Source organism: Micromonospora sp. CA-248089 (assembly GCF_050948515.1).
In the GTDB taxonomy this organism is placed as follows: domain Bacteria; phylum Actinomycetota; class Actinomycetes; order Mycobacteriales; family Micromonosporaceae; genus Micromonospora.
This window is the reverse complement of record NZ_CP192016.1, coordinates 3,180,306-3,293,060: the sequence shown is the minus strand read 5'-3', so window position 1 is coordinate 3,293,060 and position 112,755 is coordinate 3,180,306. Positions and strand designations below refer to the sequence as shown.

Below are 112,755 nucleotides of genomic sequence, written 5' to 3'. Positions count from 1 at the left end.
CGATGGACTAGGCTGCCCCGACGTGACAGACGACGCCGCCCCGACCTGCCTGGCCCGCCCCCTGCCGGGGCCCGGCGACGACCGTGCCGCCGGCTGCGCCGCCGCCCGCGGCGTCGACGGCCGGCCGCTGCACGCCGCCGCGCTGAAGTTCTTCTGGGGGCCGATGGACTGCGGCAAGTCCACCATGGCGCTGCAGATGAACCACAACCACGCCCGGCAGGGCCGCCGCGGCCTGGTCACCACCCGCATCGACCGCTCGCTGGGCCCGCAGGTCACCACCCGCATCGGCCTGGCCCACGAGGCCGTCGAGGTCACCGACGACCTCGACCTGCGCGTCCTGGTCCGCGACGCGTGGGCCGAGGGGGTACGGGTCGACTACCTGATCTGCGACGAGGCGTCGTTCTACAACCTCGAACACATCGAGCAGATGGCCGAACTGGTCGACCGGTTCGACGTCGACGTCTACGCCTTCGGCCTGGCCACCGACTTCCGCTCCTGCCTTTTCCCGGCCGCGCAGCGGCTGTTCGAACTGGCCGACGAGGTGGCCCGGATCCAGGTCGAAGTGCTGTGCTGGTGCGGCCGGGAAGGGCTGCTCAACGCCCGTGTGGTCGGCGGCCGGGTGGTCCGCGAGGGCGCACAGGTCGTCATCGGCGACACCGTGGACACCGCCGACGTGCGCTACCAGGTGCTGTGCCGGCGGCACTACCGCTCCGGGGACCTCGGCCCGCGCGCCTGACGGGCACCCGCCTGGTACAAACGGTCCGTGCGCACCGACATCGATGCCGCGACGCCGGCGCAGACCGCTGCCCCGCGACCCGCCCGGCTGCTCCCGCAGGGCGTCGGCGTGATCGCCGACGTGGCCGCGGTGGCCGCGCTGCTCGCCGGCGGCGGCCGGCCCATCGTCCTGGCCGCCAGCGCGGGCGCCGTCCTGGCCGGCGGCTATCTCGTGGTACGCCGGCTGGGGCAACCGGTCGACCGGTCCGCGCTGGTGGGCCTGGCCGTCGCGGTAGCCGGCGCGGCGATCTTCGGCTACGCCGTGCGGCCCACGCCGCAGGCGACAACACCCGCCGGCGCGGCACCCACCACGCCGGCGGCGCCGGCCACCGGAACCCCGGTCGCGGCCACCACCGGCGCCGCGTCATCGCCCGTCGCCGCCGGCACCTGGCTGTTCGACCTGCCGGCTGTCGACGGCGGGAACGGCTGGGAGCAGCGCGCGGAGACGGTCGACGGCAAACGGTACGACCACAGCCTCGTCGCGTCGACCTGCAGCGCCACCGACGACGAGTCGGAGTCGTTCAACCTCGGCAAGCGCTTCGCCGCGTTCCGGGCCACGGTCGGGGTGCCCGACGACGTCCCGGACTCGTTCCGCGCCCGGTTCACCGTCCTGGTCGACGGCGAGGTGGTCTTCCGACGCGATCTGGGGCTGGGCGGCACCGCCGCGCTGGACGTTCCGGTCACCGGCGCGCTGCGGCTGACCCTGCGGGTCGACAACGTCGGGCTCAGCGGGTGCGACGACGCCGCCTGGCTCGAGCCGCGCCTGCGGTGACGTCCGGTGGTCAGAAGGGATCTCCGCACACCCGCCAGCCGCCGCCCTCCGGCACCACCGGCAACTCCCGCTCCTCGCTGCCGCCGCCGTCGCGGTTGATCCGCACGACCACCGTCCCGCGCGGGCGGCCGGACCGGGTCGCCACCGACACGTCGACGATCTCGTAACCGCTGACCTGCGGCGGGGTCCGCACCCAGCTGCCGAAACCGGTCTTGCTCCACCTACCCCGGGCCTCGGCGCACAGCCGCTCGTACGCCGCGTCGGTGTCACCGGAGGCGACCTCGCGGAAGAACCCGTCGGCGGTCTCCCGCACCGGACCGTCGGACTGGAGCACCACCTGCGCGTTCCACGCCGCCAGACCGGCCACCCCGATCAGGCAGGTGCCCACGCCGAGACCGGCGATCAGCACGCCCGCGCGTAGCGGCCGGCGTCGCCGGGCCGTGTGGTGCCACTCCTGCTGCCTGTCCATCACCGTCGACGGTAGGCAACCGGGACGCGCCGCGCAGGCGGTTGCGACGCGCGCTCGTGGCGGGCCGGAGATGTCAGGGGCCGGGGGCAGACTGTCGGCATGACAGTCAATGCCGACATCGCCATGATCAGCCTCGACAGTTCGGACCCGGCCGCGCACGCGGCCTTCTACGCCACGGCGCTGGGCTGGGAGATCACCCACAGCGAGGCCGAGTACGCCATGATCGTCAAGGACGGCACGTCGATCGGCTTCGGCCTGGTGCCCGGGTACGCGCCGCCGGCCTGGCCGGACGAGAGCGGCGGCAAGCGCTACCACCTGGACCTCTACGTCGACGACGTGGCAGCCGCGGAGAAGGAACTGGTGGCTGCCGGCGCGACCCGGCCCGGGTTCCAGCCCGGCGGCGAGCGGTGGACAGTGCTGCTCGACCCGATAGGGCAGCCGTTCTGCCTCTGCCCCCGTCCGCAGGGCTGACCGGTCGGCGCAGCGGGCCGCGCAGCACCGCGGCCCGCATCGCGTCCGGTGACGGTTCAGCCGCGACGGCGGGCGCGGGCCGCCCAGATCGCGTACGCCGGATCGCGGTCCAGGTTGTGCCGGTCCCGGTCGTAGCGGCGGGTGGTACGCGGGTCGGCGTGCCCCATCGCGTCCTGCACGTCCTCCAGCGGCACCCCCTCGGAGCGGGCCGTGGTGGCGAACGCGTGGCGCAGCGAGTGCGGCGACAGTTTCGCCCAGGCGGCGATCCCGGCCCGCTGCGCGAGGCGGCGCACCAGCCGGAACACGGCATGCCGGTCCATCCGGCCGCCGGTGGCGGTGACCAGCAGTGGGCCGGTCAGCTCCGGCACCGTGACACCCTGCGCGGCGGCCCGGGCGGCCAGGTAGGCGTCGAGGGCGTACGCGGTGCCCGGGGTGAGCGCGCGCCGGCGTACCTTGCCGCCCTTGCCGACGAAGCGGACGCTGCGGTGACCGCGTTCCGTGCCCAGGTCGGACACGTCCAGCGCGACCAGTTCCCCCACCCGCAGCCCCAGGTCGGCCAGCAGCGCGACGGCGGCCCGGTTGCGGGCGGCGGCCGGGCCGGTGTCGGCCTCAGCGGCGGCGATCAGCGCGTCGACCTCCTCCGGCGTCAGGCCGACGGTCGCGGAGTGGTCCCGGTCCACCCGGGGCCGGTCCGCCGCCGACACCGGATTGGCGGTGACCGCGCCCAGCTTGGCCAGGAAGTCGTACCAGCTCGACAACGCGGACAGCCGGCGCGCCACGGTGGCCGGCGTGAGCGTCCGCCCGTCGCGCCCGCGCGGCGTGGACTCCAGTTCCCGGCCGTAGGCGTTGACGTCGAGGAAGGTGGCCCGCAGCGGGTCGAGCCCTCGCTCGGCGCACCAGCTCAGCCAGCCGGTGACGTCACGGCGGTACGCGTCGCGGGTGTGCTCGGACAGGCGCCGGTTGCGCAGCCACGCCTCGGTGACGTCGGCGGGGCCGGCGGGCAGGGCGGCGGCGCGGGCGCGGTGCAGCACCTCGGGGCGAAGCATGTGAGAAAGGTTCTCAGCCGCCGGGGTGTTTGGCGACGAGGCGCGCTGAGCCGCCGGCGAGCAGACGCGGGGTCGACCGGCGCTCCGGCCTCCCCCGCGTCGGCGTGACGTGCTCAGGCGGTGGTGAGCTGACGGTGGCCGTTGCTCTCTGCCGGCGTGCTCACGGCGATCCGGCGCGGCTTGGCACGCTCGGCGATCGGGATGCGCAGCGTCAGCACCCCGTTGTCGTAGCCGGCCTCCAGCCGGTCGGTGTCGAGCGTGTCGCCCAGGAACAGCTGCCGGGTGAACGTGCCCATCGGACGCTCGGCGGCGACCAGCTCGACGTTCTCGCCGGTCGGGCGACGGCGCTCGGCGCGGACGGTCAGCACGTTGCGCTCGACGGTGCAGTCGATGCTGTCCGGGTCCACGCCGGGCAGGTCGAACGCCGCGTAGAAGTGGTCACCGTCGCGGTAGGCGTCCAGGTGCATCACGGCGGGCCGGGCGGTGGTGCCGAAGAACTGCTCGGCGATCCGGTCGATCTCGCGGAACGGGTCGGTACGCATCAACATGGCTCTTGCCTCCTCGGTTCTCCTGGCCCAAGGTCTCAAGTTGAGTCCTAGTGACTCAAGTTCCTGGTTCTGTTTTAGCGCGCCTCCGCCGGGTCGTCAACTCGTCCCGCGAGCGCCTTCTCGAACCAGTGCTGCGCGTACGGGCCGCTGCTGAAGGCGGGGATCTCCCGGTAGCCGTGGCGGGCGTACAGGGCACGCGCCTCGACCAGGTCGGAGCGGGTGTCCAGCCGGATCCGCCTCGCCCCGCCGGCGGTCGCGTACGCCTCGATCGCGGCGATCAGCGCCGCACCGCCACCGGCGCCCCGGTGCTCCGGGCGCACGTACACCCGGGTCAGCTCGGCCCAGCCCGGTTGCCACCGCAGCCCGGCGCACCCGGCGAGCCGCCCGTCGCGGCGGGCCAGCACCAGCAGCCCGGTCGGCGGGGCCAGGTCGTCGCTCGGGTCCTCGGCCAGCGCGGCGTCCACCTCGTCGGGCCGCTCCGGACGGCCGTACCAGCGGCGCACCATCTCCGCCATGTACTCGCGCAGCATGAGCGTCGCGTCCGGCTCGCCCGGATGAGCGACGTGCGTGCTCCAGACGCTCACGGCCCGGTCCGCCAGTAGACGCCCTGCTCGCGGCTGAGCAGCATGTCGTCGATCAGGTAGCGGCGCAGCGTCACGTGGTCGGCCTCGCCGCCCTCGCACCACCGGCGCAGCGCGTCGTCCACCTCCCGCTCCGGGTAACGGCGTCCCGGCTCGAAGGTGCGTTCGGTGATGTGCTCCAGCAGGACGCGACGGCGTCCCCGCTGCGCGGGCAGCCGGGTGAGCGCGCCGTCGCGCAGGAACGTGCGCAGGATCGTCTCGCGCGGGTTCGCGGCCGGAGCCGCCGGGGACGCCGCCCCGGCCCGGGCGAACTCGCGCAGCCGCTCGGCGTCGACCCGCAGCCCGTCCCCGTCGTCGGCGAGCACACCGGCGTCGGTGAGACGGCGGACGGCCACGGCGGCGTCGCGGGCGGGCAGGCCGGTCCGGGCCACCACGGACGGCACGTCCCGGGCGCCCAGCACGATCGCGGCGAACACGGTCCGGCGGCGCTCGTCGGCGAGCGCCCCGGCGAGGGCATGAGCGGTCATGGCGGGCAGCCTGTCAGCAACCCGCCGGATCCGGCGAGGCGTTTTCCGGCCGCCGCCCCGGTCGCCGCCGTGACGTCCGGTGCCGGCGGGTCAGGCCGTGAAGTCCACGTCGGCGGCCTCGACGGTGCCGGCCGTGCGCCCCGGCGCGGTCTGGAAACCCCAGTAGAGGTTGGTGTGGGCGATCACCTGCGCTGGCGGCGGTGCGCCGTAGGCGGACAGGTCCTCGGTGGTGTGCGCGTCGCCGACGAGCGTGGCGTCGTAGCCGCGGGTGAACGCCCCGTGCAGCGTGGAGCGGACGCACGCGTCGGTCTGCGCGCCGGTCACGACCAGCCGGCCCACCCGGGCGGCGGCGAGCACCGATTCCAGGTCGGTGTCCTCGAAGGAGTCGCCGTACGCCTTGTGCACCAGCGGCTCGTCGTCGCGGCGCGACAATTCCGGCACGATCCGCCACTGCTCGCTGTCGGGCGGCAGGTCGTCGCTGCGGTGCTGCACCCACACCACCGGAACGTCGGCGGCGCGGGCCCGGTCGACCAGGCCCGCGATGGTGGCGACCACCCGGTCACGGTCGTGGGCGCCGCGCACCACGCCGTTCTGCATGTCGATGACGAGCAACGCGGTGCGCGGGCGGTCGGTGAGCGTGGTCATGGCGCACGTCCTTCCGGAACGGGAATCGCGGTCAACCTAACCCCGACCCCCGACAGGAAGACGCCGCCGCTTCACAGCCGACGGTGCATGACGTGCAGCCCCACCAGGCCCCGCGTCGGATGGGCGAACGACTCCGGCACGGTGCCGATCACCGTGAAGCCCAGCCGCCGGTACAGCTCCACCGCCGCCGTGTTGGTCTCCACCACGGCGTTGAACTGCATCGCGGCGAAACCCTCCCGCCGGGCCCAGTCCAGCGCCTCCTCGCACAGCGCGCGGCCCACACCCCGGCCGCGGGCGTGCGCCGCCACCATGAAGCTCGCGGTCGCCACGTGCGACCCCGGCCCGGGCCGGTTCGGGCCCATCTTCGCGGTGCCGCACACCGCGCCGTCGTGGTCCACCGCGACCGAGGTACGCCCCGGCGGGCGCTCCACCCACACCTCCCGCAACGTCTCCGGCGGCCAGTCCGGGTCGTACGCGAACGTGTCGGCGGCGGTGACGACATCGGAGATGATCGGCCGGACCTGGTCCCAGTCGGCGCCTGTGTAGTCACGAATCAGCATCGCCGCGCACGCTAGCCGCCACCCCGGCCGTCCGGCCACCGGTTTCCGTCCACCCGGCCGAGGGCGGCGGGGCACCGGCGGACCACCGGCCCGGGCCATCATGGACGGGTGGCCGAATCAGTCGCCGACATCGATCGGAGCGAGGCCGCCGCGCCCGGTGGCCCGCCGCCCGCCGGTCCGCGTACCGCCGTGCCCCTGGTGGTGGGCGCGGTCCTCACCGCCGTGCTGTTGTCGCTGGCCGGCCGCTACGGCTACCACCGCGACGAGCTCTACTTCCTGCTTTGCGGCCGGCACCTCGACTGGGGCTACGTCGACCAGGGGCCCCTCGTGCCGGCTCTGGCCCGGCTGGCCGACACGATCGCACCGGGCAACCTGGTGGTGCTGCGTACCCCGTCGGCGTTCATCGGCGGCGCGGCGGTGGTCCTGGTCGCCGCGATCGCCCGGCAGTTCGGCGCCGACCGGGTGGCCCAGACGGCCGCGGCGGTGCTGGCCGCCGCCTCGGGCATCGTCCTGGCCGGCGGTCACCTGCTCAGCACCACGAGCGTCGACCTGCTGGTGTGGCTGGCCGCCACCCTCTGCGTGGTACGGATGCTGCGCACCGGCGACACCCGGTGGGCGTTCGGCGCCGGGCTCGCGCTCGGTGTCGGCCTGCTCAACAAGCCGCTGCCCGCCCTGCTCGGCATGGGCCTGGTCGCCGGGCTGCTGATCGCCGGGCCGCGCGGGCTGCTGCGGGACCGGTGGGTGCTCGCCGGTGCGGGCGTCGCCGTGCTGCTCGCCGTGCCGTACGCGGCGTGGCAGGCCGCGCACGGGTTCCCGCAGCTCGACGTCGCGTCGTCGATCGCCGGCGGCGACAGCTCCTACAGCGGCCGGGTCGACGCGGTGGTGCTCCAGTTCCTGATCATCAGCCCGTTCGCGGTTCCGGTGTGGGTCGCCGGGCTGGTCGCGCTGCTGCGCCGGCCGTCCTGGGCGGCGTACCGGTCGCTGGCCTGGGCGTGGGTGGTGGTGGTCGCGATCGTGGTGGTGGCCGGCGGCAAGGGCTACTACGACGCGCCGCTGCTGCTGGTGCTCACCGCCGCCGGGGTGGTGGCGGCCGTCGAGTGGGCGCGGCGGGGTGCGGCCCGGGTGCGGCGGGCGGTGCTGGTCACCGCCGTCGTGCTGATGGCCGCGAGCAGCGCGGTGCTGCTGCTGCCCACGCTGCCGGCCGACCGGCTGCCCGGGTTCGTGGTCGCGGCCAACTACGACGCGGGCGAGACGATCGGCTGGCCCGAGTTCGCCGACTCGGTGGCCGCCGTGCACCGCGCCCTGCCTCCGGCCGAGCGCGACCGGGCGGTGGTGCTGACCGGCAACTACGGCGAGGCCGGCGCGCTGGCCCGGTACGGGCCGGCCCGGGGACTGCCCCGCGCGTACTCCGGGCACAACAGCATGGCCACGTTCGGCCGGCCGCCCGACGACGCCGACGTGGTGATCGTCGTGGGCTGGTCCCGCCCGGAGCCGCTGCGCGCCTGGTTCACCGAGGTCACCGAGGCGGGCCGGGTCGACCAGCGGGTCGACGTCGACAACGACGAGAACGGCGAGCCGATCTTCGTCGCCCGGGGCCTGCGGCGTCCGTGGTCGCAGATCTGGGACACCGAGGTACGCCACGGCTCCTGAGATACTTGCCGTCATGCTCTGGGGAGTCAGCGGGCCGATCTTCCTCCTCGACTACCTCGGCGCGGTCGCCGTGGCAGTCGTGATCGCCCTGGCGGTACGCGAACTGACCGGCCGCCACGCGCGGGGTGCGACGCCCGACCGGGTCGAGCTGGCGTACCTCACCGACCGGGCGCTGCTGGCCTGCCAGGTCGGGGTGGCCGCGCTGCGCCGCGCGGGCGGGGTCGAGATCGGTGAACTCGCCACCCTGCAGGCGCAGGGGCGCCCCCCGGCCGGTTCGCCCGCGCTGGTACGCGCCCTGCACTCGGCGTTGCGCCGTCCGCAGACCTGGGCGGCGGTGCTCGCCGACCCAGACGTGGGCCGGGCGCTGCGCCGTACGGTCGGGCGGCTGGTCCGCGACGGCTGGCTGCTCACGCGCGCACAGCGACGGCGGATCGCGCTGGGTACGGTGCCGCTGTTCGCGGTCGCCGCGGTCGGGTTGACCCGGCTCGTGGACAGCGCGGTCGAGGGGCGTTCCGCCGGTGGTCCGGCCTCCGTCGCCGGGCTGCTGTTGTGCTGCCTGGCCACCGCGCTCGGTGGCTGGTGGCTGACCGAGGTGCCGGAAACCGGCGCCGCCGCGCGCGGGCTGCTGCGGCGGCTGCGGCGCGAGCACGCCGACCTCGACCCGGAGCGCCGCCCGGTCTGGCAGGGCCGCGACACCGACACGCTGCTGACCGCAATGGCCCTGTTCGGTCCCCGTCCCCTGCTCGCCGTGGACCCGGCGTTCGCCGTGCAGGTGGGCGTCGACCCGGAACGGGACCGTCCTCGTCCCGACCGCAAACCCGCCCGTCGCTGACCGAACCTCCCATTTCGCGTCGATCATGAGGTTGACGGTGCCCGGCGCCCGATTTGTCCGGTACAACTTCATGATCGACGCGGGTAGGGGCAGGCCGTCGGCGAGAGCCGGTTTCCTTGTCTTGAGCGCCGGGAAGGCTCGGGCATGGCCGAGACATTCGTGAGCGAAGACCTGAAGACACTGCAGGCGATTGCGCGCGGGGCCGGGATACAGGAGGTCGACCGCCTGTCGCCGGACCAGCTGGTCGAGGCGTTGCGCCGGGCCGGGGTGACGAACGGTACGCAGGACCAGTGGCCGTCCCAGCCGATCGAGGACCCGGCACACCTGGCCGGGCTGCCCCGCAGCTCGCTGACGCAGGGCGACGAGAGCACCGGCGGCCGGGCCGCCGAGGAGGCGATCGGCGCCATGCCGGGCGAGTCCGGCACCGAGATCAACGACCGTACCGAACGCTGACCGTACGCAAGGAAGGGGCCGCCCCCGGTGCTCCCGGGGGCGGCCCCACGCTCGTTCGGACCGGGTCAGTGCATGCCGGCGGTGGTCGCCGCCTCCTCGCGGGCCCGGCGCTCGTCGCCGCTGAGTGTGTTCAGCGGCTTCTCCTTGATGAACAGCACGACGACCAGGGCGAGCAGCGCGAACGGCGCGCCGATGAGGAACATCTCCGACGTGGCGGTGCCGTAGACCTCCTGCACGATCCGCAACACCGGCTCCGGCAGGGCCGACAGGTCGGGCACCTCGGCCGATCCACCGCCGGTGGCCAGCGGGCCGAGCTTCTCCGTGGTCAGCGACGTCACCCGGTTCGCCAAGACCGCGCCGAGCGCGCTGACCCCGACCGCGCCGCCCATGCTGCGGAAGAACGTCAGCACCGAGGTCGCCGCGCCGAGTTCCGCGGCCGGTACGTCGTTCTGCGCGGCCAGCACCAGGTTCTGCAGGAGCATGCCGACGCCGACACCCAGCACCGCCATGTACACCGACAGCATCGGCACGCTGGTGTTCGCGTCGATGGTGCTCAGCAGCAGCATGCCGACCGTCATCACCGCGGCACCGGCGACCAGGAACATCTTCCAGCGCCCGTACTTGGTGATCAGCTGGCCGGCCACCGTCGAGGAGACCAGCAGGCCGAGGACCATCGGCAGGCTCATCAGGCCGGCCGCCGTCGGCGACTTGCCGAGCGAGGTCTGGAAGTACTGCGACAGGAAGACGGTGCCGCCGAACATCGCCACGCCCACGAGGATGCTCGCGATCGTGGTGAGGCTGACCGTGCGGTTGCGGAAGATGCCCAGCGGGATGATCGGCTCCTCGGTGCGGGACTCGACGAAGACGGCGAGCGCGAGCAGCGCCAGCCCGCCGCCGACCAGCAGCGCGGTCCAGCCCGAGGCCCAGTCGAACTTGTTGCCGGCCAGCGACGACCAGATCAGCAGCGTGGACACACCCGAGGTGATCAGCAGGGCACCGAGCCAGTCGATGCGGACCTTGCGGCGCACCACCGGCAGGTGCAACGTCTTCTGCAGCAGCGCGATGGACAGCAGGCTGAACGGCACACCGATCAGGAAGCACCAGCGCCAGCCGAGCCAGGACGTGTCGACCAGGACGCCGCCGATCAGCGGGCCGGCGATGGTGCCGACACCGAAGACGGCGCCGAAGATGCCGGCATACCGGCCCAGCTCACGCGGCGGGATCATGGCCGCCATGACGATCGTGGCGAGCGCCGTCATGCCGCCCGCGCCGATGCCCTGGATGACCCGGCTGAGCAGCAGCACCTCGACGTTCGGGGTGAAGCCGGCAACCAGCGAACCGGCCACGAACAGGCCGAGGGACAACTGGATCAGCAGCTTCTTGCTGTAGAGGTCGGCCATCTTGCCCCACAGCGGCACCGTCGCGGTCATCGCCAGCAGCTCGCTGGTGACGATCCAGGTGTAGACGGTCTGGCTGCCGTCGAGGTCGGCGATGATCCGGGGCAGCGCGTTCGCCACCACCGTCGAGGCGAGGATCGCCACGAACATGCCGACCATCAGGCCGGACAACGCCTGGAGGACCTCCCGGCGGGACATCCGCGTACCCGTCTCGGCGGGTGGAACAGTGGCGGTGGTCATCGAACTCCTTGTCGGTGTGCACGTGCGAGCGGCCGCGCGCGACGGCGGCGGCCGGTACGGATGGGAGGGGTCAGGACGGATCGGGCAGGCCGGCGGCGACGACGGCGAACGCTTCGGCGGTCAGTTCACGCAGCGTCGCCGTCTCGGGTCGCTCGACCCACTGCATCAGAGCCGTGCGGAACACGGCGCCGGCAACAGTGGTGACGAGCGTCGGGTGGCCGTGGCACGGGTCGAGCCCCAGCCGGGCGGCCACCGCCGCGACGATCACCTGCTCCGTCTCGGCGTTGCCGCTGATCAGACGCGGCAGCAGCGACGGGTTCGCCGCGATGACGCGCAGCCGCAGCAGCCACACCTCCCGATCGGCCTCGATGGCCTCGACCACCTCGTCGAAGGCCCGCCGCAGCGCGTCGAACGCGGACATCTCCGGCGGCGCGGCGACGATGCGGGCGGCGAGCACCTCGCGGTCTGCCGGCTGGTCGCCGAGCAACGCCTCGTCCTTGCTGGGGAAGTAGTTGAAGAAGGTGCGGGCCGACACGTTGGCGGCCTCGCTGATCTCCTCCACCGTCACCTGGTCCAGGCCGCGCTCGGCGACCAGACGCAGCGCGGCGGCGCTGAGGGCGGCGCGGGTCTGCCGCTTCTTGCGGTCACGCAGGCCGGGACGGGTCTGATCCGAGGTCACGCCACGAGACTACGAGCGATCTTGCAGAGCACGCAAACTTTTAGTCAGTGAAGTGATGCGGGACGCAGCGGTCCCGGAAAACGGGTTGAGAGCGGTTCCGGACGTCCCGTACGTTTCCCGCACTCCTGTCGCAGCGAAGAAGGACGATTCCGCGTGACCCCTCCTGCTCTCTAGAACCTGACACGTTCCCCACGCCTGTAGCCGGCCGTTGCGCGCCGGCTCCCCGGGCTGCCCTCGCGCGCCCGGCCACAGCGTCCGGGGCCGCGCGTAATCGGCCTCGCGTCAGGTCTTCAGAGATCAGGTCTCATGTCTTCCCAACCTCATATCGTGCTGCCCTGGGTCGTGCGCCGGACCCGCCTTCCGCTGCTGTCGCTGCGCTGCGTCACCTGCCGGGCGGAGTCGGCCACCGCCGCCCGGGGCCGGTTCCGCGTCAACGCCAACGGCAAGCTGCTGGACGTGTGGCTGCTGGTGCACTGCGTGTCCTGCGACCGGACAGTCAAGCTCACCGTCCGGGAGCGGGCGACAGTCGGTTCGTTCGACCCCGTCGATCTGCACGGCCACCACCTCAACGATCCCGACCTGGTGGCGGCCACCCTGCTGGACCCGGCGTTCGCCCGGCGCTGCCGCTTCACCCTGGACTGGACCGGCGCGTGGCGCCTGGACGCGCCGGTCGTGCCGCTCGACGGATGGCCGGTCCAGGTGAACGTCACGTTCGACGACCCGGTGCCGGTACGCCCGGACCGGCTCATCGCGCACCGGTTCGGCCTCACCCGGTCCGAGGCGCTGCGCCGGGTCAAGTGCGACATCCCGCTGAAGCGTCCGACGAGCTCCGCCTTCACCTTCACCGTGCTGGCGGAGGACTGACCGGGCGTGGTCGCGGCGGCCGGGTTGCCGCCGCGACCACGCCTCACCGGCCGCTCGCGGCACCGCCCCGTACCGTGGCGAGTTCGGCCTCGATCAGATCGGCGGCCCGGTCCGCGCCGCCGGCGGCGCGGGCCTGCCGCTTCAGCTCGGCGGTGCGGGCCGCCACGGCGGGGTCCGAGGTGAGGGCGAGCAGCGCCTCCCGCAGCTCCGCGGCGGTGACGGTGGCCGAGTCGGCGACCCGGGCGACGCCGAGGGCGGCCAACTGCTCGGCGTTCGCGAACTGGTCGGCCGCCTGCGGTACGGCGATCATCGGCGTCCCGCAGAAGAGACCCTCGCTGCTGCCGCCCATGCCGGCGTGGGTGACGAAGGCGTCCGCCTGCTCCAGGACGGCCAGCTGCGGCACCCACCGGTGGACCTCGACGCTGTCCGGGACGGCACCGAGTTCGGCGGGATCGACGTGCGCGCCGATCTGCAGAACGGTGTGCCAGCCGGGCAGGTCACCGAACGCGGCGACGCAGCGGCGGTAGAACTCGGGCTGCCGGGTGAAGGCGGAGCCGAGCGAGACGAGCAGCACCTTCTCGGCGTGCGCCGGTCCTACCCAGGACCCCTGGTCGGAGCGGTCGCCCAGCACCGGGCCGACGAAGCTGTAGACCGACCGGTCCACCCGGTCGGCGTTCGGCTGGAGCGCCTCCGGCGGCAGGACGAGGCTGCGCACCGGCCGCCCCTGGAAAGCCATGCTGTCGGTGACCGACGAACCCTCAGCGGTCAGCCACGCCGTGAACCGCCGGTAGTAGTCGGCGCCGCGCGGATCGGCATGCATCGCCTCCACGGCGGGTGCCATCTCCTGCTCGTAGCCGTCCCAGGCCACGAACGTCGAGGAGAGCTGGACGGCCGGAATCCCCCACTGCTCGCCGAGCAGTCGGGCCGGCGCGCCCGCGATGTCGTAGAGGAACAGGTCCGGCCGGTCGTCGGTATAGGCGGCCCGCAGCTGCGGCAGCATGGCGATCGCGTCGTCGAGGAAGAGCGTGAGCTGCGCGATCGGGTCGTCGATGCCGGCGCCGCCGTCGGTGGGCAGCGTCGAGGTGTACGGCTTCAGCTCCGCCCCGGTGCGCTGGATGACCTCGGCGAAGGCGAGGTCATTGGCGTAAGTGACCCGGTGGCCGCGCCGCACCAGGGTACTGATGATCTCCAGGCTCGGGTTGACGTGGCCGTGGAACGGAATGCTGACCATGGCGATGTGCGGCACGTGAACTCCTGATCTCTGCTGAGACGAGACGTCCCGTCTCGCCCGACAAGGAGAGCACGGCGCGGCCGCGCCGTCAAGACGATACGTCTCGTCTCGCTGTATGCTCGTGGCGTGACCCCGCAGCCCGCCCGCCGCAACGAGCAGTCCCGCCGCGCGATCCTCGCCGCCGCCCTGGAACTGCTGACCGAGACCGGCTACCCGGCCCTGACCGTCGAGGCGATCGCCGCCCGCGCCGGGGTCGGCAAGCAGACCATCTACCGCTGGTGGCGTGGCAAGGGCGCAGTCATCCTGGACGCGCTCGCCGAGGACCTGCCGGAGGTCATCGCCCTGCCCGACACCGGCGACCTGCGGGCCGACCTGCGCCACGTCCTGCGGGCCACCGTCGCCGAGTTCGCCGATCCACGGCTGTCGGCCACCACCCGCGCCATCACCATCGAGACGCTCAACGACGAGGATCTGGCCGGCCAGGCACGCGACCGGCTGCTCCGTCCTCAGTTGAACGCGGTCCGCGCCCGCCTGGAGGCCGCGCGCGAGGCCGGCCAGGTACGCCCCGACGCTGCGTTGGACCTGGTGGTGGAACTGCTGTTCGGCCCGCTGTACCACCGCTGGCTGCTGCGCAACGGCCCGCTGACCGACGACTACGCCGACGGCATCGTCGATCTGGTCGTCGCCGCCGTCACGCCGTCAACGAGCACCAGCGGCTAGCCATTTACCTGCGGCCTGTCGCGGGCGGCCTGTCCGGCGGCCAGTTCCTGCGACAACCGGTCCAGCCCGTCTCTTATCAGCTTCCCGTAGCCGTCGTCGCCGAGCGCGCCGATCCCCTCCCGGGCCTGCCGGACGTGGTCCCGCGCCTGGTCGAGTTCGCCGAGCTTGCGGTAGCACTCCGCCAGGTTGAGATGCAGCGACGGATACAGCCCGGCAACCGACATCGGCACCCCGGCCTGCGCGACCCGCTCGTCGGTGAGCAGGTCGGCCGCCGCGAGCGCCCGCCGGTCCCAGGCCAGTTCCTGGCGTACGTCGTCCTGCACGTCGGCCATCGCGTGGGCGAGGACGCAGACGTGCAGGGGGTCGCCCCGCTCCCCGCCGATCTCGTCCCAGATCCGGGCGAACAGGTCGCGGGCGTCCTCCCGTCGGCCGTGCTGGTGGTGCATCTGTACGCCGTCGTTGATCCGGGTCAGCGTCGCGTCGAACACCATCGCCTGCTTCCTGGGGGTCGGCTGCGGTGGCGTGATCATACGCCGACAGCGGTCTCCCGAACCCGCGCGCACATAACTGTCATTATGGTGTGCTGACGATTCGTCCCTTTTGGCCAGACTATTTAAACAATTGGCGTTACTGGAAATCCAATAATCAACGTCCGGTGCGGGGTTGCCTCGGCGCTGATGTTTGGAAGGATCGAGGCGTGCGAGCCGCGAGCCGGAGACGAGGTCACGTCGCCGTGACCACCTGCCTGCTGATCGCAGCGGCCGGCTGCACGAGCGAGAACAATGCGCGGCGACCCGAACCTGCCGTGTCCGACTCCGTCGCCCCGGCCACGCCGCTGCCACCACTGCCGGACGGCGGGCAGCGCCTGCGGTGCGCCGACGCGGTAACCACGACACCGGCTCCCGGTGAGCACCACCGCGTCGTGGCCGACGCCGTGACGGTGCCGTCGACTGTGGTGCAACCCGACGAAACGTCCGAGGCGCCAGGTCCGACGCGTCTCTTCGCCAAATGGGGCCTGCACGTACGGGCCGGAGCGGCGGTGGAGGTGCGGGTGGCGCCCGGCTGGGAGGACCGCGCCCGCATCGGCTGGGGCCCGGGTGCCGTCCCGACGACCACGGTGCAGGTCGAGGCGTGCCCGGCCACGAGCGCGTCGGCCGCATGGTCGGTCTACACGGGCGGCACCTGGGTGGCGAAGCCGGCGTGCGTACCGCTGGTGATCCAGTCTCAGGGACGGCAGGCCGAGGTGCGCCTCGCGGTAGGCGCCGCGTGCGACGGGGGCTCCTAGCGTACGAACGGCCTGATGACCTCGAACGGCTCCGGGAACCGTACGGTGATGCCGGTCTCCCGGCTCTTGCGGTCGAGAAACGCCCTGGCCACGGCGAACCTGTCGAAGAACCTCGGCAGCGGCCGCAGCCCACGGTCCAGGGAGACGAAGAAGTCGTCCCAGTGGATCGGCACGATCAGGCCGGGCCGGGTCGCGTCCACGACGTGCCGCCAGTAGTCGTCCCGGAACCGGTCGGACTGCGCGCCCATTGCGCCGATCGCGAGGTAGAGGACGTCGACGTCGAGCCCGTCGAACGCGTGCGGGACGACGTTGGCGCTCGGGTGGATCAGCAGCGAGCCGTCGGGGTGGGTGACGAGGAAGGAGAAGCATCCGCCGTCGCGGTACCTGCTCGCCCTGACCGGGGGGACGAGCGGCTTCGCGATCGTGCCCGGGAACCGGTTGCCCGGACTGTGAACGCCGCCGAGTACGCGGACGGTGAACGCGCCGACGCTGTACTCGTCCCCGTCCTCGATCCGCGTCATCGACTCCTCGCCGAGGCCCGCGCCGCGTCCCACGTTCAAGGTCGACTCGGAGCCGAACAGTCTGCCGCCGAGATGCTTGACGACCTCGGGGGCGTCCATGACGTGGTCGTAGTGGGAGTGGGCGACGAAAAGCGCGTCGAGACGTGTCAGCCCGGCCCGGGCAAGGGCGCTGGTGATCCGGCCGAGGTCGGGTGCGACGCGACCGAACGCGATGCGGAGCAGGGAGGGCCTGCTCAGGAATCCGTCGATCAGGATTTCCGACGTGCCGTCGGACAGCCAGACGGTCGAGGTGCCGAAGAAGACGACCTCCACAGATGCCCCGCCGGAGCCCACGCGCAGATGGTAGTGCCCCGGATCTCGGGCTACCGGGTGCCACCACGGGTGCTGCGCAGGCTCCACAGGATCGACACCGCGATCGTCAGCACGATCACGCCGAGGGTCACCGGGATCGGCAGCTTGCCGACCGGCGTCTCCGAGAGGATCAACTTCACGCCGGCGAAGGCGAGCAGGACGGCCAGGCCGTAGTGCAGGTGCACGAAGCGGCGCAGGAGCCCGGCGAGGCAGAAGTAGAGGCTACGCAGGCCGAGGATGGCGAACGCGTTGGCGGTCCAGACGATGAACGTGCTGGTGGTGATGGCGAGGATCGCGGCGACGCTGTCGATCGCGAAGATCAGATCGGTCGCCTCCACGGCGATCAGAACCACGAACAGCAGAGTCGCGACCCGCCTGCCGGCAACCCGGGTGAAGAACCGGTCACCGTGGAAGGCCGGGTCGGTCGGAACGACCCGGCGGACCAGCCGGACGACGGGGTTGCGGTCCGGCGGGGTCTGCTCGTCGTGGCGGAACGCCATCTTGTAGCCGGTCCAGACGAGGAACGCGCCGAACACGTACGCGGTCCAGAAGAACGTCTCGAGCAGCTCGGCGCCGACGAAGATGAAGACCAGCCGGAAGGCCAGGGCACCGATGACACCCCAGAACAGCACCTTGTGCTGCAACGCGGCGGGCACGGCGAAGGAGGTGAAGATCAGGGCGAAGACGAAGACGTTGTCGATCGACAGTGCCTTCTCGATCAGGTAGCCGGCGTAGTACGTGCCGGCCACGTCACCGCCCTGCCAGGCCCACAGGACGACGCCGAAGAGCAGGCCGGCGGCGATCCAGATGCCGGACCACACGGCGGCCTCACGGAAACCGATGACGTGGTTGTCGCGGTGCAGGAACAGGTCGACGGCGAGCATCGCCGCGATCGCCAGCATGAGGAGGGCCCAGATCCACCAGGACACGGACATCGCGAAGAGACCTCTCGCCCGGCCGGCGGATGCCGGCGCTGCTGGACGAAGGTCTCCCCGGGCCGCTCGCAGCAGCGGCTGCATCGCCGGGATCCGGATGGGCCGGGCCCGTACTGACGGCGGTGCGTGGATCGTCGGGTACTCCCCCTCGAACTACGATCCAGTATTCACGAAGCGTTGTTCGTACGTCAAGAGACACGTCCCGTCGCTAGGGTGACCGGATGGACGAAGACGCACGACGTCGGCACTCCTCGTCGTTCGGTGCGGCGGCCACCGCGTACGCCGAACACCGCCCCGACTACGCGCGGGCCGCCCTGCGGTGGGCGCTCGAGCCCGCGCCCGGCGCGCGCGTGCTCGACCTCGGCGCGGGCACCGGCAAGCTCACCGCCACGCTGGCCGAGGGGACCGACGACGTCACGGCCGTGGAGCCGGACCCGGCGATGCTCGCCGAGCTCCGCCGCACCCTGCCGGAGGTACGGGCGCTTCCCGGCAGCGCCGAGGCGATTCCGCTGCCGGACGCCTCCGTCGACGCCGTGGTCGCCGGCAACGCCATGCACTGGTTCGACATGGCGGTGGCCGGCCCGGAGATCGCCCGGGTCCTCTCCCCCGGCGGTGTCCTGGCCGGGCTGTGGAACGTGGTGGACGACCGGGTCGACTGGGTGGCGGGGCTTGCGACGGTCAGTGGCAGCGCCGCCATCGGTCCCCGGGACACGCCCGCGAGCTGGCGCGCCGCGACGGCGACCATGCACCTGCCGAAGACCGGCGAGGCACGGTTCGGCTCGCCCGAGCAGGCGGAGTTCCCGCACGGGCAGCGCCGTACCGCCGACTCGCTCGTGGCGACGCTGGCCACCCGGGCGGGGATGCTGGTCATGCCGGAGCGGGAGCGCGCGGCGGCGCTCGACCGCATCCGCGCGTACCTGGCGAGCCGGCCGGAGACGGCCGACGGGGAGTTCACGCTGCCGATGCTCACCTGCGTGCTGCGGGTGCGGCGCCGGTGAACGGCGCGGACGTCCGGTCCGCCGCCGCCGTGATGACCGCCGTGCTGCGGCCCGCCGCCGACCGCGACTGGGCGGTACGCGCGGGAGACCTGGACTGGTCCTGCTGGACCACCGCCGCGCACATCGCGCACGACCTGGTCGCGTACGCCGGTCAGGTGTCCGGCCGGCCCGACGGCGGCTACCTCCCGTTCGACCTGCGGGTACGCGCCGACGCCGCGCCCGCCGAGGTGCTCACCGTCGCGGCGGCCGCGGCCGGGATGCTCGCCGCCACGATCGACGCCGCCGGTCCGGAGGACCGGGCGTGGCACTTCGGCCCGTGCGATCCGGGCGGGTTCGCCGCGATGGGCGTGGCCGAGATCCTGCTGCACACCGACGACCTGACCCGGGGGCTCGGCGTGGACTGGTCACCGCCCGCCAGGCTGTGCGCCGAGGTGGTGCGCCGGTTGTTCCCCGGCGCGCCGGACGGCGACCCGGCGCCGGTGCTGCGGTGGCTGACGGGCCGCGCGCCGCTGGGCGACCGGCCGCGACGGACCACGTGGACCTGGCAGGCAGCGCGTCCCTGAGCGCTCTCAGCGGCGCCACCAGCGCCAACGACGGCGCGGGCGGGCTGACGTGGCGCGCTGCGGCTCGGGCGCCGTGACGACCGGCGCGGCGCGTTTCCGGTCGGCGCGCCAGCGGCGTACCGCCTCCTCGACGTTGACCGGGCGGACCACCACGCGTGGCCCGGTCGGGGTACGCAGCCAGGCCACCACCTCGGTGTTGAGTGCGGCCACGTACGAGCGGACCGCGTCCTCGGTGGGCAGGTCGCGCAGCTCGGCCGGAAGCTGTTCGATGCGGCGGCGCAGCTGCAACGGTGTGGGCAGCAGCAGGTCGGACGGGATCTGCTCGCGCTCCATGAAGCTGCGGATCCACCAGCCCTCGTCGTAGGGCATGTCGCGCCCCGGGATGGGCTTGCCCGCGCCCGGCAGGTTGTCGAACTCGCCGCGTTCCTGGGCCGAGCGGATCTGCGCCTCGACCGCGGCCTCCCAGCCTGTCGTCACCGCCGTCACCTCCCGTACCCACGGTATCCGCTGCCGTCCGACAAGAGTCAGCGTCGCGCGGGGCCGGGCTGTTCCCGGACGCCGGGCGGGACCGCCGCGTAGCGTGCCACCGGGTACGGAAAGGGGTGTCGGCGTGCGCGACTGGCTCATCGGTCTCGGGGTGGCGACGGTCGGCGTGATCGTGAGCTGGGCGGTGCTGGTGCTGCTCGACGCGTGGCCGGTGAGCCACGGCTGCTGCTGCGTCTGCTCGGCTCCTGACCGCGGCCGCGGGCCGGCCCCGGGTCAGGCCAGGTGCCGGACGTGACGGTGGCCGTCCCGGGGGAAGGGCGCGCGGGCCGGCAGCACCTCGGCGAAGGCGTACCCGCTCTTCTCCGCCACCCGGCAGGAGGCCGGATTGTCGACCTGGTGCAGCAGCTCCAGGTGGGTCAGCCCGGCGGCGGCGAACCGGGCGAACGCCCACGCGGTGACCGCCTCCACCGCTCGCGGCGCGACGCCCCGGCCGCGCGCCGGCGCGGCCGTCCAGTAGCCGACCTCGGCGGCCGGGCGGCCCGGGCGGACGTCCTTGAGCACGACGCAGGCCGCCACCCGATCCTCCTCCAGCACCGCGAACATGAACCGGTGCCCGGCGGCCCACCCCTGGTGGCTGCGGCGCAGGAACAGCCGCGCCTGCGCCGGGCCGGTCACCGGATGCCTGGTCCAGGCCCGCAGCACCGGATCCCGGTACGCCTCGATCAGCGCGTCGGCGTCGCCGTCGCGCCACGGGCGCAGCAGCAGGGCGGGCGCGGTCGCGGTGGCCGGCGCGGACAGCACGATCGACATGCGACAAGTATCACCGCCACCGCGTCCGACGCCGACCCCTGCGGCGCCCCGAGCGCCCGCCGCAGCCTCCGGCGATCATGAAGTTGACGGCTGTCGGCGACCGATTTGTCGCTGCCAACCTCATGATCGCCGGGGAGCAAGGGGGGCGGGGACAAAGCGGGAGCGGGGCGGGGGTGCGTGGGCGTAGGGTCCGGTGCACGGGCGGCAACGGGGAGGCAGCGTGGTCACTGTCGGTGCGGTGATGGGAATCGGCCTGGTGGCGCTCGGTCTGGTGCTCACGCCCGGGCCGAACATGGTCTACCTGGTGTCCCGGTCGGTGACCCAGGGCCGGCGGGCCGGGCTGGTGTCGCTGCTCGGTGTGGCGGCTGGTTTCCTCGTCTACCTGACCGCTGCGGTGGCCGGCATCGCCACCGTGTTCGTGCTGGTCCCGCCGCTGTACACGGCGGTGAAGCTGGCCGGTGCGGCGTACCTGCTGTGGCTGGCCTGGCGGACGCTGCGCCCCGGTGGCACGTCGGCGTTCACCCCGACGCCGCTTCCGCCGGACCGACCCCGGCGCCTGTTCACCATGGGGCTGGTCACCAACCTGCTCAACCCGAAGATCGCCATCCTGTACGTGTCGCTGCTGCCGCAGTTCGTCGACCCGGCGCGCGGGCATGTGGCGGTGCAGAGCCTGCTCCTCGGCCTGACTCAGATCGTCGTCGCGCTCACCGTGAACGCGCTGATCGTGCTCAGCGCCGGCTCGGTGTCGGCGTTCCTCACCCGCCGCCCGGGCTGGGCGCGTCTGCAGCGCTGGGTGATGGGCACCGTGCTGGCGGCGCTCGCGGTGCGGATCGCCGCCGACCGCTCCCGCGCCGCCGTCGCCACCCCCTGACCGGGGTACGCGCCACGCCGTCAGCCCGCTACCGCCTCCGGGGCGGTGTCACGGAACCTCCTCGCGTACCACCGCCACGCCGCCCGGCGCCACCGTCACCACGCCGTCGACCGTCGCGCCGGTGAGCACCTCGCAACCGGCGGCCGGCACCCGCTGCGGTTCGTCGGTGTGGTTGAGCAGGTAGAGCAGGCCGTCGTCGCGGCGTACCGCTTCGACACCCGGCGCCGCGCCCGGACAGGTGGGTGTCACACCCGCGAGCCCTGCTGCCTCGGTGAGCAGGTGCCGGTACGTGTCGTCGTCGGGGCGGGTGGAGACGTACCAGGCGTACGCGTCGCCGACGCGGTGCCGGGTGATCGCGGGCCGCCCGTCCAGCACTCCCCCGGCGTACGCGCTGACGGTCTCGGCGCCGGCCGGGTGCACCGTCTCCGACCAGATCCGGCCGGTCCCGCCGCCGCTCAGCGGCACGTGTTCGTCGTCGGCGAGGGGGTGGAACTCCTCCACCCGCACGCCGAGCAGGTCCCGGTACGCGCCCGGGTAGCCGCCGAGGCGTACCCGGCCGTGCTCGTCGGCGACGCCGCTGAGCCAGGTCACCAGCAGGTGCCCGCCGGCGTGGACGTGCCGGCGTACCCAGTCGACTGTGGCGTCCGACGCCAGGTAGAGAGCGGGGAGCACGAGCAGCCGGCAACCGTCGAGCGGGGCGCCGGGCGGCACCACGTCGGCGGTGACGCCCGCGTGCCAGAGGGCCCGGTGGGCGGCGGCCGCCTCGCCGGGGTGGTCGAGCCCGTCGCGGGGCATCCCCGGGTGCCGCAACGCCCAGCCGCTCGCCGCGTCGTACGCGATGGCCACCGCCGCCTCGACGCGGCCCGGCGCGGTCCCGGCGAGCCGGGCCAGCGCGGCGCCCAGGTCGGTGGCCTCGCGGAACACGCGGCTGTCCGCGCCGGCGTGCGACACCACCGCGGAGTGGAAGCGTTCCGCGCCGCCGGCCGGGGCCCGCCACTGGAAGAACATCACCCCGGCGGAGCCGCGTGCGACGTGCGCGAGGCTGTGCCGGGTCATCCGGCCGGGCTCCTTGGTGTGCATCCGCCCGGCGGTGTGGATCTGGTTGGGGGCGCTCTCCATCAGCAGCCACGGCCACCCGCTGCCGTGACGGGCCCAGCCACGGGCGAGGTCGGCGGCGAACGCGGTCTGCTCCTCCGCGCCGGCACCGGTCGCGGACGGGTAGTGGTCGACCGCAACCAGGTCGACTTCGCGCGCCCAGCGGGCGTGGTCGACGGGCACCCAGTCGCCGAGCACGTAGTTGGTGGTGACCGGCACCGCCGGGTTCGCCGCGCGCAGCAGGTCCCGCTGCTCGGTGTACGCGGACAGCAGCGTGTCGGACCAGAAGCGGCGGAAGTCGAGCAGCTGGCCGGGGTTGGCGAGATATTGCGTGGCGCGGGGCGTGCCGACCTGCGCCCAGTCGGAGTAGTGCTGGCTCCAGAAGCTGGTGACCCAGGCGTCGTTGAGCGCGTCGAGGTCGCCGTACCGGGTGGCCAGCCAGCGGCGGAACGCCGCCTCGGTGTGCGGGCAGTGGCAGGTGGTGCCGTACTCGTTGTGCACGTGCCACAGCGCCAGCGCCGGGTGGTGCGCGTACCGGGCGGCCAGCACCTCGGCGATGCTGCGGGCGGCGTCGCGGTACGCGGGCGCGGCGGCGCAGTAGGTGTCGCGGCTGCCGTGGGTCAGGCGGACGCCGTCGGCGGTGACCGGCAGCGCGTCCGGGTGGCGCAGCGAGAACCACGGCGGCGGCGACGCGGTGGGGGTGGCCAGCGCGGCCCGGATGCCGTTCGCGTGCAGCAGGTCCAGGACGTCATCGAGCCAGTCGAGCGTGTGGCGGCCGGGTTCGGGTTCCAGCCGGGACCAGGCGAACACCCCGACCGTGACGAGGTTGACCCCGGCGGCGCGCATCAGGGCGACGTCCTCGCGCCACACCTCGGGCGGCCACTGTTCCGGGTTCCAGTCCCCGCCGTAGCAGAGCGGACCGTCGTCCCACGGCGCTTTAGTTGTCATCCCGGCCAAAATAGGAACAGGTGAGAAGGAAAGTCAATGGCGTCGATCATTGACAGTTAGTTGGGCTTCCAAAGAAACTGGCGGGACCGCCCGTGGACGCCGCGAGGAGACGCCCATGCCGTACCGCCCGCCGCTGGTCCCGTACGAGACGTTCGTGGCCGACCCGCCCGACCTGCCGGTCCGCGCCCCCGGCGAGGAGGGCGCCGACGACGTGCTGCGGGCCGCGGTGGCCGGGACCGACGCGCACGGGGTCACGCTCACCGCGACCTGCGCGTCCGGCCGCACGCTCGTCGCGCGCATCGAGGCCGCCGGAGACGGGATCATCCGGGTACGCCTCGCCGACGACCTGTCGGTCCGCAGCCGGTCCGCAGCTGCGCTGACGCTGGTCCACCCGCAACCGCACCCGGCCACCGTGACCATCGACGGCACGCACGTGCGCGTCGGTGCCGGCGGCGTGGTCGCCGAGGTGCGCCTGGACCCGTGGGAGCTGTGCTTCCGCACGCCGGACGGGCGGCTGCTGCTCGCCTCCGACGCCGGCACCCGGGACATCAGCGGCCGGCGCCGGACGCTGCCGCTGGGCCGCTCCACAGTCGACGGCGAGCCGGTCGCCTGGCACGAGAGCTTCGTGGCGCCGGGCGACGAACGGTTCGCCGGCTTCGGTGAGAAGTTCACGCCGCTGGACAAGCGCGGCCAGCGGCCGCTGATGTGGAACTTCGACGCCTTCGGCGGGGAGTCCGACCGGTCGCACAAGAACGTGCCGTTCTACCTGTCCGACCGGGGCTACGGCGTGCTTGTCGACAGCGGGCTGCCGGTGCAGTTCGACGTGTGCGCGAGCACCCACAGCAGCGTGCAGATCCTCGTCCCGGACGACCTGCTCGACTACTACGTGCTCGCCGGACCCACCCCGGAGCGGGTCCTCGACCGGCTCGACGCGCTGACCGGGCGGCCGTACCTGCCGCCGAGGTGGGCGTTCGGCGCGTGGATCTCGTCCGGCTTCTTCCCGGACAGCCAGCAGCGGGTGCTGGAGCGGGCCCGGCGCCTCCGCGAGCGGGACGTCCCCTGCGACGTGCTGCACCTGGACTGCTACTGGCAGGTCGCCGGGCACTGGTCGGACCTGCGCTGGGACACCGACGCCTTCCCCGACCCGGACGGCATGCTCAAGGACCTCACCGAGCAGGGCTTCCGGGTGTGCCTGTGGATGAACCCGTACCTGATGACCGGCAGCCCGCTCTACGCCGAGGCCGAGGCCGCCGGGTACTTCCTGCGCCACCCCGACGGCGGCACGTACGTCGCCGACACCTGGCACGGCAGCTACCCGGCGGGCGCCATCGTGGACCTCACCAACCCGGCCGCGGTGCGCTGGTTCCAGGGCCTGCTGCGGCCGCTGCTGGCGCAGGGCGTCGCGGTGTTCAAGACCGACTTCGCCGAGGGCGTGCCCGCCGACGCGCTCGCCCACAACGGCATGACCGGCGTGGAACTGCACAACGTGTACGCGCTGCTGTTCAACGACGCGGTCGCCGACGTCACCGAGGAGGTGGCCGGGCACCGCACCGTGTGGGCGCGCTCGTCGTACCTGGGCGGGCAGCGGCACAGCGCCCAGTGGAGCGGCGACGTCAACGCCACCTGGCCCGGCATGGCCAGCACGCTGCGCGGCGGCCTGTCCCACGGGCTGTCCGGCGTGCCGTTCTGGAGCCACGACACCGGCGGCTTCCACGGCACGCCCGAGCCGGACCTGTACGTGCGCTGGACCCAGTTCGGCGCGCTGTCCCCGTTGGTGCGGCTGCACGGCACCACCAGCCGCCTGCCGTGGGAGTTCCCGCCCGAGGCGGAACGGCACGCGGTGGACGCGTTGCGGCTGCGCTACCGGCTGCTGCCGTACCTCTGGTCGGCGGCAGTGGACAGCTCCCGCACCGGCGGCCCGATGATGCGGGCGCTGCTCGTCGACACCCCGGACGACCCGGTCGCCTGGACCACCGACCTGCAGTACCGCCTCGGCCCCGATCTGCTGGTGGCGCCGGTGCTCGATCCCTGCGGCGAACGCGCCGTGTACCTGCCGGTGGGCGACGACTGGCTGGACGCGTACACCGGGCAGCGGCACCCCGGCGGCCGGCACCTGCGGGTGAGCGTGCCGCTGGACCGGCTCCCGCTGTACGTGCGCCACGGCGCGCTGATCCCCACGGTGGCGCCCGCGGCGACGGCCGGGACCGGCCCGTTCCGGGACGTGACGCTGGTGGCCTGGGGCGGCGTCGACGGCGTGAGCGTGGTGCGGGACCCCGACGGCGACACCACGATCACCGCCGTGCGCGACGGCGACACGCTGCGCGTCCGGGTGGAGGGGCCGCTCGACGTCCGGCAGGTCAGCGTGGTCGGGACGGACCCGCCGCGCCGGGTGGTGCTCGACGGCGAGCCGATCCCGGTCACCCCGTTCGCGCCGTGGTTCCCGGGCCGGGCCCACCCGGCCGGAATCGCGCCTATTTAGTTTAAGCTGTAGCCGAACCCACGGCCGGGCGCAGGAGGCGGGCAGTACGTGATCAGCATCGACCGGCCGACGGCCGACCTCGGCGACGTGCGGGTGACCAACCGGGCCGCGGTGCTCCGGCACGTGCGCCGGCACGCCCCCTGCTCCCGGGCCGACGTCGCCGCGCGCACCGGGCTGAACAAGGCCACCGTCTCCAGCCTGGTCGCCGAGCTGATCGAGCACGGCCTGCTGCGTGAGACCGGGCTGACCGAGAACCGGGTCGGCCGCCCGGCCACCATGCTCGTCCTCGACGGCTCCCGCTACGTCGGGCTCGGCCTGCGCGTCGGCGCGGACGAAATGGTCGCGGTCGCCGCCGGCCTCGGCGGCGACCCGGTGCTCACCTGGCGGCGCGCGTTCCCCGCCGCCACCGCCGGCCCCGAGGAGACGGTGAAGGCGCTCGTCGCGCTGGTCCGGCGCGCCGTCACCCGGATCGGCGCGGACCGTACGGTGCTCGGCCTGACCGTGGCCGTGCCGGGGCTGGTGAACCCCGACGGCGACGTGCCGGTGGCCCCCGCGCTGGGCTGGCACGGCGTGCCGCTGGCCGCCTCGGTGCGCCGCGCGCTGCGCGACCCCGGCTTCCCGGTCGCCGTCGACACCGAGGCCAACCTCGCCGTGCTGGCCGAGCGGCGGCACGGCCCGTACGCCGCCACGGCCGACCTGATCCACCTGACCGGTGGTCCGTCGATCGGTGCGGGCCTGATCAGCGGCGGCCGGCTGCTGCGCGGTGGCCGGGGCTTCGCGGGCGAGATCGGGCACCTGCCCCTCGCCGCGGACGGCCCGCCCTGCGACTGCGGGCGGCGCGGCTGCCTCACCGCGCTGCTCGGCGTGGACGCGGTGATCGGCCGCCTGCTACCCGGCGACGGGCCGGTCACCGACCACCTGCCGGAGATCGAACGGATCCAGGCCCTGGCCCGCGCCGGCGAGGAGCCGGTACGCACCGGGCTGACCGAGATCGGCCGGCTGCTCGGGCAGGCCGTGTCGGTCCTGTCCGGACTGCTCGACCCGGAGGTGGTGGTGGTCGGCGGGCACCTGGCGGCGCTCGCGCCGTGGCTGCTGCCGGCCGCCCACGCCGAACTCGCCGCCCGCACACCGGTCCCGCCCGGGGTGCGGCTGGAGGCCAGCACGCTCGGCTCGGCCGCCGGTGCGCTGGGCGGCGCCACCGCCGCACTCGCCACAGTGGAGGCGGGACGCCTGCCCGCCGGATGACCCCTTGACCGCACCCGCCGGAAGGTGTCAACCTCGGTAGCGCCGCGTTCCGGGACCGGGCAACCTGCGAAGCGGCGTGTTTTTCGGCGGTTGTCGAAGCGCTTCACCACCGCTCCGGGCCGACACCGCCGACCCCACCACCACCCCTTTTCGCGTACGCGTCGCCGCATCACCGGCTCGTCCGTCGAAGCGCTTCGACGGACGAGCGGCGGCCCGTACGCCGACCGGAGGCGCCCGCCATGACCGACCCCGTCCCCCACCGTCTCGACGACCTGCTGGCCCGGCTCACCCTCCCGGAGAAGCTCGGCCTGCTGCACCAGTGGCAGGCACCGGTGCCGCGGCTCGGCCTGCGCGCCTTCCGCACCGGCACCGAGGCGCTGCACGGCGTCGCGTGGCTCGGCACCGCCACCGTCTTCCCGCAGGCGATCGGCCTGGCCGCGAGCTGGAACCCGGATCTCATCCGGGCGGTCGGTGCCGCCGTCGGCGACGAGGTGCGGGTCAAACACCGGGCCGACCCGGACCGCGTCGGCCTCAACGTGTGGGCGCCGGTGGTCAACCCGCTGCGCGACCCCCGGTGGGGACGCAACGAGGAGGGCTGGTCCGAGGACCCGTGGCTGACCGGCGAGCTGGCCACCGCGTACGCGCTCGGGTTGCGCGGCGACCACCCGATCCGGCTGCGCACCGCGCCGACGCTCAAGCACTTCCTCGGCTACAACAACGAGACCGACCGGGCCACCACCTCCAGCGACCTGCCGCCGCGGGTGCTGCACGAGTACGAGCTGCCGGCGTTCCGCGCCCCGCTGGCCGCCGGCGCGGCGGTGGCCGTGATGGCGTCGTACAACCTGGTCGACGGCGTACCGGCGCACCTGAGCCCGCTGATCGAGGGCGAGCTGCGCGGCTACGCCGACGACGAGATCATGGTGGTCGGCGACGCCGGAGCGGTCGGCAACATCGCCGGGGTGCAGGAGTACCTGCCCGACCACGTGGCCGGCTTCGCCGCCGCGCTGCGCGCCGGGATCGACAGCTTCACCGAGGACGACGAGGACAGCGCCCCCACAGTGGAGCGTCTCACCGAGGCGCTGGCGCGCGGGCTGATCGAGCCCTCCCACGTGGACCGGGCGGTGCGGCGGATCCTGTCCGTCCGGTCCCGCCTGGGCGACCTGGACCCCGATCCCCACGACGACGTACCGCCCCACACCCTCGACAGCCTCGCCCACCGGGAACTCGCCCGCGAGGCCGCCCGCCAGTCGGTCGTGCTGCTGCGCAACGACGGCCTGCTGCCGCTGCGCCCCGGCACCCGCGTCGCGGTGCTCGGCCCACTCGCCGACACCGTGCTCACCGACTGGTACAGCGGCACCCCGCCGTACACGATCAGCGCGTACGCCGGGCTGCTCGGACGGCTGCCCGAGGTGACCACCCACCCCGGCACGGACCGGATCACGCTGCACGCCGGCGACCGCGCGGTACGCCTCGACGGCGACGGCCCGCTGGCGCTCGGCGACACCGCGACCGAGTTCGAGGTGGTCGACTGGGGGCAGGACGTGGTGGCGCTGCGCGCGTTGGACACCGGCCGGTACGTCGGCGCCGACGACGCCGGGGCCCTGGTGGCCGACCGCGACGGACCGGGCGGCTGGGTGGTCCGCGAGACGTTCCGCCTGCACCACCGGCCCGACGGCACCGCGCTGCTGCACCACCTGGCCACCGGACGGCACGTCGGCGTCGCACCGGACGGACGGCTGAGCGTCGCCACCGGCGACCCGGCCGCGTTCACCGTGACGCTCCTCGCCGACGGGACCGCCGACGCCGCCGCGCTCGCCGCCGCCGCCGACGTGGCCGTGGTGGTGCTCGGCAACCACCCGATGGTCAACGGCCGGGAGACCGAGGACCGCGCCGACCTGGCGCTGCCCACCGGGCAGGCGGAGCTGCTGCGGGCCGTGCACGCCGCGAACCCGCGTACCGTGCTGGCGCTGACCAGCAGCTACCCGTACGCGGCCGGCTGGGCGCAGGAGCACCTGCCGGCGGTGCTGTGGAGCGCCCACGGTGGACAGGAACACGGCAACGGGCTGGCGGACGTGCTGCTCGGCGCCGCCGACCCGGGCGGGCGGCTCACCCAGACCTGGTACGCCGACGCCGCCGAACTGCCCGACCTGCTCGACTACGACGTCATCGGCGCCGACAGCACCTACCTCTACCACCGGGGTGAGCCGCTGTACCCGTTCGGGCACGGGCTCAGTTACGCCGAGTTCGACTACGCTGACCTTCGGTTGAGCACCGCCGCGGCGCGTGCCGGCGAGGAGGTGGAGGTGAGCGTCGAGGTCACCAACACGGGCCGCCGCCCGGGCACCGAGGTCGTGCAGCTCTACACCCGGCAGCGGCGCTCCCGGGTCAAGCAGCCGCTGCGGCAGTTGCGCGACTTCGCCCGCGTCACGCTCGACCCGGGCTGCGCCGCCCGGGTGACGCTGTGCCTGCGTACCGCCGACCTGGCCTGGTGGGACGAGACCCGGGCCGCGATGGTGGTGGAGGACGCCGTCCATTCGGTGCTGGTCGGCCGGTCCGCCCGCGACATCCGGCTGGCCGGCGCGCTGACGGTGACCGGTGGCGACGCGACCGCCGAGCCGGCGGGCTCCCGCTCCGGGGCGGCCCGGTGAACGGGCGGACCCCCGGTGAGCAGGTCACCATCGCCGACGTGGCCCGGCACGCCGGGGTGGCCGCCAGCACCGTGTCGTACGTGCTGAGCGGCAAACGCACCATCTCGGCCACCACCCGCGTGCGGGTGCTCGCCAGCGTCCGCGCGCTGGGCTACCACCCGCACGCCGGGGCCCGCGCGCTGGCCAGCCGCAAGGCGAACGTGATCGCGCTCGTGCTGCCGCTGCGTACCGGCATGCAGGTGCCGGTGGTGATGCGCTTCGCCACCGCCGTGGTCACCACCGCCCGCCGCTACGACCACGACGTGCTGCTGGTCACCGCCGACGAGGGACCGGCCGGGCTGCACCGCATCGCCGGCAGCGCGCTCGTCGACGGCGTGCTGCTGATGGATGTGGAGCTGGAGGACTCCCGGGTGCCGCTGCTGCGGGAGCTGGCGCTACCCGGCGTCCTGATCGGGCACCCCGCCGACAGCACCGGTCTGGCCTGCGTGGACCTCGACTTCCGGCGCGCCGGTGAGCTGTGCGTGGAACACCTGGCCGCCGCCGGGCACCGGCGGGTCGCGCTGCTCGGCGCGCCCGCCGCGGTCTACGACCGGGGCACCGGGTTCGCCCACCGCACCCGCGCCGGGGTACGCGCCGCCGCCGAGCGGCTCGGCGTCGACGCGGTGACCCGGCCTTGCGAGGAGGGACCGGCGGCGGTACGCCGCGACCTGGAGGCGCTGCTCGCCGACCACCCGGACGTCACCGGGCTGGTGGTGCAGAACGAGTCGGCGGTCGGGCCGGTGCTCGCCACGCTGCCGCTGCTGGGCCGCCGGGTGCCCCGCGATGTGTCGGTGGTCGCGATCTGCCCGGACGAGCTGGCCGAGCAGTCCGGGCTCACCTGCGTACCGGTGCCCGCCGAGGAGGTCGGCCGGCAGGCGGTGGCGCTGCTGATGCGGCGGTTGAGCGGCGAGGCGGTGCCGGAGGTGACGCTGCTGGAACCGCACCTCACCGTGCGGGACACCAGCGCCGGCCGGTGACGGCGCACCGCATCCACGACACCGCCCCGGCCGCCGACTGGACCGACGCGTTCCTCACCGGCAACGGTGAGCTGGGCCTGATGGTCCACGGGCAGCCGCACACCGAGCGGATCGTGGTGAACCACCACCGGCTCGTCCTGCCCAACGGCACCCGGGACGCCCGCGCGCCCGAACTGGCCGGCCGGATGCCGCACATCCGCGCGCTGGTGCTCGCCGGACGCCGCGCCGAGGCCGCCCGGCTGCTCACCGGCGGCCGGGAGCTGGAGTGGACCCAGTCGTTCCACCCCGGGTACGCGCTGACCGTCGACGCGCCGCCCGGCCCGGTACGCGACTACCGGCGCCACACCGACTTCACCACCGGGGAGGTGACCGTCGAGTGGTCGGGCGGGCGGCGGCGCTGCTTCGCCTCCCGCGCCGACGGTGTCGCGGTGCTGCACCTCGACCAGGGCGACTGCGTCGTCGGGGCGACCGGTGAGCTGCCCGGCAAACCGGCCGACGTGGTCTACGAGCAGGCCGCGTACGCCCGCGACGGTCTGGTGTTCCTGCGGGTCCGTGCCCGCTACCCGGCTGCCGGCGGGGCGTACGGGTTCGAAGGACTGACGCTGCTGCGCGGCGACGTGAGCGTCGACGGCGACCGGGTACGCGTACGCGGACCGGCGCTGCTCACCACGCTCGTCGACCGGCCCGACGCGCCGCCCTGGCGTACCCGGGCATCGGAGCAGCGGCTCGCCGCGCCGGCCGGGAACTACGAGGCGCTGCTGGCCCGGCACGTGCCGCGCCATCGCGGCCCGTACCTCCGGGTCGGCCTGGACCTCGGCGTGCCCGCCGCCGACCGGGCGCTACCGGTGGGTGAGCTGCTGGCCCGGCAGTCCGCCGCGCCGGACCGGCTGGACCCGGCGCTGCTGGAACGGCTGTTCCACTCCGGCCGGTACCTGCTGTTCAGCGCCAGCGGGGTGCTGCCGCCCCGGCTGACCGGGCTGTGGCTGGGCTCCTGGGACGCGGCGTGGGCCGGTGACTTCACCACCGACGCGAACCTGAACCTGCAACTGGCGGGCGCCAACGTGGGCGCGCTGCCGGAGGTGACGGCGGCGCACGCCCGGCTGGTCGCCGCGCAGGTGGACCACTGGCGCGCCAACGCGCGGGCCGTGTACGGGTCGCGCGGGCTACTGGCGCCCAGCCGCACCGACGGCGAGCACGGGCACCTGTTCCACGTCCACCCCGACTGGCCGTTCACCGCGTGGCTGGCCGGCGCGGACTGGCTGCTGCACCCGCTGCACGAACACCACCTCGTCACCGGTGAGCCGCTGGGTGAGGTGGCCGGCTGGCTGGCCGAGGTGGCGGACTTCTTCGCCGACGTGCTGACCGCTGTGGACGGGCATCCGGCGCTGGTGCCGTCGTACTCACCGGAGACCGGCCCGTACGACGACACCGGCCGGGTCGCGCCGGTCGCGGTCAACGCCACCATGGACGTCGCCGCCGCCCGGCACGCGCTGCGGCTGGCCGCCGAGGTCACCGGCGAGGACCGGTGGGCCGGGGTGCGGCCGCCGGACTACCTGGTGGACGGGCGCGGCGCGCTCGCCGAGTGGGCGTGGCCCGGCAGCACCGGCGACGAGGACCACAGGCACGTCAGCCACCTGTATCCGGTGTGGCCGCTGCACGAGATCGATCCGGACGACACCCCGGAGCTGGCCACCGCCGCGCACCGGGCGCTGACGCTGCGCGGCGACGAGAACATGTCCGCACACGGCAGCCTGCACCGGGCGCTCGCGGCGGCACGGCTACGTGACGGCGAGCTGGTCGCGACGAACCTGCGCAAGATCGTCGGCGCGGACATGTTCTTCCGGTCGCTGATGAGCGCGCACAACCCGGGCCGGAGGACGTACAACGCCGACGCCGCGCACGCGCTGCCGGCGGTGCTGATCGAGTCGCTCGTGCAGTCCCGGCCAGGGATGCTACGGCTGCTCCCCGCGCCGCTGCCGGGCCTGCCCGCCGGGACGCTGCGCGGCGTCACCTGCCGGGGCCGGGTCACCGTCGAGGAGCTGACCTGGGCGCCCGGCCTGATCCGGGCGCGGCTGGTGTCGCCGGTGGCGCAGCGCGTGGTGGTGCACGCGCCCGGCGGCCACCGTGCGGTGGATCTGGCCCCGGACCGGCCGTGCGAGATGGCGTTCGGCTAGAGGTTGTCGGGCTGGCGCAGCGCCGGGTGGCTCTGCCCCGGCGCGGCGTACCAGGGCGGGGCGTCCTCGGTCAGCGCGGTGCCGATCCGCAGCCGCGCCCAGTCGTCCAGGGCGGGCAGCGCGTCCGGGGCGAACCAGGCCACCGCCAGCGACTCGTCGCCGTCGGCGGCCGGCGCCCCGCCGATGGCCCGGCAGCGGAACCAGATGTTCAGGTATTCGCAGGCGTCGCCGTTGGGGTAGACCACCGGGTGGGTGGCGACACCGGCGAGCCGGTCGATCGCCACGGTGACACCGGTCTCCTCGTGGACCTCGCGCACCAGCGCGTCGGCCGGTTGCTCGCCCGGATCGACGGTGCCCGCCGGCACCGACCAGCGGCCGTTGTCGCCCCGGCGGGCCAGCAGCACCCGCCCCGCGTCGTCGGTCACCACGCCGCTGACGCCGTACAGCACGAGCAGGTCGTGGCCGACGTGGCGGCGCAGCCGGGCGATGTAGGGCGAGACGGCCATGGCGAGCAGGCTACCGGCGGTCCTGCCGGTGCCGCCGGACCATGCCCTCGGCCAGCGCCGCACCGTCCAGGTCCCCGGCGGCCAACCTGCCGGCGACGGTACGGCGCACCATCCGGTCGGCCAGCGCCGGAGCGTGCCGGGCCAGCGCCAGTTCGATCCGTCCGCGCCGGGTGGTGGCCACGTCCCGTGGTGCGCGTCGGGCGGTGGCGGCGCGCAGGATCGCGGCCACCACTCCCTCCACGGGTTCCGGACGGGACACCCCGCTCAGCGACAGCCCGGCCGCCACGGTGCTGTCGTGGATCGGGGACGCGACCATGCTGGGGTAGACGACGCTGACGCCGACGTGGGTGCCTACTTCGTGGCGCAGCGCGTCGGCGTACGCGACGAGCGCCCGCTTGCTGACCCCGTACGCGGCGGCGAGCGGCAGCGGCAGCACCGCCATCCGGCTGGCCACGAAGATCACCCGCCCGCGGGCCGCCTCCAGGGCCGGCATCGCGGCGGCGGTGGTCCGCCAAGCGGCGAGCAGGTTCACCTCGATCTGGCGGCGTACCACCTCGTCCGGCGGCAGCTCGGCGGGCGCGGGCCCGCCGACACCGGCGTTGTTGACGAGCAGGTCCAGCCCGCAGAGCCGGTCGATCGCGGCGGCCACCGCCGGTGGCGTCGCGGCCGGGTCGGTCAGGTCGACGCCGAGCACGGGCGGTGTGGCGTCGGGGTCGGCGTGCAGGTCAAGCCCGACCACGTGGGCGCCGGCGGCGGTGAGCGCGGCGCCCAGATGCTGCCCGAACGTACCCCGGGCACCGGTGACCAGCACCCGCCGTCCGGCCAGAGCGCCTGCTCCGGCGGCCGGGTTCCGGCCTGCCGCGCTCATCGTCCCGCTCCGGCGCGGCGACGGCCGGCGGCCAGTTCGCGGCCCAGCTCGGCCAGGTAGACGTCGAAGTCGACGCGCATGTGCGGGCGGCGCTGCCCCCACCGGGCGGTGGCGGCGCGCAGCTCCTCGCGGCAGGCGGCGGCCTGACGGGCCGCGTCCGGTGGCGCCCAGGTGCCGGCCAGCCGCGCGGCCACCAGCCGGGCCTGCGCCTCGACCAGGGGGAACGCGGCGCCGGTGGACTGCATCAGCCCGACGAACGCCAGCCCGGGGGCGTCCAGGTGGAACACGTGCCGGTACAGCGGCAGCCGGTCCGCGCCCTCGCCGAGCAGCGCCGGGTCGAGGAACGGCATCTCGACGCGGTAGCCGGTGCACCAGACGACCAGGTCGACCTCGTCGTGGCGGCCGTCGGTGAACTCGACCCGGTCGCCGTCGAAGCGGGCGATGCCGGGCCGGGCCTGGATGTCGCCGTGGGTGAGCCGGGACAGCAGCGCGTCGGACAGCGTCGGGTGGTCCTGGAGGAAGCCGTGCGCCGGTGCGGGTAGCCCGTACCGGGTGGGCGGCCCGAGCGCTGTGGTGATCATGGTTTGACTGATGCGCTGCCGCAGCCGCCAGGGCAGCCGGCGGGCGAGCGCGCCGTTGAGCGTGTCCGACGGGCGGCCCAGCAGGTACTTGGGCACCACCCACACGCCGCGGCGCAACGACAGCAGCGTGCGCGTGGCGGCGTACGAGGCGTCGACGGCGATGTCCATGGCGGAGTTGCCGCCGCCGACGACGAGGACCCGGCGCCCGGCGAGCTGTTCCGGGCCGCGGTAGTCGTGGCTGTGCATCTGCTCGGCGGTGCACTCGCCCGGGTACGGCTCGGGCCGCTTCGGCACCCGGTTGTGCCCGTTGGCGACCACCACCGCCTCGACGTCGACATCGACCGGGCCGTCCGGGCCGGTGGCCCGCACCCGCCAGCCGTCGCCGGTGCGGGTGACCCGCTCGACGGTGTGGCGCAGCCGTACCGCCTCGCGCAGCCCGAACCGGTCGGCGTAGTCGCCGAGGTAGCCCGCGACACGGGTGTGGTCGGGGTAGTCCGGCCAGTCGGCCGGCATCGGGTGGTCGGCGAACTCGGTGCGCCCCTTGCTGGTGTTCAGGTGCAGCGTCCGGTACGCGGGCGAGCCGGGTGCGCCGTACACCCAGAGGCCACCGAGCGTGTCCGCCGTCTCGAACGCGACGGCCGGGACGCCGGCGTCGGCCAGCGCCTTGAGTGTGGCCAGTCCGGCGGCTCCGGCGCCGACGACAGCGACCCTCGGTGTGGCCATACCCGCCCCCTTAATCCAACGACTGATGGATAATCCCCGGAGCGCGGGCCGGCGTCAAGGGCGGGCGTCTCCCGGATCGGCCCGGTACAGCGCGTCGAGGAAGCGGTGTACGAACGCCCGGAACTCGCGCCGCTCCCGGGCACCGGAGCCGGCCCCGGCGGCGAGCGCCACCACGTGCCCGTGCACCGCCCAGACCAGGGAACGCACCGTCACGTGCGGCGTCGGCTCGGTCAGCGCGCCGGCACCGGCCGCGGCCACCAGCAACTCCTCGACCAGCCCGTACAACGGCGCGGCGTAGCGGCGGTCCAGTTCGCCGTGCCGCTGCGGCTCCAGCCAGCGGCGCAGCCACAGCGCGGTCGTCTCCGGCCGGTCCTCCAGGAAGTCGACGAACACGTCCACCAGGTCGTGCAGCGCCCGCAGCGCGTCGCGCGGCCCGGCCGACAGGGCCGTCCGGGCGCGTTCCCCGGCCGCCTCGATGACCTCCCGTTCGGCGCTGAACACGCGGGCGAAGCAGGCGTCGTAGAGCTGCGCCTTGGTGCCGGTGTGGTGCACGACGGTGGCCGCGTCCACTCCGGCGGCGGCGGCGACGTCGCGGACGCTGACCGCGTCGAAGCCCCGCTCGGCGAACAGCGCGGTGGCGGCGGCGAGCACCAGGTCACGGGTCGGCCGCTGGTCGTCGCGGCGGGGCCGGCCCGGCCGGCGGCGAGGCATGGTCATCCGGCCATTGTTCCCCCTACAATCCAGCAACCGTTGGATTGGGGGCGGCGCGCCCCGAGGACAGGAGACCGCCATGACCGGGCTGGATCAGCGCTCCGACGCGGTCACCCTGCCGCGCGGCCCGCTCGTCGGGTTCGCCACCGGCTCACTCGGCATGGGTGTCTGGGTGACAGTGCCCGGCCTGCTGCTGCTCTACTTCCTGACCGACGTGCTGGCGGTCGCGCCGTGGCTCGCCGGGCTCACGCTGCTGCTGCCGAAGATCGCCGACGTGCTGCTGCACCCGTGGATCGGGCACCGCTGCGACGTGGAGCAGGCCCGCCGCGGGCACCGCCGCCGGCTGCTGCTGGCCGGGTGCGCGCTGCCGCTGGCGTTCGCCGCCCTGTTCGCCGTCCCCGGCGGGCTCACCGGCGCCGCCGCGGCCGGCTGGGTGGCGGTGTTCTTCGTCGCCGGCAACCTGCTGTTCGCCGCGTACCAGGTGCCCTACCTGGCGACGCCGGCGGACCTGCGGATCGGCTACCACGAGCGGACCCGGCTGATGGCGTTCCGGATGGTGGTGCTGACGCTCGGCATCCTCGTCTCCGGGCTGCTCGCGCCGCTGCTGGCCGGCGGCGACGACGCCACCCGCGACGGTTACCTGCTGATGGGCGTGGTGCTGGCGGCCGGGATGTTCGCCGCGATGCTGGTCGGTGTCGCCGGGATCGGCCGGTTGCGCCGTACCGCCGCCGACACGGCGCCGCCGCACGGCCCGGGCGGGTGGCGGGCGCTGGCGGCGAGCCTGCGGGACCGGCAGTTCCGCTGGCTGGTCGGCGCGTACCTGGCCATGTCCACCACCACCCACCTGGTGCTCGCCGGTGTGCCCTACTACGCCGAGTACGAACTGGGCCGCCCCGGCCTCACCACGGTGCTGGTGGCCGCGTTCGTCGCACCGGCGCTGCTCGTCACCCCGGGCTGGCTCGCGGTGGCGCGGCGGATCGGCAAGCAACGTGCCCTGCTCGCCGCGCAGGCCGCGTTCGCCGCCGGGTCGCTGGTGCTGGCCGTCGGCCGCCCCGCCGGGCTGCCGGTGCTGGTGGCGGCCGTGGCGGTGCTCGGGGTGGCGTTCGCCGGCATGCAACTGCTGCCGTTCTCGATGCTGCCCGACGTGATCCGCGCGGCCGGCGGCACCGAGCGGGCCGGCACGTACACCGGGGTGTGGACCGCCACCGAGGCCACCGGCGCGGCGCTGGGCCCCTACGCGTACGCGCTGTGCCTCGCCGCCGGCGGGTTCGTGGCCTCGACCGCCGGGCAGAGCGTGACCCAGTCCCCGGCCGCGCTGGACGCGCTGCGCTACGGCTTCGGGCTGCTGCCCGCCGCCGTGATGGTGGTCGCGGTGCTGCTGCAGCGCCGCTACACCCTCGACGGCACGGCCCGCGTGGACGCCGCCGGATAGACTTCGCCCCCGATGGACGCCGAGCTCGCCACCGACACCCGACCCTGCGCCCACTGCGGACGCGACGTGCCGCAACGCGCCGGCGCGGGCCGCCCGTTCCGCTACTGCCGGGACAACGACGGCGCCTGCCAGCGGGCCGCCCGCAACTCGCGGATGCGCCACCGCAACTCCCCCGGCCTGCCCGGGCAGGTGGCGCGCACCTGGGAGGCGGTGGACCGGCTCGACCAGATCGTGGAGACGCTCACCGAGGCGCTGCACGCCGAGCTGTCACCGGCCGGTGTGGAACGCCAGCTCGCCGAGTTGCGCGCGGAGACGTCGGCGCAGGTCGCGGCCGCGCACGCCGAACGCGACGAGGCCCGCCGCGAGGCCGAGGACGCCAGCGCCGCGGCGGCCCGGGACCGGCAGCAGGCCCGCGCCGCGTACGCCGACCGCGACGCCGCCGCCGACCGCGCCGAGCGGGCGGAGGCCGCCGCGTCCGCCGCCGCCGACCGGGCCGCCGCCGCCGAGGAGGCCCGCGACGCCGCCCGCGCCGAGGCGGGCGCCGCGCAGGCGCTGCGGGTGCAGGCCGAACGCGACCGCGACACCGCCCGGCAGGAACTGCGCACGGTACGCACCGAACGCGACGCCGAACGCCGCCGCGCGACCGAGCTGGCCGCCGAGCGGGACGCCGCCCGCGCCGACGCCGAGCGGGCCACCCGCTCCGCCACCGAGGCCCTGGACCGGGCCGAACAGTCCCGCGCCGACGCGCAGGCCGCCCAGGCACGAGCCGGCGAGGCGGAACGCGCGGCCCGGGCCGCCATCGAGCGGGCCGACGCGCAGGCAGCCACCGCGCGGCAGGCAGTCGTCGAGCGGGACCGGGCCGAGGCGGCGCTGGAGCGGGTCCGGGCCGAATCGAGCGCGGCGGTCGAGCAGGCTCTGGCCGAGGCGGCAAGGGCGACTGAGCAGGCGCGCGCCGCCGCCGGCGAGCGGGACGCGCTCGCCGCGGAGCTGGCCGAGGCGCGGCGGGCGGTGAGCGCCGCCGAGGCCCGGGCGGCCGAGCTGGCCGCCCGGACGGCGGTGATCGAGGCCGACCGGGACGCCGCGCAGCGGCGCGCCGGGCAGCTCGCCGACCAGGTCAGTGATCTCGCGACGGCGCTGGCGCGGCTCGGTACGCGTACCGGCTGAGCGCCACGGGCTGGGAACGGGGCAGCGCCGCACCCGGCTCTCCGGCGAGGATCGAAGGCATGGGAAAGACGTACGAGCGCATCGACGGCCGGCTGCGGGACTTCGTCGAGGCACAGCCGATGTTCTTCGTCGCCACCGCCCCGCTCTCCGGTGACGGCACCGTCAACCTGTCCCCGAAAGGCCTACGCGGCTGCTTCGCGGTGCTCGACGAACACACCGTGGCATACCTCGACTTCGCGGGCAGCAACGCCGAGACCATCGCCCACCTGCGGGAGAACGGCCGGATCACGCTGATGTGGTGCGCGTTCACCGGCCCGCCCAACATCGTGCGGGTGCACGGGCGCGGCGAACCGGTGTTCCGCGACGACCCGCGCTGGCCCGGCCTGCTGAAGCACTTCCCCGACATCGACCCGGGTCCGCACGGCGTGCGCGCGATCATCGTGGTGCACGCCGAGCTGATCCGCGACACCTGCGGCTACGCGGTGCCGTTCATGACCTACGACGCCGACCGGGACCTGCACGAACGCCGGTTCGCCCGGGAGGACGACGCGTCGCTGAGCGCGTACTTCGCCGGCAAGGACCACGTCGCGACCAGCATCGACGGGCTGCCCGGCCTGCCGTTGCCGCTGCCGCCCACCCCGGCGGTGTGAGCGCGGTCAGTGGATGCCGGCCATCAGGCGCCGGATCTGGCGGGTGAACATCACCGCGGCCAGGCCCAGCACCACCGAGGCCAGCCCGAAGGTCAGGAAGTACACCGGCTGGGACCACCTGTCGGCCAGCCGGGCCACCTGACCGCCGATGGCGTCGCCGACGGCGGTGGCGAGGAACCACAGGCCCAGCATCTGGCTGGCGTACTTGACCGGCGCGAGTTTCGTGGTGGCGGACAGGCCGACCGGGCTCAGCGACAGCTCGCCGGCGACCTGGATGGCGTACACCGCGACCAGCCACAGCGGTGAGACCAGGTCGCCGCCGACGGCGGCCCGCGCGGCTGCGGCCATCAGCACGAACGACAGGCCGTTGAGCACCAGGCCGACGGCGAACTTCGTGGGCGTGGACACCCGGTGCCCGAGCTTGAGCCACAGCGCGGCGGCCAGCGGCGCGCCGATGATGATGAGGATCGGGTTCACCGACTGCAACCAGGACGCCGGGAACGTGAACCCGCCCACCGACCGGTCGGTCTGGTCGGCGGCGAAGATGTTCAGCACCGACCCGGCCTGGTCGTAGATGAGCCAGAACGAGGCGGCGAACACGAACAACCACACGTACGCCTTCATCCGGCTGCGTTCGGTGCCGCTGATCTCCCGGTCGGTGAGGATCCGCGCGAAGTAGCCGACAGTGACCAGCACCGTCACCACGGTGAGCAGGTTGACCACCGTGTCGACGGTGAACCAGCCGGCCACCAGCAGCACGAGCAGCGCGGCGAGCACCACGACGCTCGCCGCGCCGATGCGGGTCAGCGCGCGCCGCCGGTCCGCGCCGAGCAGCGGGTCCGCCGGGCGGGCGCCCGCGTCGCCGAGGTTGCGCCGGCCCAGCACGTACTGCAGGACGCCGAAGGTCATGCCGACCGCGGCGGCACCGAACCCCAGATGCCAGTTGATCTTCTCGCCGAGGAAGCCGGTGATCAGCGGGGCGATGAACGCGCCCAGGTTGATGCCCATGTAGAAGATGGAGAACCCGGCGTCGCGGCGCGGCGAGTCCCGCTCGTACAGGTCGCCGACCATGGTGGAGATGTTCGGCTTGAGCAGGCCGGTGCCGAGCACGATCAGGGCCATGCCGGCGAACACGCTCCACCCGGTGGGGATCGCCATCACGTAGTGACCGGCGGCGATCACCACGCCGCCCCACAGCACACTGCGCCGCGCGCCGATCAGCCGGTCCGCGACCCAGCCGCCCGGCAGCGCCATCAGGTAGACCATGGCGTTGTAGGTGCCGTACACGGCGTTGGCGCTGGACTCGCCGAGGTCCAGGCCGCCGTCGGCGACCGCGGCGGTCAGGTAGAGCACCAGGATCGCCCGCATGCCGTAGAAGCTGAACCGCTCCCACATCTCGGTGAGGAAGAGCGTGGACAGCGCGCGGGGATGACCGAAGAAGGTCTTCCCGGCGGGTGGTCGGGCTCCGACCGGCGCGTCACTGCTCATCGTCACCTCCGGCGCGCAAACAGGTGGGTAACATCCCCGTTGGCAGGCGAAACACTCCACCGATTCGGCCCGGCCGGGGACGACCCCGCCGGGCAGCTGTCATGGCCGGTTACCCTTGACTCTCCCGACCCGCGTACGGCCCTGTCGCCGTGGGCCGGGGAATGGGCGAGCGGTGACCGGTCGTTACACGTGAAGACCAGCACCACGAACGAGGGGAAGTCGATCATGGGCGAGCGCATGCTGCGCGGTAGCCGACTGGGCGCGGTCAGCTACGAATCCGACCGCAACACGGAGCTCGCGCCGCGCCAGACCCGCGAGTACCTCTGCGCCAAGGGCCACCAGTTCGAGGTGCCGTTCGCCGTCGACGCCGAGGTCCCGACGACCTGGGAGTGCAAGTTCGACGGCAGCGTCGCCCGCCTGGTCGACGGCACCGAGCCGGAGCAGAAGAAGGCCAAGCCGCCGCGTACCCACTGGGACATGCTGCTGGAGCGGCGTTCGATCGCCGAGCTGGAGGACATCCTCGCCGAGCGGCTCCAGGAGGTCCGGACCCGCCGCGGTCGTGCCTGACCGTCCGTAACGCGCCGAAACGCCCCCGGGATCACCCGGGGGCGTTTCGCTGTCTACACCGCGCCTCAGCGGTCGACGATCTCGCCCTCGATGGCCTTGCCCGGGTCGGTGACCGGCTGCGGCGCCGGCGCGGGGGCGGGCTCCGGGGCCGGCTGCGACGCGCCCCGGTACACGCGCACCCGGCGCGGCCCGAACAGGTCACCGGCGACCATCGACGACACCCGCCGCTCGGTGGCCCGGCGCACCCCGCCACCGGCCAGCCGGCGCAGCGGCGGCACCAGCAACAGCAGGCCCACCACGCCGCTGACCAGGCCCGGCAGCGCCAGCAGCAGCGCACCCAGCAGACCCACGAGGCCGTCTGTCACCTCGGGGCCCGGCGGACGGCCGGCCTGCGCCGCCGCGCGGAAGCCGCGCCACGCCCGCATGCCCTCGCGGCGCAGCAGCACCAGCCCCAGCAGGGACGCCCCGAACACCAGCAGCACCGCCGCGCCGAACCCGACGGCCCGGCCGACCAGCACGAAAACGGTCAGCTCCAGCAGCGCCAACAGCAGCAGGGCCGGTGGTACGTACTTCAGTCCTCGGCGCATCTCACCTCATCAGCCCGGGGTCATCACGCCCCTCAAGCATGACACGCCCCGGCTCAAGGCCAGCGCGCGAGCGCATCCGGGCGCGACGGCGCGGTCGCCAGACGGTCCCGCACCCCCCACCGGGTGACCCGCCACAGCGCCTCCGCCACGATCAGCGGGCTCATCTTGCTGTCGCCGTGTTCCCGCTCGGCGAACGTGATCGGCACCTCCACGATCCGCACCCCGGCGCGGTGCGCCAGCCGCGACAGCTCCACCTGGAACGCGTACCCCTGGGACCGCACCGAGTCCAGGTCGATCGCGTCCAGCGCGCTGGACCGGTACACCCGGTAGCCGCCGGTGGCGTCGCTGACCGGCATGCCCAGCGCCAGCCGCGCGTACAGGTTGCCCACCCGGGACAGCAGCAGCCGCCGCCACGGCCAGTTCAGCACCCGCGCGCCGCGCGTCCACCGGGAACCGATCACCACGTCGGCGTCGCGGGCGGCGTGCAGCAGCGCCGGGAGGTCCTCCGGGGCGTGCGAGCCGTCGGCGTCCATCTCCACCACCGCGTCGTAGCCGCGGGAACGCGCCCAGGCGAAACCGGCCAGGTAGGCCGCGCCGAGCCCTTCCTTGCCCTCGCGGTGCAGCACGTGCACCCGCGGGTCGTTCCCGGCGATCGTGTCGGCGATCGCGCCGGTGCCGTCGGGGCTGTTGTCGTCGGCGACGAGGACGTCCACCGCCGGCGCCGCCTCGCGTACCCGGGCGACGATGCGCCCGACGTTGTCGGCCTCGTTGTAGGTGGGGATGACCACCAGGACCCGCCCCACCCCGGGATGGTCGACCGTCCGCCTGTCGGCTGCCACGCCCACCGTCGCACCGCCTCTCGTCGGCTCAGCCGGGAGCGGCCTCCCGGCGGCGGCGCAGCACGGCCGCGCCGGCCAGGGCCGCGACCGCCAGCGCCGTCAGCGCCACCTCCGGCCACACCCCGGCCGTGGTCGCCGGGGTACGCCCGTCGCCGAGTTCCATCTGCCGCACCACCACCGCGGCGGTGTTGAACCCGGTCGCACCGTCTACCCGTCCGTCCGGGGAAACGAACCCGGACACCCCGACCGTGGAGGCCATCAACGCGGCCCGGCCGTGCTCCACGGCCCGCAACCGCACCATGGCCAGCTGCTGGCGGGCCTCGGCCACGTCGAACGTGGCGTTGTTGGTCTGCACCACCAGCAGCTGCGCGCCGCCGGTGACGGTGTCCCGGACGATGCCGTCGTAGGCGACCTCGAAGCAGATCACGTCGCCGAGCACAGCCGGGCCGGTGTTCAGCACGCCGGGACGGTCACCGGCCACGAAATCGGACCGGACCCGGTCGACCTGGGAGCTGACCTTGCGGGCGATGGAGCGCAGCGGCACGTACTCGGCGAACGGCACCGGATGCCGTTTCGTGTACACCTGGTCCAGATCCGGGCCGGTGCCCGGGCGCCACAGCAGCCCCGCGTTGCGCACCTCACCCTGACCGGGCCCCACCAGCACCGCGCCGACCAGGATCGGCGCGCCGATCGCGTCGGCGGCCTGGGAGATCCGCTCCCCCGCGCCCGGGTTGCGCAGCGGGTCGATGTCGCTGGAGTTCTCCGGCCACACCACCACGTCGGGGCGTTCCTGCCCGCCTTCGGTGACCCGCCGCGCCAGCTCCAGCGTCGCGTCGACGTGGTTGTTCAGCACCGCCTGCCGCTGCGCGTTGAAGTCCAGCCCGAGGCGGGGCACGTTGCCCTGCACGATGGCCACGGTGACGGTGTCGCCCGCGCCGCGTACCCCGGTCGGCACGGCCGAGCCGGCGGCCAGCAGCGCCACCAGCGCGGCGGTCAGCCCGGCGACCGGCCGCCACTGCCCGGGCGTACGCCGCCAGTCCCGCCACGCGGCGGTGACCAGCAGCCCGCCGGCGACCGCGACGGCGAACGTGACCAGCGGGGCGCCGCCGAGCGCGGCGAGCTTCAGCAGCGGCGAGGTGTCCTGGCTGAACGCGAGCCGCCCCCACGGGAACCCGCCGAACGGGGCGCGGTCGCGCAGCGCCTCCTGCCCCACCCACAGCACGCCGGTGAGCAGCGGCCACGCCGCCCGGTGCCGGTCCGCCAGCGGCGACACCCAGGCGGTGGCGGCGCCCAGCAGCGCCAGGAACGCGGCCTGCAGCAGCGACAGCAGCGCCCACGGCAGGTAGCCGGTGTGCAGGTTCGTCCACTCCAGCAGCGGCGCGAACAGCGCCAGCCCGGTCAGGAAGCCCAGCCCGGCGCCGGCGCGCAGCCGCCGCCGGTGCACGGCGGCGGCCAGCAGCGCCACCCCGACGGGCGCGAGCGGCCACATCCCGTACGGCGGGAACGCCAGCAGCAGCGCCACCCCGGCCAGCACGGCGGCCGGCACGGCGAGCGTCAGCGGCAGGGGACGCGCGCCGCCGTCACCGGGTGCCCCGTCGGTGGCACGCGGCTGTTCCCGGTCCAGCGTCGTCACCGGCTTCTCCCCACGATCACGGGCCGAAGGCTACCCGCCCGTACCGGCCGTCGGCCGAACCGGTGTGGGGCGTGCCACCGGTACGGCGCCGGCAGGCGACAATCGGGCGCATGCGGTTCGGTGTGCTCGGCGCGACCCAGGCGTACGCGGCCGACGGCAGCGTGCTGCCCGTCACCGGTGGGCGGCTGCGCGCGCTGCTGGTGCTGCTGCTGCTCGACGCCGGCCGGACCGTGCCGCCGCGGCGTCTCATCGACGGCGTGTACGGCGACCGGCCGCCCGAGCAGGCCGCGAACGCGCTGCAGTCGCAGGTGTCGCGGCTGCGCCGGCTGCTGCCCGACGCGCCCGTCGAGTTCGGCCCGGCCGGCTACCGGCTGGCAATCGATCCGCAACGGGTCGACGTGCACCGGTTCACCGGTCTGGCCGCGGCCGGGCGGGCCGCGCTCGCCGCCGGTGACCCGGCCGGGGCGGCGGCGCTGCTGCGCGACGCGCTCGCGCTGTGGCGCGGCGAACCCTGGCCGACGTGACGGACGCGCCGTTCGCCGACGCCGAGGTGGCCCGGCTGCGTCAGGCGCGCCTGGCCGCGGTCGAGGACCGCGTCGAGGCGGAACTGGCTCTCGCGCCGGCCGGCCCGCCGCTGATCGCCGAGCTGCGGGACCTCGCGGCGGCGCATCCGCTGCGGGAACGGCTGCACGGGCTGCTCATGCGGGCGCTGCACGGCGCCGGCCGCCGCGCCGAGGCCCTCGCCGTCTACGCCGACGCCCGCCGGGTCCTGGCCGAGGAGCTGGGCACCGACCCGTCGGCGGAGCTGGCCGCCCTGCACACGGCGCTGCTGCGCGACGACGCGGCCCCGCCCGCCCGGCTGCCCAGCCCGCTCACCAGTTTCGTCGGCCGGGAACCGGAGCTGCGGCGCGTGCACGAGCTGCTCGGTACGGCACGGCTGGTCACCCTGCACGGCCCGGGCGGCGCCGGCAAGACCCGGCTGGCCACCACCGTCGCGTCCGGCCACGACGGGCCGGTGTGCCTGGTGGAGCTGGCGGCCGTGGCGCCCGGCGCACCGGTCGCGCCCGCCGTGCTGGCCGCGCTGGACCTGCGCGACGCGGGCCTGCGCACCCCCGGCGGCCCGGCCGACCTCACCGACCGGCTGGTCGCCGCGCTGGCCGACCGGCGGCTGCTGCTGGTGCTGGACAACTGCGAGCACGTCATCGACGACGCGGCCCGGCTGACCGGCCGGCTGCTCGCCGCCGCGCCCGGGCTGCGGGTGCTCGCCACCAGCCGGGAACCGCTGGGCCTCACCGGCGAGGCCCTGTGCCCGGTCGGTGGGCTGCCCGCCCCGGACGGGCCGGCCGCACCGCGGGCAGCCGCCGCGTACCCGGCGGTGCGGCTGTTCACCGACCGGGCCGCCGACGTGTCGCCCGGGTTCACCCTCGACGCCGGCACCACCCCGGCGGTGCTGCGGATCTGCCGTACCCTCGACGGGCTGCCGCTGGCCCTGGAGCTAGCCGCGGCGCGGCTGCGCGCCCTGCCGGTGACGCAGGTCGCGGCGCGCCTGGACGACCGGTTCCGGCTGTTGCGCCGCGGCGACCGCACCGCTGCGCCCCGGCACCGCACGCTGGAGGCGGTCGTGGGGTGGAGCTGGGACCTGCTCGACGCCCCGGAGCGGCGGCTGGCCGCCCGGATGAGCGTGTTCGCCGGCGCGGCCGACCTGGCCGCGGTGCAGGCGGTGTGCGCGCCGGACGCCGGTGACGTACTCGACGTGCTGACCGGCCTGGTGGACAAGTCGCTGGTGGAGGCCACCGGCGGGCGCTACCGGATGCTGGAGACGATCCGCGAGTTCGCGGCGGCCCGGCTGGCCGAGGGCGGCGAGACCGGGCGGGTGCGGGCCGCGCACGCCGCGTACTTCCTGGATCTGGCGCTGGCCGGCGACGCGGGCCTGCGCGGCGGCGGCCAGGACCGGTGGCTGCGCCGCCTCGACGCCGCCCGCGACGACCTGCACGCGGCGCTGCGGCACACCGACACCGCCACCGGGTTGCGGCTGGTCGCGGCGCTGGCGTTCTACTGGTGGCTGCGGGGCCTGCGCGGGGAGGGCGCGGCGCTGGCCCGGCGGCTGGTCGACCGGCTCGACGGCCCGCCCGACGGCCTCGCCGAGGAGTACGCGCTGGGCCTGCTGGTCGCCACGCTCGCCGGTGGCGGCGAGCGCAGCGAGGTCGACACCGCGTCGCGGATCCTGTGGACCATGGCCCGGCCGCCCCGGCATCCGTTCCTGCTGTACCTGTCCGGCATGGCCAGCGGTCCCCCGTCGCCGCAGGACGCGGCGGCGCTGCACGAGCAGGCCGTCCGGGACCGGCTGCTCGGCACCGATCCGTGGAGCAGGGCGCTGGGCCGGCTGGGCACCGCGATGGTCGGTCTGCTGCACGGCCGGCACGAGCAGGCCCGCACCGAGCTGGACGCCGCGCTGGCCGGTTTCCGGGCCCTCGACGACCGCTGGGGGATGATCGTGACGCTGTCCACCCGCGCCGAGGCCGCCTACCGCACCGGTGACGTCGCATCGGCGGCCGCGCCGATGGCGGAGGCCCTGGAGCTGGCCGAGCAGCTCGGCTCCACCCTGGACCTGGCGGAACTGCTGCGGACCCGCGCCGACGGGCGGCTGGTCGCCGGTGACCTGACCGGCGCGGCGGAGGACTACCGGCGGGTGCGGCGCATCGCCGGGCCGGCCGGCGCGCCGGAACTGGTGGCCGCCGCGGATCTGGGCCTCGGCGAGATCGCCCGCCGCGACGGCGACCCGCAGCGCGCGCGGACGTTGTGCGAACGGGCCGTCGCGCAGTGCCCGTCGGGCTGGTTCGGCGCCGATGTGGTGCGGCTCGCGGCGCTGGTGACGCTCGGGCAGCTCGCCGACACCACCGGCGACCCGGCTGCGGCCCGCGCCTACTACCGGCAGGTCCTCACCGCCGGCGTCGGCGTGTGGGACGTGCCGGTGGTGGCCGCGGCAGCCGACGGGCTGGCCGGGCCGCTGCTGCGCGCCGGCGACCCCGAGTCGGCGGCCCGGCTGCTGGGCGCGGCGGCGGCGCTGCTCGCAGGCACCGGCGCCGCCGACGCCCCGGCCGGCACGCCGACCGCCGTCACGCTGCGGGAACACCTGGGCGAGGCGGCGTTCGCCACCGCGTACGCCCGAGGCGCGGGCCTGCCCCGGCAGCGGGCGCTGGCGCTGGTCGACGGGCGCTGACCGGCGCGGCGCCGCCCGGTGCGCGCGCGGTACGCGCCCGGTCAGCGGCGCCGGTGACGCTGACACCATGACCGACGACGCGACGGCCGTGCTGGCCGACGGGATACGAAAAACGTACGGACGCACCACCGCCCTGGACGGCTTCGACCTGGCCGTGCCGGCCGGCACCGTCTACGGGGTGCTGGGCCCCAACGGGGCGGGCAAGACCACAGCGGTGCGGATCCTCACCACGCTGCTGCGTTTCGACGCCGGCCGGGCCCGGGTGGCCGGGCACGACGTCGCCGCCGCCCCGGACCGGGTTCGTGAGGCGATCAGCCTGACCGGCCAGTACGCGGCGGTCGACGAGGTGCTCAGCGGCCGGCAGAACCTGGTGCTGTTCGGGCGGCTGCGCCGGCTGTCCGCGCGCCGGGCCCGCCTCCGCGCCGAGGAACTGCTGGACCGGTTCGGGCTGACCGAGGCCGCCGACCGGTCGGCGGGCGGCTACTCCGGTGGGATGCGCCGCCGACTGGACCTCGCGGCCAGCCTGGTGGTGCCGCCGCGGGTGCTGTTCCTCGACGAGCCGACCACCGGCCTGGACCCGCGCAGCCGCAACGGCCTGTGGACGGCGGTGCGGGAACTCGTCGCCGACGGCACCACCGTGCTGCTCACCACCCAGTACCTGCAGGAGGCCGACCACCTCGCCGACCGGGTGTGCGTCATCGACGCCGGCCGGGTCGTCGCCGAGGGCACCCCGGAGCGGCTGAAGGCCCGCATCGGCGCCGACCGGCTGGAACTGGTGGTCCGCGACGCGGCGGACCTGCCCACGGCCACGGCGGTGGTGCAACGCGCCACCGGCGCGACCGCGACGGTGGACGCCGAACTGCGGCGCGTCGACGCGCCCGTGGCGGACCGGATCGCCGTGCTCACCGCCGTGCTGCGGGCCCTCGACGACGCCGGAATCGCGGTGGAGGACGTGCTGGTGCGCCGGCCGACGCTGGACGAGGCGTTCCTGCGGCTCACCGGCGCCCACGCCGACGCGCAGCGGGTGGGGGTGGCGTCGTGAGGGCGCTGACCGACGGGTGGCTGATGGCCGGGCGGAACATGCGGCACGTCGTGCGCGCCCCGGAGGAGATCATCCTCTACTTCACCCTGCCGATCATGTTCGTGCTGGTGTTCGGCTACGTGTTCGGCAGCGGCATGACCGTGCCGGGCCAGGGCAGCTACCGGGAGTTCCTGCTGCCCGGGGTGTTCGTCATGACGATGCTCTACGGCCTCGGCGCGACCGCGTCGGCGGTGGCGGTGGACGCCGGCCGGGGCGTGGTGGACCGGTTCCGGTCGCTGCCGATGGCCCGTTCGGCGTTGCTGTCCGGCCGGGCGAGCGCCGACCTCGTACGGGCCTGCCTGGAGATGACCACGCTGGTGGTGTGCGGGCTGCTGGTGGGCTGGCAGTGGCGCGAGGGCGTCGGCCCGGCCCTGGCGGCGGTGGCGCTGATCCTGCTGCTGCGCGTCGCGATGACCTGGCTGGGCATCCTGTTCGGGCTGCTCGTGCCGAACCCGGACACGGTCGCGGTGGTGGTGTTCCCGCTGGCGTTCCCGCTGACCGCCCTGTCCAACGTGTTCGTGGCGCCGGAGCTGATGCCGGACTGGCTGGGCGCGATCGCCGCCTGGAATCCGCTGTCGGCGACCGTGGCGGCGGCCCGGGACCTGTTCGGCAACCCGGGTCTGGGCGGTGACTCGTGGCCCGCCCGGCACGCACTGGAACTGGCGATCGCCTGGCCGCTGGCGCTGATCGCGCTCGCCGCCCCGGCGGCGGTGCGCCGCTACCGGCGGCTCGGCCGCTGACCGGGGTATCCGGGGGGATGAAATCGGGGCGCGGCCGAAGCCGCGCCCCGATGCTCCCAGGCCCTTCCCGGCCGGTGGGGCGAAGACGATCGGCGCCGACCTTCGGACCGACCCGACGTGGACTGGCTGCCCCCGCCTGGCCGTTGTCTACTGGCCGTGCCTCTCACCCTGCCCGTACACCGGTAACCGCGGCCGGTTCGCGCCGCCCCGCCGACCCCCGCCCGCTGGACCTGGCCGCCGCAACCTTCCGGTCGCTCGGCCAGCGGACGAAGGGACGAAGCGAACAACAGCCGCTTCCCGTGGTAGGACTCAAAGACGGTACGGCGTAGACCCCCGCCGCTGTCAACCCACCCGGGCCTGTCGTGTGTTGCGACACGGCGTGTCGCGTCGGCGCGTCTCGATTTCCGCGCCCTGTTCCCGGCGTGCGTCAGGCACCGAGGTGGTGCCGCAGCATCGCCGCCGCCGCACCCGGATGGTCGGCGGCGAGCAGCCCCGCGGCGGCCAGCACGTAGTCCACGTCGACGACCGGCCGGGCCGCCCGCGGCAACGCCCACCCGCCGGCGTGGTCGGTGAGCACCGCGTCGAGCACCGCCGCCGCGTCACCCGGGTCGGCGTGCCGCAGCACCCCGCCGGAACCGACGAGCAGCTTTACCTCCCGCAGGTCCCGCCCGGCCCGCTCCCCCGTCGCCGCACCCCGGGCGTGCCGCCGCAACGCCACCGTCGCGGCCAGCGCCGCGATGCGCCGGTCCACGGCCCGCTCGCCGTCACCGGCGGGCAGGAACCCCGGGTCGGCGGCCCGCACCGCCGCCGCGGCCGTCAACTCCGCCTCCCCGGCCGGGTCGAGCAGCCGCTCCTCGGCCGCGGCGCGCACCACACCGGGCGCGCTCCACCGCATGCCCAGGTCGCCCTCGACGGTGCGGGCCCGCCACAGCGTCCCCGCGACCTCCTGGCTGGGGCCGCTGTCCCGCTCGTCCGGGGTGAGCACCGAGTACACGTCAGTGGTGGCCCCACCGACGTCCACCACTGCCAGGTCACCGCCGAGCGTGCCGGCGAGGACCTCCACGCCGGTGAGCACCGCGTCCGGGGTGGCCGCGCGAACCAGCCGCGCGAACCGGGTACCCCGGGACAGCTTCTTGCCGCCGATGACGTGCCGCAGGAACACCTCGCGGATCGCCGCCCGCGCCGACGCCGGCTCCAGCACCCCGATGCGGGGCAGCACGTTGTCCGCCACCGTCACCGGCACCCCCGCACCAGCCAGCAGCGCGTGCAGGTCGTCGCGCACGTCGGCGTTGCCGGCGAGGACCACCGGCACCCGGAAGCGCGCCTTCGCCAGCCGCGTCGCGTTGTGCGTCACCGTGTCGGCGTCCCCGCAGTCGGTGCCACCCACGAGCAGCACCACGTCCGGGCGGGCCGCCCGCAACGCCGCCACGTCCGCCCCGGCGAGCCGCCCGGCGGCCACGTGCACCACGTTCGCGCCCGCCGACAGACCGACCCGCCGGCCCGCCTGAGCGGTCACGAGCGGCTCGTAACCCACCACCGCGAGGCGCAGCCCACCCCCGGCCGACGAACACACGTACCAGGGCACCTCAGCGACCCCGGCCGACGCGGTGGCCGCGCCGACCGCGGCGTCCAGGCCGTGCAGCACATCCGTGCCCACGGTGGTGGGCGCCGACGCCGCCGCGACCAGCCGGCCGCCGTCGAGGTCCACCACCGCGGCCTTGGTGTACGTCGACCCGACGTCCGCGCAGACGACGACGCTCACGGCCGTTGTGGCACGACCACCGTGCCGGTCGCGGTGACCGCCACGATGGGCTCGTCGAGCACCTCGGCGGCTGACTCGCCCTTGTCCGGGCGGCCCCGGCACACCACCGTCGCGGCGAAGTCGACGGTGCGGCTGCGGGTGCCCACCCGGGTCACCGTCGCCGTCACCTCCAGCACGTCACCGGCCTTCATCGGCGCCCGGAACTGCACGTCGGAGTACGAGGCGAACAACCCCTCGTCGCCGTCGGTGCGGATGCACACCTCGGTCGCCACGTCACCGAACAACCCCAGCGCGTACGCCCCGTCGACCAGGTTGCCCGCGTAGTGGGCGTGGGAGTACGGCACGTACCGGCGGTGGGTGACGGTGAGACCGACACGCGGATCGCTCATCAGGTGTTCGCCTTCCTGGAGGTGATCAGGGCATGCACGAGGTAACTGGCGACCTCACCCGGGGTGGTGCCACGGCCGAAGATCCGGTCCACGCCCAGCTCGCCGGTCATCGTCTCGTCGAACCGCGGCCCGCCGACGATCAGCAGCGGCCGGCGCCCGGCCGGCATCGCCTCCCGGAACGCCGCCGACATCTCCCGCGTGTTGTGCAGGTGCGCGTCGCGCTGCGTCACCACCTGCGACACCAGCACCGCGTCGGCGCGCTCCCGCCGGGCCGCCTCGACCAGCTCCGGCACGCTCACCTGCGCACCCAGGTTCGTGACCTTCAGCTCCCGGTAGTACTCCAGGCCCTTCTCGCCGGCGATGCCCTTGACGTTGAGGATCGCGTCGATGCCGACGGTGTGCGCGTCGGTGCCAATGCAGGCGCCCACCACCGACAGCTTGCGACGCAACTGCCGCTTCACCACCGCGTTGACCTCCTTGGCCGACAGCAGCGGATAGTCACGCTCCACCACCTGCACCTTCGCCAGGTCCACCAGGTGGTTCACCCGCCCGTACACCACGAAGAACGTGAACCCGTCACCGATCGGCTTGGCGTGCACCAGCATCGCCGGGTCCATGCCCATCTTGTTTGCCAGCTGCACCGCCGCGCCCTCGGCCCGCTTGTCGTGCGGCACCGGCAACGTGAACGACACCTGCACCATGCCGTCACCGGTGGTGTCCCCGTACGGCCGCACAATCGTCTTCTCGCTCACGGGGTCTGCTCCAGGATCTCGGTGGCCGGGTTGTAGTAGTCCGCCTCGTGCCGCGCCACCCCGGACAGGCCCTTCCCGCGGTCCGCCGGCCGCTTCATGATTCCGAACGTGCCCTCGGCGATCGCCGTCAGCAACGACTGGTCCCCGATGCGCTCCAGCAGGTCCACCGCCTCACCGAGCACCCGGTGCGCCCGCGCCTGGATGAACCCGCCCGGCGCCGGCACGAAGTCCTCGTGCAGGCCGCCCGCCGCGCCCAGCACGTACCGCACGTTCTGCAGGGCGATGTCCCGGTCCGACAACCACGGCGTCACCACCGCCTCGGTCATCATCCCCACCAGCAGAATCCCCTGCCCGGTCATCGTGCCCACCAGGTTGAAGAACCCGTCCAGCAGGTTGCCCCGGAACACGTCGCCGGTCATGTGCTTCGTCGGCGGCATCCACTTCAACGGCGCGTCAGGGAACAACTCCCGCGCCAGCAGCGCGTGCGCCAGCTCCAACCGGAACGACTCCGGCACATCCGGGTTGATCTCGAACGCGTGCCCCAGCCCCAGCTGCCAGTCCGCCAGCCCCGCCTCGTGCGCGAAGAACTCGTTCAGCAACTGCGACACCGTCACCGTGTGCGCCTCGTCCACCGCGTCAGCGGTGGTCAGGTAGTTGTCCTCACCGGTGTTGATGATGATCCCCGCCCGCGCGTGCACCTGCCGCGAGAACCGCTGGTCCACGAACGTGCGGATCGGGTTGATGTCGCGGAACAGAATCCCGTACATCGAGTCGTTGAGCATCATGTCCAGACGCTCCAGCCCGGCCAGCGTCGCCATCTCCGGCATGCACAGACCCGACGCGTAGTTCGTCAGCCGTACGTACCGGCCCAGCTCCCGCGACGTCTCGTCCAGCGCCGCCCGCATCAGCCGGAAGTTCTCCTGCGTCGCGTACGTCCCGGCGAACCCCTCCCGGGTCGCCCCCTCCGGCACGTAGTCCAGCAGCGACTGCCCCGTCGACCGGATCACCGCGATCACGTCCGCGCCGGCCCGCGCCGCCGCCTGCGCCTGCGGAATGTCCTCGTAGATGTCACCCGTCGCCACGATCAGGTAGATCCACGGCCGCCGCGCCGGATCCCCGAACCGCTTCACCAGGCGGTCCCGCTCCGCGCGCCGCCGATCGATGCTGCGGATCCCCGCCGCGACCGCCTTGCGCGACGCCCGCCGCGCCGCCGTAGCCGCCTTCCCCGACGGCTGCGCGAACCGCACCGACCCGGCCGCCGCCTTCTGCGCCAGCAACGTCACATCCGTGATGCCCTCACGGGCCAGCGCGTCGAACACCGGCGCCGCCACCCCGTGCCCCAGCCCCACGTCCGCGACCACCGCGTCCACGAGGCGGTTCACCCACGGGATGCCGTCCGGGTCCGCGCCGGTCACCCCGGCCAGCCGCAGCACCGCCCGCTCCACCGACACCGTGGTGTGGCTGCGCGCCAGATCCACCACCGGCTGCCCGGCCCGGCGCGCCAACTCCCGCGCCCGCGCCACCAGCGCCGGATCCAGCCCAAGCTTCCCTGTCACGAAGACCCTTCCTGATAGATCACGTCACCGCGCAACACAGTGGCCCGGCACACCGGCAGCGGCGTCGGATCGTCCGCGCCCCGCAACTCCGGATCCTCGGCCAGCACCACCGGCAGCCCTCGCTCCACGCCCGCCGGGGTGTCCCACACCGCGAACGTCGCCGGCGCGCCCAACGCCAGCACACCCTCGTTGTCCAGGTGCACCGCCCGCCACCCGCCGCGCGTGTGCGCCGCGAACGCCGCCCGCACACTCATCCGCTGCGCCGGGTTGTGATGCGCCGCCGCCGCCCGCACCGACCCCCACGGATCCAGCGGCGTCACCGGCGAATCCGACCCGAACGCCAACGCCACACCGACCCCGTGCATCGCACCCATCGGATTCGACTCCAACGACCGCGCCAACCCCAGCCGCGACTCGTACATCCGGCCCGCGCCGCCCCACAACCTGTCGAACGCCGGCTGCATCGACGCCACGATCCCGTACTCCACGAACCCGGCGATCAGCGCCTTGCTCATGATCTCCGCGTGCTCCACCCGGTGCCGGGCCGCCCGCAACCGGTCCACGCCCACCGACCGGGCCGCCAGCGCGAACCCCGCGAGCACCGTCCCGATCGCCGCGTCCCCGATCGCGTGGAACCCGCCCTGCAACCCGTGCGTCGCACAGTCCAGCAGATGATCACGGACCTGCTCCGCCGACACGTAGCCGTGCCCGCACGCCCCCGCCTCACCGTCCAGGTACGCCGCCGACACGTGCGCCGTCCGCGACCCCAGCGCCCCGTCGGCGAACAGGTCACCACCCGCGCCCACCGCACCCAGCTCCCGGGCCTTCGCCGCACCCAGCAGCTCACCCCAGTACCCGTACACCTCCGGCACCCCGGCCCCCGAGATCGCCAGCAGCCCGGTGAAGTCCTCCTCGTCGGAGATGTCCGGACCACCGCACTCGTGCACCGCCGCGACACCCAGCGACGCCGCGTGCTCCAGGGCCCGCCGCTGCGCCGCCACCCGCTGCGCCCGCGTCACCGAGCCGAACGCCGCCGCCCGCACCACATGATGCGCGTCGCGCCGCAGCCACCCCGACGCCTCGTACCCGGCCGCCGACACCACCTCCGGGCACGCCGCCAGCAACGCCGCCGACACCAGCGCCGAATGGATCGACGCCTGCGACAGATACACCCGCCGCCCACCGGCCGCCCGGTCCAGCGCCGCGGCGTCCGGCAACGTCGCGTCCGCCCAGCCCGACTCGTCCCAGCCGTGCCCCAGCACCACCGCGTCACCCGGCAGGCCCGCCGCGAACGCCGACACCGCCTCCAGCAGCCCACCCGCCGACCGCACCGCCGACAGATCCAGCCCCGACAACGCCAACCCGGTGTCGGTCGCGTGCACGTGCGCGTCCACGAACGCCGGCGTCACCAGCGCACCGCCCAGCTCCACCACCCGGTCCGCCCGCGGCGCCTCCGCGTCCGTGCCCAACCAGGCGATCCGCCCGTCCCGCACCAGCAGCGCCGTCGCGCTCGGGTCGGCCGGGCAGTGCAGCACTCCGCCGCGATACAGCGTCGAGGGGTTCGTCATGGTCTCAGTCTGCCGTCAGACGCGCCTCGAACAGGCCGCGCACCCCCGGCTCGGCCCGCAACAGATCCAGCGCCAGCGCCGCGTGTCCCGGCACGTACCCGTTGCCCACCAGCATCGTCACGTCCGCCGCCAGGCCCTCCGCGCCCAGCGCCGCCGCCGCGAAGCTCGTCGCCATCGAGAAGAAGATCACCGTACCGCCGTCCGCCGTGGCCAGCACCGCGCCGTGCTCACACCCCGGCACGTCCACGCACACCACAGTCACGTCCGCCGGCACACCCAGCGCCGTCGTCACCGCCGTCGACAGCCCCACCGGATCCCGCGCGTCGGCCAGCGCCACCACGTCGGCCAGCCCGGCCGCCGTCAGCGCGTCCCGCTCCGCGTCCACCGGAACCACCCCGACGGTACGGGCGGCGCCCGCCCGCCGCGCCGCCGCCAGCGACAACGACCCGCTCTTGCCGGCCCCGCCGATCACCGCCACCGACACCGGACGCGGATCACCCTCGCGGGAACGCCGCGCCACCTGCTCGGCCACCACCCGCGCCGTAAGCGCCGGCGCCCCGCACACGTCCAGCACCGCCAGGGACAGCTCGGGGTGCAGGTCCGGCGGCAGCACCGCCGCGATCGACCGGGCGAACAGAATCGCGTACCCGTCGCACGGCACCTGCTCGCTGCGCCCGTCCCAGCGGGCCAGCCCGTCGGTGATCGTCAGCGGCGTCAGCGTCAGCGACACGAGCGTCGCCACCCGGTCACCGGGCTTCAGCCCCAGCGGCGAGCGGCGGCCCGCCTCCTCGACGGTGCCGATCAGCATCCCGCCGGAACCGGTCACCGGGTTCTGCATCTTCCCCCGGGCCGACACGATCTCCAGCACCTCGGCGCGGACCTTCTCCCCGTCGCCGCCGTGCTTCTCCGCCAGCTGCCGGAAACTCGCCGCGTCCAGGTTGAGCCGCTCGACCCGGATCCGCACCTCGTTCGCCGCGATGCGCGGGTCGGGGTCCAGCCGCCAGGCCGCCTGCGGGAGCACTCCCACCGGTTCCACGACTCGGTGCAGACCCACCGGTGACGTCACGCCGACCCCCTATGTCCAGCCGCCCGAACCCCCGGTCAGGGCTCGCGTCGCGGGAAAACTTCCGGCAGACTAATTTCTTCACCGCAGATTTTCCAGTAGCCTACGCATCCGTTGATCAACCCGCACGCAGACGAGGAGGGGCCGTGACCCAGACCCAACCGGTGGAGACCATCCCGACGCCCCGCCACGCGCCGGCCGCCGTCCCGGCCGCCGGACAGCCCTACGAATACCGCCGCGCACCCCTCGTCGAACCCGACTGGACCCGCTTCCCCGGCTGGCGCCACGTCACCCGCGACCAGTGGGAGAGCGCCCAGTGGCAACGGGTCAACTGCGTCAAGAACATCAAGCAGCTGCGCACCGTCCTCGGCGACACCGTCGACGAGACCTTCTACGCCGACCTGGAGGCCGACCAGAAGGCCCTGGCCACCATGTCCATGCTGGTGCCGCCGCAGATGCTCAACACGATGGTGCCGCATCAGCCGATGAGCACCGAGGCGCTGCTCGCCGACCCGATCCGCCGCTACATGATCCCGGTCGCCTCCGACCGGCGCACCGACTGGCCGTCGCACCCGTACGCCAGCCGCGACAGCCTCCACGAGCACGACATGTGGGTCGCCGAGGGTCTCACCCACCGCTACCCCACCAAGGTCCTCGCCGAACTGCTCTCCACCTGCCCGCAGTACTGCGGCCACTGCACCCGCATGGACCTCGTCGGCAACTCCACCCCCGCCGTCGACAAGCTCAAGCTCACCCTCAAGCCGGTCGACCGCTACGACGCCCACATCACCTACCTCAAGGCCCACCCGGGCGTACGTGACGTGGTCGTCTCCGGCGGCGACGTCGCCAACGTGCCGTGGCGCAACCTCGAGTCGTACCTGATGCGCCTGCTGGAGATCGAGACGATCCGCGACATCCGGCTCGCCACCAAGGCGCTCATGGGCCTGCCCCAGCACTGGCTCCAGCCCGACGTGGTCGAGGGCCTCGAACGCGTCGCCCGCACCGCCGCCCGCCGCGGCGTCAACCTGGCCATCCACACCCACGTCAACCACGCCCAGTCGCTGACCCCGCTGGTCGCCAAGGCCGCCCAGACCGCGCTCGACGTCGGCGTCCGCGACGTCCGCAACCAGGGCGTGCTCATGCGCGGCGTCAACGCCACCAGCGCCGACCTGCTGGACCTCTGCTTCGCGCTGCAGGGCGAGGCGGGCATCCTGCCGTACTACTTCTACATGTGCGACATGATCCCCAACGCCGAGCACTGGCGCGTCCCGGTCTGGCACGCCCAGCAGCTCCAGCACGACATCATGGGCTACCTGCCCGGCTACGCCACCCCGCGGATCGTCTGCGACGTGCCGTTCGTCGGCAAGCGCTGGGTGCACATGCTCACCGACTACGACCGGGAGCGCGGCATCTCGTACTGGACGAAGAACTACCGCACCTCGATCGAGTCGGCCGACCTGGAGGCGCTGAACAAGCGCTACGCCTACTACGACCCGATCGACACGCTGCCCGAGGCCGGCCAGGCCTGGTGGCTCGCGCACCGCGACGACTGACCCCGGACACCCGACGGCGGGCCACCTCTGCGATGAGGTGGCCCGCCGTTCGCGTACTCACTTGTTGAAGGCGTCCTTGACGTCGCGGCCCGCCTGCTTGGCGTGCTCCCCGGCCTGCCGGGCGCGCGCCGTGCTCTGCTCGGAGGCGCCCTCGGCCCGCAACCGCTCGTTGTCGGTCACGTCGCCGATCCGCTCCTTGGCCATGCCGCTCATCTCCTGGGCCTTGTTCTTCGCCTTGTCGGTGAAGCTCATGTCGCCCTCCCTCGTCCGGCTACGCCTTGCCCTTGTCGCGTCCCCGGTGACTGCCGGGTCAAACGCTGTTGACCGGTGCACATCGCGTAAGGCGTCCTAGGACAATAGGTTGAAGGCGTGACGCCCGGCCGACGCCGCCAGGCCGTGGTTGACTGGGCCGGTGAACGAGATCCTGCTGATCCGGCACGGCGAGACCAGCTGGAGCGCCGCGCACCGACACACCTCGTACACCGATCTGGACCTGACCCCCGACGGCGAGCGGCAGGCCCGCGCGCTGGCCCCTCTGCTCGCCGGCCGGCGCTTCGCCCGGGTGCTGTCCAGCCCCCGGCAGCGCGCCACCCGCACCGCGGCCCTGGCCGGGCTCACCGTCGACGCGATCGAGCCCGACCTGGCCGAATGGCACTACGGCGAGTACGAGGGACGCACCAGCGCCGACATCCAGACCGAGCGGCCCGGCTGGTCGATCTGGGCCGACGGCGGCCCCGGCGGTGAGTCACCGGAACAGGTGGGCGCCCGCCTGGACGCCGTCCTGGAGCGGGTCGCGCCGCTGCTGGACGACGGCGACGTCGCGCTCGTCGGGCACGGGCACAGCCTGCGGGTGCTCGGGGCACGCTGGATCGGATTGCCGCCCTCGGCCGGCGGGCTGCTGCGGCTGGACACCGCCACGCTCAGCGTCCTCGGTCACGAGCACGGCCGGCGGGTGATCAGGCGGTGGAACCTGCCGGCTCCGCCGACGGGCGGGGACGACCCCGGCCGGTCAGCTCGCCATTGATCTTCGGCGGCCGGTTCTCGTACGGCGTGGACAGCACCACTGTGGTGCGCGTGGTGACGTTCGCGGAGGTGCGGATCTCCTGCAGCACCCGTTCCAGGTCGGCCGGACCGGCCACCCGCACCAGCAGGAGGTAGAAGTCCTCCCCCGCCACCGAGTAGCACGAGTCGATCTCGGGCAGGTGCGCCAGCCGTTCCGGCGCGTCGTCCGGCTGCGACGGGTCGAACGGCCGGATCGCCACGAACGCGGTCAGCGGCAGGTCCAGCGCCTCGAACGACACCCGCGCGGCGTACCCCTTGATCACCCCGCGCTGCTCCAGCCGGCGGACCCGCTGGTGCACGGCCGACACCGACAGGCCCACCCGCTCGGCCAGGTCCGTGTACGACAGCCGACCGTCCCCGGTCAGCGCGGCGACGATGGCACGGTCGATCTCCTCCACGCGCTGCACCCTAGCCGGAAAAGCGCTCCCACGCCGCACCCGGCCCGCCGGGGTGACGCTCAGCGCGCCGTCCGGTCGCGCACCGCGTCCGCGGCGTAGTTCAGCACCTCCGCCATGTCCTCCTCGTCCAGGAACGGCAGGTCGGTGAGGATGTCGGTGACGGACATGCCCTCGGCCATCATGGCCAGCAGGGTGGCCACGGGGATGCGCGACTGCCGGACGCAGGGCGCACCCCCCATGACGTCGGGGTCGGCGGTGATCCGGGGGAAGGTCACCGCGACAGGCTAGCCCTTGGCCAGCGCGCGCGAGATGACCAGCCGCTGGATCTGGTTGGTGCCCTCCACGATCTGCAGCACCTTGGCCTCGCGCATGTACCGCTCGACCGGGTGGTCGGCGACGTACCCGGCGCCGCCGAGCACCTGCACCGCGTCGGTGGTCACCCGCATCGCCATGTCCGTGGCGAACAGCTTCGCCTTCGCCGCCTCGATCGAGTACGGGCGGCCGGCGTCGCGCAGCCGCGCGGCCGCGAGGGTGAGCGCCCGGGCGGCAGAGATCTGGGTGGCGGCGTCGGCGAGGTTGAACCCGAGCCCCTGGAAGTCGATGATCGCGCGGCCGAACTGGCGGCGCTCCCGGGCGTAGCCGACGGCGTAGTCGAGCGCGCCCTGGGCCAGGCCCACCGCGCAGGCGGCGATGCCCAGCCGTCCCGAGTCGAGCGCGGACATGGCGATGGTGAACCCGGCGCCTTCGCCGCCGATCAGCCGCTCCGCCGGCACCCGGGCGTCGTCGAAGGCGATCTGCGCGATCGGCGAGGCGTGCAGGCCCATGGTGCGCTCGGCGGCCTGCGGGTGGATGCCCGGCGTGGCCCGGTCGGCGAGCAGGCAGGAGATGCCCTTCGGGCCGGGGCCGCCGGTGCGGCAGAAGATGTTGTAGAAGTCGGCGACCCGGGCGTGCGTGATCCACGCCTTGGTGCCGGTGACCACGTACGCGTCGCCGTCGCGCACCGCCCGTGTGGTCAGGGCCGCCGCGTCCGAACCACCCTGCGGCTCGGAGAGGCAGTACGCCCCGAGCAGTTCCCCGCCGATCATGTCGGGCAGGAGTTTGCGCTGCTCGTCGGTGCCGAACTGGGCCACCGGGTAGCAGGACAGCGTGTGCACGCTGACCGCCTCGGCCACGGCCAGCCACCGGCTGGCGAGGATCTCCAGCACCTGCAGGTACACCTCGTACGGCTGGGCGGCGCCGCCGTGTTCCTCGGCGTACGGCAGGCCGAGCAGCCCGGCGCGGCCCAGGGTGCGCAGCACCTCCCGGGGGAACTCGGCGCGGGCCTCGAACCCGGCGGCGGCCGGGGCCAGTTCCCGGTCGGCGAGTTCGGTGGCGAGGTCCAGCAGGTCGTGGGCCTCGTCGGTGGGGAGGATCCGGTCGACGTTCATAGCGCGGTGAGCTCCGTGGGGGTGGTGGTGAGCCGTTGCGGGCGTCCGGGGTACGGACCCTCTCAGCTTAACGGTCGTTTGGGCACGTGCGGGAACACCTCCGCACACGCCCTGTGGTCACCCCTTGACCGCACCGTCAGAATGGTGCGTGCTCGGCCGCATCGATCGGAGGGTACCGATGGCATACGCCGCCGGTGTCGGGGACCGGACAGTCGACGTGAAACGGTCTCCCCTGCTGCGATCATGGACGTCCATCGCCGCCGCCCGTCGCCGTGCCGTCGCGGCCCCACCGGCCGGCACTGTTCACCCGCCGCGTGACGAACCGGATGGCACATGACGCAGCATCCGTCCCCAGGCGCCGACCCCCGGCGCCACATCGAGGGGGAACTGGTCGACCTGCTGTCCGGGATGCACCTGCTCCACCAGCCCGACAGCCGCCGGCTTCTCGTCGGCAAGCTCCGCGAGCGGCTGTCCGACCACGGCGTCAACGACTACGACAACCCCCGCATGCAGAGCATCGAGATCGTCCGCGTCTGCCTGCTCGACCTGGCCACGCTGATCGAGGTGCTCGCGTTCTTCGAGCCCGCCGCCGCCCACCTCGGCCCGCTGCACCGGCTGCGCCACGAGATCGACGCGGTCGAGCTGCTGACCGCCGAGGACTGGACCGAACTGCGACCGGCGCTGTCCGCCCACCGCCCGGACTCGCTCGGCTGGCTCTACCAGCGGGCCACCGACCACAAGACGGCCACGCCCCCCTCGTGGTGCGTCAGCGCCTGGGACGTCTTCGTCTACCTGACCGGGCAGAACGCGCCGGCGCACGGGCTGCCCCCGAACATGCTGTTCCTGGTGCTGCTCGAGTACGAGGTGGACCGGGCCACGGCCCGGCTGATCCGCGAGCGCAACCGGCGTCAGGCCAGCCTGCTGGATCTGACCGAGGACCTGGACCTGCGGCGGGCCCGGGTCAACGCCGGTGACCGGACCCCCGAGCCGTACGTCTACCTGGTGATCCAGGTCGAGCCGGACCTCGCCCCCGGCAGCACCGTCTACACCGTCTCCCACTACCGGCAGTGGCAGGGTGCGCAGGGCTGGCACTCCCGCCGCCACGGCCAGCTCACCGACGTCGCCCACGCCGACCTGGAGTCGACGGTGGAGCGGATCGTCCACCAGATGGAGATCGAGTGGTCGGACCGGCGGGCCGACGTCGCCGTCGAGCTGGTCCTGCCGGTGGAACTGCTCAACGAGGACGTCGCGTGGTGGCGCAAGGAGCCGGCCAGCGCCCACCTGGAGCAGAAGGTGCTGGCGATGGACTACCCGGTGGTCGTCCGCAGCCTCAACCGGCTGCGTCAGCCCGAGTGGCACCGGGCCTGGCGCCGCCGCTGGGAACACCTCCAGGCCGAGCCGGCACACAGCCGCCTCTTCCGCAGCCGCCCCGACGGCGCGGCGTACCTCACCCGCCTGGAGGCCGAGCTGACCGCCGACCCGCGCTGGTCGACGCTGCTGCTCAGCGCCGCGCCGACGCCGGGGAACCCGCTCGGCTTCAAGGAAGTGATGACCGCCCTGCGGGCGGGCCTGCCGGTGATCGTCTGGCATCGCGCCCGCCCGTCCGACACCGAGTTCTGGGAGGAGATCCGGGACATGACCGCCGACGGACGCATCGCGCGCCTCCCGGTGCACGCCCGGCAGGCGCGACTGGACGCGCTCGCCCTGGAGCCGCACGCCGACCGGCACAGCGGCCGCCACCTGGTGGTGCTCTGGGACGACCCGGACCGCACCCCCGAGCTGCACCCGCCCGGCGACCGGCTGGGACGGCCGGCATGAGCGCGCCGGGGACCACCGACTGGCGGATCTACCGGGGCACCGGCGAGCCGCTCGACCCGGCCGAGCGGGACCGGCGCTGGCCCGCCCCGCCGCGCTGGCGCACCTTCGACGGCGGGCCGGACGAGCCGCCGGCGCCGGCCGAGGACCCGGACCTCGAGCGTCGACTCGGACCGGTCCGGACCCGGCGGCCGGACCCACGCGAGGTGGACGTGGTGAACGCGGCGCTGCTGCTGCGCCGTCCCCTGCTGGTCACCGGCCGCGCCGGGTCCGGCCGGTCCAGCCTGGCCTACCGGGTCGCCCGGGAGCTGGGCCTGGGCCGGGTGCTGCACTGGCCGGTCAGCACGCACGACACGGTCCGCGCCGGTCTCTGGCAGCACGACCCGCTGGGGCGGGTCCGGGCCGGGCAGAGCCCCGGCCGGTCCGTCGGGGAGGAACTCGGCGAGCACCTCAGCCTCGGGCCGCTGGGCACCGCGCTGCTGCCCTACCGCACGCCCCGGGTCCTGCTCATCGACGAGCTGGACCAGAGCGACATCGACCTCCCCCAGCAGCTGCGTACCGTGTTCGACGACGGCGGCTTCGCCATTCCCGAGCTGGTCCGGGCGGCGCCGCGCAGCCCCGAGGTGACGGTGCACACGGCCGACCCGGGTGGCCGCGCCACAGTGCGCGGCGGCCGGGTCCGGTGCCACGAGTTCCCGCTGGTGGTGATGACCTGCACCGAGGACCGGGCGTTCCCGCCCGCGTTCCTGCGCCACTGCCTGCGGCTGCGGCTGGCCGACCCGGACGAGGCGACCCTGCTGGGCATCGTGGACGCCCACTTCGCCGAACGTCCTCCGGCCGCCGCCGGGCTGGTGCGGGCGTTCCTCGACCGGCAACGCGATCCGGAGGCGCCCACCCTGGACCAACTGCTCGACGCGGTGCAGCTCGCCTCGATCGACGGCGGCGAGGCCGACTGGGACCGGCTCGCCGAGGTGCTGTGGCGCGGCGGCCCGACGGCGGACCCGGAATGACCCTGCCGGCCCGGCTCTCCGTCGGCCCGGCCGGTACCGGCACGGCCTCCGGCGAGGACACGCTCGCCGAGGTGCTGCGTCCCTTCCGGCGGCTGGTCTCGTCGCGGGAACTGATCGTGTACGACGAGGAGGCCACCGCCGCGCAGGCCGAGGCGGGGCTGGTCCGGCCCGTGCTGCGGCGGGCCGCCCGGGCTCGCTGGGACGTGGTGCTCGTGGTGGACGAGCACCCGTCGATGACGGTCTGGTCGGCCCGGGTGCGGACCTTCGCCGCGTTGCTGCGCCGGCACGTCGCCTTCCACGACGTACGCGTGTGCCGCCTCGTCACCGGCGGAACCCGCCCCGAGGAGGTCCTGCTGCGCCGGGGCCGCGCCGGTCCGCCCGTACCCGCGGCGGCGGGCCTGCCGGTGGTGCGGCGGCACCGGATCGTCCTGGTGCTCTCCGACGGGGCGGCCCCGGCGTGGCGGACCGGCGCGGCGCTGCCGCACGTGCACGCGTGGGCGCAGCGCCACCCGGTTGCCGTCGTCCACCTGCTGCCGCAGCAGATGTGGCACCGGGGCGGCCTCGCCGCGCAGCGTCTGGGCCTGCGGGCGCCCCGGGCCGGGGTGCCGAACGCCCGCCTGTGGTGGCGGCAGCCGGACCCGCTGCGGGCGCTGGCCGACCTCGGCCGGCCGGCGGACCCCGACGCGATCCCGGTACCAGTGGTGGAGCTGCGGACCCGCTGGCTGGCCGCCTGGGTGGACCTGGTCGCGGGACGCCATCCGCGCTGGGTCGATCTGCCCGCCGTGCTGGCCTACGCCAGGCCGCCGCAGCCGCCCGACTGGCGCCCGCCGCAGCGGTGGGATCCGGCCGCGGCGGTACGCGAGTTCGTCTCCTGGGCGTCACCGCCGGCGCTGCGGCTGGCCACCGGACTGGCGGCGGCGCCGCTGGACCCGGCGTCGATCGCGGCGGTCCGCGCCGAGGTGGTGCCGGAGGCGGGCGACGTGCACCTCGCCGAGGTGTTCACCGGCCCGCTGGTCGAGCCGCGACCGAACCGGCCCGGCGTCGACTTCCGGCCCGGGGTCCGGGAAGAACTGCTGGCGATCGGCCGGCGGGCCGAGACGGTACGGGTGTGGCGGGCGCTCGCGGCGCGGCTCGGCCCGGACCGGCCGGAGCTGGCGGCGTGGGGCAGGGTGCTGTCCGACCCGGACGGTGTCCCGCTGGATTCCGCCGGGTCCGTCGCCGACGCCCGGATCGAGACCGCGGTGCTGCGCGCGCTGTCCGGCCGCTACCTGGGGCGGGCCCGGCGGCTGCGCACGGCGATCGAGCGGGACACGCCGGGCGAACCCGACGTCCGCGACACTCCCGCATCGCGGGGCACGAATGTCATCATGGCGGTAGGCGAAGATGCCGACGTCCCCCGTAGCGTCCCCGCTGAAGGAGCCGGTTTGTCGTCGACCCCAGTGGACGCCACCACCCCCGGCCGGACTCCCGCCGTGTGGGGCAACGTCCCGCCCCGTAACCCGAACTTCACCGGCCGCGCCGACCTGCTCGCCCTGCTGCACCGGCAGATCAAGGGCGGCACCACGGCGGTGCTGCCGCACGCGCTGCACGGCATGGGCGGGGTGGGCAAGTCACACCTCGCCGTCGAGTACGTCTACCAGCACCAGGGCGAGTACGACCTGATCTGGTGGATCCCCGCCGAGCGCGCCACCCAGATCGGCGCCTCGCTCGTCGAGCTGGCCCACCGGATGAACCTGACCGCCGGGCCGGACGTGAGCAGCGCCCGCCTCGCGGTGCAGGAGGCGCTGCGGCTGGGCCGGCCCTACCCGCGCTGGCTGCTGATCTTCGACAACGCGGAGAGCCCCGAGGTGCTCCTGCCGTACCTGCCCATCGGCGGCTCCGGCAGCATCATGATCACCTCTCGCAACCCGCAGTGGGCCTCCATGGCGCGCACGCTCGAGGTGGACGTCTTCACCCGTACGGAGAGCGTCGAACTGCTCCGCCGACGCGGCCCGGAACTCACCGACGAGGAGGCCGACCAGCTCGCCGAGGCGCTCGGCGACCTGCCGCTGGCCCTGGAGCAGGCCGCCGCCTGGCGCGCCGAGACCGGCATGCCGGCCGAGGAGTACCTGCGGCTGTTCGAGGAGAAGCGGGTCGAACTGCTCGAACAGGCGCCCCCGATGGACTACCAGCTGCCGGTGGCCGCCGCGTGGAACGTCTCGCTGGACCGTCTGGTGGTCGCCAACCCGGCCGCGTTCCGGCTGTTGCAGGTGTGTTCCTTCCTCGCCCCCGAACCCATCCCGCGCACGCTGTTCAGCGGCGCGCAGAACGCCGACATCCACCCCGACCTCAACGGCGCGCTGCGCGACCCGATGCGGCTCGGCCGGGCGATCCGCGACATCAACAGGTACGCGCTGGCCCGGGTCATCCACCGCACCAACTCGATCCAGATGCACCGGCTGATCCAGGCGGTGCTCCTGGACCGGATGACCGCCGCCGAACGCGACGCCATGCGCGCCAGCGCCCACCGGCTGCTCGCCACCGGCGACCGCAACGACCCGGACACGCCTGGCAACTGGCCCAGCTACGCCGACCTCTACCCGCACGTGCTGGTCTCCGGCGCGGTCGAGTCCGCCCAGGGCTGGGTGCACCAGCTGGTCTACAACGAGGCCCGCTACCTCTACTGGTGGGGCGACATGGAGGCGTCGCTGGAGCTGTCCCGGCACGCCTACCAGACCTGGCGGGAACGGCTCGGCGAAACCGATCCGACCACCCTGCGGATCGGCCAGTGGCTCGGGTTCATGCTCTACCGGCTCGGCCGGCACGCCGAGGCCGCCGACCTGAACACCCGGATCCTGCGGGACCACGAGAGCGCCACCGCCGAGGACACCGAGGAGCTGTTGAGCGCCCTCGGCGCGGTCGCCGCCGACCTGCGGGTCGCCGGGGACTTCGCGCGGGCCCTCGAGATCGACGAGGACGTCTACCGGCGGCACGTGGTGCTGCTCGGCGAGGACGACCCGAGCACGCTCAACGCCGCCCACAATCTCGCCGTCAGCCTGCGCCTGACCGGCGACATGCGGCGGGCGTTCACTGTCGACCAGGCCACCTACGCACACCGGGTGCTGCTGTTCGGCGAGGACCACGCGCAGACGCTGGAATCCCAGCTGAACCTCATCATCGACCGCCGGGAACTGGGCGAGTACCTGCCCGCCCGGGCCGAGATGCAGAACGTGGTGGACCGGCTGCCACTGGTCTGGGGCAGCGCCCAGACGCAGACGCTGCTGGCCCGCCGACGGCTGGCCTCCGCGGTGCGCAAGGCCGGTGACCACGTGGCCGCCCGCGCCCTCTCCCAGGAGGTACGCGACGGCTTCGCCGCCCGCTACGGCGAGGCCCACCCGGACACGCTGCTCGCCGCGTTCGGTCTCGCCGTCGACCTGCGCGCCACCGGCGAACTGGACGCCGCGGCGCAGCTCAGCGAGGAGATCGGCGAGCGCTACCGGCAGCTGTTCGGTGACGAGCACCCGTACACGGTGGCGGCCCGGGCGAACCTGGCGATCGTGCACCGGCTGCGCGGGGACGCCACGCTGGCGCGGTCGGTGAACGAGGCGGGCCTGGCGGTCCTCACCCGCCGGCTGGGCCGGGACCATCCGCTGGTCCTGGCCGCGTCCATCAACCTCGGCAACGACCTCTACGTGCTGGGCGAGCACCAGCCCGCGTACGAGCTGGACCAGGCGACTGTGGAGCGGGCGCGGGAGGTGTTCGGCCCGGAGCACCCGACCACGCTGATCGCGCTGGGCAACCTGGCGATGGACCTGATCGCCCTGGGCCGGGAGGCGGAGGGTCGGGCGCTGCTCGACGAGATCGGCCCGACGTTCCGCCGGACGCTCGGCGACACGCACCCGGCGACCCGGGCCGGCCTGGACCCGACCGTCCGGGGCAACTGCGACCTGGACCCGATGCCGTTGTAGCCGACAGTCCACGGTGGCGGGCTCCCCGCCACCGTGGACGGTGGTGTCACCCGGCGGACGGCCCCACCCAGGCCGCCAGGTCCACCGGGTCGACGGGCGACGCGGTGGCGACCCGGTGGTACACGGCCCGGACCAGTTCCGGCCGGCTGCGCAGCGCCTCGGCCGCCGGGGCGTGGCCCAGCGCGGCGGTGGTCAGTCCCAGCCCGGCCCACGCGGACGGGCCGGCCGAGCCGGTCGCCAGCTCCGCGAGGTAGAGCTCGTGGGCCTGCCCGAGGTCACCGGCGGCGTAGGCCAGGTCGGCCGCCGACGCACCGGTGACCTGCTCACCGACCGTCGACGGGTCCTTACGCAACCGCGCGAAGCCCTCCGCGTCGGTGAGCCGCCACAGCAGCAGCACCGCCCGGGTGTCCAGCCGCCGCGCGCCGGGGTCCGCCTCGACCGGCGGCTCCGGGTAGTCGTCCGGACGGGCGTCGCCGGCCTCGCGAGCCGCCGCGAACGCCCGCACCGCCGCCGGGTCGGGACGCCGGTGGTGCAGCCGCCACTGGGCCCGGTGGTCGTCGACCGCAGCGTCGGCCGCGGCGAGCACCTCCGCCGGCACCGGCTCGGACCACCAGGTCTCCGCGGTGGCGGCCAGGCCGTCCAGCAGATGCCGGCCGACGTCGGTCAGCTCGGGCCGGGCGCGCAGCGCCGCCAGGGTCGCGGTGACCTGCCGCCGCCACCTGGCGAACTCGAAGTGCGCCACGGTCCGCGCCGCGCCGGTGGCCACCGGACGGTACGCCCGCCAGAACTCGGTGATCCCGACGAACGCGTACACGCCCTGGAGCAGACCACCCAGCGGGCGCGGGTCGTCCCGCCACGGCGCGTAGAGCCGCTGCGACGGCTCGCCGGTCGTCAGCGGGGTCAGGTGCAGCAGGCCGCCGAGCTTGATGTGCTGGAACTCGTGGATCAGCGTGACAGCGAGTTCCGGCGCGTCCTCCGGCTCGGAGATGAGCATGCTGCCGAACGCGTCCCCGGCGGACGCGCTCATGGTGCGGAACCGCTCCGCCGGGCGTTGCGGCACCACCGAGAACAGGCCGCGGGCGATGGGCGCCGCCCGCTCCGGGCACACCCGGACCAGCAGGTCCCACGCCTGGGTGAGCAGCGTCCGCCAGCGGTCGATCGCCGCGACCGTGTCCAGGTCCGGCGGGGTCGGGCTGCGCAGGTTCCGGTACGGGTCGAGGAAGTCCAGCGCGACGGTCAGCGTCTGCCCGCCCGCCTCCGCCCGGACGGTGGGCAGCGCGAACCAGCTGTCCCCGCCGCCACCGTCGCCGTGGAACGCGACCCGGTGACCGTCCAGCGCGACGGTCGCCTCGCCACCGGCGGCTGCCACCTCGGCCACGCTCCACCGTTGCGCGGCCGGCAGCACGGCGCCACCGAGTGTGGGCAACGCGGCGAACCCGTCGCGGACCGGCACCCGCAGCGTGAACGACGGCAGGCCCGCGCGTACGCCGGCGGCGGCCGCTAGGGCGTGCAGGTAGCCGAGGTCCACCCAGAGTGGACCCTCGGCGGTGGTTGTGGAGCCGCGCAGCCGGCGCAGCACGTAGCCGGCCCAGGTGCCGACGTGTGGATGCGTGAGCAGCCGGTCGACAACGTCCGGGGCGTGGCGTTGCGCCGCCACCAGCAGGGCCCAGGCGTCGGCCACCGGAGGCAGCGGACCCGCCACCTCCGGTGTCGCGGACACCGCGTCCAGCACGGCGCGCAGTTGCAGGAGCCGCCAGCTGTGCTCGGCGGCCAGGAGCTCCTCGACGGTGCCGGCGTCGCCGCCACCCGCCGCCAGGGCCCCGAAGTGGTGGCGGCCGAGCCGGTGCCGCACCGGCTCGGCCAACGGCAGCGTGACGGTCATGCGTCCTCCACCCGGACGGCCGATATCAGTCGAGTCGTTGCGGATTGTAACCACTGGTGATGCTCTCGGGATCGTCGACACGACGCAGCAGCCGGCCCATGACCGGACCGAGAATCTCCTGGTCAAGCTCAGGAAGGCGGTCCAACGAGACCGCCGAGAGGTCGACTAATTCGGAGTCGACGTCGATTGCGTACGGTTGATTCACGGGGAGTCATTATCCATATTGGTGGCCCTCGAGAGCGGGCGCCGTGCCGATTGGCCACGGCGTGGCGCGCGACGGCTTTCGGACCACCGTCCACGAGCGGCACGGTGCTAGCGTGACGTCGTGGCCACCACCACAGTGTTCGTCCACGGGTTCCTCTCCTCGGACCACGTCTGGTCCGCCTTCCGCGATCTGATCCGCGGCGACCCCGCGCTCGGCGACGTCGAGACACACGCCTTCCGCTACGCCTCGCCGCTGCTGGCCTGGCACCCGCTGCGGCGGATACCGACGTTCGACGAGGTGGCCGACAGCCTGCGCACGTTCCTGCGCCACGACCTCGCCGGCCACCCCCGGCTGGCGCTGGTCACGCACAGCCAGGGCGGACTGGTGGCGCAACGCGCCCTGGCCCGGATGCTCACCGACAGCGACCCCGACCTGGGACGCCTCCGCCTCCTGCTGATGTACGCCTGCCCGACGGCGGGGTCCGACCTCGGCCTGCCGGCACGCCGGACGCTGCTGCGCAACCCGCAGGAGCGGCAACTGAGGCCGCTCAACGCCGCAGTGCTCGACGCCCAGCGCGCCGTGCTGCACCGGCTCGTGCACGTGCCCGAGCCGTCGATGCGGGTGCTGGCGTTCGCGGGCGAGAGCGACGCCGTGGTGCCGCCGGCGTCGGCCCGCAGCGTCTTCCCGGACGCCGGTGTGCTGCCCGGTGACCACTTCAGCATCGTCCGGCCGGACTCACCCCAGCACCGGTCCTACGTCGTCCTGCGGCAGGCGCTGCGGCACCTGGCCGACGACGAGGTCCGACCACCGGCGCACCCCGTTCCGCGGCCCCGCACGGCCACCGCGGCGTCGTCGCCGCTGAACGACAGCGAGCTGGTGGACCTGCTCCTCGAGGTGCCCGGGATGACCGACCCGGCGTTCCGCGCGCAGGCGTACGCGCGGTTGCCGCTGCGCGTACGCGAGCAGTTGGCCCGGCCCGGGCCGGCGCGGCTGGAACTGCTCGCGGCGCTCGGCACGCTGCGCGACTACCGGCACCTCGCCCCCGGCCGGGCCCTGGCCGACGCCCTGGCGGCCCTGGTGCCGGAGCACCCGGTCGTCGACGAACTGCGGGAGCGGCTGGTGGCCCTGGACGCGGGCTGACCCGCACCGCCACGGCACGCGGTCAGAGCGCGACCAGCTCCGTGGGGGTGGTGTTGAGCCGCTGCCCGCCGTCGGGCGTGCACACGACGATGTCCTCGATCCGGGCGCCGTGCCGCCCGGCGAGGTAGATCCCGGGTTCGACCGAGAACGCCATGCCGGCCTGGAGCGGCAAGCGGTTGCCCGTCACCACGTACGGCTCCTCGTGGCCGTCGAGGCCGATGCCGTGCCCGGTGCGGTGCAGGAAGGCGTCGCCGAAACCGGCGGCGGTGATGACGTCCCGGGCGACCGCGTCGAGGGCTTCGGCGGCCACCCCCGGCGCGACCGCGGCCACGGCGGCGCGCTGCGCCTCCCACAGCACCGCGTAGTAGTCGGCGAACTCGGCCGGGGCGGGGCCGCCGGTGACGTACGTGCGGGTGCAGTCGGAGCGGTAGCCCGACGGCATCGTGCCGCCGATGTCGACCACCACGGGCTCACCGGCGCCGATCGGGCGGTCCGAGGTGCCGTGGTGCGGGCTCGCGCCGTTGGGGCCGGCGGCCACGATGACGAAGTCGACAGCGGCGTGCCCGGCGGCCCGGATCTCGGCGGCGAGGTCGGCGGCCACCTCCCGCTCGGTGCGGCCGGGGCGCAGCCACTCCCCCATCCGCAGGTGCACCGCGTCGATCGCGGCACCCGCCTCGGCCAGCGCGGCCACCTCGGCCGGCGACTTGCGGATCCGCATCTCGCGCAGCACCTCGGAGGCGAGCCGCTGAGCCACGCCGGGCAGGACGTCGCGCAGCGCGAGGACCTGCTGAGCCCACATCCGGTCGGCCAGCCCGACGGCGCGGACCGGCCCCGGTAGCGCCGCGCGGACGAGCGGCCACGGGTCGGTGCCGTCGGCGTGGTCGACGATCCGGAACCCGGCGCCGGGTGCGGCCTCGGCGTCCGGCCGTTCCAGCACCGGCACGATCAGCGTCGGCTCGCCCTCGGCGGGCAGCACCAGGCAGGTGAGCCGCTCGCCCTCGCGGGCGTCGTAGCCGGTCAGGTAGCGCAGGTCGGAACCGGGGGTGAGCAGCAGCGCGTCCAGGCCCGCCGCGGCGGTGGCGCGCTGGGCGTCGGACAGCCGTGCGGCCGGGTACAGCTCCTCAATTCCCACAGCCGCAGCCTAATGTTCGTTCGGGTGCGGACGGGAGCCCGTCCGGTGCTCACACACACCGGCCGTCCGGTCCGCCTCGATCTTGGTCATGCCCGACGCCTGGAGCAGCTCCAGGGGGGCGGCGAGCGCGTTCGCCGTACGCGGCACGGCCAGGTCCGGGGCGTTGGGCTCCACTGTGCCCAGCAGGACGGCGGTGCTGCCGGCCTGCACCATGACGGCGCCGCCGCCCCGGATCACCACGCCCGACGATGACATACCGGCGCAGCCGCTCGTACGCCTCCCGGACGTGCCGGCGCGCCACCGGAACGACAGCGGTCACGGCACCGCCCGTGCGCCCGGGCGCCACAGGCACGACGGCTCGGACTCGATCACGCCCTCCTCTACCCGGCGGTCGCGCCGGTATTCCCACGGCTCCCGCTTGCGGGGGCGAGCGATCATGGAGGGGTGATCCGTTTTCTGCTGAACCTGCTGTGGCTCGTCTTCGGTGGCGGCTTCTTCCTGGCCCTGGGCTACGGCGTGGCCGCCCTGATCTGCTTCGTCCTCGTCGTCACCATCCCCTTCGGCGTCGCCTCGCTGCGGCTCGCCCTGTACTCGCTGTGGCCGTTCGGGCGCACCATCGTGCCCAAGCCGGGCGCCGGCCTTCCCTCCGGCCTGGCGAACGTGCTCTGGGTGGTGCTGGCCGGCTGGTGGCTGGCGCTGTCGCACATCATCGCCGGTGTCACGCTCTGCGTGACGATCATCGGCATCCCGTTCGGGGTGGCGAACTTCAAGCTGGTCCCGGCGGCGCTCTGGCCGCTCGGCCAGGAGGTCGTCGAAACCCCGTAACGGCCCCCGGTCCCGGCGCCGCCGGGTCGAGGCCGGGCGAGGTCTGCTGCGCCGGGCAGGCCGGCGGACACCGGGACAGCTTCCAGCCGTTGTCGACGCCTGTCCGTCTGCCCGTCCCTCCCCTTCCGGTCCGCGCGCCCGCGCCGCCCCCGGCGGGTGGAACGTCATGGGTGTCTCCGCCCGTGTTTGACACCCATGACGTTCCACCCACCGGTCGGCACCCTTCCGGCAGCGAGCGCACGACCAATTGGCGGGATACGCGTCCCGACTCCTGGGAACGCTCCAGATCTTGGTACGAAAAGGCCCTCATTGGGGCTGTTCAGTCCCATGACATCTGTCAGCGTTGAAGTCCCGATACATGTGTCAGGTGGTAGGGATCTTGGGTCGGGTGGTATGTGCTGCCGGGCATGGCTTCTCGGCGGCATGTGATGAACCTGCTGGACGCGCTGCTGGCGGCGGGGGTTCGGGTGAACGCGGCCGAGTTCGCGCGTGAGCACGGGGTGTCGGTGCGCACGGTGTACCGGCACCGCGCACGTATCCGGGCCGAGGGTCAGTGGCAGGAACGATCCCGGCGTCCGCGTAGTAGTCCGCGGGTCACGCCGCCGGAGGTGGACGCGTGGATCTGCAAACTGCGTGTTGAACTGGGCCCGGACAACGGGGCGGACTTCATCCGAGACGCGTTGGGCGAGGTGCGCCGGCGCATCGGCGCGTCCTGGTCGGTGCCGTCACGCTCGACGGTCAACCGGGTGCTGGCCCGACATGACCTGCTCGTGGCTACTCCGGCTAAACGACCGCGTAGTTCGTGGCGGCGTTTCAGCTATGCCCGGCCCCGCGACTGCTATCAGATCGACGCCACCGAAGTGAAACTCGCCGACGGCCGCACGGTTGTCGTCTTCGACGTCCTGGACGACTGCACCCGCACCCTGGTCGCCTGCCACGCCGCCGCCGCGGAGACCGCCCGAGCCGCGATCACCGCGATCAGACAGGCGTTCACCGCCTACGGCGTGCCAGCCATCGTGCTCAGCGACAACGGCATCGCGTTCACCAGCCGCCGGACCCGACCCGGATCAATCTCCACCTTCGTGCAAACCCTGATCGACCACGGCGCCCGCCCGATCAACTCCAGCCCCTACCACCCACAAACCTGCGGCAAGGTCGAACGCCACCACCAAACCCTCAAAAAATGGCTGAGCACCCAACCCCCACCACAGACCCTCACCGCCCTGCAAACACTCCTGGACACCTACCGCCGCTACTACAACACCCAACGCCGCCACAGCGCCCTACCCCGCCGCACCACACCCGCCCACGCCTGGACCCACGCACCCACCCTCGGCGGACCCACCAGCACACCCCTGCAAACCGACGCCACCCTGCACCACTGCCCCGTGGCCAGCAACGGCGCCATCGCCATCGCCGGACACCGCACCAGCGTCGGCGCCACCCACGCCGGCACCACCGTCACCGCCATCCGCGACAACAACCACGTCACCATCTACCACCCCGACGGCCAACCCATCGGCCATCTCCACCTCGACCCCGACAAGAACTACATCCCCCTCACCCCCACCCCCACGATCCACAACCCATGACACATCTATCGGGACTTCCCATTGACACATGTCCCGGGACATGACAGCCCTCATTGGGGCCGTCTCGTACCAAGATCTGCCGAGGCCTGGCGCACCACCTCTACGGCGTCCTAGGAGGGTGGGGTGGTTGCTGGAGGGACGCGAATGGGGCTCGCGGGGCGGGTTTGCTGGCTAGCGTCGGAGGGGTGCGGGACGGGGTGATCGAGACGCTCAAGGCGGACCCGGAGATGTCCGGTCTGCGCCGCTCGCTGGACTTCTATCACGGCGACCCGGTGCGCGACGCCGCGCTCGACGCGTTCTACGCCCCGCTGGTCCGCGCCGGTGACCTGGTCTTCGACGTGGGCGCGCACGTGGGCGACCGGCTGGGCAGCTTCCGCCGGCTGGGTGCGCGCGTGGTGGCTGTCGAACCGCAGCCGCTGTGCGCGCGGGCGCTGCGCGAGATGTACGCGGGCGACGACGCGGTGACGGTGGTGGAGGCGGCGTGCGGGCGTACCGCCGGGCCGGTACGGCTGCACGTGAACTCGGCCAACCCGACGGTGTCCACCGCCTCCCCCGGGTTCGTCCGCGCCGCCGACGGCGCGCCCGGCTGGGAGGGCGAGACCTGGGACGCCCGGATCGAGGTGCCCGGCACCACGCTCGACGCGCTCGTGGCCGCGTACGGCGTGCCGGCGTTCGTGAAGATCGACGTGGAGGGGTTCGAGGACGCCGTGCTGGCCGGGCTGAGCCGGCCGGTCCCCGCGTTGTCGTTCGAGTTCACCACCATCACCCGGGTGCTGACGGCGCGCTGCCTGGACCGGCTCACCGCGCTCGGCTTCACCCGGTTCACCGTGGCGCTCGGTGACGAGATGCGGTTCGCGCTGCCCGGCTGGCACCAGGCGGCCGCTGTGGCCGCGTACCTGCGCGCGTTGCCGGACGAGGTCAACTCGGGCGACGTGTACGCCCGCCCCTGACCATCCATTTCGGACGGCCGAGGGCCGGGGAACAAGGCATCGACCCTGTTCATCGCCGTGATCGGCAGACGCCCAGCCGGGACACTTTTTTCAAGGCTCGAACTTAGGAGTACATCGTTACTCATCTGTGATTGACGGGACCGACGCCACTTGGGTTGACTGCCACGGAACCGCTTCCGCAACCGGTTCCGAAACACCCCGCTCATCCCTGCGATCCGGGAGCGTCACGTGCCGATCACCATCGCCGACGTCGCCACCCGCGCCGGGGTGAGCAAGACGACGGTCTCCCGGGTGCTCAACGGCAAGGGCGAGGTGCACGTCCGCACCGCCGACCGGGTCCGCGCCGTGATCAGCGACCTCGGGTACGTACCCAGCGCCCGCGCGGTCGGGCTGGCCCGGGGCCGTACCCGGGTGGTGGGGATGCTGGTGCCGGCGCTGACCTGGCCCTGGATGGGCGAGGTCCTCCAGGGCGCGGCCGACGTGGTCGAGGCCGCCGGCTACGGCATGCTGCTGTTCACCTGCACCCACGGCGACGAGTCGATGCGGCGGTTCGCCTCCCAGGTCTCGGCCAAGTCGTTCGACGGCCTGCTGGTGGTCGAACCGGAGGGGACGCTCGACTACATCACCGAGCTGCACCGGCGCGGCCTGCCGGTCATCCTCATCGACGACCGGGGCCACCAGCCCGGCTTCCCGTCGGTGCGGACCACGAACGAGGACGGCGCCCGGGCCGCCGCCACGCACCTGCTGGCGCTGGGCCGGCGCCGGCCGCTTGTCGTCACCGGCCTGCGCCGGTTCGGCTGCACCCGGGAACGGCTCGCGGGGTTCGCCGGCGCCTACGCCGACGCGGGCGTGCCGATCGAGCCGGACCGCGTGGTGGAGGGCGACTTCACCTTCGAGTGCGGGCGCGCGGCGGTGCGGCGGCTGCTCGCCGACGGCGTACCGTTCGACGCCGTCTTCGCCCACAACGACCTGTCGGCCGCCGGTGCGTTGCAGGCGCTGCGCGACGCCGGGCGGCGCGTCCCGCAGGACGTGGCGGTGGTCGGCTTCGACGACCTGCCGCTGGCCGGGCACACCCACCCGCCGCTGAGCTCCGTGCGCCAGCCCTTGCGGGAGATGGGTACGGCCGCCGCCCGGCTGCTCATCGGCCACCTCGCCGGCACCCCGCTGCCGGACACCCCGACCGTCATCCCGACCGGCTTCGCCGCCCGCGACTCGACCGGCGCGGACGAGAACACCAGCGACCCGATCGACGCCCACGTCACCTGACCCCCACCCCCGCCGCACCCGGCGACCACGCCGGCGGGCCCGCCCGCCGGTGGCTCCACCGCACACCCTCCATCCACCACATCCCGCCCGAGGAAATGCGGGACCACCGAGGGAGACCTCCATGAGAAGACGGCAAATCCTCGCCCTCGCGCTGGCCGGCGCGATGGTCACCGGCGCCGCCGCCTGCGGCGACAGCCCGAACGCGAACAAGAAGAGCGGCCAGGCCGCGACGGTGCTGAACGTCGGCATGCCCAACGGCCCGCAGGCGGAGAACAACAACCCGTTCCTCACCACCTCGGCCGGCGCGTCGCTCGGCTACCGCTGGCAGATCTACGAGCCGCTGATGATGTGGAACCCGGTCAAGCCGGCCGAGCCGTTCAAGCCGTGGCTGGCCACCAAGGCCGAGTGGTCGTCGGACTACAAGTCGGTCAAGGTGACCATCCGCGAGAACGCCACCTGGTCCGACGGGCAGAAGGTCACCGCCGAGGACGTCGCGTTCACCTACAACCTGGTGAAGAAGTTCCCGGCCCTCAACGACCAGGGCGTGCCGTACACCGACGCCGTCGCCAGCGGCAACGAGGTCACCATCTCGATGGCCAGCCCGCAGTTCGTCAACCAGCAGAAGGTGCTGTGGCGGGTGCCGATCGTGCCCAAGCACCTGTGGGAGAAGATCGCCGACCCGGCCACCGACCCGGTGAAGCAGCCGGTCGGCAGCGGCCCCTACACGCTGAAGTCGTTCACCCCGGCGACCACGACGCTCTCCGTGCGCGACAGCGGCTACTGGCAGGACCCGCCGAAGGTCAAGGAACTGCGGTACACCTCGTACACGGACAACAGCGCGCAGACCACCGCACTGGCGAACGGCGAGTCGGAGTGGAGCTTCGTCTTCATCCCGAACTACCAGACCGTGTTCGTGGCCAAGGACCAGAAGAACCACAAGATGTGGGCGCCGCCGGTGCTGGGCATCCACGGCCTCTACGTGAACACCACGAAGAAGCCGTTCGACGACCCCACGCTGCGCAAGGCGATGAACATGGTCATCGACCGGGCGGACATCTTCACCACCGCCGAGGCGGGCTACTTCCACCCCGAGGTCAAGAGCGTCACCGGTCTGCCCAGCCCGGCCGGTGACTCGTTCATCGCGCCCGAGTACAAGGGCCAGGAGCACAAGGTCGACGTCGAGGGCGCCAAGGCGCTGCTCACCGGCGCGGGCTACAAGCTCGACGGCACCACGCTCAAGGACAAGAGCGGAAAGCCGGTCACCATCCGGCTCACCGACCCGGCCGGCTGGTCCGACTACCAGACCAGCCTGGAGATCGTGAAGGGCAACCTGGCGAAGATCGGCATCGCGGCCACCGTCGACAAGGCCAACCAGGACGCCTGGTTCCGCAACGTCGAGCAGGGCAACTTCGAGGCCACGTTCCGGTGGACCGAGAGCGGCGCCACGCCGTACGACATCTACCGGACCATCATGGACGGCCGCGTGCTCAAGCCGATCGGCACCGCCTCCCCGGCGGGCAACTTCGGCCGGTTCCAGAGCAAGGAGGCCACCGACGCGCTGGTGTCGTACGCCAACGCCACCGACGACGCCACCCGCACCACCGCCATGGCCACCCTGCAGAAGATCTTCGTCGAGCAGATGCCGATGATCCCGGTCGGCGCGGACAACATCGGCGGCGCGTACAGCACGAAGAACTGGACCGGCTGGCCGGACGACTCGAACCCGTACGGCGCGCTCCAGCCCACCCAGCCCAACGCGGTGGACGTGGTGCTGCACCTCGAGCCGGCCAACGGCTGACCCGGTGCCGCCGGCCCGGCCACGATCGCCCGGCCGGGCCGGCGGCGCCCGCCCCTCGCTACCGGCAACCCCAGACAGGAATGCGGCATGACGTTGACCGAGAGCGCACCGGCGCCGGCCGACGAGGTGGTGCTGGAGGCCGTCGGCCTGACCAAGCACTTCCCCGTCCGCCGGCGGCTGCGTGACCTCCTCTCCCGCACCCCAGCGGTGGTGCACGCCGTCGACGACGTATCGATCGCGCTGCGCCGCGGCCGGGTGACCGCGCTCGTCGGCGAGTCCGGCTCCGGCAAGTCCACAGTGGCGCGGCTGCTGGCCCAGCTCTACCCGCGCACCGCCGGCGACATCCGGCTGCACGGCGAATCGACCCGGGTCCGCGGCGGGCGCCGCTTCCGGGCGTACGTGCGCCGGGTGCAGCTGATCCTGCAGGACCCGTTCGCCTCGCTGAACCCGGTGCACACGGTCCGCTACCACCTGACCCGGTCGCTGCGCATCCACGGCAACGCCGGGACCGGCCCGGACGGGCTGGAGAAGGCGCTCGCCGACCTGCTGACCCGGGTCGCGCTCACCCCGCCGGAGCGCTACCTGGACGCGTTCCCGCACGAGCTGTCCGGCGGGCAGCGCCAGCGGGTGGCGATCGCGCGGGCGCTCGGCGCCGACCCCGAGGTGCTGCTCGCCGACGAGCCGGTGTCGATGCTGGACGTGTCGATCCGCCTCGGCGTGCTCAACCTGCTCCAGGACCTGAAGGACCGGCTCGACCTGGCGATCCTCTACATCACCCACGACATCGCCTCGGCCCGCTACTTCGCCGACGAGACGATCGTCATGTACGCCGGGCGGATGGTCGAGGGCGGCGACAGCGAGACGGTCACCCAGCGCCCGGCCCACCCGTACACCCGGTTGCTGATCGAATCGGCGCCGGACCCGGAGCGGATCAGCGGCGCGGGCGGCGACGGCGCGGCGGCGGGCGAGCGGGGGCACGGCGAGCCGCCGAGCCTGATCCGCCCGCCGGCCGGCTGCCGGTTCCACCCGCGCTGCCCGGCGGCCATGCCGCGCTGCGCCACCGACCTGCCGCCACCGATCCCGGTCGACGACGCGCCGGGGCACTGGGCCGCGTGCTGGCTGTTCGACGCCGAGACCGTCGCGGCGGCGAAGAGCGGAACCGACACGGCCGGGACGGAGGCGGCCCGGTGAGGTTCCTGCTGCAACGGGTGGCCTTCTACCTGTTCACCGCCTGGGCGGCGATCACCCTCAACTTCTTCATCCCGCGGATGGTGCCGGGCGACCCGGTGCAGTCGCTGATCTCCCGCAACCAGGGCCGGATCAGCGCCGACGCGATCGCGTCGCTGCGGGTGCTGTTCGGGCTGGACTCCGACCGGTCGCTGTGGGAGCAGTACGTCGCCTACTGGGGGCAGCTCCTGCGCGGCGACCTGGGACTGTCGTTCACGTTCTTCCCCGCCCCGGTGTCGGAGGTGATCGGGAGCAGCCTGCCGTGGACCGTCGGCCTGGTCGGCGTCACCACGATCGTCAGCTTCCTGCTCGGCACCGCGCTCGGCGTCGGCGCGGGCTGGCGGCGCGGCTCGTGGATCGACGGGCTGCTGCCGGCCACCACGTTCCTGTCCTCGATCCCGTACTTCTGGCTGGGCCTGGTCGCGATCGCGCTGTTCGCCGGGCCGGGCAGCTTCTTCCCCTCCTCCGGCGGCTACGAGCCGGGCCTGGTGCCGGCGTTCGACGCGTACTTCGTGCCGAGCGCGATCCAGCACAGCATCCTGCCCGCGGCGACCATCCTGGTGTCGTCGATGAGCGGCTGGATCCTCAGCATGCGCAACATGATGGTCACCGTCGCGAGCGAGGACTACATCACCGTGGCGCACGCCAAGGGGCTGTCCGAGCGCCGGGTGGCCCTCAGCTACGCCGCCCGCAACGCGCTGCTGCCGAACGTGTCCGGGTTCGCGCTGTCACTGGGCTTCATCGTCGGCGGCACGCTGCTCGTGGAGATCGTCTTCTCGTACCCGGGCCTGGGGTTCCAGCTCTTCCAGGCCGTCGGCGCGAAGGACTACCCGCTGATGCAGGGCATCTTCCTGATCATCACGATCTCGGTGCTGGTGGCGAACCTGCTCGCCGACGTGGCGTACCTGCTCCTCGACCCGCGGACCCGAAAGAGCTGAACGATGACACTCTCCCCGTCCAGCATCGAGCAGGTCATCCCCGGCCAGGGGGCGATGGCGCAGCCGTCGGCCCGGGCGCGCCGCCGCCGGTTCCGCTTCGTCGCCAACGCCAAGGCCGCGACCGGCCTCGCAGTCCTCGGGGTCTACGTGCTCCTGGCGGTGATCGGGCCGTGGATCGCGCCGTACGACCCGGACGCGCGCAGCGCCGACGTGCTCCAGGCGCCCTCGGCCCGGCACTGGTTCGGCACCACCCATCTCGGGCAGGACATCTTCAGCCAGATCCTGGTCGGCGCGCGCAGCGTGATGGTGGTGGGCCTGACCGCCGGCGTGCTCGCCACGATCCTGTCCGTCCTCATCGGCGTGACCGCCGGTTACCTGGGCGGCGCGGCCGACGAGGGCCTGTCGGCGGTGTCGAACGTGTTCCTGGTGATCCCGGCGCTGCCGCTGATCATCATCGTCACGTCCCTCGTCGACCAGGCCAGTGACACGCTCGTGGCGCTCATCATCGGCCTCACGTCGTGGGCCTGGGGCGCCCGCGTGCTGCGCGCCCAGACGCTGTCGTTACGCCGCCGCGACTACGTCGAGGCCGCCCGGGCCACCGGCGAGCGGACCTGGCGGATCATCGGCTTCGAGATCCTGCCGAACCTGACCGCGATCATCGCCTCCGGCTTCGTCGGCACCGTCATCTTCGCGGTGATGTCGGAGATCACCCTGGCGTTCATCGGCGTCTCGTCGATGACGTCGTGGAACTGGGGCACGATCCTGTTCTGGGCCCAGGGGCAGCAGGCCCTGGCGCAGGGCGCCTGGTGGTGGTTCGTGCCGGCCGGGCTGGCCATCGCGCTGCTCGGCACCGCGCTCGCGCTGATCAACTTCGGCATCGACGAGTTCGTCAGCCCGCGGCTGCGCACCGGCGGCCGGACCCGGATCCGTACCGCCGACGGCCGCACCGTCGCGATGCGCGTCGGGTTCACCCCGGTGCTCGCGCCGAACCCGGCGCCGGTCCCGATGCGGCGGCCGGCGGACCCCACCCGAGAGGACGCGACCCCATGAGCGACCAGGTGCTGGAGATCCGCGGGCTGTGCGTCGACTACGGCGTCGGCGCGGACGCGGTCCGTGCGGTCCGCGACGTCGACCTGACGCTGCACCGCGGCGAGGTGCTCGGCCTGGCCGGGGAGAGCGGCAGCGGCAAGTCCACCCTCGCGTACGGACTCACCCGGTTGCTGCCCCCGCCCGGCGTGGTCAGCGGCGGCCAGGTGATCTACCACCCGGCCGACGGCCCGCCGGTCGACGTGCTCACGCTCAGCCCGGCGAAGCTGCGCGAGTTCCGCTGGGCGGAGACGTCGATCGTGTTCCAGGGCGCGATGAACTCGCTCAACCCGGTGCACAAGGTCTCCACCCAGCTGCTCGACGTGATCCGGGCGCACGAGCCGAAGAGCACGGCGGCGGGCCGGCTGGCCCGCGCGAAGGATCTGCTGCGCCTGGTCGGCATCTCCGCCGACCGGCTGGACAGCTACCCGCACCAACTCTCCGGCGGCATGCGGCAACGGGTCATGATCGCGATGGCGCTGGCGCTGGAACCGCAGGTGGTCATCATGGACGAACCGACCACCGCGCTGGACGTGGTGATGCAGCGGCAGATCCTCGGCCAGCTCGCCGAGCTGCGCGAACGTCTCGGCTTCGCGGTGCTGTTCATCACCCACGACCTGTCGCTGCTGGTCGAGTTCTCCGACCGCATCGCGATCATGTACGGCGGCCGGATCGTCGAGGAGGCGCCCGCCGCCCGGCTGTACGCCGAACCGCTGCACCCGTACACCGAGGGGTTGCTGCACTCGTTCCCGGCGCTGCACGGGCCGCGCCGCGAACTGACCGGCATCCCCGGCTCCCCGCCGGACCTGCGTGCCATGCCGTCCGGGTGCGCGTTCCACCCCCGCTGCCCGAAGGCGTTCGACGGGTGCGACGAGCAGGTGCCGGTGCTCGGCGCGCCGCGCGTCGACGACCCGGCGCGGGCCGTCGCGTGCCATCTGCACCCGGCCGTCGCGCCGCTGTCCCGCTGACCCGCCCGACACCACCACCCGCCAACCGCGAGGAGAACCATGGACACCGACCTCACCCTCCCGTCGTCAGTCACCGGTCCGGACCCGATCGACACGCTGCCGCCGACCTTCCGGTGGGGGGTGGCGACGTCGTCGTACCAGATCGAGGGCGCGGTGGCCGAAGACGGCCGCACCCCGTCGATCTGGGACACGTTCTGCCGGGTGCCGGGCGCGGTGGCGAACGGCGACCACGGCGACGTGGCGTGCGACCACTACCACCGGATGCCGCAGGACGTCGCGCTCATCGCGGACCTGGGGCTGGACACGTACCGGTTCTCGGTGGCCTGGCCCCGGGTGCAGCCGGGCGGGCGCGGCCCGGCGAACGTGGCCGGGCTGGCCTTCTACGACCGGCTGGTGGACGAACTGCTCGGTCGGGGCGTCGAGCCGTGGGTGACGCTCTACCACTGGGACCTGCCGCAGGAGCTGGAGGACGCCGGCGGCTGGCCGAACCGGGACACCGCGTACCGGTTCGCCGACTACGCGGAACTGGTCTTCGCCGCGCTCGGCGACCGGGTCCGCACCTGGACCACGCTCAACGAGCCGTGGTGCTCGGCGATGCTCGGGTACGCCTACGGCAACCACGCCCCGGGCCGGCGCGACCTGGGCGACGGCATCGCCGCGGCGCACCACCTGCTGCTCGGGCACGGGCTGGCGACGCGGCGGCTGCGCGAGGCGGCCCGGTCCCCGATCGAGCTGGGCCTCACGCTGAACCTGGCCACCGCCGACCCGGCGACCGACAGCGCGGCCGACCGGGACGCGGCGCGCGCTGCCGACGGGCTGGGCAACCGGCTCTACCTCGACCCGGTGCTGCGCGGGGAGTACCCGCGCGACGTGATCGCCGACCTGGCCGCCGAGGGCGTGCGGATCCCGGTGGAGGACGGCGACCTGGACGTCATCGCCACCCCGATCGACGTGCTGGGCGTCAACTACTACTTCGGGCAGCTGCACTCCGGGGTGGACGAGCAGGGCCGCGACCGCGACGACGACGGCAAGCCGGTACGCCGGGTGGTCCGCCGCGACCTGCCGCGTACCGCGATGGACTGGGAGATCGTGCCGGAGTCCTTCACCGACCTGCTGGTGCGGCTGCACCGCGACTACCCGGGCACGCCCATGGTGATCACCGAGAACGGCGCCGCGTTCGACGACGAGCCGGACGCCGACGGGTTCGTCGCCGACGACGACCGGGTCGGCTACCTCACCGAGCACCTGCGGGCGGTGGCCCGCGCCCGGGCCGCCGGCGCGGACGTGCGCGGCTACTTCGCCTGGTCGCTGCTGGACAACTTCGAGTGGGCGTACGGCTACGACAAGCGGTTCGGCATCGTCCGGGTCGACTACGACACGCAGCGCCGCACCCCCAAGCGCAGCGCGCTCTGGTACCGCGACACGGTGCGGCGGGTACGCGGGCAGCGCTGACGTCGTCCGGCGTGGGGGCAGGGCCGGTCAGGTCAGTGACGGCGGCCCGGCCCCCACGCCGGGCCCGGGCGGGCGGCCGGGTCGCGGGGCACGCCGCCGTCGCGCAGCAGCCGGGTCATCGGCAGGGTGGCGGCGCCCATCGCGACCGCGTCCGGTCCGAGCCGGCACAGCTCGATCGAGGTCTGCGCGTACGGCTGGCGCAGCGCGTGCCGGGCGGTCGCCGCGCGGATCGCGGGCAGGTGCCGTTCGCCCAGGGCCAGCCCGGCCCAGCCGCCGAGCACCACCCGCTCCGGGTTGAACAGGTTCACCAGGTTCGCCACCCCGGCGCCCAGGTAGCCGACCGTCTCGTCGACCACCTTCGCGGCGGTGCGGCCGGTGGAACGCAGCAGCTCACCGAAGGCGGACTCCTCGTCCGCGCCGGGTGCCGGGCGGCCCCGGTTGGCCTGGCGGAACCGGTCCAGCACCGCCTCCGCCCCGACGTACGCCTCCAGGCAGCCGAGGTTGCCGCAGCGACAGCGGCGGCCGCCGTACACGATGGTGGTGTGGCCCCACTCCCCGGCGCTGCTGTGCGCGCCGCGGTAGCCGACGCCGTCGGCGACCACGCTCGCGCCGACGCCGGAGCCGACCAGGGCGACCACCGCGTGCCGGACGCCGCGGCCGGCGCCGAACCACATCTCGGCCTGGCCGAGCGTCTTCGCGCCGTTGTCCACGTGCACCGGTACGTCGGTGCCGGCGCGCAGCATCGCGCCGAGCGGGACGCCGTCCCAGCCGAGCGTCTGGGCGTGCACCACGGCGTCGGCGGTGCGCTCGACGGTGCCGGCGACGGCGACGCCGAAGCCGAGCACGGCGGCGGGGTCGACGCCTGCCTGGTCGATGACCGCGGCGAGGCCGTGTCGCAGGTGCGCGGCGACCCGCTCGGGGTCGGGATCGGCCGCGGTGATCGGGTACTCCGCCTTGGCCAGCGCGGTCATGCTCAGGTCGAACAGCTCCACCTGGACCCGGGTCTCGCCGACGTCGGCGCCGACCAGGTAGCCGTAGCCGGGCGCGACGCGCAGCAGGACCCGGGGGCGGCCGCCGTCGGACTCGACCGAGCCGGCCTCCTCGACCAGACCCTCGTTGATCATCTCGCCGACCAGGTTGCTGACGCTCGCCAGGCTGAGCGCTGTGGACTGGCCCAGCTCGTGCCGGCTGAGCGGGCCGTCCAGCCAGATCCGGGTCAGCAGGACCGACCGGTTGGCCCGGCGCATGTCGCGCACCGTGGTGCGTCTGGCGTCCACGTCCGCCGCCGTCCTTCCCGGCCGCTCGCGGCGGCCTGCGTTCCTGCTTCACGCCGTGAACCGGGTGGTGACAGGGTACGCCGCATTTACATTTAACAAAGTTAACTGATAACCTCCGGCGCATCGATGAGGAGGTATGTCATGCGACTCGGACGTGGGATGACCGCTCTGCTCGGTGGCGTCGCGCTGCTCGCCGCCACCGCCGCCGCCCTGCCCGCCACCGCCGCCACCCCGGCCGGCGCCGTCGGCACGCTCGTCGCGTGTGACGCGCCGGTCTGGGCCGAGGGCGTCACCTGGACCGCCGGCAGCCGCGCCACCTATGGCGGCCGGCTCTACCAGGCGCTCGTCACGCACACCCCGCCGGCCGGCGCGGGCTGGAACCCGGCCGCCGTACCGGCCCTCTGGACCGACCTCGGCGCCTGCACCGGCGGCACGCCGTCGCCGAGCCCGACCACCCGGCCGCCGTCGCCCACCCCGTCCGCCTCCCCGACGGCCTCCCCCACGCGGACGCCGACCGCCTCCCCGACCCCGACGACGCCGGGCGGGGACACCTGCGCGCTGCGGTCCCGGCCGTCGGGCAAGGTGCTCCAGGGCTACTGGGAGAACTGGGACGGCGCCGCGAACGGCGTGCACCCCGGGCTCGGCTGGATCCCGATCACCGACTCCCGGATCACCGGACACGGCTACAACGTGGTGACCGCCGCGTTCCCGGTCATCCGCGCCGACGGCACCGTGCTCTGGGAGGACGGCATGGACGCCGGCGTCAAGGTGCCAACCCCGGCGCAGGTGTGCCAGGCCAAGGCCGCCGGGCTCACCGTGCTGCTGTCCATCGGCGGCGCCACCGCCGGCATCGACCTCAGCTCCAGCGCGGTGGCCGACCGGTTCGTCGCCACCGTCGTGCCGATCCTCAAGCGGCACAACTTCGACGGCATCGACATCGACATCGAGACCGGCCTGACCGGCAGCGGGAACATCAACCAGCTCTCCCCCTCACAGGCCAACCTGATCCGGATCATCGACGGGGTGCTGGCCCAGATGCCGGCCGGCTTCGGGCTCACCATGGCGCCGGAGACCGCGTACGTCACCGGAGGCAGCGTCACCTACGGCTCGATCTGGGGCGCGTACCTGCCGATCGTGAAGAAGTACGCCGACAACGGGCGGCTGTGGTGGCTGAACATGCAGTACTACAACGGCTCGATGTACGGCTGCGCCGGTGACTCGTACCCGGCCGGCACCGTGGCCGGTTTCGTCGCCCAGACCAACTGCCTCGACGCGGGCCTGGTCATCCAGGGCACCACCATCCGCGTACCGCTGGACCGGCAGGTCCCCGGGCTGCCCGCGCAGGTCGGCGCCGGCGGCGGCTACATGGGCCCGGCGCTGGTGGCCCAGGCGTGGAACACCTACCAGGGGCGCCTCAAGGGCCTGATGACCTGGTCGGTCAACTGGGACGGGTCGAAGGGCTGGACGTTCGGCGACAACGTCCGGTCCCTGCAGGGCCGCTGAGCCGGCGGGGCTCCACGCTCCACCCCCGGCGCGGAGCCCCGCCGCTGGCGCCTCTTGCGAGACCCTGCGAGGCTGGCGCTCGTGTATGACTACGACCTGCTGGTGCTGGGCTCCGGACCGAGTGGACAGAAAGCGGCGATCGCCGCGGCCAAGCTGGGCCGCCGGGTGGCGATCGTCGACCGCCGCGACATGCTCGGCGGGGTGTGCATCAACACCGGGACCGTGCCCTCCAAGACGCTGCGCGAAGCCGTCCTCTACCTGACCGGGCTGAGCCAGCGCGACCTCTACGGCAGCAGCTACCGGGTCAAGGAGGACATCACCGTCGCCGACCTGGCCGCCCGCACCCAGCACGTGATCACCCGGCAGACCGACGTCATCCGCAACCAGCTGGCCCGCAACAAGGTCTCGCTGATCACCGGCACCGGCCGGTTCGCCGACGCCCACTCCGTGTGGGTGGACGCCGGCTCCGGCCGGGAGACCCGGGTCAGCTTCGACAAGGCGGTCATCGCCGCCGGCACCCGCCCGGCCCGCCCGGACAGCGTCGACTTCGACGACCGGACGATCGTCGACTCCGACGGCGTCATCAACCTCCAGGCCGTCCCGCGCAGCATGGTCGTGGTCGGCGCCGGCGTGATCGGCATGGAGTACGCGTCCCTGTTCGCCGCGCTCGGCACCAAGGTGACTGTGGTCGAGCGCCGCCCGCGGATGCTGGACTTCTGCGACGAGGAGATCGTCGAATCCCTGAAGTACCACCTGCGGGACCTGTCGGTGACCTTCCGCTTCGGCGAGGAGGTGGCCGCCGTGGAGAAGCACCGCAGCGCCGCGCTCTGCGTGCTGCGCAGCGGCAAGAAGATCGCGGCGGACACCGTGATGTACTCCGCCGGGCGCCAGGGGCAGACCGACGACCTCGCGCTGGAGGCGGCCGGGCTCACCGCCGACCACCGGGGCCGGATCACCGTCGACGCGGACTACCGCACCGGCGTCGAGAACATCTACGCCGTCGGCGACGTGATCGGCTTCCCCGCGCTGGCGTCCACCTCGATGGAACAGGGCCGGCTGGCCGCCCAGCACGCCTGCGGCGAACCGGCGCGCGGCATGTCGGACCTGCAACCGATCGGCATCTACACCATCCCGGAGATCAGTTTCGTCGGGAAGACCGAGGAGGAGCTGACCGACGCGTCCGTCCCGTTCGAGGTGGGCATCGCCCGCTACCGGGAACTGGCCCGTGGCCAGATCGTCGGCGACTCGTACGGGATGCTGAAGCTGCTGGTGTCACCCGAGAACGGGCGGCTGCTCGGGGTGCACGTGTTCGGCACCGGCGCCACCGAGATCGTCCACATCGGGCAGGCGGTGATGGGCTGCGGCGGTACCGTCGACTACCTGCTCGACGCGGTGTTCAACTACCCGACGCTGGCCGAGGCGTACAAGGTGGCCGCGCTGGACGCCGCCAACAAGATCCGCAACATCACCCGCATCGACACCTGACCCCGCCCCTCCCCCGCCCGCCCCGCCCCTCCTCGTTGATCTTGCACTTTCGGCCCGCCGCCCACCCGTTATGCCGGCTATGCCCGGGCGGCACGTGCAAGATCGGCGGGGATAGGGGGCGGGGCGGGGCGGTGGGAGGGTGGGTCAGCGGCCTACGGCGTAGCCCTGGGCGCCTCGGGGATTCGCGGCGGCGGACAGGACCCCGGTGCGCGGGTCGCGTGTCACCGCGCACATGCGGCCCAGGCTCCACGGGTCGGACAGGCGGACGGTGTGGCCGCGGGCGCGCAGGCCGGCCAGCACGTCGGGGTCGATCCGGTCCTCCAGCACCAGCACGCCGGGCTCGACCTCGCGCGGATAGAACGACGCCGGGAAGCTCGTGGTGTGCCACGTGGGGGCGTCGATCGCCTCCTGCAACTCCTGCTCGCCGGCCAGGTGCCGCAGCAGGAACAGCAACTGCCACTGGTCCTGCTGGTCACCGCCGGGCGTACCGCAGGCCATCACCGGCTCGCCGTCGCGCAGCACGAGCGTCGGGCTGAGCGTGGTACGCGGTCGCCGGCCCGGCCGCAGCGTCGACGCGAGCCCCTCCTCCAGCCAGCACATCTGCAACCGGCTGCCGAGCGGGAAGCCCAGTTCCGGGATGGTGGGCGAGCTCTGCAGCCAGCCGCCGCTGGGCGTGGCGGAGATGATGTTGCCCCACCGGTCCACCACGTCGACGTGGCAGGTGTCGCCGCGGGTCACGCCGTCGGCCCGGACCGTGGGTTCGCCGGTGCTCGGGTCCTGCGGGACGGCCCCGCGACGCACGTCGGCGTGCAGGTGCGACGGAAGCCGGGACGGCTCGCCCACCGGGCTGCCGGGGCGCAACCCGGCCGACGCCCGGTCACCGACCAGCGCGGCCCGCGAACGGGCGTACTCGGCCGACAGCAGCGCGGAGCCCAGCACGTCGGTGTCGCCGTACCACGCCTCCCGGTCGGCGAACGCGAGCTTCAGCGCCTCGGCCTGCGCGTGGATGCCGTCCAAGCTGGACGGATCGTAGACCGCCGGGTCGTCGAGCGCGTCCAGGACGGCCAGGGTCTGCAGCAGCACCGGGCCTTGGCCCCAGAAGCCGGTCTTGGCGATCGTGTGCCCGTGCCAGTCCAGCGTGACCGGTTCCTCCCAGGTGGCCGACCATCCGGCCAGGTCGTCGCCGGTGACGAGCCCGGCGTGGGCACGCCCGCTGGAGTCGCGGAACGGCAGCCGGCTGAACGCGTCGATCGCCTCGGCGACGAGACCCTCCCGCCAGGCTCGCCGGGCCGCCTCAATCTGCGCCTCCCGGTCCGTACCGGCAGCCCGTCCCGCGTGGACGAGGCGGCGCAGCGTGTCCGCGTACGCCGGGTTGGTGACCATCTCCCCCGGCGCGGGCGGGCGGCCGTCGCGGAGCCATTGCCGCGCGGAGGTCGGCCAGTGGTCGGTGAACAGCGACCGGACCCGCGCGACGGTCTGCCCGGCGGCGCCGACCAGCGGGTGGCCGGCGGCGGCGTAGCCGATCGCCGGCTCCAGCACCTCGGCGAGCGTGCGGGTGCCGTGGTCGCGCAACAGCAGCAGCCACGCGTCGACAGCGCCCGGCACGACCGCGGCGAGCGGGCCGGCGCCGGGCACCAGGTCCAGGCCGAGCGAGCGGAAGTGGGCGACGGTGGCGGCGGCCGGGGCCGGGCCCTGACCGCAGAGCACCCGCGGCGTGGGGTCGGCCGCGGTGGCGAGGATCGCGGGCACCTCCCCGGCCGGGCCGTTGAGGTGCGGTTCCACCACGTGCAGCACGAACCCGGCGGCCACCGCGGCGTCGAAGGCGTTGCCGCCGCGTTCCAGCACACCCATCGCGGACTGGCTGGCGAGCCAGTGCGTGGAGGAGACCATGCCGAACGTCCCGCGCAGCGTCGGCCGGGTGGTGAACGCCATGGGCGGCAGCCTACGGCGTGCCGGCGACGTCGGCGCGTTCCGTCGCGCCGACGTCGCCGGCACCGCCGTCGCGCTCGGCGTCGAGCGGGAACAGGCACGCGGCCTCGTGGCCCGGACCGACCTCGGCCAGCGCCGGGTCGGTCTCGGCGCACGCGGGGCGGGCCTGGGGGCATCGGGTACGGAAGCGGCAACCGCTCGGCGGGTCCACCGGGCTGGGGATGTCGCCGGTCAGCACGATCCGGCGGCGCTCCCGCTCGACGCGGGGGTCGGCCACCGGCACCGCGGACAGCAGCGCTGCCGTGTAGGGGTGCGCCGGGCGCCGGTAGATCCGCTCCGGTGGGCCGGTCTCGACGATGCGGCCCAGGTACATCACCGCGATCCGGTCGCTCATGTGCTCGACGGCGGCCAGGTCGTGCGCGATGAACAGGTAGGTGAGCCCGAGGTCGCGTTGCAGGTGCCGGAGCAGGTTCATGATCTGCGCCTGGACGCTCAGGTCGAGCGAGGCGATCGGCTCGTCCAGGACGATCAGGTCCGGCTCGCCGGCCAGCGCGCGGGCCACGCCGACCCGCTGGCGCTGGCCGCCGGACAGCTCGTGCGGATACCGGCCGGCGGTGTCGGCGCGCAGGCCGACCAGGTCCAGCAGCTCGGCGACCCGGGCCCGCCGGGCGGCGGCGGACGTGGCGAGCCGGTGCACGACGAGCGGTTCGGCGATGCTGTCGCCGACCGTGCGGCGGGGGTCGAGGGACGCCTGCGGATCCTGGAAGACCATCGCCACGTGGCGGCGCGTCGCGCGCAGGCGGCGGCGCGACCAGCGGGTCACGTCCGCGCCCGCGACCCGGACCCGGCCGCCGGTCGGGTCGACGAGCCGCAGCAGCGCCAGACCCGCGGTGGACTTGCCGCTGCCCGACTCGCCGACGAGTCCCAGCGTCTCGCCCCGGCGTACGGCGAGGCTGACGCCGTCGACCGCGCGGACCGTTCCGGCCGGCGTCGGGAAGTGCACCTTCAGGTCGTCCAGCTCGGCGACCAGGTCCGGGGTGTCGGCGCTCATCCGGCCTCTCCACGGTAGAAGGTACGGACCGTGTGCCCGTCGCCGACCGGCGTCAGCGGGGGCAGCTCGTGCTCGCAGCGGGGATCGGCGCGGACCGGGCAGCGCGGCCAGAACGCGCAGCCGGGCGGCAGGTCCAGCGGGCTCGGCGGCGAGCCGGGGATGGCGACCAGGTCCTCGCCGCGCCGTGACGGGTCCGGCCGGGCCGCCAGCAACGCCCGGGTGTACGGATGGGTGGGCGTGTCGAACACCGCGTCGACTGGGCCCTGCTCGACGATGCGTCCCCCGTACATGACCGCCACGGTGTCGGCGATGCCCGCGACGACGCCCAGGTCGTGGGTGACCCAGACGACGGCGGTGCCCAGCCGTGCCTGCAGGTCGGCGACCAGTTCGATGATCTGCGCCTGGGTGGTGACGTCGAGCGCGGTGGTCGGCTCGTCGGCGATCAGCAGGTCCGGCTCGCAGGCGAGCGCCATGGCGATGGCGACGCGTTGGCGCATGCCGCCGGAGAACTGGTGCGGGTACGCGTCGACGCGCCGCGCGGCCGACGGGATGCCCACCAGTTCCAGCATCTCCACCGCCCGGTCGCGGGCGGCGCGGCGGGTCAGGCCGAGGTGTTCCTCGGCCGCCTCGGTGACCTGCCGCCCCACCGGCAGCACCGGGTTGAGCGAGGTCATCGGATCCTGGAAGACGAAGCCGACGTGCCGGCCGCGGACCTTGCGGCGGCGGTCGTCGGGCAACGCGGTCAGCTCGTGGTCGAGCAGCCGCACCCGGCCGGTGACCGTGGCGGCGCGCGGGGCGAGGCCGGTGGCGGCGAGCAGGGTCATGCTCTTGCCGCTGCCGGACTCGCCGACCAGCGCGAACGTCTCCCCCGGCCGTACCTGCCAGGACACCCCGGCGACGGCACGGACCGGGCCACGGCGGGTGCCGACGGTCACGGTGAGGTCGTCCACGGACAGCACCGTCGAGTCGGTGCTCGGCCGCTGACGCCGGCTCGGCATGCGTTCGGCGCGCTCGGTGGGTTCGGTGCGCTCGGTCATGGGGTGCTCCTGCGGGCCTCGCCCAGGGTGAGCTGGCGCGGGTCGAGCACGTCACGCAGCGCGTCGCCGACCAGGTTGAACGCCAGCACGGTGAGGAAGATCGCCGCGCCCGGGAACACGCCCAGCCACCACGCGTCGGTGACGAAGCCACGCCCGTCGAACAGCATCCGGCCCCAGGCCGGCGCGGGCGGCTGGATGCCGAGGCCGAGGAAGGACAGGGCGGCCTCGGAGAGGATCGCGAACGCCAGCGACAGCGACGTCTGCACGATCAGCGGAGCGGCGATGTTCGGCAGCACGTGCCGGCGCATGATGCGCAGGTCGGACGCGCCGATGGAGACGGCGGCCCGGACGAACACCTGCTCGCGTACGGACAGCACGCCGGCGCGGGTGATGCGGGCGAAGATGGGTGTGTAGACCACGCCGATGGCGACCATGGCGGTGAGCAGGCCGGGGCCGAGCACCGCCACGATGGCGACCGCCAGCAGCAGCACCGGGAACGCGAACAACACGTCCATGCAGCGCATGAGCACGCTGTCCAGCCAGCCCCGGTAGTAGCCGGCGAACAGCCCGAGCGTCACGCCCGCGACCAGTGCGATGCCGACGCTGACCGCGCCGACCTGAAGCGACACGCGCGCGGCGACGAGCACCCGGCTGAGCACGTCGCGGCCCAGCTCGTCGGTGCCGAACGGGTGCGCGCCGCTGGGCGGGCGCAGCATCTGGTCCACGTCGACGTCGTTGACGCCGGCCGGGGCCAGCCACGGGCCGGCCACGCCGACCACGACCAGCAGCACGAGCACGAGCGTGCCGCCGACGGCGAGCGGGTCGCGGCGCAGCGCGTCCAGTACGCGGCGTCCGGTGCTCTCGGTCGTGGCGCTCACTTGACCGTGATCCTCGGGTCGAGGCGGGCGTAGAGGATGTCCACCAGCAGGTTGACCAGCAGGAACAGGGCGGCCACCAGCAGCACCGCGCCCTGCAGGACCGGATAGTCGCGGGCCTGCACGGCGTCGAAGGTGAGCCGGCCGATGCCGGGCCAGGCGAACAGCACCTCGATCACGATGACGCCGCCGAGCAGGCTGGCGAGCTGCACCGCGACCACGGTGACCACCGGGATGAGCGCGTTGCGCAGCACGTGCCGCATGATCACCACCCGGTTGCGCAGCCCCTTCGCCTCGGCGGTGCGCACGTAGTCGGCGGAGAGCACCTCCAGCACCGAGGAGCGGATGAACCGGGTGAGGATCGACGCGGTGACCAGGCCGACGGTGACCGCCGGCAGCGCCACGTGGGTGGCCCACCGGCCGGGGTCCTCGGTCAGCGCCACATAGCCCGAGGGCGGCAGCCAGCCGAGCACCCCGGCGAACAGCAGGATGCCCATGATGCCCATCCAGAAGTCCGGCACCGAGACGCCGAACTGGCTGAACACGCGGGCAGCGTGGTCGACGGCGGAGCCGCTGCGGACCGCCGCGACGATGCCCAGCGGGAACGCCACCAGCAGCGCGAACACCACGGCGGTGACCGCGAGCGACAGCGTGGCGGGCAGCCGTTCCAGCACGATCGCGCTCACCGGCTGACCGGTGCGGAAGCTGACCCCCAGGTCACCGGTGAGCGCGTGCCCCAGGTAGCTGGCGTACTGCACCGGCAGCGGCTGGTCGAGGCCGGCGCGTTCGCGCAGCGCGTCGTACGTCTGCGGGTCGAACCGGGTGCCGAGCGCCACCCGGACCGGGTCGCCCGGCACCAGTTGCAGCAGCAGGAACACCACGAGTGTCACGCCGAGCAGGACGACCGCCGACTGGAGTACCCGCCGCAGGACGAAGCGGGCCATCACTTCGCCAGGGCGACCGACCGGAACCGGATCGCCCGGTCGGTGCGCACCTCGTAGCCGGAGACCTTCTTCGACCAGCCCTGCACGACGTCCGGGTTGTAGAGGTAGAGGTAGCTGGCGTCGTCGACGATCTGCTTCGCCGCCTGCTCGTACGCCTGCTTGCGGGCGCCCTGGTCGGTCTGGGTGCGCGCGTCGTCCAGCAGCTTGTCGACCGCCGGGTTCTTGTACTTGTGGAAGTTGAAGGTGCCGCCGCTGTGGTGCTGGGCGTAGTAGAACTCGTCCGGGTCGATGTTGCCGAGCCAGCCGAGCATGAACCCGTCGAAGTTGCCCTTGGCCTGCTCGTCGAGCCACTGGGCGAAGTCCAGCGTACGGATCTTCACGGTGATGCCGACGTCCTTGAGCTGCGCGGCGATGACCTGCGCGGCGGTGACCGTCTCCGGGTACTCGCTGGTGACCATCAGGTCCATGGTCAGGTTGCCCACGCCGGCCTGGCCGAGCATCTGCTTCGCCTTGCCCGGGTCGTGGCTGTAGGGCGCGTAGTCGTAGTAGAACGCGCTGGCCTTCGGGATGGCGGTCTGGTTGACGGTGGCCAGGCCGAACTTGGCCGCCTTGGTGATCGCCTCGCGGTCCAGCGCGTACCCGATCGCGCGCCGCACCTCGGGGTTGTCGAACGGCTTGCGGGCCTCGTTGAGCGCCACGTACCAGTAGTCGGTGGACGCCGCCGACCTCACCACCGGGTCGTCGCCGTCCTGCAACGACTTCACCTGCTGGGGCGGCAGGTTGTCGGTCCACTGGACCTGGCCGCTGCGCAGGTTCTGCAGCGCCACCGTCGGGTCCTTGACGAAGGTGAACGTGACGCCGTCGAGCTTCGGCTTCTCACCCCAGTAGGCGTCGTTGCGCACCAGCTTGATGCTGTCGCCGGAGGTGTAGCCGGCCACCGTGAACGGGCCGCTGCCGACCGGCGCGGTCTTCACCTTGCCGGACTCCACGTTGGACTTCTCCACGATCGCCACGCCCTTGAACCCGCCGAGGTTCGCGAGCAGGTTCGGGGTGGGCGCGCTCAGCGTCACCACCACCGTCGTCGGATCCGGCCCGGTGACCGACTTGACGGTGGCGAACTTGTACGCGTTGTTCAGCTTCTCCTTGATGATCCGCTCGAACGAATAGACGACGTCCTCGGAGGTCAGCGGCGACCCGTCGGAGAACGTGACGCCCTCGCGCAGCGTGAACGTCCAGGTGAGCTGGTCGTCGCTGGTGGTCCACTTCGTCGCCAGCGAGGGCACCATCTTCAGGTCGGCGTCCGGCTCGACGAGTGTGTCGTAGACGTTCTCCAGCACCTGGAAGCTGTAGTAGGCGGAGGTCTTGTGCGGGTCGAGCTGGTCGGGTTCGCCGCCGATCGCGGCGTTGAGGACTCCGCCGGAGCCGCCGGCGTTCCCCCCGCCGCCGACGTCGACCGCCTCGCCGCCGGTGCATCCGGACAGGACACCGATGGTGAGGGTGAGTGCGGCGCCGAACACGCCGAGCTTGTTCCTGGACACAGGCCCCCCTTGCCACTTCCCGGACAAAAGAAAGTTTCGGCGAGTCTTATCTCCGAGCCGGATGATGTCAAACGAATCCAGCCAAACTGACTGGTCGACGGGGTGTTGCCGGTGCGAAGTGAACGGTGGTTCAATCCGGGCCCCGACCCGATCCGCCACCGCCGCTGGGAGTTGCCGCCGTGACCACACACGATGTCGTCAACCAGGTTCCCCCGATGGTCGGCCACGACACCGCCGACGATCCGGCGCTGCGCGACGGCGTGGACCGCGAGGGCGCCGGCTGGGCGCTGCCCGGGCTGCACGAGCTGGGCCGGCTCGCCGGCGGCGAGGAGGCGGCCGAACACGGGCGGCTCGCCAACGAGCACCCGCCGGTGCTGCGCACCCACGACCGGTACGGCAACCGGATCGACGAGGTGGAGTTCCATCCGTCCTGGCACGAGCTGATGCGTACCGCGGTCGGGCACGGCCTGCACGCCGCGCCGTGGGCCGACGACCGGCCCGGCGCGCACGTGGCCCGCGCGGCCGGCTTCTACCTCTGGCGGCCCGACGCCGGGCACGGCTGCCCGATCTCGATGACCTACGCGGCGGTGCCCGCGCTGCGGCACAGCCCGGACCTGGCCGCCCGCTACGAGCCGCTGCTCACCACCCGCGAGTACGACTTCGGGCTGCGCCCGCCGCAGACCAAGGGGGGCCTGCTCGCCGGCATGTCGATGACCGAGAAGCAGGGCGGCTCGGACGTGCGCGCCAACACCACCACGGCCCGGCCCGAGCCGGACGGCAGCTACCGGCTCGTCGGGCACAAGTGGTTCACCTCGGCGCCCATGTGCGACCTGTTCCTCACGCTCGCCCAGGCGCCCGGCGGCCTCACCTGCTTCCTGGTCCCCCGCGTGCTGCCCGACGGCACCCGCAACCCGATGCGGCTCATGCGGCTCAAGGACAAGCTCGGCAACCGCTCCAACGCCTCCGCCGAGGTCGAGTACGAGCACGCGGTGGCGTGGCGCGTCGGCGACGAGGGCCGGGGCGTGCGCACCATCATCGACATGGTCAACCTGACCCGGCTCGACTGCGTGATCGGCGCGGCGGCCGGGATGCGCCACGGCGTGACCACCGCCGTGCACCACGCCACGCACCGGCGGGCGTTCGGCGCCTACCTGGCCGACCAGCCGCTGATGCGCAACGTGCTGGCCGACCTGGCGGTGGAGTCCGAGGCGGCCACCGTCCTGATGATCCGGCTGGCGGGCGCGACCGACCGGTCGGCGCGCGGCGACGACGGCGAGACCGCGTTCAAGCGCCTCGCGCTCGCCGTCGGCAAGTACTGGGTGTGCAAGCGCTGGCCGGGGCACGCCGCCGAGGCGCTGGAGTGCCTGGGCGGCAACGGCTACGTGGAGGAGTCCGGCATGCCGCGGCTGTTCCGCGAGTCGCCGCTGAACTCGATCTGGGAGGGCTCCGGCAACGTCGCCGCGCTGGACGTGCTGCGCGCGCTCACCCGGGAACCGCAGGTGCTCGCCGCGTACGAGGCGGAGGTGGCCGCCGCGGCCGGGGCGGACGCCCGGCTGGACGCCGCGGTGCGCCGGGTGCGCGACGAGCTGTCCGACCACACCGACCTGGAGCTGCGTGCCCGGCGGGTGGTCGAGCGGCTGGCGCTGGTGCTGCAGGGCGCGCTGCTGGTGCGCCACGGCCACCCGGCGGTCGCCGACGCGTTCTGCGCGTCCCGGCTCGACGGCGACCACGGGCAGGCGTACGGGACGCTGCCGGGCGGGCTGGACCTGGCAGCGATCATCGACCGCGCCACCCCCAAGATCGGCTGAGGGGGTGGTGATGCGGCTCGCCTCGATACATCTGTACCCGGTCAAGTCCCTCGGCGGCGTCGACGTCGACCGGGCCGTGGTCGAGCCGTGGGGCCTGCGTCACGACCGCCGCTGGGTGGTGCTGCGCCCCGACGGCGGCAAGGTGGGCTCGACCGCCCTGCCGGCGCTGCTCGGCCTGACCGCCGCGCCCGGCCCCGGGTCGATCACGCTCACCGCCCGCGACGGGTCGACGCTGACAGTCGCCGAACCGGTCGACGGGCCGGCCGTCCCGACCGACGTGTCGCGACTGGACACGGTCCGGCTCGCCGCCGACGAGGCCCACGACTGGCTCTCCGCGCGGCTGGGCCTGCCCGTACGGCTGGCCTGGTTGGACGATCCGCGCCGCCGGCCGATGTCGGCCGAGCACGGCGGCGGTCCCGGTGATCCGCTGAACCTCTCCGACGCCGGGCCGCTGCTGGTCGCCACGGCGCCGTCGCTGCGGCGGCTGCGGGACTGGATCGTCGAGGGCGCGCTGGAACGCGGCGAGCCCGCGCCGGAGCCGCTGGCGATGGCCCGGTTCCGGCCGACTGTGGTGCTCGACGGGCCGGTCGAACCGTTCGCCGAGGACGGTTGGACGCGAGTGCGCATCGGCGCCGTCGACTTCCGGTTCTCCGAACGCTGCGATCGCTGCTCGGTGACGCTCATCGACCCGGAGACGCTCGCCAGCGGGAAGGAACCGATCCGGACGCTGTCCCGGCACCGGCGCCACGACGGGAAGACCTGGTTCGGCATCCGCCTGGTCCCGCTGAGCACCGGCGAGATCCGCGTCGGCGACCCGGTCGCCGTCTCCTGATCCGGCGGCTCAGCCGCGGCCCCCGCCATCCAGCGGACCACGTCCGGGCGGCACTGCCAGGCGTGCACGTCGTCGAGGTCGTCGACGGTGACCGGGCGCAGCAGCAGCCGGGACGTGCGCACCGGGTACGCCGGGTGGGTCATCGGGCGATCGTAGGAGGAACCTAGTGTGGGCCGCATGGTCGTTTCCGCCGACGACGGCAACCCGCTCACCCGGCTCACGCTCGACCAGCTTCGGCAGCGCACCAGCGTGAAGTGGCGGCTGTACCCGCCGGACGTGCTGCCGCTGTGGGTCGCCGAGCAGGACGTGCCGCTGGCGCCGCCGGTGGCCGAGGCGCTGCGCCGGGCGGTCGAGCTGGGCGACACCGGCTACGCGTACGGCACCGCGTACGCCGAGGCGGTCGGCGGGTTCGCCGCGCAGCGGTGGGGCTGGGCCGACTTCCCGGTCGGCCGGACCACGCTGGTGCCGGACGTCATGATGGGTACGGTCGAGGTGCTGCGCCTGGTAACCGGGCCTGGTGACGCGGTGGTGGTCACTCCCCCGGTCTACCCGCCGTTCTACGCGTTCGTCGCCAACGCCGGGCGGCAGGTGCTCGAGGCGCCGCTCGGCGCGGACCTGCGACTCGACCCGGCCGCGCTGGAGGAGGCGTTCCGGCGCGCCCGCGCGATCGGCGACCGGCCGGCGTTCCTGCTCTGCAACCCGCACAACCCGACCGGTGTGGTGCACCGGCCCGACGAGCTGGCCACCGTCGCCGAGCTGGCCGCCCGGCACGGCGTCCGGGTGGTGTCCGACGAGATCCACTCGCCGCTGGCGCTGCCCGGTGCGCGGTTCACCCCGTACCTGACGGTGCCGGGCGCCCGGAACGCGTTCGCGCTGCTGTCGGCGTCCAAGGCATGGAACCTGGCCGGGCTCAAGGCGGCGCTCGCGGTCGCCGGGCCGGACGCCGCCGACGACCTGGCCCGGATGCCGGAGGAGGTCAGCCACGGCCCCAGCCACCTCGGGGTGCTCGCGCACACGGCCGCGTTCCGGGCCGGCGGGCCGTGGCTGGACCGGCTGCTCGACGGCCTGGACGCGAACCGGGCGCTGCTCGGGTCGCTGCTGGCCGAGCACCTGCCGGCGGTGTCGTGGCGGCCGCCGGAGGGCACGTACCTGGCCTGGCTGGACTGCCGCGACCTGGGCGTGCCCACCGAGGCGGGCGACGGACCGGGGGTGGCCAGCGATCTGGCCGGGCCGGCGCGGATGTTCCTCGACCGGGCCCGGGTGGCGCTCAGCTCCGGGCACGTCTTCGGCTCCGGCGGCGCCGGCTTCGTCCGGCTCAACTTCGCCACCTCCCCCGCCGTGCTCACCGAGGCGGTCAGCCGGATGGGCCGCGCGACGCGCGCCTGAGAGCGTGTGCGGGAGACCCCGGGTGCGTGTCAGCCCAGGGCTTTGCGCAGCAGCGCCGTCAGCTGGTCCTGTTCCTGGGGTGACAGTCGTCCGACCGCCGAACGGGCGAAGGTGAAGGCGGCGGTGAACCGCTGGTAGATCTCATCGCCACGGGGGGTTCGCGCAACGAGACGCGCGCGGCGGTCTCGGGGATTCGGTTCGCGGGTGACGAGGCCGAGCGCTTCGAGCCGCACGACGATCTGGGTGATGTTGGAGGCGTCGCAGCCCAGTTCCTCGGCCAGAGCACCCATGCCGCGTCGCGCGTCGAGCCGTCCGAGCACACATGCCTGGGCCGGGCTCAGCGACAACTCGGCCGCGGCCGCCTCGTAGGCACGGTCGTACACGTCGACCAGGTCGAACAAGGCGGCCTCGGCCTCCGACGAGGTGGTCACGGGTCCGCTCGGCAGTGCCATGGCCCCAGCGTAGGACAGTTGCTTGATTCGCTCAAACAGCTGTGCTCCAATGATCCTTGATTCACTCAAGCAACAGGGGGCCGGATGGACGGCAGAGCCGAGCACACGGCGGGCGCGGTCGCGGGGCCGCAGATGAACGCGGTCGTCCTGGATCGGTTCGGTGGAGTCGGCGAACTCTCGCCGCGCCGGATACCGCTCCCGGAGGTCGGCGACGACGACGTCCTCATCCGGGTGGAGTCCGCGGGGGTCGGGTCATGGGACGCGGGCGAGCGTGAGGGGGAATACGACGGCGTCTTCGGTGTCCCGTCGAGCTTCCCCTACGTCCTCGGCTGGGACGGCGCGGGCACGGTGGCAGCGGTCGGACGAGACGTCACCCGATTCGAGGTGGGCGAACGTGTCTACGCCGCGACGATGCCGGTGCCGCGCGGCGGCTTCTACGCCGAGTACGCCGTCGTCGGGGCGGAGTTCGTCGCGCGCGTGCCCGACCGGATGCCGACCGGACAGGCCGGCGCGATGGCCTGGGACGCCCTGACCGCACTGAGCGGCCTCGACCTCCTCGGCCTGCGGCCGGAGGAGACACTCATGGTCTTCGGAGCCAGCGGGGGTATCGGGCACATGGCGGTGCAGCTGGCGCGGCACCGCGGCATCCGGGTGCTGGCCGTGGCCTCCGGTGACGACGGCGTCGCCCTGGCCCGGAGGCTTGGCGCTGACGACGCGGTCGACGGCCGCAGGGACGATGTGCCGGCCGCGGCGCTGGGTTTCGCACCAGGCGGGCTGGACGCGGCTCTGGTGACAGTGGGCGGCGAAGCCGCCGAACGCGCTCTTCGCGCCGTCCGGAACTCGGGGCGGATCGCCTGGCCGAACGGCGTCCTGCCCTCCCTCGCGTCGTCGCTGGGTGCGCCGGTGCACCACTACGACGGGGATCGGAGCCGCGCCGCCACCGATCGGCTGAACGCGATCATCGAGGCGAGCGCCTTCGAGGTCCATGTCGCCCGGACCTTCCCGTTGGAGCGGGCCGAGGAGGCGCATCGCGCCCTGGACGATCACTATGTCGGGAAGCTGGCACTCACTGTCGGCTAGACCGCCGCAGCCGGTGAAGCGGCTCAGCGCGCGGCGACGCGTACCCCCTGGTTGTCGCCCTCGGACAGAAACGACGCCAGCGCGGCGCCCTCGGCGGTGACGGCCGCGCGCTCGGCGCGGGTGACCGCGCGCAGCGGCGTGACCACCACGACGCCCGCGTCGACCGTCCAGGTGGCGGCGACCCGGCCGTCGACGAGCACGAACCGGGCCCCCGCCACGGACAGGTTGCGGTAGGCGTCGTCGATGATCCGGCTGCGGTCGTGGTAGCCGAGCACGGCGTTGTCGAAGGCGGGCAGGAACCGTACCGGCGCGGGCGTGTCCGGGTCGGGCCGGGGCGCGTCCGGCAGGTCCAGCAGGGTCCGGCCCCGCGCGTCCCGGAAGGCCACCAGCTCGTCGCGGACCGCCGCCACCGCCGCGGGCAGCCCCGCGAGGCCGCACCAGGCGCGCAGGTCCGCCGACGCGGCCGGGCCGAACGCGGCCAGGTAGCGCCGCACCAGCGCCCGCCCGGCCCTGTCGTCGCCGTCCGGCCCGGCCGGGTCGGCGTCGCGGCCCAGCCACCGGGCCAGAGCGACGGTACGGACGCCGGCCGTGGTCCGCCACAGTCCGCGCGGCGGCGCCTGCACGGCCGGGACCAGCGCGAGCACGATCTCGCCGAGCGCCCGCCGGTCGGTCGCCGGCCAGCGCGCGGCGAGCGCCGCCACGATCTGGGCGGTGGTGCGGGGCTCGCCGTCGGCCAGGACCTCCCGGGCCGCCGCGGCGAGTTCGTCGAGGTCGACCCCGTCGAACTCGCCGCGGTAGACGCCGAGCACCCGCTGCCGCAGCATCGCGTCGTGCCGGGACCGCCAGGCCAGCACGTCGCCGGCCGCGAGCAGGTGCACGGTGCGGCGCATCAGATGGGTACGCACCAGGCGGCGGCGCACCAGCAGGTCCGACAGGACCGCAGGGTCGAAGGCCCGCAGCCGCGACCACAGCCCGACGTACGGCTCCTGCGGCTCCTGGGCCTGCAACCCGCACAGGTGCGTCACCGCGTCGGTCACCGGCAGGTCGGCGCGGTCGAGCAGCAGTTGCCGGGCGAGCGTGGCCCGGTTCAGCGCACGCCGGTCGAGCACTGTCACGGCCGGCTCAGGTGGTGGTCTGGCCGTCGATGCTCTCGCGCAGGATGTCCGCGTGCCCGGCGTGCTGCGTGGTCTCGGCGATGACGTGGATCAGCACCCGCCGGATGCTGCGCACCGAGCCCGGCTCGTTCCACGGCGCGTCCGGCACCGGCCAGGTCGCCGACAGGTCCTCGACGCCGGCGACGATCTCCTCGGTACGGGCGGCGACGCGGGCGTACCGGTCCAGAATGGCCGGCAGCGTGTCCTCGGGCAGCATCTGGAAGTCCCGTCCCCGGTCGATCGCCCACTGCGGCAGCTCGCGGGCCTGGCCGGACATGAAGTCCTCCCAGGTGACGCCCTCGGGCAGGGCGAAGGACATCGCCGACGGGCCTTCGACCACGAACCGCAGCCACGCCTCCTCGGTGGACGCGACGTGTTTGATCAGCCCGCCCAGGCAGAGCGCGCTGACCGTCGGCTTCTGCCCGGCCTGCTCGTCGGTCAGGCCACGGACCGTGTTGGTCAGCATGTTCCGCGCGTCGGCGAGTTCGGCCAGCAGGTCGGCCCGCTCGGCGTCCAGGGTGGTGGGGGTCGTCGTGGTGCCGGTCATCGTCATCGTTCCTTCCGGTCCTGATCGGGTACGGGTCCACCCTCGCAGGCGTAGCGGTCAGGGAGTGTCCTCTTCTCGCGGCAGAATGCGTGTCGTGCCGAAGACTTCCGCCCGGCTGCTCTCGCTGCTGTCCCTGTTGCAGGCGCGACGGGACTGGCCCGGGTCGCTGCTCGCCGAACGGCTGCGGGTCAGCCCGCGTACCGTGCGCCGCGACGTCGACCGGCTGCGTGAACTGGGCTATCCGATCGAGAGCGCCAAGGGCCCGGACGGCGGCTACCGGCTGGGCGCCGGCTCCGCGCTGCCGCCGCTGCTCTTCGACGACGAGCAGGCCGTCGCGCTCACCGTGGCGTTGCAGACCGCGGCCAGCGGCGTAACGGGCATCGAGGAGGCGGCCGCGCGGGCGCTGACCACGGTGCGGCAGGTGATGCCGCCGCGGCTGCGGCACCGGGTCGACGCGCTGCGGGTGGTCGACGTGCAACGCGCCGGTACGCCCGCCCGGCACCGGGTGGAACCGGCGTTGCTGATGACGTTGAGCGCCGCCGTCCACGCCCGCGAGGAGCTGCGCTTCGACTACGAGTCGGTGTCCACCGCGCCGCCGGATCCGGACCGGCCGCCGCGCCGGGTGCAGCCGCACCACCTGGTCACCTGGGGCGGGCGCTGGTATCTCGTCGCCTGGGATCTCGACCGTGACGACTGGCGCACGTTCCGGGTCGACCGGATCAGCCCGCGTACGCCCACCGGCCCCCGGTTCACGCCCCGTGAGCTGCCCGGCGGGGACGTGGCCGCGTACGTCGCCGGGCGGTTCAAGGGCGCCACCGGGCCGGGCGACTGGCCCTGCCGGGGCGAGGTGATCCTCGACCTGCCCGCCCGGGTGGTGTCCGGGTGGACCCGCGACGGAGTCGTCGAGGAGCTGGGCCCGGACCGCTGCCGCCTGGTGCTCGGCGCCTGGTCGTGGGCCGGGCTGGCCGCCGTGCTCGGCCGCTACGACGCCGACATCGAGGTGGTCGGGCCGCCGGAGCTGCGGGAGGCGTTCGCCCGCCTGGCCCGCCGCTACGCCGCCGCCGCTGCCGGGAGCCCGGACACGCCGGGCCCCCGGTAGCGCCCGCCGCCTGGTCGCGGCGGGCCGGCGCTCACGCGGCGGAGCGGCGGTCGCCGGGGTCGGTCGTGTCGGCCAGGCCGGCGTACCGTCCCCTGTGGTAGAGCAACGGCGTGCCGACGTCGGCGTGCCGCAGCAGTTCCGGTTCGGCCAGCACGACGGCGTGGTCCCCGACGACGACCCGGTCCACCACCCGGCACAGCAGCCAGGCCAGTGTGTCGTCGAGGACCGGCACCCCTTCCGGGCCGGGCCGCCAGCGGGTCGGCCCGGCGAACCTGTCGATCCCGCTGGTGGCGAACGTCCGGGCCACCTCGTGCTGGCCGTGCCCGAGCAGGTGCACACCGACGTGCCGGGCCCGGGACACCACCGGCCAGCTCGACGAGCCCAGGTCCAGGCAGAACGAGACGATCGGCGGTCGCAGCGACACCGCCGTGAACGAGGTGGCGGTGAACCCGGCCGCGGGCGGTCCGGCGGCGGTGACCACTGTGACGGTGCTGGCCTGGTGCCGCAGCAGCGTCCGCAGCGCCTCGACGTCGGCGTCGACCGGGGTGTCGGCGGGCTCGGTCACGGTGTTCCTCCAAGGTGTACGGGGGCGGGACCGGTCAGACCGTGAAGCCGTGGAACAGCACCGACGCCAGTCCGAGCGCCAGCACCAGGTTGAACACGGTGGCCGCGCCGAACACCGTCACCGGCCGCCAGCCGGCCTCGCGCAGCGACGACACGCGGACCTCCAGGCCGATGCTGACGAACGCCAGGATGAGGAACCAGACGCGCAGGTCGGTGACGATCGCCATGGTGGCCTTGCCGTCCGACCCGGCCGCGTCGAGGTACCAGGTGGCGATCACCGAGGCGGCGACGAACCCGAGGACGAACTTCGGGAACCGGCGCCACAGCTCGCCGAGCCCGGGGCGCGGGGAGTCCGGGCGGCGTTCCACGCGCAGCGCGAAGTACGCGGTGAGGGCGACCGCGACCACGCCCATCAGCGCGTTCTGGGTGACCTTGACGATGCTGGCGATCTGCAGCGCGTCCTCACCGGCGAGCGCGCCGGCGGCGGTGACGGCGGCGGTGGTGTCGATGTTGCCGCCGATCCAGGCGCCGGCGACCGCGTCGGAGAGGCCGAGCACGTCGGCCAGCCAGGGCAGCACGAAGATCGACGGCAGCGCGAACGCGATGACCAGGCTGGCCGTGTACGCGAGCTGTTCCCGGCGTGCCCGCACCGCGCCGGCGGCGGCGATGGCGGCGCTCACTCCGCAGATCGACACCGCCGAGGCGAGCAGCGCCCGCAGCTTCTCGTCCAGCCCGAACCGCCCGGCCAGCCACCAGGTGAACAGGAACACGCCGCTGATCAGCAGCAGCGCCTGGGCGATGGCGGGACCGGCGGCGCTCGCGATCACGGCGAGGTTGATCGAGGCGCCGAGCAGCACCAGACCGGTCTTGATGAAGAACTCGGTACGGAACGCGGCGGAGATCCGGTCCCGCAGGCCGGTCACGGTGACGACGAGGTTGCCGAGCAGACCGAGCAGGATCGCGTAGACCGGGTACTCGACCGCGCCGGCCACGTCCTCGATCGCGCTGCCCTCGGCCCAGACCGGCACGTTCTGTTCCAGGAAGCGGGTGAGCGCGGCGAGACCGAGCACCACCAGCAGACCCAGGGCGGTCCAGGCCCAGAACGCGCCGGAGCGCAGGTCGGCCGGGGGCGGGGCGTCCGACGGCGTACCGTCCGGCCGGTCCACCGAGGTCGCGGCGGCCGGGGCGTCCTCGGTGGAGGCCACGGACGGCCCGGCGGTGCTGCGGACAGCGGGCTCCGGGGTGGCGGCCATCACGGCACCAGTCCGGCGGGGATGGCGCCGGCCAGCACCAGGAGCAGCAGCGCGAGGCCGAGGACGGTGGCGGCCCAGTCCTCGTTGAGGGCGAGCCGGGAGGTGCGTGCGGTGGGCGGTTCGGGTGGCGTGGGCGCGTTGCTCATGAGGGGCTCCTACGGGTACGCGCGGGCGACGGAGGGCAGCCGGAGGCGAGGGGTGACGGGGGATCATCGACCCCGGTAAGAGTTTCCTACTTAACTAGTAGGATTACAAGGTCTTCCCGCGCTCCGGCTCACCGGCGGCACGATCGGCCACCACCACGGAGATGCCGTCGAGCACCCGCTGCAGACCGAACTCGAAGGCGTGATCCGGCCCGTACGCCGCGCCGTGCGCCATCCCGGCCGCGGTACCGACCCGCGCGGCGAGCGGGAAGCTGCCGGCGGTCATGAACTTCTCCAGCCAGGGCCCGTGCGTCTGCCACCACTGGTCGTCGGTCATCCCGGTCTCCCGCTCCAGCTCGACCACGTCCAGCGCGACCCGGGCCGCGTTCTTGGCGTGCCCCAGCACGAGCGTGAGCACCGCGTCCATCTCCACGTCGTCCAGCCCGATGTCCGCGACGGCGTGCAGTTCGTAGTCGTACTTGGCCAGCACGTTCGGGCCGAGCACCGGCCGGGTCGTCTCGGCGCGCAGCAGCCACGGGTGGGCCCGGTAGAGCGCGAGATTGTCCCGCGCGATGCGCTCCAGCCGGCCGCGCCAGCCACCCGGCACGTCGGACGGGCGCGGCAGGTCACCGAGGACGGTGTCCACCATGACGTCCAGGAGTTCCGCCTTGCCCGGCACGTACGTGTAGACGGACATGGTGCCGACGCCCAGCGCCTCACTGACCCGGCGCATGGTGAGCGCGTCGATGCCTTCGGCGTCGGCGATCTCGACGGCGGTGCGCACGATCCGGTCGACGCTCAGACCGGGACCGGCGCCACGGCTGGCCGGCTCCCGGGTACGCCAGAGAAGGGCCAGGCTGCGGGCGGGATCGGCCTTGCGCCGGCGCTCCTTCGACATGGTGCCGTCATCCTACCGGCCGCGCCGGCAGGCGGCCGTCGGCGGGACGCGAAAAAGGCGGCCCGAGAATTGTTCGGGCAAAAAGAATGGCGGGTTCTCCCGCCACTACCAACATATAGCGCACCCCCGGTCTTGCCGCAAGACCGGGGTGACGGCGCACAATTGCCGGCCGTAACCCATTGCCGAGCCATTCGAAAAGCCGCGAGGAGCGGAGGCTCGGCCGTGCCCGTGATCGGAGACGAGTTGAATCTGCCTGCCACGAGCGTTTTCGATCTTCCCGAGCGTCTGTCGGCCAAGGCCGACCCGAACCTGATCGCCGCCGACGAGCGGCACTTCGCGGCCATCGCGGACAGCCTGCGCCGCTCGATCGCCGAGTTGACCGACCGGCTCGACGAGACACGCCGGGCCGCGGGCGGCCGGGGCCGGCAGGCGGTCGACCGGGACCAGGAGGTGCGGCGGCTGAGCGCGCGCCTGCGTACGCTGCGCCGCTACGGCCTGGACCTGTGCCTGGGCCGGATGGTCGGCGCGGACGGCGGCGACCCGGTGTACGTGGGCCGGCTCGGCCTGACCGACGGCGCGGGCGGCCGGCTGCTGCTGGACTGGCGCTCCCCCGCCGCCGAGCCGTTCTTCGGCGCGACCCACGCCGACCCGATGGGCCTGGTCAGCCGCCGCCGGTACCGGTGGAGCCGAGGGCGGATCACCGACTACTGGGACGAGGTGTTCACCGCCGACGCTCTGGCCGGGCACGCCGCGCTCGACGACCAGTCGGCGTTCATCGCCAGCCTGGGCGCGACCCGGTCGGCGCGCATGCGTGACGTGCTGGGCACCATCCAGGCCGACCAGGACGCGATCATCCGGGCCGGTTCCCGAGGCGCGCTGGTGGTCGACGGCGGTCCCGGCACCGGCAAGACGGTGGTGGCGCTGCACCGCACCGCGTACCTGCTGCACGCCGACCCGCGCCTCGGCGAGCGCCGCGGCGGGGTCCTGGTGGTCGGGCCACACCAGCCGTACCTGAACTACGTCTCCGACGTGCTGCCCAGCCTGGGCGAGGAGGACGTGCAGATCTGCACCCTCGCCGACCTGGTGCCGGAGGGCGCGGCGGCGGCGCCGGAGACCGACCCGGAGGTGGCCCGGCTGAAGGCCTCGGCGGACGTCGTGCGAGCTGTCGACGCCGCGGTCCGGTTCTACGAGGAGCCGCCCACGACCGCGATGACAGTCGGCGTCGGAGACGCCGAGCTGCGGCTCGCCCCCGAAGACTGGGCGACGGCCTTCGAGGCGGCCGGTCCGGGTGTTCCGCACAACGAGGCCCGTGACGACGTGTGGGAGGAACTGCTCACGATCCTGGTGGAGAAGTACCGGGGGGACGAGCCGGAGGAGGCGGTCCGCCGGGCGCTGGGGCGCGACCGGGAACTGGCCACCGCGTTCGGCCGGGCGTGGCCGCTGCTGGACCCGCTCGACGTGGTGGCCGACCTGTGGTCGGTGCCGGCCTACCTGCGCCGGTGCGCACCCTCGTTGAGCGTCGAGGAGATCCGTACGCTGCGGCGGGCCGACCCCCGGGCCTGGACGGTCGCCGACCTGCCGTGGCTGGACGCGGCCCGGCGGCGCGTCGGCGACTCGGAGGCGTCGCTGCGGCGGCGCCGCGACGAGGCGGTGCTGGCCGCGCAGCGCGTCGAGATGGACACGGTGGTCGACGCCCTGATCGCGTCGCACGCCTACGACGACGGCGAGGGTCTGATGACCATGCTGTACGGCGAGGACATGCGCACCAGCCTGGTCGACGAAAGCGCGCTGAGCGTGGCCGATCCGGACCTGCTGGCCGGGCCGTTCGCGCACGTCGTGGTGGACGAGGCGCAGGAGCTGACCGACGCGCAGTGGCAGATGCTGCTGGCGCGCTGCCCGTCGCGCAGCTTCACCGTGGTCGGTGACCGGGCGCAGGCGCGGCACGGGTTCACCGAGTCGTGGCCGCAGCGGCTCACCCGGGTCGGCCTCGACCGGGTCGAGGTGGCGACGCTGACCGTCAACTACCGCACCCCGGCGCAGGTGATGGCGGCGGCCGAGCCGGTGATCCGGGCCGTGCTCCCGGATGCCAACGTGCCCACGTCCATCCGCGACGGCGCCCCGGTGCGGTACGGCGCCCGCGCCGAGCTGCGCGCGGTGGTGGACGGCTGGCTCACCGCCCACGGTGAGGGCGTCGCGTGCGTCATCGGCGATCCCGGGTTCCCGGCGACGGACCGGGTCCGGTCCCTGAGCCCCGTACTGGCCAAGGGGCTGGAGTTCGACCTGGTGGTGCTGGTCGACCCGGAGTCGTTCGGCGACGGGATCGCCGGCGCGGTGGACCGGTACGTCGCGATGACCCGGGCCACCGGCCAGTTGGTCGTGCTCACCGGTCCGTGACCGGCGCCCCGGGGGCGGCCGCGCGCCGCCCCCGCGGCCCCGGCTCAGCGGCTCAGCGCCCGGTAGCGGCGCAGCGACAGCGGCAGGAACACCGCGACCAGCGCCAGCGGCCAGAGCACCGCCAGCAGCGGGTGATGCGCCGCCACCCACGAGTCGCCGCCCCAGCCGGGGTTGCCGAACAGCTCCCGGGTGGCGCCGACCGTGGCGGACAGCGGATTCCACTCGGCGACCGCGCCCAGCCACGCGGGCATCGTGGACGGCGCCACGAACGCGCTGGACAGGAAGCCGAGCGGGAACTCCAGCGTCTGCACGGCGGTGACCGCGCTCTGCCCCTTCACCGTCAGGCCGAGGAAAATGCCCACCCAGACCAGCGCGAACCGCAGCAGCAGGATCAGCCCGAACGCGGCGAGCGTGTCGCCCAGGTCGCCGCGCGCCCGCCAGCCGACGGCCAGGCCGACGAGCAGCATGACGGCGAGCGTCACCACCGCGAACATCAGGTCGGCCACAGCGCGGCCGAGCAGCGGCGCCAGCCGCGACACCGGCATGGACCGCAGCCGGTCGGTGACGCCCCGGTCCAGGTCCGCCGAGACCGCCATGGTGGTCATGCTGATGCCGAAGACCATGGTCATGGCGAACATGCCGGGCATCAGGAACTCCCGGTAGCTGCCGCCGCCCGGCACCTGGAGCGCGCCGCCGAACAGGTACGCGAACATCAGCACCATCAGGATGTCGAAGCCCAGCGAGCCGATCAGCGGCCCGGGCTCGCGCCGCCAGTGCGCCAGCGCACGCCCGGTGAGCGTCAGGCCGTCACCGGCCAGGGACGGACGCCGGGCCGGGTTCACCGTCGCGGTCACGCGGTCACCTCCACGCCGGTACGGGCGGCGGCCGACGCGCCGGTGAGCTGGAGAAACACCTCGTCCAGAGTGGGCCGGCGCAGCGCCACGTCGGCCACGACCACGCCGTCGGCGTCCAGCGCGCGCAGCACCTCGGTCAGCGCGCCGGCCCGGTCGCCGACCTGGGCGCTGACCGCCCGCCGGTCCGGATCGAGCACCGGTTCGGCCACGGCGACCGCGCGCAGCCGGGCGGCGGCGGTGGCCAGGTCGGCGGCGTCGCGGACGACCAGGTCGATCCGGTCGCCGCCGAGGCGGGACTTGAGCGCGTCGGGGGTGCCCTCGGCGATCACCCGCCCGGCGTCGAGCACGCAGACGCGGTCGGCCAGCTGGTCGGCCTCGTCCAGGTACTGCGTGGTCAGCAACACCGTGGTGCCGGCGCGTACCAGGTCGCGGACCGCCTCCCACACCTCGTTGCGCCCGCGCGGATCCAGCGCCGTGGTCGGCTCGTCGAGGAACAGCACCGACGGCGCGAGGATCATGCCGGCGGCCAGGTCGAGGCGGCGGCGCATGCCACCGGAGTACGTGCGGACCGGCCGTCCGCCCGCGTCGGCGAGCCCGAACCGGTCGAGCAGTTCGGTGGCCCGCCGTCGCGCAGCGGCCCGGTCCAGGTGGAACAGGCGCCCGAAGATGACCAGGTTCTCCCGGCCGCTCAGCGCCTCGTCCACCGCCGGGTGCTGGCCGACCAGGCCGATGCGGTGGCGCACCCGGTCGGCCTGACCCGCGACGTCCAAGCCGGCCACCTCGGCCCGCCCGGCGTCGAAGCGCAGCAGCGTGGCCAGGATGCGCACGGCTGTGGTCTTGCCCGCCCCGTTCGGGCCGAGCAGCCCGCACACGGTGCCCGGCGGCACCCGCAGGTCGAAGCCGTCCAGCGCCACGTTGTCCCCGTACCGCTTGCGCAGGCCCTCCGCGAGGATTGCGTGTTCCACGTCTGTCCCCCTCCGTTGACGACGGCCACTAACGTACAACGTACGGTAGGGCGTCCGCCAACGGATTCAGTCGACCACGCGGTGCTCCCACGCCCAGACCGCGATCTCGGTACGGTTGCGCAGGCCGAGCTTCGTCTGCACCGCGGAGACGTGGCTCTTGACGGTGCTCAGCGAGATGAACAGCTCGGCACCGATCTCCAGGTTGGTGCGGCCCCGGGCGATCTCGCGCACCACCTCGACCTCCCGCTCGGACAACGCCGGGCGGCGGTCGTCGCGGGATGGTGCGGGCGGGGTCAGGTGGCGCAGCAGCCGGACCGTCACCGACGGGGAGACCAGCGCGTCGCCCTGGTGCGCCGCCCGGACCGCCTCCACCAGCAGGGCCGGTCCGGCGTCCTTGAGCAGGAACCCGGCCGCTCCCCCGCGCAACGCGCCGTAGACGTACTCGTCCAGGTCGAACGTGGTGACCACGACGACCCGCAGTGGGTCGGCCACCTCGGGCCCGGCGAGCGCCCGGGTCACCTGGAGCCCGTCGAGCCGCGGCATCCGGATGTCCACCAGGCAGACATCGGGACGCAGCCGGCGGGCCTGGGCGACCGCGTCGACGCCGTCGGACGCCTCGGCCACCACCGTGATGTCCGGCTGGTCCTCCAGGATCAGCCGCAAACCGCCGCGCACCATCGCCTGGTCGTCGGCGAGCAGCACCCGGATCGCCATCACTGCCGCCCGCACGGCACGGAGGCCCGCACCGACCACCCGGTGCCGGGGCGCGGTCCGGCGTGCAGCGTGCCGCCGAGGGCCTCGACGCGCTCCCGCAGGCCGATCAGTCCGTATCCGCCCCGGGACTCGGCGGGCGTGCCGGACGCGTCGTCGGTCACCTCGACCACCACCGCGTCCGGCTCCCGCACCACGTCCACGGTGACCTGCCCGGCGTGCGGGGCGTGCCGGGCCACGTTGGTCAGCGCCTCCCGGACGATCCGGTGCACGGTGCTGGTGACCTCCGGCGGCCAGGCCGTCTCCCCCGGCAGCCGCAGCCGCACCGGCGGGCCCTGCCGGCGGAACCGCTCGACCAGCTCCTCGATCTGCTCGGTACCGGCCGAGGCCGGGGGCGCGTCGGCGGTGTCGCGCAGCACCCCGACCAGGCGGCGCATGGCCCGCAGCGCCTCGCCGCCGGCCGCCTCGATCCCGGCCAGCGACGCCGTGGCGCGCGCCGGATCACGCCGCCCGACCAGGTGGGCGGCCTGCGCCTGTAC

Annotated in this window: 105 protein-coding genes and 2 pseudogenes (1 of these 107 cut by a window edge); 51 read left to right on the top strand and 56 right to left on the bottom strand. The window is 73.9% G+C overall.

From position 1 onward, the window contains the following. The first annotated feature begins 49 nt into the window (after nt 1-49). Both ACQP26_RS15650 and ACQP26_RS15645 read left to right on the top strand, forming a co-directional pair. A complete protein-coding gene (locus ACQP26_RS15650) occupies nt 50-736 on the top strand; it encodes a thymidine kinase (protein WP_369752317.1) in 687 nt (228 codons plus the stop codon). Nucleotides 737-763: 27 nt separating this feature from the next. Then, the gene (locus ACQP26_RS15645) at nt 764-1,546 is read left to right on the top strand and encodes an NPCBM/NEW2 domain-containing protein (protein ID WP_433493202.1); all 783 of its coding nucleotides are present in this window, start codon (nt 764-766) and stop codon (nt 1,544-1,546) included. A gap of 10 nt (nt 1,547-1,556) precedes the next feature. Here ACQP26_RS15645 and ACQP26_RS15640 read toward each other — a convergent pair whose 3' ends face one another. Then, nucleotides 1,557-2,015 (bottom strand): Rv0361 family membrane protein, encoded by a 459-nt coding sequence (locus tag ACQP26_RS15640; RefSeq protein ID WP_433493201.1) that lies wholly within the window; start codon nt 2,013-2,015, stop codon nt 1,557-1,559. A gap of 99 nt (nt 2,016-2,114) precedes the next feature. Here ACQP26_RS15640 and ACQP26_RS15635 point away from each other — a divergent pair, with 99 nt between their 5' ends. Further along, the gene (locus ACQP26_RS15635) at nt 2,115-2,486 is read left to right on the top strand and encodes a VOC family protein (protein WP_281577840.1); all 372 of its coding nucleotides are present in this window, start codon (nt 2,115-2,117) and stop codon (nt 2,484-2,486) included. A gap of 56 nt (nt 2,487-2,542) precedes the next feature. Here the strand turns inward: ACQP26_RS15635 and ACQP26_RS15630 are convergent, their stop codons facing one another. The 6 genes from ACQP26_RS15630 to ACQP26_RS15605 all read right to left on the bottom strand — a co-directional run bounded on the left by ACQP26_RS15630 (nt 2,543) and on the right by ACQP26_RS15605 (nt 6,393). Further along, complete coding sequence (locus tag ACQP26_RS15630) at nt 2,543-3,532, bottom strand: tyrosine-type recombinase/integrase (RefSeq protein ID WP_433493200.1); 990 nt, start codon at nt 3,530-3,532, stop codon at nt 2,543-2,545. Nucleotides 3,533-3,645: 113 nt separating this feature from the next. Continuing rightward, complete coding sequence (locus tag ACQP26_RS15625; protein WP_018784337.1) at nt 3,646-4,080, bottom strand: Hsp20/alpha crystallin family protein; 435 nt, start codon at nt 4,078-4,080, stop codon at nt 3,646-3,648. Nucleotides 4,081-4,154: 74 nt separating this feature from the next. Then, nucleotides 4,155-4,664, bottom strand: coding sequence for a GNAT family N-acetyltransferase (locus tag ACQP26_RS15620; protein WP_433493199.1), 510 nt, complete (start codon nt 4,662-4,664; stop codon nt 4,155-4,157). Then, complete coding sequence (locus ACQP26_RS15615; protein WP_433493198.1) at nt 4,661-5,188, bottom strand: DUF2087 domain-containing protein; 528 nt, start codon at nt 5,186-5,188, stop codon at nt 4,661-4,663. The genes ACQP26_RS15620 and ACQP26_RS15615 overlap by 4 nt, the downstream gene beginning before the upstream one ends. A gap of 90 nt (nt 5,189-5,278) precedes the next feature. Next, nucleotides 5,279-5,833, bottom strand: a complete 555-nt coding sequence (locus tag ACQP26_RS15610) for an isochorismatase family protein (protein ID WP_433493197.1) — start codon at nt 5,831-5,833, stop codon at nt 5,279-5,281. 71 nt (nt 5,834-5,904) lie between these two features. Next, entirely contained in the window at nt 5,905-6,393 is a 489-nt protein-coding gene (locus ACQP26_RS15605) for an N-acetyltransferase family protein (protein ID WP_433493196.1), read from the bottom strand. A gap of 108 nt (nt 6,394-6,501) precedes the next feature. Between ACQP26_RS15605 and ACQP26_RS15600 the strand changes: the two genes are divergently transcribed. The 3 genes from ACQP26_RS15600 (at nt 6,502) to ACQP26_RS15590 (ending at nt 9,328) form a co-directional block, all read left to right on the top strand. Further along, nucleotides 6,502-8,043, top strand: a complete 1,542-nt coding sequence (locus ACQP26_RS15600; protein WP_433493195.1) for an ArnT family glycosyltransferase — start codon at nt 6,502-6,504, stop codon at nt 8,041-8,043. Nucleotides 8,044-8,056: 13 nt separating this feature from the next. Beyond that, nucleotides 8,057-8,875: a TIGR04222 domain-containing membrane protein gene (locus ACQP26_RS15595; protein ID WP_433493194.1), complete on the top strand. Its 819-nt coding sequence runs from the start codon at nt 8,057-8,059 to the stop codon at nt 8,873-8,875. A 144-nt stretch (nt 8,876-9,019) separates the two neighbouring features. Further along, nucleotides 9,020-9,328, top strand: a complete 309-nt coding sequence (locus tag ACQP26_RS15590) for a hypothetical protein (RefSeq protein WP_269706160.1) — start codon at nt 9,020-9,022, stop codon at nt 9,326-9,328. A gap of 65 nt (nt 9,329-9,393) precedes the next feature. Here ACQP26_RS15590 and ACQP26_RS15585 read toward each other — a convergent pair whose 3' ends face one another. Together ACQP26_RS15585 and ACQP26_RS15580 are read right to left on the bottom strand one after the other, a co-directional pair. Then, entirely contained in the window at nt 9,394-10,965 is a 1,572-nt protein-coding gene (locus tag ACQP26_RS15585; protein WP_433493193.1) for an MDR family MFS transporter, read from the bottom strand. A gap of 70 nt (nt 10,966-11,035) precedes the next feature. Next, a complete protein-coding gene (locus tag ACQP26_RS15580) occupies nt 11,036-11,644 on the bottom strand; it encodes a TetR family transcriptional regulator (protein WP_433493192.1) in 609 nt (202 codons plus the stop codon). Nucleotides 11,645-11,971: 327 nt separating this feature from the next. Between ACQP26_RS15580 and ACQP26_RS15575 the strand changes: the two genes are divergently transcribed. After that, nucleotides 11,972-12,508 (top strand): DUF1062 domain-containing protein, encoded by a 537-nt coding sequence (locus ACQP26_RS15575; protein WP_433493191.1) that lies wholly within the window; start codon nt 11,972-11,974, stop codon nt 12,506-12,508. 43 nt (nt 12,509-12,551) lie between these two features. On the opposite strand, the gene ACQP26_RS15570 is transcribed toward ACQP26_RS15575, so the two are convergent. Beyond that, complete coding sequence (locus tag ACQP26_RS15570) at nt 12,552-13,739, bottom strand: macrolide family glycosyltransferase (RefSeq protein WP_433496148.1); 1,188 nt, start codon at nt 13,737-13,739, stop codon at nt 12,552-12,554. 126 nt (nt 13,740-13,865) lie between these two features. Here ACQP26_RS15570 and ACQP26_RS15565 point away from each other — a divergent pair, with 126 nt between their 5' ends. After that, nucleotides 13,866-14,459, top strand: coding sequence for a TetR/AcrR family transcriptional regulator (locus ACQP26_RS15565; RefSeq protein ID WP_433493190.1), 594 nt, complete (start codon nt 13,866-13,868; stop codon nt 14,457-14,459). On the opposite strand, the gene ACQP26_RS15560 is transcribed toward ACQP26_RS15565, so the two are convergent. After that, nucleotides 14,456-14,950, bottom strand: coding sequence for a tetratricopeptide repeat protein (locus tag ACQP26_RS15560; protein WP_269706171.1), 495 nt, complete (start codon nt 14,948-14,950; stop codon nt 14,456-14,458). The two genes, ACQP26_RS15565 and ACQP26_RS15560, sit on opposite strands and share 4 nt — an antisense overlap. A gap of 206 nt (nt 14,951-15,156) precedes the next feature. On the opposite strand from ACQP26_RS15560, the gene ACQP26_RS15555 reads away from it, so the two are divergent. Further along, nucleotides 15,157-15,744 (top strand): hypothetical protein, encoded by a 588-nt coding sequence (locus ACQP26_RS15555; protein ID WP_433493189.1) that lies wholly within the window; start codon nt 15,157-15,159, stop codon nt 15,742-15,744. Here ACQP26_RS15555 and ACQP26_RS15550 read toward each other — a convergent pair. Then, on the bottom strand, nt 15,741-16,598 hold the full coding sequence (locus ACQP26_RS15550) for an MBL fold metallo-hydrolase (protein WP_433493188.1): 858 nt from the start codon (nt 16,596-16,598) through the stop codon (nt 15,741-15,743). The genes ACQP26_RS15555 and ACQP26_RS15550 overlap by 4 nt on opposite strands. Before the next feature lie 29 nt (nt 16,599-16,627). Then, a complete protein-coding gene (locus ACQP26_RS15545) occupies nt 16,628-17,551 on the bottom strand; it encodes a TerC family protein (protein ID WP_433493187.1) in 924 nt (307 codons plus the stop codon). Between the two features lie 221 nt (nt 17,552-17,772). Between ACQP26_RS15545 and ACQP26_RS15540 the strand changes: the two genes are divergently transcribed. Further along, nucleotides 17,773-18,549 (top strand): class I SAM-dependent methyltransferase, encoded by a 777-nt coding sequence (locus tag ACQP26_RS15540; protein ID WP_433493186.1) that lies wholly within the window; start codon nt 17,773-17,775, stop codon nt 18,547-18,549. Beyond that, nucleotides 18,546-19,112: a maleylpyruvate isomerase N-terminal domain-containing protein gene (locus tag ACQP26_RS15535; protein ID WP_433493185.1), complete on the top strand. Its 567-nt coding sequence runs from the start codon at nt 18,546-18,548 to the stop codon at nt 19,110-19,112. The genes ACQP26_RS15540 and ACQP26_RS15535 overlap by 4 nt, the downstream gene beginning before the upstream one ends. A 6-nt stretch (nt 19,113-19,118) precedes the next feature. Here the strand turns inward: ACQP26_RS15535 and ACQP26_RS15530 are convergent, their stop codons facing one another. Then, nucleotides 19,119-19,589, bottom strand: a complete 471-nt coding sequence (locus tag ACQP26_RS15530) for a DUF1992 domain-containing protein (protein ID WP_433493184.1) — start codon at nt 19,587-19,589, stop codon at nt 19,119-19,121. A gap of 133 nt (nt 19,590-19,722) precedes the next feature. Here ACQP26_RS15530 and ACQP26_RS15525 point away from each other — a divergent pair, with 133 nt between their 5' ends. Then, nucleotides 19,723-19,893 carry a hypothetical protein gene (locus tag ACQP26_RS15525; protein ID WP_433493183.1) on the top strand — a complete coding sequence of 57 codons (171 nt, stop codon included), beginning with the start codon at nt 19,723-19,725 and terminating at the stop codon, nt 19,891-19,893. Here the strand turns inward: ACQP26_RS15525 and ACQP26_RS15520 are convergent. Continuing rightward, on the bottom strand, nt 19,872-20,408 hold the full coding sequence (locus ACQP26_RS15520) for a GNAT family N-acetyltransferase (RefSeq protein ID WP_281577857.1): 537 nt from the start codon (nt 20,406-20,408) through the stop codon (nt 19,872-19,874). The two genes, ACQP26_RS15525 and ACQP26_RS15520, sit on opposite strands and share 22 nt — an antisense overlap. A gap of 220 nt (nt 20,409-20,628) precedes the next feature. Between ACQP26_RS15520 and ACQP26_RS15515 the strand changes: the two genes are divergently transcribed. Next, nucleotides 20,629-21,279 (top strand): LysE family translocator, encoded by a 651-nt coding sequence (locus ACQP26_RS15515; protein WP_269706188.1) that lies wholly within the window; start codon nt 20,629-20,631, stop codon nt 21,277-21,279. A 48-nt stretch (nt 21,280-21,327) separates the two neighbouring features. On the opposite strand, the gene ACQP26_RS15510 is transcribed toward ACQP26_RS15515, so the two are convergent. Next, complete coding sequence (locus tag ACQP26_RS15510; protein ID WP_433493182.1) at nt 21,328-23,322, bottom strand: beta-galactosidase; 1,995 nt, start codon at nt 23,320-23,322, stop codon at nt 21,328-21,330. Nucleotides 23,323-23,437: 115 nt separating this feature from the next. Here ACQP26_RS15510 and ACQP26_RS15505 point away from each other — a divergent pair, with 115 nt between their 5' ends. From ACQP26_RS15505 to ACQP26_RS15485, 5 genes are all read left to right on the top strand, one after another. Next, nucleotides 23,438-25,801 (top strand): TIM-barrel domain-containing protein, encoded by a 2,364-nt coding sequence (locus ACQP26_RS15505; RefSeq protein ID WP_433493181.1) that lies wholly within the window; start codon nt 23,438-23,440, stop codon nt 25,799-25,801. A gap of 48 nt (nt 25,802-25,849) precedes the next feature. Then, a complete protein-coding gene (locus ACQP26_RS15500; protein WP_433493180.1) occupies nt 25,850-27,046 on the top strand; it encodes an ROK family transcriptional regulator in 1,197 nt (398 codons plus the stop codon). Between the two features lie 239 nt (nt 27,047-27,285). Further along, entirely contained in the window at nt 27,286-29,694 is a 2,409-nt protein-coding gene (locus tag ACQP26_RS15495) for a beta-glucosidase family protein (RefSeq protein WP_433493179.1), read from the top strand. Next, nucleotides 29,691-30,710, top strand: a complete 1,020-nt coding sequence (locus ACQP26_RS15490) for a LacI family DNA-binding transcriptional regulator (RefSeq protein ID WP_433493178.1) — start codon at nt 29,691-29,693, stop codon at nt 30,708-30,710. Before ACQP26_RS15495 ends, ACQP26_RS15490 begins: the two co-directional genes overlap by 4 nt. Further along, the gene (locus tag ACQP26_RS15485) at nt 30,707-32,884 is read left to right on the top strand and encodes a glycosyl hydrolase family 95 catalytic domain-containing protein (protein ID WP_433493177.1); all 2,178 of its coding nucleotides are present in this window, start codon (nt 30,707-30,709) and stop codon (nt 32,882-32,884) included. The genes ACQP26_RS15490 and ACQP26_RS15485 overlap by 4 nt, the downstream gene beginning before the upstream one ends. On the opposite strand, the gene ACQP26_RS15480 is transcribed toward ACQP26_RS15485, so the two are convergent. From ACQP26_RS15480 to ACQP26_RS15465, 4 genes are read right to left on the bottom strand one after another with little or no spacing between them, the layout of a single operon-like run. Then, nucleotides 32,881-33,390, bottom strand: a complete 510-nt coding sequence (locus tag ACQP26_RS15480) for an NUDIX hydrolase (RefSeq protein ID WP_433493176.1) — start codon at nt 33,388-33,390, stop codon at nt 32,881-32,883. The genes ACQP26_RS15485 and ACQP26_RS15480 overlap by 4 nt on opposite strands. A gap of 10 nt (nt 33,391-33,400) precedes the next feature. Continuing rightward, nucleotides 33,401-34,258 (bottom strand): SDR family NAD(P)-dependent oxidoreductase, encoded by an 858-nt coding sequence (locus ACQP26_RS15475; RefSeq protein WP_433493175.1) that lies wholly within the window; start codon nt 34,256-34,258, stop codon nt 33,401-33,403. Beyond that, entirely contained in the window at nt 34,255-35,562 is a 1,308-nt protein-coding gene (locus ACQP26_RS15470; RefSeq protein WP_433493174.1) for a flavin-containing monooxygenase, read from the bottom strand. Before ACQP26_RS15470 ends, ACQP26_RS15475 begins: the two co-directional genes overlap by 4 nt. A gap of 54 nt (nt 35,563-35,616) precedes the next feature. After that, nucleotides 35,617-36,279, bottom strand: a complete 663-nt coding sequence (locus ACQP26_RS15465) for a TetR/AcrR family transcriptional regulator (protein WP_281577864.1) — start codon at nt 36,277-36,279, stop codon at nt 35,617-35,619. Nucleotides 36,280-36,352: 73 nt separating this feature from the next. Between ACQP26_RS15465 and ACQP26_RS15460 the strand changes: the two genes are divergently transcribed. Genes ACQP26_RS15460 through ACQP26_RS15450 form a run of 3 tightly spaced genes read left to right on the top strand, consistent with a single transcriptional unit; the run spans nt 36,353 to nt 39,519 of the window. Further along, entirely contained in the window at nt 36,353-37,705 is a 1,353-nt protein-coding gene (locus ACQP26_RS15460; RefSeq protein ID WP_269706207.1) for an MFS transporter, read from the top strand. Nucleotides 37,706-37,717: 12 nt separating this feature from the next. After that, a complete protein-coding gene (locus tag ACQP26_RS15455) occupies nt 37,718-38,869 on the top strand; it encodes a hypothetical protein (RefSeq protein WP_433493173.1) in 1,152 nt (383 codons plus the stop codon). A 59-nt stretch (nt 38,870-38,928) separates the two neighbouring features. Further along, nucleotides 38,929-39,519 carry a pyridoxamine 5'-phosphate oxidase family protein gene (locus ACQP26_RS15450; RefSeq protein WP_269706210.1) on the top strand — a complete coding sequence of 197 codons (591 nt, stop codon included), beginning with the start codon at nt 38,929-38,931 and terminating at the stop codon, nt 39,517-39,519. A 6-nt stretch (nt 39,520-39,525) separates the two neighbouring features. Here ACQP26_RS15450 and ACQP26_RS15445 read toward each other — a convergent pair whose 3' ends face one another. Then, entirely contained in the window at nt 39,526-41,007 is a 1,482-nt protein-coding gene (locus ACQP26_RS15445; protein ID WP_269706212.1) for a peptide MFS transporter, read from the bottom strand. A 225-nt stretch (nt 41,008-41,232) separates the two neighbouring features. Here ACQP26_RS15445 and ACQP26_RS15440 point away from each other — a divergent pair, with 225 nt between their 5' ends. Continuing rightward, on the top strand, nt 41,233-41,574 hold the full coding sequence (locus ACQP26_RS15440) for an RNA polymerase-binding protein RbpA (protein ID WP_007070998.1): 342 nt from the start codon (nt 41,233-41,235) through the stop codon (nt 41,572-41,574). A gap of 65 nt (nt 41,575-41,639) precedes the next feature. On the opposite strand, the gene ACQP26_RS15435 is transcribed toward ACQP26_RS15440, so the two are convergent. From ACQP26_RS15435 to lnt, 3 genes are read right to left on the bottom strand one after another with little or no spacing between them, the layout of a single operon-like run. Beyond that, nucleotides 41,640-42,161 carry an FxsA family protein gene (locus ACQP26_RS15435; protein WP_281577868.1) on the bottom strand — a complete coding sequence of 174 codons (522 nt, stop codon included), beginning with the start codon at nt 42,159-42,161 and terminating at the stop codon, nt 41,640-41,642. A gap of 53 nt (nt 42,162-42,214) precedes the next feature. Continuing rightward, a complete protein-coding gene (locus ACQP26_RS15430) occupies nt 42,215-43,006 on the bottom strand; it encodes a polyprenol monophosphomannose synthase (protein ID WP_433493172.1) in 792 nt (263 codons plus the stop codon). A 22-nt stretch (nt 43,007-43,028) separates the two neighbouring features. After that, nucleotides 43,029-44,633: an apolipoprotein N-acyltransferase gene (lnt, locus tag ACQP26_RS15425; protein ID WP_433493171.1), complete on the bottom strand. Its 1,605-nt coding sequence runs from the start codon at nt 44,631-44,633 to the stop codon at nt 43,029-43,031. Between the two features lie 110 nt (nt 44,634-44,743). On the opposite strand from lnt, the pseudogene ACQP26_RS15420 reads away from it, so the two are divergent. From ACQP26_RS15420 to ACQP26_RS15405, 4 genes and pseudogenes are all read left to right on the top strand, one after another. Next, nucleotides 44,744-45,786: pseudogene (locus tag ACQP26_RS15420) on the top strand (BTAD domain-containing putative transcriptional regulator); the annotation flags it as partial. 522 nt (nt 45,787-46,308) lie between these two features. Beyond that, nucleotides 46,309-47,853: an ATP-binding protein gene (locus ACQP26_RS15415; protein WP_433496147.1), complete on the top strand. Its 1,545-nt coding sequence runs from the start codon at nt 46,309-46,311 to the stop codon at nt 47,851-47,853. Nucleotides 47,854-47,920: 67 nt separating this feature from the next. Continuing rightward, nucleotides 47,921-48,895, top strand: a complete 975-nt coding sequence (locus tag ACQP26_RS15410; RefSeq protein WP_281577870.1) for an ATP-binding cassette domain-containing protein — start codon at nt 47,921-47,923, stop codon at nt 48,893-48,895. Continuing rightward, nucleotides 48,892-49,674 (top strand): ABC transporter permease, encoded by a 783-nt coding sequence (locus ACQP26_RS15405; RefSeq protein WP_269706224.1) that lies wholly within the window; start codon nt 48,892-48,894, stop codon nt 49,672-49,674. The genes ACQP26_RS15410 and ACQP26_RS15405 overlap by 4 nt, the downstream gene beginning before the upstream one ends. 427 nt (nt 49,675-50,101) lie before the next feature. Here ACQP26_RS15405 and ACQP26_RS15400 read toward each other — a convergent pair whose 3' ends face one another. Genes ACQP26_RS15400 through ACQP26_RS15375 form a run of 6 tightly spaced genes read right to left on the bottom strand, consistent with a single transcriptional unit; the run spans nt 50,102 to nt 56,767 of the window. Beyond that, nucleotides 50,102-51,436, bottom strand: a complete 1,335-nt coding sequence (locus tag ACQP26_RS15400) for a glutamate mutase L (protein WP_433493170.1) — start codon at nt 51,434-51,436, stop codon at nt 50,102-50,104. Continuing rightward, on the bottom strand, nt 51,433-51,825 hold the full coding sequence (locus ACQP26_RS15395) for a hotdog domain-containing protein (RefSeq protein WP_281577873.1): 393 nt from the start codon (nt 51,823-51,825) through the stop codon (nt 51,433-51,435). The genes ACQP26_RS15400 and ACQP26_RS15395 overlap by 4 nt, the downstream gene beginning before the upstream one ends. Beyond that, nucleotides 51,825-52,526, bottom strand: coding sequence for an OAM dimerization domain-containing protein (locus ACQP26_RS15390; protein ID WP_433496146.1), 702 nt, complete (start codon nt 52,524-52,526; stop codon nt 51,825-51,827). The genes ACQP26_RS15395 and ACQP26_RS15390 overlap by 1 nt, the downstream gene beginning before the upstream one ends. A gap of 47 nt (nt 52,527-52,573) precedes the next feature. After that, nucleotides 52,574-54,133 carry a lysine 5,6-aminomutase subunit alpha gene (locus tag ACQP26_RS15385; protein ID WP_281577874.1) on the bottom strand — a complete coding sequence of 520 codons (1,560 nt, stop codon included), beginning with the start codon at nt 54,131-54,133 and terminating at the stop codon, nt 52,574-52,576. Continuing rightward, on the bottom strand, nt 54,130-55,701 hold the full coding sequence (locus ACQP26_RS15380; RefSeq protein ID WP_433496064.1) for an amidohydrolase: 1,572 nt from the start codon (nt 55,699-55,701) through the stop codon (nt 54,130-54,132). Before ACQP26_RS15380 ends, ACQP26_RS15385 begins: the two co-directional genes overlap by 4 nt. A gap of 4 nt (nt 55,702-55,705) precedes the next feature. Then, nucleotides 55,706-56,767, bottom strand: coding sequence for a zinc-binding alcohol dehydrogenase (locus tag ACQP26_RS15375; protein ID WP_269706234.1), 1,062 nt, complete (start codon nt 56,765-56,767; stop codon nt 55,706-55,708). A 143-nt stretch (nt 56,768-56,910) separates the two neighbouring features. Here ACQP26_RS15375 and ACQP26_RS15370 point away from each other — a divergent pair, with 143 nt between their 5' ends. Continuing rightward, the gene (locus tag ACQP26_RS15370) at nt 56,911-58,317 is read left to right on the top strand and encodes a KamA family radical SAM protein (protein ID WP_269706236.1); all 1,407 of its coding nucleotides are present in this window, start codon (nt 56,911-56,913) and stop codon (nt 58,315-58,317) included. A gap of 57 nt (nt 58,318-58,374) precedes the next feature. On the opposite strand, the gene ACQP26_RS15365 is transcribed toward ACQP26_RS15370, so the two are convergent. Continuing rightward, nucleotides 58,375-58,569 carry a CsbD family protein gene (locus tag ACQP26_RS15365; protein WP_073829538.1) on the bottom strand — a complete coding sequence of 65 codons (195 nt, stop codon included), beginning with the start codon at nt 58,567-58,569 and terminating at the stop codon, nt 58,375-58,377. Between the two features lie 160 nt (nt 58,570-58,729). Here ACQP26_RS15365 and ACQP26_RS15360 point away from each other — a divergent pair, with 160 nt between their 5' ends. Next, the gene (locus ACQP26_RS15360) at nt 58,730-59,341 is read left to right on the top strand and encodes a histidine phosphatase family protein (RefSeq protein ID WP_281577877.1); all 612 of its coding nucleotides are present in this window, start codon (nt 58,730-58,732) and stop codon (nt 59,339-59,341) included. Here ACQP26_RS15360 and ACQP26_RS15355 read toward each other — a convergent pair. From ACQP26_RS15355 to ACQP26_RS15345, 3 genes are read right to left on the bottom strand one after another with little or no spacing between them, the layout of a single operon-like run. After that, on the bottom strand, nt 59,274-59,777 hold the full coding sequence (locus tag ACQP26_RS15355) for an Lrp/AsnC family transcriptional regulator (RefSeq protein ID WP_030502406.1): 504 nt from the start codon (nt 59,775-59,777) through the stop codon (nt 59,274-59,276). The two genes, ACQP26_RS15360 and ACQP26_RS15355, sit on opposite strands and share 68 nt — an antisense overlap. Before the next feature lie 59 nt (nt 59,778-59,836). Beyond that, the gene (locus ACQP26_RS15350; RefSeq protein WP_030502405.1) at nt 59,837-60,052 is read right to left on the bottom strand and encodes a DUF433 domain-containing protein; all 216 of its coding nucleotides are present in this window, start codon (nt 60,050-60,052) and stop codon (nt 59,837-59,839) included. 9 nt (nt 60,053-60,061) lie between these two features. Beyond that, nucleotides 60,062-61,204: an acyl-CoA dehydrogenase family protein gene (locus tag ACQP26_RS15345; protein WP_433496063.1), complete on the bottom strand. Its 1,143-nt coding sequence runs from the start codon at nt 61,202-61,204 to the stop codon at nt 60,062-60,064. Between the two features lie 333 nt (nt 61,205-61,537). Here ACQP26_RS15345 and ACQP26_RS15340 point away from each other — a divergent pair, with 333 nt between their 5' ends. The 4 genes and pseudogenes from ACQP26_RS15340 (at nt 61,538) to fxsT (ending at nt 67,976) form a co-directional block, all read left to right on the top strand. After that, a complete protein-coding gene (locus ACQP26_RS15340; protein ID WP_433496062.1) occupies nt 61,538-63,022 on the top strand; it encodes an effector-associated domain 2-containing protein in 1,485 nt (494 codons plus the stop codon). Further along, on the top strand, nt 63,019-64,029 hold the full coding sequence (locus tag ACQP26_RS15335; protein ID WP_269706245.1) for a MoxR family ATPase: 1,011 nt from the start codon (nt 63,019-63,021) through the stop codon (nt 64,027-64,029). Before ACQP26_RS15340 ends, ACQP26_RS15335 begins: the two co-directional genes overlap by 4 nt. Beyond that, nucleotides 63,960-65,102, top strand: a pseudogene (locus tag ACQP26_RS15330) (SAV_2336 N-terminal domain-related protein); the annotation flags it as partial. The gene ACQP26_RS15335 and the pseudogene ACQP26_RS15330, both read left to right, overlap by 70 nt. 294 nt (nt 65,103-65,396) lie before the next feature. Then, complete coding sequence (fxsT, locus tag ACQP26_RS15325) at nt 65,397-67,976, top strand: FxSxx-COOH system tetratricopeptide repeat protein (protein ID WP_433496145.1); 2,580 nt, start codon at nt 65,397-65,399, stop codon at nt 67,974-67,976. A gap of 46 nt (nt 67,977-68,022) precedes the next feature. Here the strand turns inward: fxsT and ACQP26_RS15320 are convergent, their stop codons facing one another. Both ACQP26_RS15320 and ACQP26_RS15315 read right to left on the bottom strand, forming a co-directional pair. Further along, entirely contained in the window at nt 68,023-69,858 is a 1,836-nt protein-coding gene (locus ACQP26_RS15320; RefSeq protein WP_433496061.1) for an HEXXH motif domain-containing protein, read from the bottom strand. Between the two features lie 25 nt (nt 69,859-69,883). After that, nucleotides 69,884-70,063: a hypothetical protein gene (locus ACQP26_RS15315; protein WP_433496060.1), complete on the bottom strand. Its 180-nt coding sequence runs from the start codon at nt 70,061-70,063 to the stop codon at nt 69,884-69,886. A 120-nt stretch (nt 70,064-70,183) separates the two neighbouring features. Between ACQP26_RS15315 and ACQP26_RS15310 the strand changes: the two genes are divergently transcribed. After that, the gene (locus tag ACQP26_RS15310; protein ID WP_433496059.1) at nt 70,184-71,203 is read left to right on the top strand and encodes an esterase/lipase family protein; all 1,020 of its coding nucleotides are present in this window, start codon (nt 70,184-70,186) and stop codon (nt 71,201-71,203) included. 22 nt (nt 71,204-71,225) lie between these two features. On the opposite strand, the gene ACQP26_RS15305 is transcribed toward ACQP26_RS15310, so the two are convergent. Then, nucleotides 71,226-72,335, bottom strand: a complete 1,110-nt coding sequence (locus ACQP26_RS15305; RefSeq protein WP_433496058.1) for a M24 family metallopeptidase — start codon at nt 72,333-72,335, stop codon at nt 71,226-71,228. A 9-nt stretch (nt 72,336-72,344) separates the two neighbouring features. Next, on the bottom strand, nt 72,345-72,590 hold the full coding sequence (locus tag ACQP26_RS15300; RefSeq protein ID WP_433496057.1) for a hypothetical protein: 246 nt from the start codon (nt 72,588-72,590) through the stop codon (nt 72,345-72,347). Nucleotides 72,591-72,779: 189 nt separating this feature from the next. Between ACQP26_RS15300 and ACQP26_RS15295 the strand changes: the two genes are divergently transcribed. The 10 genes from ACQP26_RS15295 (at nt 72,780) to ACQP26_RS15250 (ending at nt 84,437) form a co-directional block, all read left to right on the top strand. Beyond that, on the top strand, nt 72,780-73,160 hold the full coding sequence (locus ACQP26_RS15295; RefSeq protein ID WP_433496056.1) for a YccF domain-containing protein: 381 nt from the start codon (nt 72,780-72,782) through the stop codon (nt 73,158-73,160). Between the two features lie 407 nt (nt 73,161-73,567). Continuing rightward, on the top strand, nt 73,568-74,752 hold the full coding sequence (locus tag ACQP26_RS15290; RefSeq protein ID WP_433493339.1) for a DDE-type integrase/transposase/recombinase: 1,185 nt from the start codon (nt 73,568-73,570) through the stop codon (nt 74,750-74,752). A gap of 227 nt (nt 74,753-74,979) precedes the next feature. Next, a complete protein-coding gene (locus ACQP26_RS15285) occupies nt 74,980-75,702 on the top strand; it encodes an FkbM family methyltransferase (protein ID WP_433496144.1) in 723 nt (240 codons plus the stop codon). 228 nt (nt 75,703-75,930) lie between these two features. Next, nucleotides 75,931-76,968 carry a LacI family DNA-binding transcriptional regulator gene (locus ACQP26_RS15280; RefSeq protein WP_269706258.1) on the top strand — a complete coding sequence of 346 codons (1,038 nt, stop codon included), beginning with the start codon at nt 75,931-75,933 and terminating at the stop codon, nt 76,966-76,968. A gap of 121 nt (nt 76,969-77,089) precedes the next feature. Further along, the gene (locus tag ACQP26_RS15275; protein WP_433496055.1) at nt 77,090-78,766 is read left to right on the top strand and encodes an ABC transporter substrate-binding protein; all 1,677 of its coding nucleotides are present in this window, start codon (nt 77,090-77,092) and stop codon (nt 78,764-78,766) included. Nucleotides 78,767-78,853: 87 nt separating this feature from the next. After that, nucleotides 78,854-79,957 (top strand): ABC transporter ATP-binding protein, encoded by a 1,104-nt coding sequence (locus tag ACQP26_RS15270; protein WP_433496054.1) that lies wholly within the window; start codon nt 78,854-78,856, stop codon nt 79,955-79,957. Further along, nucleotides 79,954-80,931: an ABC transporter permease gene (locus ACQP26_RS15265; protein ID WP_269706264.1), complete on the top strand. Its 978-nt coding sequence runs from the start codon at nt 79,954-79,956 to the stop codon at nt 80,929-80,931. Before ACQP26_RS15270 ends, ACQP26_RS15265 begins: the two co-directional genes overlap by 4 nt. 3 nt (nt 80,932-80,934) lie before the next feature. Beyond that, nucleotides 80,935-81,981, top strand: a complete 1,047-nt coding sequence (locus ACQP26_RS15260; RefSeq protein ID WP_269706266.1) for an ABC transporter permease — start codon at nt 80,935-80,937, stop codon at nt 81,979-81,981. Then, on the top strand, nt 81,978-82,985 hold the full coding sequence (locus tag ACQP26_RS15255; RefSeq protein WP_269706268.1) for an ABC transporter ATP-binding protein: 1,008 nt from the start codon (nt 81,978-81,980) through the stop codon (nt 82,983-82,985). Before ACQP26_RS15260 ends, ACQP26_RS15255 begins: the two co-directional genes overlap by 4 nt. Nucleotides 82,986-83,024: 39 nt before the next feature. Continuing rightward, entirely contained in the window at nt 83,025-84,437 is a 1,413-nt protein-coding gene (locus ACQP26_RS15250; protein WP_433496053.1) for a GH1 family beta-glucosidase, read from the top strand. A 32-nt stretch (nt 84,438-84,469) separates the two neighbouring features. On the opposite strand, the gene ACQP26_RS15245 is transcribed toward ACQP26_RS15250, so the two are convergent. Further along, the gene (locus ACQP26_RS15245) at nt 84,470-85,714 is read right to left on the bottom strand and encodes an ROK family transcriptional regulator (RefSeq protein ID WP_269706271.1); all 1,245 of its coding nucleotides are present in this window, start codon (nt 85,712-85,714) and stop codon (nt 84,470-84,472) included. A gap of 141 nt (nt 85,715-85,855) precedes the next feature. Between ACQP26_RS15245 and ACQP26_RS15240 the strand changes: the two genes are divergently transcribed. Together ACQP26_RS15240 and sthA are read left to right on the top strand one after the other, a co-directional pair. After that, complete coding sequence (locus tag ACQP26_RS15240) at nt 85,856-87,217, top strand: glycosyl hydrolase family 18 protein (RefSeq protein WP_269706273.1); 1,362 nt, start codon at nt 85,856-85,858, stop codon at nt 87,215-87,217. A gap of 81 nt (nt 87,218-87,298) precedes the next feature. Then, on the top strand, nt 87,299-88,702 hold the full coding sequence (sthA, locus tag ACQP26_RS15235; protein WP_269706275.1) for a Si-specific NAD(P)(+) transhydrogenase: 1,404 nt from the start codon (nt 87,299-87,301) through the stop codon (nt 88,700-88,702). A 144-nt stretch (nt 88,703-88,846) separates the two neighbouring features. Here sthA and ACQP26_RS15230 read toward each other — a convergent pair whose 3' ends face one another. Genes ACQP26_RS15230 through ACQP26_RS15205 form a run of 6 tightly spaced genes read right to left on the bottom strand, consistent with a single transcriptional unit; the run spans nt 88,847 to nt 96,076 of the window. Beyond that, nucleotides 88,847-90,634 (bottom strand): gamma-glutamyltransferase family protein, encoded by a 1,788-nt coding sequence (locus ACQP26_RS15230; RefSeq protein WP_433496052.1) that lies wholly within the window; start codon nt 90,632-90,634, stop codon nt 88,847-88,849. A gap of 10 nt (nt 90,635-90,644) precedes the next feature. Further along, the gene (locus tag ACQP26_RS15225) at nt 90,645-91,682 is read right to left on the bottom strand and encodes an ABC transporter ATP-binding protein (protein WP_433496051.1); all 1,038 of its coding nucleotides are present in this window, start codon (nt 91,680-91,682) and stop codon (nt 90,645-90,647) included. Then, nucleotides 91,679-92,680, bottom strand: coding sequence for an ABC transporter ATP-binding protein (locus ACQP26_RS15220; protein WP_433496143.1), 1,002 nt, complete (start codon nt 92,678-92,680; stop codon nt 91,679-91,681). The genes ACQP26_RS15225 and ACQP26_RS15220 overlap by 4 nt, the downstream gene beginning before the upstream one ends. A gap of 35 nt (nt 92,681-92,715) precedes the next feature. Continuing rightward, a complete protein-coding gene (locus ACQP26_RS15215; RefSeq protein WP_433496050.1) occupies nt 92,716-93,597 on the bottom strand; it encodes an ABC transporter permease in 882 nt (293 codons plus the stop codon). Continuing rightward, nucleotides 93,594-94,538, bottom strand: coding sequence for an ABC transporter permease (locus tag ACQP26_RS15210; protein ID WP_433496049.1), 945 nt, complete (start codon nt 94,536-94,538; stop codon nt 93,594-93,596). Before ACQP26_RS15210 ends, ACQP26_RS15215 begins: the two co-directional genes overlap by 4 nt. Beyond that, nucleotides 94,538-96,076: an ABC transporter substrate-binding protein gene (locus ACQP26_RS15205; protein WP_433496048.1), complete on the bottom strand. Its 1,539-nt coding sequence runs from the start codon at nt 96,074-96,076 to the stop codon at nt 94,538-94,540. The genes ACQP26_RS15210 and ACQP26_RS15205 overlap by 1 nt, the downstream gene beginning before the upstream one ends. A 179-nt stretch (nt 96,077-96,255) precedes the next feature. On the opposite strand from ACQP26_RS15205, the gene ACQP26_RS15200 reads away from it, so the two are divergent. The 3 genes from ACQP26_RS15200 to ACQP26_RS15190 all read left to right on the top strand — a co-directional run bounded on the left by ACQP26_RS15200 (nt 96,256) and on the right by ACQP26_RS15190 (nt 100,102). After that, nucleotides 96,256-97,884 carry an acyl-CoA dehydrogenase family protein gene (locus ACQP26_RS15200; protein WP_433496047.1) on the top strand — a complete coding sequence of 543 codons (1,629 nt, stop codon included), beginning with the start codon at nt 96,256-96,258 and terminating at the stop codon, nt 97,882-97,884. A gap of 10 nt (nt 97,885-97,894) precedes the next feature. Beyond that, nucleotides 97,895-98,716 (top strand): MOSC domain-containing protein, encoded by an 822-nt coding sequence (locus ACQP26_RS15195; RefSeq protein WP_433496046.1) that lies wholly within the window; start codon nt 97,895-97,897, stop codon nt 98,714-98,716. A gap of 177 nt (nt 98,717-98,893) precedes the next feature. Continuing rightward, the gene (locus ACQP26_RS15190; protein ID WP_433496045.1) at nt 98,894-100,102 is read left to right on the top strand and encodes a MalY/PatB family protein; all 1,209 of its coding nucleotides are present in this window, start codon (nt 98,894-98,896) and stop codon (nt 100,100-100,102) included. Between the two features lie 29 nt (nt 100,103-100,131). Here the strand turns inward: ACQP26_RS15190 and ACQP26_RS15185 are convergent, their stop codons facing one another. Continuing rightward, nucleotides 100,132-100,554, bottom strand: a complete 423-nt coding sequence (locus tag ACQP26_RS15185; protein ID WP_433496044.1) for a MarR family winged helix-turn-helix transcriptional regulator — start codon at nt 100,552-100,554, stop codon at nt 100,132-100,134. A gap of 132 nt (nt 100,555-100,686) precedes the next feature. Here ACQP26_RS15185 and ACQP26_RS15180 point away from each other — a divergent pair, with 132 nt between their 5' ends. Beyond that, on the top strand, nt 100,687-101,634 hold the full coding sequence (locus ACQP26_RS15180) for a quinone oxidoreductase family protein (protein WP_433496043.1): 948 nt from the start codon (nt 100,687-100,689) through the stop codon (nt 101,632-101,634). Between the two features lie 23 nt (nt 101,635-101,657). Here the strand turns inward: ACQP26_RS15180 and ACQP26_RS15175 are convergent, their stop codons facing one another. Both ACQP26_RS15175 and ACQP26_RS15170 read right to left on the bottom strand, forming a co-directional pair. Further along, entirely contained in the window at nt 101,658-102,749 is a 1,092-nt protein-coding gene (locus ACQP26_RS15175; RefSeq protein WP_433496042.1) for a winged helix DNA-binding domain-containing protein, read from the bottom strand. Nucleotides 102,750-102,756: 7 nt separating this feature from the next. Then, on the bottom strand, nt 102,757-103,335 hold the full coding sequence (locus ACQP26_RS15170; protein WP_433496041.1) for a DinB family protein: 579 nt from the start codon (nt 103,333-103,335) through the stop codon (nt 102,757-102,759). An 85-nt stretch (nt 103,336-103,420) separates the two neighbouring features. Here ACQP26_RS15170 and ACQP26_RS15165 point away from each other — a divergent pair, with 85 nt between their 5' ends. Then, on the top strand, nt 103,421-104,434 hold the full coding sequence (locus ACQP26_RS15165) for a helix-turn-helix transcriptional regulator (RefSeq protein WP_281577892.1): 1,014 nt from the start codon (nt 103,421-103,423) through the stop codon (nt 104,432-104,434). 31 nt (nt 104,435-104,465) lie between these two features. Here the strand turns inward: ACQP26_RS15165 and ACQP26_RS15160 are convergent, their stop codons facing one another. From ACQP26_RS15160 to ACQP26_RS15145, 4 genes are all read right to left on the bottom strand, one after another. Then, the gene (locus ACQP26_RS15160; protein WP_433496040.1) at nt 104,466-104,999 is read right to left on the bottom strand and encodes a flavin reductase family protein; all 534 of its coding nucleotides are present in this window, start codon (nt 104,997-104,999) and stop codon (nt 104,466-104,468) included. Between the two features lie 34 nt (nt 105,000-105,033). Beyond that, nucleotides 105,034-106,251, bottom strand: a complete 1,218-nt coding sequence (locus ACQP26_RS15155) for a YeiH family protein (RefSeq protein ID WP_433496039.1) — start codon at nt 106,249-106,251, stop codon at nt 105,034-105,036. Next, nucleotides 106,251-106,397 (bottom strand): hypothetical protein, encoded by a 147-nt coding sequence (locus tag ACQP26_RS15150; protein WP_269706300.1) that lies wholly within the window; start codon nt 106,395-106,397, stop codon nt 106,251-106,253. The genes ACQP26_RS15155 and ACQP26_RS15150 overlap by 1 nt, the downstream gene beginning before the upstream one ends. 103 nt (nt 106,398-106,500) lie before the next feature. Continuing rightward, entirely contained in the window at nt 106,501-107,292 is a 792-nt protein-coding gene (locus tag ACQP26_RS15145; RefSeq protein ID WP_269706301.1) for a TetR/AcrR family transcriptional regulator, read from the bottom strand. A gap of 222 nt (nt 107,293-107,514) precedes the next feature. Between ACQP26_RS15145 and helR the strand changes: the two genes are divergently transcribed. Continuing rightward, nucleotides 107,515-109,686, top strand: coding sequence for an RNA polymerase recycling motor ATPase HelR (helR, locus tag ACQP26_RS15140; RefSeq protein ID WP_433496038.1), 2,172 nt, complete (start codon nt 107,515-107,517; stop codon nt 109,684-109,686). A gap of 44 nt (nt 109,687-109,730) precedes the next feature. Here helR and ACQP26_RS15135 read toward each other — a convergent pair whose 3' ends face one another. The 4 genes from ACQP26_RS15135 to ACQP26_RS15120 all read right to left on the bottom strand — a co-directional run. Further along, on the bottom strand, nt 109,731-110,540 hold the full coding sequence (locus ACQP26_RS15135; RefSeq protein WP_433496037.1) for an ABC transporter permease: 810 nt from the start codon (nt 110,538-110,540) through the stop codon (nt 109,731-109,733). Beyond that, the gene (locus tag ACQP26_RS15130; RefSeq protein WP_433496036.1) at nt 110,537-111,505 is read right to left on the bottom strand and encodes an ATP-binding cassette domain-containing protein; all 969 of its coding nucleotides are present in this window, start codon (nt 111,503-111,505) and stop codon (nt 110,537-110,539) included. The genes ACQP26_RS15135 and ACQP26_RS15130 overlap by 4 nt, the downstream gene beginning before the upstream one ends. A 66-nt stretch (nt 111,506-111,571) precedes the next feature. Further along, the gene (locus tag ACQP26_RS15125) at nt 111,572-112,219 is read right to left on the bottom strand and encodes a response regulator (protein ID WP_281577898.1); all 648 of its coding nucleotides are present in this window, start codon (nt 112,217-112,219) and stop codon (nt 111,572-111,574) included. Further along, nucleotides 112,219-112,755, bottom strand: partial view of a sensor histidine kinase gene (locus ACQP26_RS15120; RefSeq protein ID WP_433496035.1) — the final stretch only. The gene runs 582 nt beyond the window's last position; 537 of the gene's 1,119 nt are visible here — the last part of the coding sequence; its start codon lies off the right edge, out of view; it ends in the stop codon at nt 112,219-112,221. Before ACQP26_RS15120 ends, ACQP26_RS15125 begins: the two co-directional genes overlap by 1 nt.

What these genes read in the sequence shown, in the direction of transcription:
- ACQP26_RS15395 (WP_281577873.1), bottom strand. Translation starts at nt 51,825, where the DNA reads ATGAGCGATCCGCGTGTCGGTCTCACCGTCACCCACCGCCGGTACGTG.
- ACQP26_RS15155 (WP_433496039.1), bottom strand. Translation starts at nt 106,251, where the DNA reads ATGGCCGCCACCCCGGAGCCCGCTGTCCGCAGCACCGCCGGGCCGTCC.
- ACQP26_RS15240 (WP_269706273.1), top strand. Translation starts at nt 85,856, where the DNA reads ATGCGACTCGGACGTGGGATGACCGCTCTGCTCGGTGGCGTCGCGCTG.
- ACQP26_RS15195 (WP_433496046.1), top strand. Translation starts at nt 97,895, where the DNA reads ATGCGGCTCGCCTCGATACATCTGTACCCGGTCAAGTCCCTCGGCGGC.
- ACQP26_RS15320 (WP_433496061.1), bottom strand. Translation starts at nt 69,858, where the DNA reads ATGACCGTCACGCTGCCGTTGGCCGAGCCGGTGCGGCACCGGCTCGGC.
- ACQP26_RS15230 (WP_433496052.1), bottom strand. Translation starts at nt 90,634, where the DNA reads ATGGCGTTCACCACCCGGCCGACGCTGCGCGGGACGTTCGGCATGGTC.
- ACQP26_RS15180 (WP_433496043.1), top strand. Translation starts at nt 100,687, where the DNA reads ATGAACGCGGTCGTCCTGGATCGGTTCGGTGGAGTCGGCGAACTCTCG.
- ACQP26_RS15590 (WP_269706160.1), top strand. Translation starts at nt 9,020, where the DNA reads ATGGCCGAGACATTCGTGAGCGAAGACCTGAAGACACTGCAGGCGATT.
- ACQP26_RS15340 (WP_433496062.1), top strand. Translation starts at nt 61,538, where the DNA reads ATGACGCAGCATCCGTCCCCAGGCGCCGACCCCCGGCGCCACATCGAG.
- ACQP26_RS15595 (WP_433493194.1), top strand. Translation starts at nt 8,057, where the DNA reads ATGCTCTGGGGAGTCAGCGGGCCGATCTTCCTCCTCGACTACCTCGGC.
- ACQP26_RS15520 (WP_281577857.1), bottom strand. Translation starts at nt 20,408, where the DNA reads ATGTCGATCGTGCTGTCCGCGCCGGCCACCGCGACCGCGCCCGCCCTG.
- ACQP26_RS15170 (WP_433496041.1), bottom strand. Translation starts at nt 103,335, where the DNA reads ATGACCGGCACCACGACGACCCCCACCACCCTGGACGCCGAGCGGGCC.
- ACQP26_RS15300 (WP_433496057.1), bottom strand. Translation starts at nt 72,590, where the DNA reads ATGTCATCGTCGGGCGTGGTGATCCGGGGCGGCGGCGCCGTCATGGTG.
- ACQP26_RS15625 (WP_018784337.1), bottom strand. Translation starts at nt 4,080, where the DNA reads ATGTTGATGCGTACCGACCCGTTCCGCGAGATCGACCGGATCGCCGAG.
- ACQP26_RS15545 (WP_433493187.1), bottom strand. Translation starts at nt 17,551, where the DNA reads ATGTCCGTGTCCTGGTGGATCTGGGCCCTCCTCATGCTGGCGATCGCG.
- ACQP26_RS15250 (WP_433496053.1), top strand. Translation starts at nt 83,025, where the DNA reads ATGGACACCGACCTCACCCTCCCGTCGTCAGTCACCGGTCCGGACCCG.
- ACQP26_RS15605 (WP_433493196.1), bottom strand. Translation starts at nt 6,393, where the DNA reads ATGCTGATTCGTGACTACACAGGCGCCGACTGGGACCAGGTCCGGCCG.
- ACQP26_RS15185 (WP_433496044.1), bottom strand. Translation starts at nt 100,554, where the DNA reads ATGGCACTGCCGAGCGGACCCGTGACCACCTCGTCGGAGGCCGAGGCC.
- ACQP26_RS15210 (WP_433496049.1), bottom strand. Translation starts at nt 94,538, where the DNA reads ATGGCCCGCTTCGTCCTGCGGCGGGTACTCCAGTCGGCGGTCGTCCTG.
- ACQP26_RS15225 (WP_433496051.1), bottom strand. Translation starts at nt 91,682, where the DNA reads ATGAGCGCCGACACCCCGGACCTGGTCGCCGAGCTGGACGACCTGAAG.
- ACQP26_RS15630 (WP_433493200.1), bottom strand. Translation starts at nt 3,532, where the DNA reads ATGCTTCGCCCCGAGGTGCTGCACCGCGCCCGCGCCGCCGCCCTGCCC.
- ACQP26_RS15390 (WP_433496146.1), bottom strand. Translation starts at nt 52,526, where the DNA reads ATGGTGCAGGTGTCGTTCACGTTGCCGGTGCCGCACGACAAGCGGGCC.
- ACQP26_RS15260 (WP_269706266.1), top strand. Translation starts at nt 80,935, where the DNA reads ATGACACTCTCCCCGTCCAGCATCGAGCAGGTCATCCCCGGCCAGGGG.
- ACQP26_RS15560 (WP_269706171.1), bottom strand. Translation starts at nt 14,950, where the DNA reads ATGGTGTTCGACGCGACGCTGACCCGGATCAACGACGGCGTACAGATG.
- ACQP26_RS15570 (WP_433496148.1), bottom strand. Translation starts at nt 13,739, where the DNA reads ATGGTCAGCATTCCGTTCCACGGCCACGTCAACCCGAGCCTGGAGATC.
- ACQP26_RS15220 (WP_433496143.1), bottom strand. Translation starts at nt 92,680, where the DNA reads ATGCCGAGCCGGCGTCAGCGGCCGAGCACCGACTCGACGGTGCTGTCC.
- ACQP26_RS15480 (WP_433493176.1), bottom strand. Translation starts at nt 33,390, where the DNA reads ATGGCCGTCTCGCCCTACATCGCCCGGCTGCGCCGCCACGTCGGCCAC.
- ACQP26_RS15510 (WP_433493182.1), bottom strand. Translation starts at nt 23,322, where the DNA reads ATGACAACTAAAGCGCCGTGGGACGACGGTCCGCTCTGCTACGGCGGG.
- ACQP26_RS15165 (WP_281577892.1), top strand. Translation starts at nt 103,421, where the DNA reads ATGCGTGTCGTGCCGAAGACTTCCGCCCGGCTGCTCTCGCTGCTGTCC.
- ACQP26_RS15285 (WP_433496144.1), top strand. Translation starts at nt 74,980, where the DNA reads ATGTCCGGTCTGCGCCGCTCGCTGGACTTCTATCACGGCGACCCGGTG.
- ACQP26_RS15415 (WP_433496147.1), top strand. Translation starts at nt 46,309, where the DNA reads ATGAGCGTGTTCGCCGGCGCGGCCGACCTGGCCGCGGTGCAGGCGGTG.
- ACQP26_RS15470 (WP_433493174.1), bottom strand. Translation starts at nt 35,562, where the DNA reads ATGGCCACACCGAGGGTCGCTGTCGTCGGCGCCGGAGCCGCCGGACTG.
- ACQP26_RS15465 (WP_281577864.1), bottom strand. Translation starts at nt 36,279, where the DNA reads ATGACCATGCCTCGCCGCCGGCCGGGCCGGCCCCGCCGCGACGACCAG.
- ACQP26_RS15445 (WP_269706212.1), bottom strand. Translation starts at nt 41,007, where the DNA reads ATGAGCAGTGACGCGCCGGTCGGAGCCCGACCACCCGCCGGGAAGACC.
- ACQP26_RS15125 (WP_281577898.1), bottom strand. Translation starts at nt 112,219, where the DNA reads ATGGCGATCCGGGTGCTGCTCGCCGACGACCAGGCGATGGTGCGCGGC.
- ACQP26_RS15455 (WP_433493173.1), top strand. Translation starts at nt 37,718, where the DNA reads ATGGACGCCGAGCTCGCCACCGACACCCGACCCTGCGCCCACTGCGGA.
- ACQP26_RS15380 (WP_433496064.1), bottom strand. Translation starts at nt 55,701, where the DNA reads ATGACGAACCCCTCGACGCTGTATCGCGGCGGAGTGCTGCACTGCCCG.
- ACQP26_RS15410 (WP_281577870.1), top strand. Translation starts at nt 47,921, where the DNA reads ATGACCGACGACGCGACGGCCGTGCTGGCCGACGGGATACGAAAAACG.
- ACQP26_RS15640 (WP_433493201.1), bottom strand. Translation starts at nt 2,015, where the DNA reads ATGGACAGGCAGCAGGAGTGGCACCACACGGCCCGGCGACGCCGGCCG.
- ACQP26_RS15150 (WP_269706300.1), bottom strand. Translation starts at nt 106,397, where the DNA reads ATGAGCAACGCGCCCACGCCACCCGAACCGCCCACCGCACGCACCTCC.
- ACQP26_RS15460 (WP_269706207.1), top strand. Translation starts at nt 36,353, where the DNA reads ATGACCGGGCTGGATCAGCGCTCCGACGCGGTCACCCTGCCGCGCGGC.
- ACQP26_RS15255 (WP_269706268.1), top strand. Translation starts at nt 81,978, where the DNA reads ATGAGCGACCAGGTGCTGGAGATCCGCGGGCTGTGCGTCGACTACGGC.
- ACQP26_RS15610 (WP_433493197.1), bottom strand. Translation starts at nt 5,833, where the DNA reads ATGACCACGCTCACCGACCGCCCGCGCACCGCGTTGCTCGTCATCGAC.
- ACQP26_RS15475 (WP_433493175.1), bottom strand. Translation starts at nt 34,258, where the DNA reads ATGAGCGCGGCAGGCCGGAACCCGGCCGCCGGAGCAGGCGCTCTGGCC.
- ACQP26_RS15335 (WP_269706245.1), top strand. Translation starts at nt 63,019, where the DNA reads ATGAGCGCGCCGGGGACCACCGACTGGCGGATCTACCGGGGCACCGGC.
- fxsT (WP_433496145.1), top strand. Translation starts at nt 65,397, where the DNA reads ATGGCGGTAGGCGAAGATGCCGACGTCCCCCGTAGCGTCCCCGCTGAA.
- ACQP26_RS15435 (WP_281577868.1), bottom strand. Translation starts at nt 42,161, where the DNA reads ATGCGCCGAGGACTGAAGTACGTACCACCGGCCCTGCTGCTGTTGGCG.
- ACQP26_RS15585 (WP_433493193.1), bottom strand. Translation starts at nt 10,965, where the DNA reads ATGACCACCGCCACTGTTCCACCCGCCGAGACGGGTACGCGGATGTCC.
- ACQP26_RS15450 (WP_269706210.1), top strand. Translation starts at nt 38,929, where the DNA reads ATGGGAAAGACGTACGAGCGCATCGACGGCCGGCTGCGGGACTTCGTC.
- ACQP26_RS15145 (WP_269706301.1), bottom strand. Translation starts at nt 107,292, where the DNA reads ATGTCGAAGGAGCGCCGGCGCAAGGCCGATCCCGCCCGCAGCCTGGCC.
- ACQP26_RS15540 (WP_433493186.1), top strand. Translation starts at nt 17,773, where the DNA reads ATGGACGAAGACGCACGACGTCGGCACTCCTCGTCGTTCGGTGCGGCG.
- ACQP26_RS15495 (WP_433493179.1), top strand. Translation starts at nt 27,286, where the DNA reads ATGACCGACCCCGTCCCCCACCGTCTCGACGACCTGCTGGCCCGGCTC.
- ACQP26_RS15275 (WP_433496055.1), top strand. Translation starts at nt 77,090, where the DNA reads ATGAGAAGACGGCAAATCCTCGCCCTCGCGCTGGCCGGCGCGATGGTC.
- ACQP26_RS15290 (WP_433493339.1), top strand. Translation starts at nt 73,568, where the DNA reads ATGGCTTCTCGGCGGCATGTGATGAACCTGCTGGACGCGCTGCTGGCG.
- ACQP26_RS15270 (WP_433496054.1), top strand. Translation starts at nt 78,854, where the DNA reads ATGACGTTGACCGAGAGCGCACCGGCGCCGGCCGACGAGGTGGTGCTG.
- ACQP26_RS15345 (WP_433496063.1), bottom strand. Translation starts at nt 61,204, where the DNA reads ATGAACGTCGACCGGATCCTCCCCACCGACGAGGCCCACGACCTGCTG.
- ACQP26_RS15190 (WP_433496045.1), top strand. Translation starts at nt 98,894, where the DNA reads ATGGTCGTTTCCGCCGACGACGGCAACCCGCTCACCCGGCTCACGCTC.
- ACQP26_RS15365 (WP_073829538.1), bottom strand. Translation starts at nt 58,569, where the DNA reads ATGAGCTTCACCGACAAGGCGAAGAACAAGGCCCAGGAGATGAGCGGC.
- ACQP26_RS15635 (WP_281577840.1), top strand. Translation starts at nt 2,115, where the DNA reads ATGACAGTCAATGCCGACATCGCCATGATCAGCCTCGACAGTTCGGAC.
- ACQP26_RS15615 (WP_433493198.1), bottom strand. Translation starts at nt 5,188, where the DNA reads ATGACCGCTCATGCCCTCGCCGGGGCGCTCGCCGACGAGCGCCGCCGG.
- ACQP26_RS15505 (WP_433493181.1), top strand. Translation starts at nt 23,438, where the DNA reads ATGCCGTACCGCCCGCCGCTGGTCCCGTACGAGACGTTCGTGGCCGAC.
- ACQP26_RS15440 (WP_007070998.1), top strand. Translation starts at nt 41,233, where the DNA reads ATGGGCGAGCGCATGCTGCGCGGTAGCCGACTGGGCGCGGTCAGCTAC.